Annotated in this window: 92 protein-coding genes (1 of these 92 only partly in view); 40 read left to right on the forward strand and 52 right to left on the reverse strand. The window is 71.1% G+C overall.

Translation table 11 applies throughout. The features are described 5' to 3' along the window. The 6 genes in view from ABZV77_RS10145 to ABZV77_RS10170 are tightly spaced (at most 44 nt apart) and all read left to right on the forward strand, a layout consistent with a single transcriptional unit that may run on beyond the window. Positions 1-661 carry the end of an ABC transporter substrate-binding protein gene (locus tag ABZV77_RS10145; protein WP_356253009.1) on the forward strand. The gene continues 992 nt to the left of window position 1, outside the view, so the window shows 661 of its 1,653 coding nt (coding positions 993-1,653); its start codon lies off the left edge, out of view; it ends in the stop codon at positions 659-661. After that, positions 658-1,617, forward strand: a complete 960-nt coding sequence (locus tag ABZV77_RS10150) for an ABC transporter permease (protein ID WP_356253012.1) — start codon at positions 658-660, stop codon at positions 1,615-1,617. The genes ABZV77_RS10145 and ABZV77_RS10150 overlap by 4 nt, the downstream gene beginning before the upstream one ends. Next, on the forward strand, positions 1,614-2,468 hold the full coding sequence (locus ABZV77_RS10155) for an ABC transporter permease (RefSeq protein WP_356253014.1): 855 nt from the start codon (positions 1,614-1,616) through the stop codon (positions 2,466-2,468). Before ABZV77_RS10150 ends, ABZV77_RS10155 begins: the two co-directional genes overlap by 4 nt. Next, a complete protein-coding gene (locus ABZV77_RS10160; protein WP_356253017.1) occupies positions 2,465-3,454 on the forward strand; it encodes an ABC transporter ATP-binding protein in 990 nt (329 codons plus the stop codon). The genes ABZV77_RS10155 and ABZV77_RS10160 overlap by 4 nt, the downstream gene beginning before the upstream one ends. After that, positions 3,447-4,262: an ABC transporter ATP-binding protein gene (locus tag ABZV77_RS10165; RefSeq protein ID WP_356253020.1), complete on the forward strand. Its 816-nt coding sequence runs from the start codon at positions 3,447-3,449 to the stop codon at positions 4,260-4,262. The genes ABZV77_RS10160 and ABZV77_RS10165 overlap by 8 nt, the downstream gene beginning before the upstream one ends. A 44-nt stretch (positions 4,263-4,306) precedes the next feature. After that, positions 4,307-5,470: an agmatine deiminase family protein gene (locus ABZV77_RS10170; protein ID WP_356253022.1), complete on the forward strand. Its 1,164-nt coding sequence runs from the start codon at positions 4,307-4,309 to the stop codon at positions 5,468-5,470. A 70-nt stretch (positions 5,471-5,540) separates the two neighbouring features. On the opposite strand, the gene ABZV77_RS10175 is transcribed toward ABZV77_RS10170, so the two are convergent. Continuing rightward, positions 5,541-7,817 carry a glycosyl hydrolase family 18 protein gene (locus ABZV77_RS10175; RefSeq protein ID WP_356254258.1) on the reverse strand — a complete coding sequence of 759 codons (2,277 nt, stop codon included), beginning with the start codon at positions 7,815-7,817 and terminating at the stop codon, positions 5,541-5,543. Positions 7,818-8,522: 705 nt separating this feature from the next. Between ABZV77_RS10175 and ABZV77_RS10180 the strand changes: the two genes are divergently transcribed. From ABZV77_RS10180 to ABZV77_RS10195, 4 genes are read left to right on the forward strand one after another with little or no spacing between them, the layout of a single operon-like run. Beyond that, a complete protein-coding gene (locus ABZV77_RS10180) occupies positions 8,523-9,491 on the forward strand; it encodes an ABC transporter permease (RefSeq protein WP_356254261.1) in 969 nt (322 codons plus the stop codon). A gap of 1 nt (position 9,492) precedes the next feature. Further along, positions 9,493-10,392, forward strand: a complete 900-nt coding sequence (locus ABZV77_RS10185; protein WP_356253025.1) for an ABC transporter permease — start codon at positions 9,493-9,495, stop codon at positions 10,390-10,392. After that, a complete protein-coding gene (locus ABZV77_RS10190; RefSeq protein WP_356253028.1) occupies positions 10,389-12,515 on the forward strand; it encodes an ABC transporter ATP-binding protein in 2,127 nt (708 codons plus the stop codon). Before ABZV77_RS10185 ends, ABZV77_RS10190 begins: the two co-directional genes overlap by 4 nt. A 52-nt stretch (positions 12,516-12,567) precedes the next feature. Beyond that, the gene (locus ABZV77_RS10195) at positions 12,568-14,247 is read left to right on the forward strand and encodes an ABC transporter family substrate-binding protein (RefSeq protein ID WP_356253031.1); all 1,680 of its coding nucleotides are present in this window, start codon (positions 12,568-12,570) and stop codon (positions 14,245-14,247) included. Positions 14,248-14,250: 3 nt separating this feature from the next. On the opposite strand, the gene ABZV77_RS10200 is transcribed toward ABZV77_RS10195, so the two are convergent. From ABZV77_RS10200 to ABZV77_RS10225, 6 genes are all read right to left on the reverse strand, one after another. Further along, the gene (locus tag ABZV77_RS10200) at positions 14,251-15,375 is read right to left on the reverse strand and encodes an aminotransferase class V-fold PLP-dependent enzyme (RefSeq protein WP_356253034.1); all 1,125 of its coding nucleotides are present in this window, start codon (positions 15,373-15,375) and stop codon (positions 14,251-14,253) included. Between the two features lie 17 nt (positions 15,376-15,392). After that, on the reverse strand, positions 15,393-16,613 hold the full coding sequence (locus tag ABZV77_RS10205) for an MFS transporter (RefSeq protein ID WP_356253036.1): 1,221 nt from the start codon (positions 16,611-16,613) through the stop codon (positions 15,393-15,395). Beyond that, a complete protein-coding gene (locus ABZV77_RS10210) occupies positions 16,613-17,860 on the reverse strand; it encodes an ATP-grasp domain-containing protein (RefSeq protein ID WP_356253039.1) in 1,248 nt (415 codons plus the stop codon). The genes ABZV77_RS10205 and ABZV77_RS10210 overlap by 1 nt, the downstream gene beginning before the upstream one ends. Before the next feature lie 19 nt (positions 17,861-17,879). Next, positions 17,880-18,881 (reverse strand): proline dehydrogenase family protein, encoded by a 1,002-nt coding sequence (locus tag ABZV77_RS10215; protein ID WP_356253042.1) that lies wholly within the window; start codon positions 18,879-18,881, stop codon positions 17,880-17,882. After that, complete coding sequence (locus ABZV77_RS10220) at positions 18,878-19,975, reverse strand: fatty acid desaturase family protein (protein ID WP_356253045.1); 1,098 nt, start codon at positions 19,973-19,975, stop codon at positions 18,878-18,880. The genes ABZV77_RS10215 and ABZV77_RS10220 overlap by 4 nt, the downstream gene beginning before the upstream one ends. A 120-nt stretch (positions 19,976-20,095) precedes the next feature. Next, on the reverse strand, positions 20,096-21,046 hold the full coding sequence (locus ABZV77_RS10225; protein ID WP_356253048.1) for a LysR family transcriptional regulator: 951 nt from the start codon (positions 21,044-21,046) through the stop codon (positions 20,096-20,098). Positions 21,047-21,204: 158 nt separating this feature from the next. On the opposite strand from ABZV77_RS10225, the gene ABZV77_RS10230 reads away from it, so the two are divergent. Further along, positions 21,205-21,753 (forward strand): sugar O-acetyltransferase, encoded by a 549-nt coding sequence (locus ABZV77_RS10230; RefSeq protein ID WP_356253051.1) that lies wholly within the window; start codon positions 21,205-21,207, stop codon positions 21,751-21,753. Between the two features lie 32 nt (positions 21,754-21,785). Here the strand turns inward: ABZV77_RS10230 and ABZV77_RS10235 are convergent, their stop codons facing one another. Further along, positions 21,786-22,670, reverse strand: a complete 885-nt coding sequence (locus ABZV77_RS10235) for a sigma-70 family RNA polymerase sigma factor (protein WP_356253054.1) — start codon at positions 22,668-22,670, stop codon at positions 21,786-21,788. A gap of 82 nt (positions 22,671-22,752) precedes the next feature. Here ABZV77_RS10235 and ABZV77_RS10240 point away from each other — a divergent pair, with 82 nt between their 5' ends. Then, on the forward strand, positions 22,753-23,202 hold the full coding sequence (locus ABZV77_RS10240) for a carboxymuconolactone decarboxylase family protein (RefSeq protein WP_356253056.1): 450 nt from the start codon (positions 22,753-22,755) through the stop codon (positions 23,200-23,202). A gap of 102 nt (positions 23,203-23,304) precedes the next feature. Here the strand turns inward: ABZV77_RS10240 and ABZV77_RS10245 are convergent, their stop codons facing one another. Then, positions 23,305-23,961, reverse strand: a complete 657-nt coding sequence (locus tag ABZV77_RS10245; RefSeq protein WP_356253059.1) for a TetR/AcrR family transcriptional regulator — start codon at positions 23,959-23,961, stop codon at positions 23,305-23,307. A gap of 97 nt (positions 23,962-24,058) precedes the next feature. Between ABZV77_RS10245 and ABZV77_RS10250 the strand changes: the two genes are divergently transcribed. Beyond that, the gene (locus ABZV77_RS10250; RefSeq protein ID WP_356253062.1) at positions 24,059-25,459 is read left to right on the forward strand and encodes an MFS transporter; all 1,401 of its coding nucleotides are present in this window, start codon (positions 24,059-24,061) and stop codon (positions 25,457-25,459) included. Continuing rightward, positions 25,456-26,700 carry an FAD-dependent monooxygenase gene (locus ABZV77_RS10255; RefSeq protein WP_356253065.1) on the forward strand — a complete coding sequence of 415 codons (1,245 nt, stop codon included), beginning with the start codon at positions 25,456-25,458 and terminating at the stop codon, positions 26,698-26,700. The genes ABZV77_RS10250 and ABZV77_RS10255 overlap by 4 nt, the downstream gene beginning before the upstream one ends. Here the strand turns inward: ABZV77_RS10255 and ABZV77_RS10260 are convergent. After that, positions 26,672-27,667 carry a fatty acid desaturase gene (locus ABZV77_RS10260; protein ID WP_356253067.1) on the reverse strand — a complete coding sequence of 332 codons (996 nt, stop codon included), beginning with the start codon at positions 27,665-27,667 and terminating at the stop codon, positions 26,672-26,674. The genes ABZV77_RS10255 and ABZV77_RS10260 overlap by 29 nt on opposite strands. A 259-nt stretch (positions 27,668-27,926) precedes the next feature. On the opposite strand from ABZV77_RS10260, the gene ABZV77_RS10265 reads away from it, so the two are divergent. Next, positions 27,927-28,304, forward strand: a complete 378-nt coding sequence (locus ABZV77_RS10265; protein ID WP_356253070.1) for an ectoine synthase — start codon at positions 27,927-27,929, stop codon at positions 28,302-28,304. 153 nt (positions 28,305-28,457) lie between these two features. After that, a complete protein-coding gene (locus tag ABZV77_RS10270; protein WP_356253073.1) occupies positions 28,458-29,765 on the forward strand; it encodes a hypothetical protein in 1,308 nt (435 codons plus the stop codon). Positions 29,766-29,827: 62 nt separating this feature from the next. On the opposite strand, the gene ABZV77_RS10275 is transcribed toward ABZV77_RS10270, so the two are convergent. From ABZV77_RS10275 to ABZV77_RS10355, 17 genes are all read right to left on the reverse strand, one after another. Continuing rightward, positions 29,828-30,169, reverse strand: coding sequence for an acyl carrier protein (locus ABZV77_RS10275; RefSeq protein WP_356253076.1), 342 nt, complete (start codon positions 30,167-30,169; stop codon positions 29,828-29,830). Between the two features lie 95 nt (positions 30,170-30,264). Further along, positions 30,265-31,311, reverse strand: a complete 1,047-nt coding sequence (locus tag ABZV77_RS10280; protein ID WP_356253078.1) for an alcohol dehydrogenase family protein — start codon at positions 31,309-31,311, stop codon at positions 30,265-30,267. Then, entirely contained in the window at positions 31,308-32,636 is a 1,329-nt protein-coding gene (locus tag ABZV77_RS10285; protein WP_356253081.1) for a condensation domain-containing protein, read from the reverse strand. Before ABZV77_RS10285 ends, ABZV77_RS10280 begins: the two co-directional genes overlap by 4 nt. Beyond that, complete coding sequence (locus ABZV77_RS10290) at positions 32,633-33,439, reverse strand: class I SAM-dependent methyltransferase (protein ID WP_356253084.1); 807 nt, start codon at positions 33,437-33,439, stop codon at positions 32,633-32,635. Before ABZV77_RS10290 ends, ABZV77_RS10285 begins: the two co-directional genes overlap by 4 nt. 14 nt (positions 33,440-33,453) lie before the next feature. Further along, a complete protein-coding gene (locus ABZV77_RS10295) occupies positions 33,454-34,353 on the reverse strand; it encodes an amidohydrolase family protein (protein ID WP_356253087.1) in 900 nt (299 codons plus the stop codon). Continuing rightward, positions 34,350-36,239: a beta-galactosidase trimerization domain-containing protein gene (locus tag ABZV77_RS10300; protein ID WP_356253089.1), complete on the reverse strand. Its 1,890-nt coding sequence runs from the start codon at positions 36,237-36,239 to the stop codon at positions 34,350-34,352. The genes ABZV77_RS10295 and ABZV77_RS10300 overlap by 4 nt, the downstream gene beginning before the upstream one ends. Then, positions 36,221-37,372: a DegT/DnrJ/EryC1/StrS aminotransferase family protein gene (locus tag ABZV77_RS10305; protein WP_356253092.1), complete on the reverse strand. Its 1,152-nt coding sequence runs from the start codon at positions 37,370-37,372 to the stop codon at positions 36,221-36,223. The genes ABZV77_RS10300 and ABZV77_RS10305 overlap by 19 nt, the downstream gene beginning before the upstream one ends. Next, positions 37,369-38,133, reverse strand: a complete 765-nt coding sequence (locus tag ABZV77_RS10310) for a sugar phosphate nucleotidyltransferase (protein ID WP_356253094.1) — start codon at positions 38,131-38,133, stop codon at positions 37,369-37,371. The genes ABZV77_RS10305 and ABZV77_RS10310 overlap by 4 nt, the downstream gene beginning before the upstream one ends. Beyond that, a complete protein-coding gene (locus ABZV77_RS10315) occupies positions 38,130-39,203 on the reverse strand; it encodes a glycosyltransferase family 4 protein (protein WP_356253097.1) in 1,074 nt (357 codons plus the stop codon). Before ABZV77_RS10315 ends, ABZV77_RS10310 begins: the two co-directional genes overlap by 4 nt. Before the next feature lie 5 nt (positions 39,204-39,208). Beyond that, positions 39,209-40,201 carry an NAD-dependent epimerase/dehydratase family protein gene (locus ABZV77_RS10320; protein ID WP_356253100.1) on the reverse strand — a complete coding sequence of 331 codons (993 nt, stop codon included), beginning with the start codon at positions 40,199-40,201 and terminating at the stop codon, positions 39,209-39,211. Further along, positions 40,194-41,498: a nucleotide sugar dehydrogenase gene (locus tag ABZV77_RS10325; RefSeq protein ID WP_356253103.1), complete on the reverse strand. Its 1,305-nt coding sequence runs from the start codon at positions 41,496-41,498 to the stop codon at positions 40,194-40,196. Before ABZV77_RS10325 ends, ABZV77_RS10320 begins: the two co-directional genes overlap by 8 nt. Before the next feature lie 38 nt (positions 41,499-41,536). Continuing rightward, positions 41,537-42,328: a creatininase family protein gene (locus ABZV77_RS10330; protein ID WP_356253106.1), complete on the reverse strand. Its 792-nt coding sequence runs from the start codon at positions 42,326-42,328 to the stop codon at positions 41,537-41,539. A gap of 1 nt (position 42,329) precedes the next feature. Next, positions 42,330-43,265: a dihydroorotate dehydrogenase gene (locus tag ABZV77_RS10335; protein ID WP_356253109.1), complete on the reverse strand. Its 936-nt coding sequence runs from the start codon at positions 43,263-43,265 to the stop codon at positions 42,330-42,332. Then, positions 43,262-43,807 (reverse strand): nucleoside 2-deoxyribosyltransferase, encoded by a 546-nt coding sequence (locus ABZV77_RS10340; RefSeq protein ID WP_356253112.1) that lies wholly within the window; start codon positions 43,805-43,807, stop codon positions 43,262-43,264. Before ABZV77_RS10340 ends, ABZV77_RS10335 begins: the two co-directional genes overlap by 4 nt. Continuing rightward, positions 43,804-45,228, reverse strand: a complete 1,425-nt coding sequence (locus ABZV77_RS10345) for an aldehyde dehydrogenase family protein (protein ID WP_356253114.1) — start codon at positions 45,226-45,228, stop codon at positions 43,804-43,806. The genes ABZV77_RS10340 and ABZV77_RS10345 overlap by 4 nt, the downstream gene beginning before the upstream one ends. Positions 45,229-45,772: 544 nt before the next feature. Further along, positions 45,773-47,296 carry a condensation domain-containing protein gene (locus ABZV77_RS10350; RefSeq protein ID WP_356253117.1) on the reverse strand — a complete coding sequence of 508 codons (1,524 nt, stop codon included), beginning with the start codon at positions 47,294-47,296 and terminating at the stop codon, positions 45,773-45,775. Between the two features lie 405 nt (positions 47,297-47,701). Then, positions 47,702-48,373: a response regulator transcription factor gene (locus ABZV77_RS10355; RefSeq protein WP_356253120.1), complete on the reverse strand. Its 672-nt coding sequence runs from the start codon at positions 48,371-48,373 to the stop codon at positions 47,702-47,704. A 695-nt stretch (positions 48,374-49,068) separates the two neighbouring features. Between ABZV77_RS10355 and ABZV77_RS10360 the strand changes: the two genes are divergently transcribed. From ABZV77_RS10360 to ABZV77_RS10370, 3 genes are read left to right on the forward strand one after another with little or no spacing between them, the layout of a single operon-like run. Next, positions 49,069-50,934 (forward strand): ABC transporter ATP-binding protein, encoded by a 1,866-nt coding sequence (locus ABZV77_RS10360; protein WP_356253123.1) that lies wholly within the window; start codon positions 49,069-49,071, stop codon positions 50,932-50,934. Continuing rightward, positions 50,934-52,871 (forward strand): ABC transporter ATP-binding protein, encoded by a 1,938-nt coding sequence (locus ABZV77_RS10365; protein ID WP_356253126.1) that lies wholly within the window; start codon positions 50,934-50,936, stop codon positions 52,869-52,871. The genes ABZV77_RS10360 and ABZV77_RS10365 overlap by 1 nt, the downstream gene beginning before the upstream one ends. Then, positions 52,855-54,429 carry a class I adenylate-forming enzyme family protein gene (locus tag ABZV77_RS10370; protein ID WP_356253129.1) on the forward strand — a complete coding sequence of 525 codons (1,575 nt, stop codon included), beginning with the start codon at positions 52,855-52,857 and terminating at the stop codon, positions 54,427-54,429. Before ABZV77_RS10365 ends, ABZV77_RS10370 begins: the two co-directional genes overlap by 17 nt. Before the next feature lie 18 nt (positions 54,430-54,447). Here ABZV77_RS10370 and ABZV77_RS10375 read toward each other — a convergent pair whose 3' ends face one another. After that, complete coding sequence (locus tag ABZV77_RS10375; RefSeq protein WP_356253132.1) at positions 54,448-54,813, reverse strand: STAS domain-containing protein; 366 nt, start codon at positions 54,811-54,813, stop codon at positions 54,448-54,450. Positions 54,814-55,037: 224 nt separating this feature from the next. On the opposite strand from ABZV77_RS10375, the gene ABZV77_RS10380 reads away from it, so the two are divergent. The 4 genes from ABZV77_RS10380 (at position 55,038) to ABZV77_RS10395 (ending at position 57,980) form a co-directional block, all read left to right on the forward strand. Beyond that, entirely contained in the window at positions 55,038-55,982 is a 945-nt protein-coding gene (locus ABZV77_RS10380; RefSeq protein ID WP_356253135.1) for an aldo/keto reductase, read from the forward strand. A 73-nt stretch (positions 55,983-56,055) separates the two neighbouring features. Beyond that, entirely contained in the window at positions 56,056-56,529 is a 474-nt protein-coding gene (locus tag ABZV77_RS10385) for an MSMEG_6728 family protein (RefSeq protein WP_356253138.1), read from the forward strand. A gap of 71 nt (positions 56,530-56,600) precedes the next feature. Further along, a complete protein-coding gene (locus ABZV77_RS10390; protein ID WP_356253141.1) occupies positions 56,601-57,236 on the forward strand; it encodes a hypothetical protein in 636 nt (211 codons plus the stop codon). A gap of 135 nt (positions 57,237-57,371) precedes the next feature. Next, positions 57,372-57,980, forward strand: a complete 609-nt coding sequence (locus ABZV77_RS10395) for a class I SAM-dependent methyltransferase (protein ID WP_356253144.1) — start codon at positions 57,372-57,374, stop codon at positions 57,978-57,980. A gap of 10 nt (positions 57,981-57,990) precedes the next feature. On the opposite strand, the gene ABZV77_RS10400 is transcribed toward ABZV77_RS10395, so the two are convergent. From ABZV77_RS10400 to ABZV77_RS10435, 8 genes are all read right to left on the reverse strand, one after another. Further along, positions 57,991-58,194 carry a hypothetical protein gene (locus ABZV77_RS10400; protein WP_356253147.1) on the reverse strand — a complete coding sequence of 68 codons (204 nt, stop codon included), beginning with the start codon at positions 58,192-58,194 and terminating at the stop codon, positions 57,991-57,993. Between the two features lie 97 nt (positions 58,195-58,291). Beyond that, a complete protein-coding gene (locus tag ABZV77_RS10405; protein ID WP_356253149.1) occupies positions 58,292-59,191 on the reverse strand; it encodes a Sir2 family NAD-dependent protein deacetylase in 900 nt (299 codons plus the stop codon). A 70-nt stretch (positions 59,192-59,261) separates the two neighbouring features. After that, a complete protein-coding gene (locus ABZV77_RS10410; RefSeq protein ID WP_356253152.1) occupies positions 59,262-59,891 on the reverse strand; it encodes a hypothetical protein in 630 nt (209 codons plus the stop codon). Between the two features lie 26 nt (positions 59,892-59,917). Further along, positions 59,918-61,156 carry a helix-turn-helix transcriptional regulator gene (locus ABZV77_RS10415; RefSeq protein WP_356253155.1) on the reverse strand — a complete coding sequence of 413 codons (1,239 nt, stop codon included), beginning with the start codon at positions 61,154-61,156 and terminating at the stop codon, positions 59,918-59,920. A 167-nt stretch (positions 61,157-61,323) separates the two neighbouring features. Beyond that, complete coding sequence (locus ABZV77_RS10420) at positions 61,324-61,596, reverse strand: hypothetical protein (protein ID WP_356253158.1); 273 nt, start codon at positions 61,594-61,596, stop codon at positions 61,324-61,326. Between the two features lie 297 nt (positions 61,597-61,893). After that, the gene (locus ABZV77_RS10425) at positions 61,894-62,595 is read right to left on the reverse strand and encodes a hypothetical protein (protein ID WP_356253161.1); all 702 of its coding nucleotides are present in this window, start codon (positions 62,593-62,595) and stop codon (positions 61,894-61,896) included. Beyond that, positions 62,595-63,164 carry a sigma-70 family RNA polymerase sigma factor gene (locus ABZV77_RS10430; protein ID WP_356253163.1) on the reverse strand — a complete coding sequence of 190 codons (570 nt, stop codon included), beginning with the start codon at positions 63,162-63,164 and terminating at the stop codon, positions 62,595-62,597. The genes ABZV77_RS10425 and ABZV77_RS10430 overlap by 1 nt, the downstream gene beginning before the upstream one ends. A 357-nt stretch (positions 63,165-63,521) precedes the next feature. Then, complete coding sequence (locus ABZV77_RS10435; RefSeq protein ID WP_356253166.1) at positions 63,522-65,756, reverse strand: MMPL family transporter; 2,235 nt, start codon at positions 65,754-65,756, stop codon at positions 63,522-63,524. Positions 65,757-65,918: 162 nt separating this feature from the next. On the opposite strand from ABZV77_RS10435, the gene ABZV77_RS10440 reads away from it, so the two are divergent. Next, positions 65,919-66,674, forward strand: a complete 756-nt coding sequence (locus ABZV77_RS10440; protein ID WP_356253169.1) for a TetR/AcrR family transcriptional regulator — start codon at positions 65,919-65,921, stop codon at positions 66,672-66,674. Between the two features lie 3 nt (positions 66,675-66,677). Here the strand turns inward: ABZV77_RS10440 and ABZV77_RS10445 are convergent, their stop codons facing one another. Continuing rightward, a complete protein-coding gene (locus ABZV77_RS10445) occupies positions 66,678-67,868 on the reverse strand; it encodes a serine hydrolase domain-containing protein (protein WP_356253172.1) in 1,191 nt (396 codons plus the stop codon). 178 nt (positions 67,869-68,046) lie between these two features. Between ABZV77_RS10445 and ABZV77_RS10450 the strand changes: the two genes are divergently transcribed. After that, a complete protein-coding gene (locus ABZV77_RS10450; RefSeq protein ID WP_356253175.1) occupies positions 68,047-69,186 on the forward strand; it encodes a PQQ-dependent sugar dehydrogenase in 1,140 nt (379 codons plus the stop codon). A gap of 85 nt (positions 69,187-69,271) precedes the next feature. Here the strand turns inward: ABZV77_RS10450 and ABZV77_RS10455 are convergent, their stop codons facing one another. Then, positions 69,272-69,943 (reverse strand): M15 family metallopeptidase, encoded by a 672-nt coding sequence (locus ABZV77_RS10455; RefSeq protein ID WP_356253178.1) that lies wholly within the window; start codon positions 69,941-69,943, stop codon positions 69,272-69,274. 248 nt (positions 69,944-70,191) lie between these two features. On the opposite strand from ABZV77_RS10455, the gene ABZV77_RS10460 reads away from it, so the two are divergent. Next, on the forward strand, positions 70,192-73,209 hold the full coding sequence (locus tag ABZV77_RS10460; protein ID WP_356254264.1) for a family 16 glycoside hydrolase: 3,018 nt from the start codon (positions 70,192-70,194) through the stop codon (positions 73,207-73,209). Positions 73,210-73,257: 48 nt separating this feature from the next. On the opposite strand, the gene ABZV77_RS10465 is transcribed toward ABZV77_RS10460, so the two are convergent. Together ABZV77_RS10465 and ABZV77_RS10470 are read right to left on the reverse strand one after the other, a co-directional pair. Further along, on the reverse strand, positions 73,258-73,698 hold the full coding sequence (locus ABZV77_RS10465) for an OsmC family protein (RefSeq protein ID WP_356253181.1): 441 nt from the start codon (positions 73,696-73,698) through the stop codon (positions 73,258-73,260). Positions 73,699-73,753: 55 nt separating this feature from the next. Next, positions 73,754-74,605: a GntR family transcriptional regulator gene (locus ABZV77_RS10470; RefSeq protein WP_356253184.1), complete on the reverse strand. Its 852-nt coding sequence runs from the start codon at positions 74,603-74,605 to the stop codon at positions 73,754-73,756. Between the two features lie 187 nt (positions 74,606-74,792). Between ABZV77_RS10470 and ABZV77_RS10475 the strand changes: the two genes are divergently transcribed. From ABZV77_RS10475 to ABZV77_RS10495, 5 genes are read left to right on the forward strand one after another with little or no spacing between them, the layout of a single operon-like run. Continuing rightward, positions 74,793-76,055 carry an extracellular solute-binding protein gene (locus tag ABZV77_RS10475; protein ID WP_356253187.1) on the forward strand — a complete coding sequence of 421 codons (1,263 nt, stop codon included), beginning with the start codon at positions 74,793-74,795 and terminating at the stop codon, positions 76,053-76,055. Positions 76,056-76,067: 12 nt separating this feature from the next. After that, entirely contained in the window at positions 76,068-77,036 is a 969-nt protein-coding gene (locus ABZV77_RS10480; RefSeq protein ID WP_356253190.1) for a sugar ABC transporter permease, read from the forward strand. Further along, positions 77,033-77,869: a carbohydrate ABC transporter permease gene (locus tag ABZV77_RS10485; RefSeq protein WP_356253192.1), complete on the forward strand. Its 837-nt coding sequence runs from the start codon at positions 77,033-77,035 to the stop codon at positions 77,867-77,869. The genes ABZV77_RS10480 and ABZV77_RS10485 overlap by 4 nt, the downstream gene beginning before the upstream one ends. 46 nt (positions 77,870-77,915) lie before the next feature. After that, entirely contained in the window at positions 77,916-79,481 is a 1,566-nt protein-coding gene (locus ABZV77_RS10490) for a beta-N-acetylhexosaminidase (protein WP_356253194.1), read from the forward strand. 13 nt (positions 79,482-79,494) lie between these two features. Beyond that, positions 79,495-80,928 (forward strand): cellulose binding domain-containing protein, encoded by a 1,434-nt coding sequence (locus tag ABZV77_RS10495; RefSeq protein WP_356253196.1) that lies wholly within the window; start codon positions 79,495-79,497, stop codon positions 80,926-80,928. A gap of 13 nt (positions 80,929-80,941) precedes the next feature. On the opposite strand, the gene ABZV77_RS10500 is transcribed toward ABZV77_RS10495, so the two are convergent. Then, positions 80,942-82,987 (reverse strand): SpoIIE family protein phosphatase, encoded by a 2,046-nt coding sequence (locus ABZV77_RS10500; protein WP_356253199.1) that lies wholly within the window; start codon positions 82,985-82,987, stop codon positions 80,942-80,944. A 188-nt stretch (positions 82,988-83,175) separates the two neighbouring features. Between ABZV77_RS10500 and ABZV77_RS10505 the strand changes: the two genes are divergently transcribed. From ABZV77_RS10505 to ABZV77_RS10520, 4 genes are all read left to right on the forward strand, one after another. After that, positions 83,176-83,436 (forward strand): GlsB/YeaQ/YmgE family stress response membrane protein, encoded by a 261-nt coding sequence (locus tag ABZV77_RS10505; protein ID WP_306336824.1) that lies wholly within the window; start codon positions 83,176-83,178, stop codon positions 83,434-83,436. Positions 83,437-83,677: 241 nt separating this feature from the next. Beyond that, entirely contained in the window at positions 83,678-84,454 is a 777-nt protein-coding gene (locus tag ABZV77_RS10510) for a class I SAM-dependent methyltransferase (protein ID WP_356253202.1), read from the forward strand. 61 nt (positions 84,455-84,515) lie between these two features. Beyond that, positions 84,516-85,157 (forward strand): TetR/AcrR family transcriptional regulator, encoded by a 642-nt coding sequence (locus ABZV77_RS10515; protein WP_356253205.1) that lies wholly within the window; start codon positions 84,516-84,518, stop codon positions 85,155-85,157. A 4-nt stretch (positions 85,158-85,161) separates the two neighbouring features. Further along, positions 85,162-85,791, forward strand: a complete 630-nt coding sequence (locus ABZV77_RS10520) for an alpha-ketoglutarate-dependent dioxygenase AlkB (protein ID WP_356253208.1) — start codon at positions 85,162-85,164, stop codon at positions 85,789-85,791. A 25-nt stretch (positions 85,792-85,816) separates the two neighbouring features. On the opposite strand, the gene ABZV77_RS10525 is transcribed toward ABZV77_RS10520, so the two are convergent. Then, on the reverse strand, positions 85,817-87,166 hold the full coding sequence (locus tag ABZV77_RS10525) for a helix-turn-helix domain-containing protein (RefSeq protein WP_356253210.1): 1,350 nt from the start codon (positions 87,164-87,166) through the stop codon (positions 85,817-85,819). Between the two features lie 298 nt (positions 87,167-87,464). Here ABZV77_RS10525 and ABZV77_RS10530 point away from each other — a divergent pair, with 298 nt between their 5' ends. From ABZV77_RS10530 to ABZV77_RS10540, 3 genes are all read left to right on the forward strand, one after another. Then, positions 87,465-88,115, forward strand: coding sequence for a hypothetical protein (locus tag ABZV77_RS10530; protein ID WP_356253213.1), 651 nt, complete (start codon positions 87,465-87,467; stop codon positions 88,113-88,115). Then, on the forward strand, positions 88,112-88,714 hold the full coding sequence (locus ABZV77_RS10535; RefSeq protein WP_356253216.1) for a hypothetical protein: 603 nt from the start codon (positions 88,112-88,114) through the stop codon (positions 88,712-88,714). The genes ABZV77_RS10530 and ABZV77_RS10535 overlap by 4 nt, the downstream gene beginning before the upstream one ends. Before the next feature lie 151 nt (positions 88,715-88,865). Beyond that, positions 88,866-89,921 (forward strand): type II toxin-antitoxin system prevent-host-death family antitoxin, encoded by a 1,056-nt coding sequence (locus ABZV77_RS10540; protein WP_356253219.1) that lies wholly within the window; start codon positions 88,866-88,868, stop codon positions 89,919-89,921. A gap of 33 nt (positions 89,922-89,954) precedes the next feature. Here ABZV77_RS10540 and ABZV77_RS10545 read toward each other — a convergent pair whose 3' ends face one another. Together ABZV77_RS10545 and ABZV77_RS10550 are read right to left on the reverse strand one after the other, a co-directional pair. Continuing rightward, positions 89,955-93,719, reverse strand: coding sequence for an ABC transporter ATP-binding protein (locus ABZV77_RS10545; RefSeq protein WP_356253221.1), 3,765 nt, complete (start codon positions 93,717-93,719; stop codon positions 89,955-89,957). A 115-nt stretch (positions 93,720-93,834) separates the two neighbouring features. Next, a complete protein-coding gene (locus tag ABZV77_RS10550) occupies positions 93,835-95,238 on the reverse strand; it encodes an FAD-dependent monooxygenase (RefSeq protein WP_356253224.1) in 1,404 nt (467 codons plus the stop codon). Between the two features lie 269 nt (positions 95,239-95,507). Here ABZV77_RS10550 and ABZV77_RS10555 point away from each other — a divergent pair, with 269 nt between their 5' ends. After that, positions 95,508-97,091 (forward strand): FMN-binding glutamate synthase family protein, encoded by a 1,584-nt coding sequence (locus tag ABZV77_RS10555; protein WP_356253227.1) that lies wholly within the window; start codon positions 95,508-95,510, stop codon positions 97,089-97,091. Positions 97,092-97,269: 178 nt separating this feature from the next. Then, positions 97,270-98,793 carry a catalase gene (locus ABZV77_RS10560; RefSeq protein WP_356253229.1) on the forward strand — a complete coding sequence of 508 codons (1,524 nt, stop codon included), beginning with the start codon at positions 97,270-97,272 and terminating at the stop codon, positions 98,791-98,793. A 13-nt stretch (positions 98,794-98,806) separates the two neighbouring features. Here the strand turns inward: ABZV77_RS10560 and ABZV77_RS10565 are convergent, their stop codons facing one another. The 8 genes from ABZV77_RS10565 to ABZV77_RS10600 form a co-directional block, all read right to left on the reverse strand. Further along, on the reverse strand, positions 98,807-100,228 hold the full coding sequence (locus tag ABZV77_RS10565) for an MDR family MFS transporter (protein ID WP_356253232.1): 1,422 nt from the start codon (positions 100,226-100,228) through the stop codon (positions 98,807-98,809). Beyond that, a complete protein-coding gene (locus tag ABZV77_RS10570) occupies positions 100,225-110,223 on the reverse strand; it encodes an amino acid adenylation domain-containing protein (RefSeq protein WP_356253235.1) in 9,999 nt (3,332 codons plus the stop codon). Before ABZV77_RS10570 ends, ABZV77_RS10565 begins: the two co-directional genes overlap by 4 nt. A gap of 1 nt (position 110,224) precedes the next feature. Next, complete coding sequence (locus ABZV77_RS10575) at positions 110,225-111,010, reverse strand: ABC transporter ATP-binding protein (protein ID WP_356253238.1); 786 nt, start codon at positions 111,008-111,010, stop codon at positions 110,225-110,227. Next, a complete protein-coding gene (locus ABZV77_RS10580) occupies positions 111,007-111,948 on the reverse strand; it encodes an iron chelate uptake ABC transporter family permease subunit (protein WP_356254266.1) in 942 nt (313 codons plus the stop codon). Before ABZV77_RS10580 ends, ABZV77_RS10575 begins: the two co-directional genes overlap by 4 nt. 65 nt (positions 111,949-112,013) lie before the next feature. Next, positions 112,014-113,039 (reverse strand): iron chelate uptake ABC transporter family permease subunit, encoded by a 1,026-nt coding sequence (locus ABZV77_RS10585; RefSeq protein ID WP_356253241.1) that lies wholly within the window; start codon positions 113,037-113,039, stop codon positions 112,014-112,016. After that, positions 113,036-114,031, reverse strand: a complete 996-nt coding sequence (locus tag ABZV77_RS10590; RefSeq protein ID WP_356253244.1) for an ABC transporter substrate-binding protein — start codon at positions 114,029-114,031, stop codon at positions 113,036-113,038. The genes ABZV77_RS10585 and ABZV77_RS10590 overlap by 4 nt, the downstream gene beginning before the upstream one ends. A 102-nt stretch (positions 114,032-114,133) precedes the next feature. Next, complete coding sequence (locus ABZV77_RS10595; protein WP_356253247.1) at positions 114,134-114,985, reverse strand: siderophore-interacting protein; 852 nt, start codon at positions 114,983-114,985, stop codon at positions 114,134-114,136. Further along, positions 114,982-115,221, reverse strand: coding sequence for a phosphopantetheine-binding protein (locus tag ABZV77_RS10600; RefSeq protein ID WP_356253250.1), 240 nt, complete (start codon positions 115,219-115,221; stop codon positions 114,982-114,984). Before ABZV77_RS10600 ends, ABZV77_RS10595 begins: the two co-directional genes overlap by 4 nt. Positions 115,222-115,343: the final 122 nt, after the last annotated feature.

Below are 115,343 nucleotides of genomic sequence, written 5' to 3' on the forward strand. Positions count from 1 at the left end.
CCAGGTCGGCCTCGGCGGCGCGGGCGCCCCCACCGGAGCGCTCACCACGCGCGCCGCCTGGGCCGGTGCGTCCGACGGGGTCAGGAAGCGGGCCTTCGCGGGCGCCCGCGCGGGTGACCCGGACATCGCACGCGCCAAGGCGCTGATCAAGAAGGCGGGCGCCACCGGCAAGTCCCTGACCGTCGCGACCAGTTCGGTGGGGCAGGACGTCTCGCTCCTCGCCACGGCCGTGCAGGACGCGGGCACCCGCATCGGCCTGGACATCCGGCTCAAGTCCATCGCGCCCAACGCGTTCACCTCGCTGTTCACCGATCCCGGCGCGCGCAAGGGCATCGACATGTTCCCGCTCACGTACTACGACTCGATCACCGATCCGCTCGACTTCCTGACGAACTTCAAGACCAAGGCCTATCTGAACTTCGCGGGCCACAGTGACAAGGCATACGACGAACTGGTCGAGCGCGCCACCGCCGTCGACGACCCGAGGCGGCGTCTCGCGATCGAGGCGGACCTCCACCGGCGCGCCAACCGGCAGCTGCCGTGGATCCCCGTCGCGGAGTGGCCCACCGCCGTCTTCCTCAACAAGAGGATCACGGGCGCGCCGACCAGCATCGCGTACATGTACTACCCGTGGGCCGCCGATGTGGGGGCCGCGCGATGACCTTCCTCAGATTCGCGGCCAGACGTGTCGCCGAGATGGCCGCCACGCTGCTCGCCGCGTCGTTCGTGGTCTTCGGCGCGCTGTATCTGGCGCCGGGCAGTCCGGCGAGCTTCCTGCTCTCGGGCCGGTCGGCGTCGCCGGAGGCCGTGGCGGCGATCAACTCCCAGTACCACCTGGACGATCCGTTCGCCGTACGGTACTTCGACTGGCTCGGTGGCGTCCTGCACGGCGACTTCGGGCGGTCCATCACCTACCGCACCGACGTCTCCCGCCTCCTTGCCGACCGTCTGCCCACCACCCTGCTGCTGATCGTCATGGCGCTCGCCGTGGTCGTGGCCGGTGGTCTGCTCCTCGGCCGGATCGCCGCCGTGCGCGGCGGACGCATCGACTCCGCGATCCTGGTCGTCACGACGTTCGCCGTCGGCACGCCGTCCTTCGTGGCGGCCGTGCTGCTCCAGGGCCTGTTCGCCGTACGTCTCGGCTGGTTTCCCAGCGGCGGCGCGGGCGACGGCCTCGGCGACATGATCTGGCACCTGACGCTGCCCTCGATCGCGCTCGCCCTCTATCTCATCGGCATGCTCGCCCGCGTCACCCGCTCGGCGATGGCCGAGGCACTGGAAAGTGAGCACGTCACCGTGGCCCGCAGCAGGGGCGTGCCCGAACGCCTGGTCATCCGCCGCCATGTGTTCCGCAACGCGCTCGGCACCGTCCTGACCACCGGAGGACTCGTCGTCTCCACGCTCCTGGTCTGCACGATCCTCGTCGAGACCGCCTTCAGCGTCGGCGGCATCGGGCAGCTCCTCGAACTGTCCACCACCACCAAGGACTTCCCGACCGTCCAGGCCATCGCACTGATCGTCGTCGCCCTGTTCATGGCGGTGAACCTCGTCGTCGACCTGCTGCTTCCGCTGGTCGACCCGCGGATCACGCTCGGCACGAGGGGGTCCGCCGCATGACCGCCGTCCTCACCCGCCGCCCCGGCCTGGCCCGGATCCGCGCCGGGGGCTCACCCCTCCACCTGGTCTGCCTCGCGCTCGTCGCCCTCGTCGTCCTCGCCGCGCTGCTCGCCCCCTGGGTGGTGCCGCACGACCCCAACGCCGTCGACCTGGGCGGCGCCCTCGCCGGGCCCTCCGCCGAGCATCCGCTCGGCGTGGACGCCGCGGGCCGCGACACCCTCTCGCGGCTGCTCCTCGGCGCCCGCACCTCGCTGCTCGGCCCCCTCGGAGTGGTGGTCTTCTCCACCCTCACCGGGGTCGCCGTCGGCACGGTGGCTGCCTGGCGGGGCGGCTGGCTCGACTCCGTGCTGTCCCGCAGCACCGAGCTGGTCTTCGCCTTCCCCGGGCTGCTCCTCGCGATCCTCATCATCTCCGTCTACGGCGAGGGCCTGCTCGCCCCGGTGATCGCCCTCGCCGTCGCCTACCTCCCCTACGTCAGCCGTCTCACCCGCTCCCTGGTCCTCGCCGAGCGGGCCCGCCCCTACGTCAGCGCCCACCAGGTGCAGGGCCACTCGGCGCTCCAGATCTGTCTGCGCCACGTCCTGCCCAACATCGCGCCCGTCGTCCTCGCCCAGGCCACCATCAACTTCGGCTACGCCCTCATGGACCTCGCGGGCCTGTCCTTCCTAGGACTCGGCGTGCCCCCGCTCACCCCCGACTGGGGCCGCATGGTCTTCGACGGCCAGACCGCGATCCAGCACGGCTACCCGCTCTCCGCGGTGCTGCCCTGCGTCTTCATCGTGCTGACCGTCGTCGCGTTCAACGTCGTCGGCGAACGCTGGGCCGACCGGGTCGCCAGGAGGGACCGATGAGCACAGCCTCCATACCGAGCCACGTCCTGGCCATCCAAGGGCTCCGCATCACCCTGCCCGGCACCGCCCGCCCCGTCCTGGACGGCGTCGACCTCACCGTCGCCGCCGGGGAGACCGTCGCCCTCGTCGGCGAGTCGGGGTCGGGCAAGACCCTCACCTCGCGCAGCGCGCTGCGGCTCCTGCCGCCCGGCGCCGTCACCGAGGGCGCCGTCCGGGTCCACGGCGACGACGTCCTCACCATGGACGCGGCCCGGCTGCGGGCCCTGCGCACCGGCACCGCCGCCATGGTCTTCCAGGACCCGCGCGCCGCCCTCAACCCGCTGCGCCGCATCGGTGACTTCCTCACCGAAGGCGTCCGTACAACGCACCGCGCGGACGCGACCGCCCGTGCCACCGAGCTCCTCGACGCGGTCGGCCTGGACGCCGCCGTCCTGCGCAAGTACCCCGGCCAGGTGTCCGGCGGCATGCTGCAGCGCGTCATGATCGCCGCCGCCCTCATGGGCGACCCGGCCCTGCTGCTCGCCGACGAACCGACCACGGCCCTGGACGTCACCACTCAGGCGGAGGTCGTCGCCCTCCTCGTCCGGCTGCGGGAACGCTTCGGCACCGGACTGCTCTTCGTCACCCATGACCTCGACCTGGCCGCGGCCATCAGCGACCGCGTCTACGTCATGTACGCGGGCCGCATCGCCGAACACGGTCCTGCCGAAGCGCTCTTCGCCCGGCCGCGGCATCCCTACACGGCCGCCCTGCTTGCCTCCACGCCACGCCTGGAGACGGCGGGCGGACGACTCCAGGCCATCGACGGCCAGCCGCCCGATCTCCGTACGGCTCTCAACGGCTGTGCTTTCGCGGCCCGTTGTCCGCTCGCCACCGAGGCGTGCGACCGGGAGGAGCCCGCACCGCGGCCCGCGCCGGGCGCGCCGGACCATCTGGCCGCCTGCCACCACAGCGACCTCCTCGAAGGGAGCACCGCCGATGTCTGAGCCCACGGCCGCGAACGTGCTGGAAGTCGGCGGACTGCGGCGGGACTTCGGTGCCGTGCGGGCCGTGGACGACGTCTCCTTCACCGTGCCGGAGGGCGGCTCCCTCGGCATCGTGGGGGAATCGGGGTCCGGCAAGACGACGACGGCCCGGATCCTGGTGGGCCTGGAGCGGGCCGACGCGGGCGACATCCACGTGCGCGGCAGACCCCGCGCCGTCCGCGTACGCGGCCGTGCCCAGCGCCTGGCCAGGGCCCGCGAGATCCAGATGGTCTTCCAGGATCCCTATCTCTCCCTCGATCCGCGCACCAGCGTCGAGGCGGCGCTCGGCGAGACCCTGCGGCTGCACTTCCCACGGGCCGACCACGCCCGGCGGGTGCGCGAGCTCCTCGACCAGGTGGGACTCGGCACCCGCGCCGCCGAGGCGCTCCCCCGGCAGCTCTCCGGCGGACAGCGCCAGCGCGTCGCCATCGCGCGGGCCCTGGCCGTCGAGCCCGCGGTGCTCGTCCTGGACGAGGCGGTCGCGGCCCTCGATGTGTCGGTGCAGGCGCAGATCCTCAACCTGCTCGCCGACATCCGCGAACGGACGTCGATCGGCTACCTCTTCATCACCCACGACCTCGGCGTGGTCCGCCACGTCACGGACGACGTGATCGTGATGCGCCACGGCTGCGTCGTCGAGTCGGGTGCCACCGCCGAGGTCCTGTCCGCGCCCCGGCATCCGTACACCCGGCTGCTCCTCGAATCCGTGCCGCGTCCGGGCTGGGACCCGGAACGGATCGCGGCGGCCCGCCGGGCCCTGACCGCATGACCCGCACACCCCACGTGTTTCACCCATCGTTCGAGGAGGCACCAGTGAACGACCGCCCCACTGCACGCAGCCACAAGAGGCCCTCACCGAGCAGGCGTACGTTCCTCACGGCTGCCGCCGTCGCCACGGCGGGCGCGGCCTTCGCGGGCGCCGAGGCGTGGGCCGGAGGACCGTCCGCGCCGCGCAGGGCGGCCCGCGCCGGTTCGTTCGCCGTCCCCGCCGAGGACGTCCGGCACACCAGGACCTGGATGGCGTGGCCGGACAGCAGTGCCATCTGGGGCCGTCAACTCGGCGGCGTCCAGGCCGACATCGCCCTCATCGCGAAGACCGTCGCCCAGCACGAGCCCGTCACCGTGTGCGCCAACCCGACGAGCGCCGCCAAGGCCCGCTCGATGTGCGGGAGTTCGGTCGAGGTCAGCACGTCCGTCCCCGTCGACGACTGCTGGATGCGGGACTCAGGACCGGTGTTCCGCACCGACGGCGCGGGTGGCCTCGACGCGGTCGGCCTGCACTTCAACGGCTGGGGCGGCAAGCAGCAGCACGCCAAGGACGCGCGCGTCGCCGAGCGGATCGCCGCCCTGGCCGGTGTGCGGTTCACCGGCGCCGACCTGGTCGGCGAGGGCGGCGCCGTCGAGCAGGACGGCGCGGGCACCCTGATGGCCACCCGCAGCAGCCTCCTCAACGGCAACCGCAACCCCGGGATGTCCGAGACGGCGCTGACGGACGCGCTGTGCGAGGCGTACGGCGCCGACAAGGTCATCTGGTTCGACGGCGTGTACGGCCAGGACATCACCGACGACCACGTCGACGCCACGTCCCGCTTCCTCGCCCCCGGCCGGGCGCTCGTGCAGTGGCCCCTGGACTCGGACGACGACGCGTACGCCAAGGACGCCCGCGCGCAGTACCAGGTCCTGTCCGCCGCCACGAACGCCGACGGAAAGCCGATCGATGCGACCAAGCTGCAGGGCCCCGACTACAACAGGATCCGCTCGCGGAACCCGGACTTCCTCGCTTCCTACGCCAACTACTACGTCTGCAACGGCGCAGTGATCAGCGCGCACTTCGGCGACGCCACGGCCGACGCGGCCGCCAAGGCGGAGCTCGCCAGGCTGCATCCGGACCGGACGGTCGTGCAGATCGACATCGACCGGCTCGGCGCGGGCGGCGGCGGCATCCACTGCGTCACGCAGCAGCAGCCCGCTCCCTGACCAAGGGGGTGAGCGGGCCGCTTCGGAGGGGGCTCCGAAGCGGCCCGGCCCCGGCCGATGTGCGCGGTGGTTACTTCAGGCCGCGGTCCAGGGCGTTGAACAGGACGTTGTTCGAGGTGTCTCCGGACATCTCCCAGATCATCCCGCCGAGCAGACCCTTGGACTTGATGTACTGGGTCTTCTTCTCGATGGACCAGGCGTCGTCGAACGACCACCACTGGCCGTTGGCCCCGGTGTAGCCGTACGTGGAGATGGACTGCTCGTCGTGGTAGACGGTCAGGTTCGGGAAGGCGGCGACGAGGTTGTCGTAGCCGCGGGTGCCCGCCTCCTCCTGGAACTGGCCCGGCGCGGCGCCGTTGGCGCTCTGCCACTCGCCGTGCGCGCCGCCTTCGGCGACCTGCTGCCAGCCGCGCCCGTAGAACGGGAAGCCGATGGTCAGCTTGCGCGGCTTGATGCCCTGATCGGTGTACACCTTCACCGCGTCGTCGATGCTGAAGTCGGTGGGGTACGGGCTCTGTGCGTCCTTGTACAGGTTGGCCTGGTGGCCGGTGCGGTTGGGTTCCCAGGAGTTGTCGCTGCCCGCGCCGTGGAAGTCGTAGCCCTGGACGTTGCCGAAGTCCAGGTGCTTGAAGACCTCCTTGAGGTCCCAGCCGTCGTTGATCTTCTTGGCGTCGGCCGGGGTGAAGGCGGTGAGCAGCCGGTGGCTGCCGCCGAGCGCGTCGAGCTGCTTGCGGAACTCGGCGATCAGCGCGGTGTTGTTGGCCTTGTCGTCCGTGCTCCAGTGGTTGCCGGGGTGGCCGTCGGGCGATCCCGGCCACTCCCAGTCCAGGTCGAAGCCGTCGAAGATGCCCGCGGCGACGCCGTCACCGCCCGCGCCGTTGTACGCGGGCAGGTTGCCCTTGATGTACATGTCGATGCAGGACTTGACGAACTTCTTCCGCGAGTCGTCCGTCTTGGCGACGTCGGAGAAGTACTTGGAGTAGGTCCAGCCACCGAGCGAGACGACCACCTTGAGGTTGGGGTGCTTGGCCTTGAGCTTCTTCAGCTGGTTGAAGTTGCCGCGCAGCTTGCCCCAGCCGTCGTCGGCGACGCCGTCCACGGACTGTCCTGCGGGGAAGGCCCTGCCGTAGTCGGCCTCGGCGTCTCCGGCCCCGTCGCCCTGGTTGGGGTCCTGGGGGTTCTGCGTGGTGCCCTTGGTGACGCCATTGAGGCAGGTGAGGCTCTTGGGGTCGATGTTGGCGAAGGCGTAGTTGATGACGTCGAGCTTGCCCGCGGCGCCGGACGTCTCCAGGTCGCGCACGAAGTACTGGCGGCCGTAGATGCCCCACTGCACGAAGTAGCCGACCTTGGCGTAGCCGCCCTGGCCGACGGGCTCCTTGGTGGTGACGGAGAGAGTGTTGCTCGCGGGCGACGCGTTGTCGGCGGGGTCCCGTGCCTTGACGGTGAAGGTGTACTCCGTGTCGGGCTGGAGTCCGGTGACCGTGCTGGTGAGGGTGTCGGCGGGCAGGCTCTCCACGAGGGTCGTGCCGCGGTAGACGTCGTACGCGGCGACGCGCTGGTTGTCGGTGGCCGCGTCCCAGGCGAGCTTCACGGTGCTCGACGTGACGTCGGTGGAGCGGAGGTTGCGGGGCGCGGTGGGCGGGACGGTGTCGGTCGCCGGATCCACGGTGGTGGCGGTGACGGGGGCGCTGGCCTCGCCGGTGTTGCCGCGCGAGTCCTTGGCCCGGACGCTGAACTGGTAGGCGGTCGCCGGTTCCAGGCCGCGCACCGTGGCCTGGGTGGTGGCGCTGGCCGCCACGACGGTGGTGCCGCGCAGCACCTCGTAAGAGGCGACGGGGAAGTCGCCCTGTGCGGCCGCCGTCCACTTCAGGCTGACCGTGCGGGCGGTGGCGTCGGCGACGCCCACCCCGGTGGGGGCCTTCGGGGGCACGGCCGCGGTGCCGTCGCACTTGTCGCCGTTGATGAGGCAGCCGGTGGGGGGCTTGAGCTGGCCGCTGCCGCGGAAGGTGTAGCTGTACGGCTCGGTGTCACGGCCCGCGGGGACGCGGGCGTTGTAGTACGCGGGCGTCACGGTGACGTGCTTGCCCTTGATCTCGGCGGTGCCGTGCGTGTGGTCGCTGATGGTGACGCCGTCGGGCAGGTCGAACTCCAGGGACCAGGTGTCCACGGCGGTGTCGCCGCTGTTCTTCACGACGAACTTGCCGGTCCAGGACGATCCGCTGCCCTCGCTGACGAAGGTGGCGGTGAGCTTGGCGGCCGCGACGGCGGGGGCCGCGAGTGCGGTGAGTCCGGCCAGCGCCAGTGCGAGCACGGCGAGGACGGCGATGAGGCGTCGGGGGTGGGCCAGGACCTCGTGGGGTCTGGCTGGGGGTCTGAGTGGGGACACGGCTCTCCTTGGGGGAGGTGGCGTCCGTCCGTGCCGGGCCTGCCGAGGCCGGGGTGCAGGGGCTTGTCGGGAGGCTCTCCTTCGGTTCGCGTCCGTGTGTCCGCCGCTGCCGGGGCGTACGAGGGCAGCGGCGGATGCGGGAACGGTCCGATGGGACAGGGGTCGGACGCGCTTCCTGCGGTACAGACCTCTCAGGGAACCACCCCTCGTGAGCATGTCAACGCGGGTGGGAGGGCTCCCGGGCGTACCAATTCACGGCGCCGAGCCCCTCTGCCTCGCTCCCGAGTCCCACAAAGGACTGGACCAACTCGGAGAGATTTTGCCTCGCCTTGACGCGGTCGGCCGCTGGTCGGCGGATCGCGCGACCCCGCCGACGATGGACCGGTTTGCGCCACACCGGAGATCGTTTTGCTACGGCAGCATTGCGGTCTTTACGGCAACGTTGCGACCCCTGCGGCAACATTGCGACCTCGTGGCCAGACCAGCCAAAACCTGGCGCGACCGCCTAGTACGGACCAAGCTGACATTCGCCCCTCCGCGGCACCGTTCCGTACTCGTACGCCCTCAGAAAGCTCCACCACACATGTACTCGACCTGTCTGTCCGGCGCCCTTCCGGCGCATTCCACCTGTGTGGTGAGGGGGCGGTCCGCACCGTGCGCTATGTGATGCGCAAGGCGGGCGGCTGGCTCCTGATGATCGTGGTCGCGACCAACGCGACCTATTTCCTGGCCAGTTACTTCCTCGACCCGCGATCGAACTTCAAGGAGCTGCGGCCCGTCCGCACCGAGGCGCAGATCTCCCGCGCCCTCGCCCCGTACAACCTCGACCCCGGCATGCCACTGGTGCAACGGTGGTGGCACTGGCTCACCTCGGTGACCCTCGACTTCGACTGGGGCAAGTCGCCGACCGGCGTCTCCGTCAACGGCGAGGTGGGTTACCGCGCGCTGGTCAGCGCCGAGTTGGTCGTCACCGCGACCGTCCTGTCCGTCGTGATCGGTGTCGCCCTCGCCGTCTACACCGCCGCACGCCAGTACGGCGCTGCCGACCGTGTCTCGCAGGCGATATCCATCGCGATGTTCAACGTCCCGACGCCCGTAGCGGCACTCGCCGTGGTCTTCGTCGCCATCTGGCTCAATCAGCACGCCGGGTTCGACTTCCTCTACGTCGCCGGGGAGAACTCCCCCAACGTCGAGGGACTGCTCCCGACGATCGGTGACCGCCTCCTCCATCTGATCCTGCCGACCCTCACCCTGACGCTGATGGGTTACGTGGGCTACCACCTGACACAGCGTTCGCTGCTGCTCGACACGATCAACGCGGACTTCGTGCGCACGGCCCAGGCCACCGGCCTCACCCGCAGCCAGGCCGTCCGCAGGCACGCCCTGCGCGCCGCGCTGATCCCGACGGCGGCCTCGGTGGCGTTCAGCGTGCCCGCCGTCTTCACCGGAGCCGTGATCACCGAGACGATCTTCGGCTGGAACGGCATGGGCCGCTACTTCATCCAGACCATCAGCAAGAACGACGTGCACGGCACGGTCGCGACGGCCGCGTTCGCCGCGGTGCTCACCGCGATCGGCGCGATCCTCGCGGACATCGCCACGGTCTTCCTCGACCCGAGAGTGCGGGTGAACTGACATGGCGACAGCAACCGCTACCGCCCCGCCGCGCAGGGAACTCGGCCGCGGCCGGCTCTACCTGCGTCGCTTCCTGCGCAACCGCTTCGCCGTCGCCGGTGTCGTGATCTTCGCGCTGCTCGTGCTGTTCAGCGCCTTCGGCGGCCTGTTCACGTCCTACACCCACACCGACGCCGACTTCACGGCCCTCACCCAGCCGCCGAGCGCCACGCACTGGTTCGGCACCAACCAGGGCGGCAACGACATCTACGCCAGTGCGGTGCACGGGCTGCAGCGTTCGCTGGTGATCGCCGTGAGCGTGTCCGTCCTGACGATCGTCGTCGCGGCGGTCATCGGTTCGAGCGCCGCGTACTTCGGCGGGCGGGTGGAGAGGCTGACGCTCGCCGTCATCCACTTCCTGCTGATCGTCCCCTCGTTCCTCATCCTCGCCCTGGTCTCCAACCGGCTGGCAGGCGACTGGCGCGCCCTCATCCTCGTGCTGACCCTGTTCGGCTGGATGTCCACCGCCCGGGTCATCTGGTCCGTCTCCACCTCGCTGCGCGAACGGGACTACGTGACGGCGGCGGAGTTCATGGGCGTCCGGCCGCTGCGCATCATCCTGCGCCACATCATTCCCAACCTCGGCTCCCTGCTCATCGTCAACCTGACGCTCGGCGTCGTCGCGACCGTGCTCAGCGAGACCGCGCTGTCGTTCCTCGGGTTCGGCGTCCAGACCCCGGACGTCTCCCTCGGCACCATGCTCGCCGACGGAACGGCCACCGTGACCAGCGCACCCTGGCTCTTCGCCTTTCCCGCGGGCCTCGTCGTCCTGCTCACCGTGTCGATGACCTTCATCGGCGACGGGCTGCGCGACGCCCTCGACCCCACCTCTGTGACCGGCGCGGCGGGAGGCCGACGATGACACTCACCACCCCCCTGCGCGACGACCCGGTCTCCCCCACCGGCGCCGCCCCCGTGCTCTCCGTACGGGACCTGCGGATCTCCTTCCCCTCCGAGGCCGGACCCGTCGAAGCGGTGCGCGGCGTCAGTTTCGATCTCCTGCCTGGCCGGACCCTCGGCATCGTCGGCGAGTCCGGCTCGGGCAAGTCGGCCACCGCGATGGGCGTCATGGGACTGCTGCCGCCCACCGCAGAGCTGAGCGGCCAGGTCCTGCTCGGCGGTCAGGATCTGATCGGCCTCGACGACCGTGCCCTTTCGCGGGTACGGGGCAAGTCCATCGGCATGGTCTTCCAGGACCCGTTGTCCGCGCTCACCCCCATCTTCTCCGTCGGCAGGCTGCTCTCCGGTGCGCTGCGGGTCCACCAGGACCTGTCCAAGAAGGCGGCCTGGGAGCAGGCCGTCGAACTGCTCGACCTCGTCGGCATCCCCGACCCCCGCAACCGGGCCTCGTCCTTCCCCCACGAGTTCTCGGGCGGCATGCGCCAGCGCGTGGTCATCGCCATGGCGATCGCCAACCGGCCGAAAGTGCTGGTGGCCGACGAACCCACCACCGCGCTCGACGTCACCGTGCAGGCACAGATCCTCGACGTACTGCGCCTCGCCCAGCGGGAGACCGGCGCGGGACTCGTCCTGATCACCCACGACCTCGGCGTCGTGGCAGGCCACGCGGACGACGTCGCCGTCATGTACGCGGGCCGCTTCGTGGAGAAGACGGACGTGCACGCGCTGTTCCGGCGGCCGACGATGCCGTACACCGCGCGGCTCCTGGCCGCGGTGCCGACCGTGGACGGCGGGGTCCGCCGCCCCCTCGTCCCGATCGGCGGCGAGCCGCCCGCCCTGTCGGGCCTGCCCGACGGCTGCCCCTTCGCCAACCGGTGCGCCGTCGCACTCAACGCGTGCGGCTCCGAAGAACCGGAGCTGCGCGAGGTCATGGGGCACGGGGACGTGGCCTGCCTGCGCGCGGCCGAGATCGCCGACGGCACGCTGGACCCCACCGGGGGTGTCACGTCCGTCGAACGGGAGGCGGAGGCGGGCCCGGATCGCGCCGCGGGCGGCGACGTGGTGCTGCGCGTCGAGGACCTCGTCAAGACCTTCCCCGTCACCAAGGGCGCGTTCATCAAGCGCAGGGTCGGCACGCTGCACGCGGTCAACGGGGTCGGTTTCGAGCTGCGGGCCGGAGAGACGCTGGGCCTGGTGGGCGAGTCGGGCAGCGGCAAGACGACGACGCTGATGGAGATCCTGCGGCTCCGGGCACCTGAGGGCGGGCGGATCGAGATCGCGGGCAGGGAGGTCGGTGCCGCGGCAGACACCGGCGCCGCCCAGGGCACTTCAGCCGGTTCCGGCGGGCGCGGGCGCACCGTGCGGCACGACGTCCAGATCGTCATGCAGGACCCGCTGGGCGCCCTCGACCCGCGTCTCACCGTCCACCACCTGCTCGCCGAACCGCTGCGGGCCGTCGGCCGTGACCGCGAGGCGATCCGCGCCCGCGTCCACGAACTGCTGACGCTCGTCGGCCTCGACCCCTCGGTGAGCGACCGCTTCCCGGCCGCGCTCTCGGGAGGCCAGCGCCAGCGCATCGGCATCGCCCGCGCCCTGGCCACGGACCCGAAACTGCTCGCCCTCGACGAGCCGCTCTCCGCCCTCGACGTATCGGTGCAGGCCGGGGTGATCAATCTGCTCGGCCGGCTCAAGCGCGAGCTGGGGCTCGCCTATCTCATGGTCGCCCACGATCTCGCCGTGGTCCGCTACATCTGCGACCGCATCGCGGTGATGTACCTGGGGCACATCGTGGAGACCGGTGACACGGAGACGCTGTTCTCCCACCCGAAGCACCCCTACACCCAGGCACTCCTTTCGGCGATCCCCATCCCCGACCCGGAGCGCGAACGCACCCGCGAACGGATCGTCCTCAAGGGCGAGCAGCCGGGCGCCACAAACCTGCCGAGCGGCTGTGTGTTCATCGACCGCTGCCCCCTGTACCGCCTCGCCGACCCCGACGTCCGGGAGCGCTGCCGCACCGAGCGCCCCGCGCCCAGGCCGGTGCCGGGCCAGTCGGGCCACGAGTACGCCTGCCACGCCGCGTAACCCCTACTGCCACCCCTTCTCCCACCCCACTACAACGCAAGGACGCTCTCCCATGCGCGCAAGACTGGCCCTGCCCGTCGCCCTCATAGCAGCCATCTCCGTCACCGCCACCGCGTGCCAGTCCTCGTCCGGTGACTCCTCGGGCTCGGCCGGAAAGAACACCCCGTCCTCCGCTTCGGGCGCCGCCGACTACAACCCGACGGCGTACGACAAGCTCAAGGACGGCGGGACCTACACGTCGGTGGGGACGTTCGACGAGCAGGGCAATCCGTTCAACGTCAACGGCACGCTCACGGCGACCCGGGTGTGGGCCTGGTACAACGCGAACGCAATCACCTTCTCGCCGACCGGTGAAGTGCAGTACAACCCCGACTACTTCAGCGATGTGAAGGTGTCCGTCAAGGGCGGCAACCAGAAGGTCGTCCTGTCGATCAACAAGAAGGCCGCCTTCAACGACGGAACGCCGATCGACTGGACCGCGATCAAGGCGACCTGGAAGGCCAACAACGGTTCCGACAAGGAGTACGCGGCCTCGACCACGGACGGCTACGAGCAGATCACCGACGTCGCGCGGGGCAAGGACGACAAGCAGGCCGTCATCACCTTCAAGGGCGTCTACCCCGCCTGGCCGAGTCTCTTCTTCACGTTCCTGCACCCGAAGGCAGCCAAGGTCGACAACTTCAACAAGGCGTACGTGAAGAAGGCGCACCCCGAGTGGGGCGCGGGCCCGTACACGGTCGGCAAGTGGGACTCCCACTCGGGCAACATCACCTTCGTCCGCAACTCGAAGTGGTGGGGCAAGAAGGGCAAGCTCGACAAGCGCGTCTACGTGAACCTGGAGTCGACCGCGGGGATCAACGCCTTCAAGAACGGTCAGCTCGACTACGTCTCCGCGGTCGACGCCGAGAGCCTGAAGCAGGTGAAGGGGCTCAAGGGCACCGAGATCCGCAGCGGCGGCAGCCCCTTCGTGTACTCGCTCTACTTCAACACGAAGTCGTCGGTCCTCGGGGACAAGGCGGTGCGCAAGGCCATCCAGGAGAGCATCGACCGCAGCCAGATCGCGAAGATCCAGTTCCAGGGCCTGGACTACCAGGAGCCGCTGCCCGGCTCGGGCCTGTTCTACAGCTTCCAGAAGGAGTACGAGGACAACGTCTCGTCCGTCCTCAAGTACGGGCCCGACCAGGCGAAGAAGGAACTCGACGCGGCGGGCTGGAAGGCCGGGAGCGACGGGATCCGGGAGAAGGGCGGCAAGAAGCTCGAGATCGGCTACACGCTGATGGGCGACGACCCGCTGGGCAAGGCCACCGCGGGCGCCCTAGCCGCGATGCTGAAGCCGGTCGGCATCCGCCTCACGGTCAAGAAGGCCGACGACGCGGACTTCTCCACCATCCTCAGCGAGCGGAAGTTCGACCTGTTCCTCTCGGGCAACCGCTCAGGGGATCCCTTCGGGGCCCGCTACCTGTGCGAGATGTACTGCTCGGACCGGGACTCCAACCTGACGGGAGCCGGATCCCCGGAGCTGGACAAGGAGATCCGCGCCACGTCGGACATCGCCGACCAGGACAAGCAGGCAGCGGCGGCGAACAAGATCGAGCAGAAGGCCCTCCAGAACTACGCCCGGCTTCCGATGTTCAGCGGCCCGTCGACGTACAGCGTCAAGAAGGGCCTGGCCAACGTGGGCGCGACCATCTTCTACAGCCCGTTGCCGGAGACAGTGGGCTGGGCGAAGTAGCGATCAGCGCAGCACGTCGCACAGCGCCCCGGCGAACGTCTCCACGTCCGCCGGGGAGTTGTAGTAGTGCGGCGATACGCGCACGGCCTGCTCGACGCCGACGGTGCGCATGTACAGGGGCGTGTGACTGCCCTGTGCGATCCATACGTTGACTCCTCGCCCGTGCAGTCCGGCCCGGATGTCCTGGGACGGAACGCGGTCGTGGGTGAACGTGACGAGGGCGGCGTGCCGGGAGCCGGGGTCGATCAGCCGCGTCCCCGGCAGCCCCTCGACGACCTCGCGCACGGCGTCGCGCAGCGGCCCGGGGCCGCTGTCGGTGCGGGCGAGGTGGTGCCGGGCCGCCGCGTCGAGGCCCATCACTCCCGGGTTGCCGCGCTCGGCGTACTCGAACCGGCGGGCGCTTTCGGTGCGCACCTCGTAGGCGTCGTCCGCGACCATGTCGGCGGTGTGCAGGTCGTGGAAGGGCAGAGAGACCCGGGCGCGCAGCCGGGAGCCGATCGCGGCGAATCCGGTGCCGCGCGGCCCGCGCAGGTACTTGCGGCCCGCGGCGGTGAGCAGATCACAGCCGATGACGGCCAGGGAGACCGGCAGCTGCCCCACCGACTGGCAGGCGTCGACTCCGTAGAAGCACCGCCGGGGCGCGAGGATCCTGCCGATCTCCTCGACCGGCAGGACGATGCCGCATCCGGACGGCACATGGGGCACGGAAACGAAGGCGACGTCGTCGTCGATGTTCGCTTCCATCCAGTCCAGGTCCAGGTCTCCGTCGGGCAGCACCGGCACGACCTCGACGCGCAGGTCCAGACGGCGGCGCAGCTCCGTCCAGAGGATGAGGTTGCCCGCGTACTCGTAGGGCGTGATCCAGATCCGGTCCCCCGCTGCGAACGGGAGGTGGGACACCACCGAGGTCCACGCGCGCGTGGCGCTGTCGAAGAGGGCGATGTCGTCCACGGGGGCGTCGAGAACGCGCGCGAGCCGGTCGTAGATGCCTCGTTCGAGCGTGGCCGCGTGGCGCTGCTCGGTCTCGTAGGCGCCACCCTTTGCTTCTTCGGTGAGGTAGCCGGTCATGGCCTGCGTCACGGCCGTGGGCATGAGGCCCGCGCCCGCGTTGTTGAAGTGGACGGTCATGCGTCGATCCCTTCGGGTCAAGTGGCGGGGGCGGGTTCCGTCCCGGGCTCGGTCAGCCAGAGCCAGGTGCTGCGGCGGACGGCGACGATCAGGGCGAGCGCGATGCCGACGGCGGCACCCGCCAGGTACCACGGAGTCGATGCGTGGCCGCCTGCCGTGAGCGGCAGGCTGAGCTGGGGCGCCACGATCAGGCCCACGTTGACGCCCGCCGAGTAGAGCCCCATGTTGCGGCCCGTGACGGACGGGTCGGAGACCTCGCTGACGTAGTGGAGGAGCGCCGGGAAGACGATCATCTCCGCCGCGGTCCACAGCAGCGTCGCGCCCACGAGCGCGGGCCCCGTACCGGCGAGCCCCATCAGCGCGAAGCCCGATCCGGCCAGGAGATAGCCGGTGAGCAGCGCGGCGAAGTGGCCCACGTTCCGCATCGCCGTGTTCAGCGGTACCTCGAACAGCACGATGGCCGCGGCGTTGACGAGGAAGACGGCACCGGCCCAGAGGCTGTCGAGGCCTCGTTCGTGGATCACATAGGCGCTGAGGAAGGTCGGTGGGAGCGCGTAGGCCAGATGGATCGGGAGGGCCAGGACGAAGATCGACCAGAACCGGGTCTCGCCCTTGGGCGTCGGCGCCACGAGTCGGCCTCTGACCGCTTTCTCTTCCGCCGCGGCTCCCCCGGAGGTCCTGCGGGCGAGGAAGACCGCGGTCGCGAGGACGACACAGGCATTGATCAGGAAGAGACCGACCGGGCGCCAGGCGAACACGAGCCCTCCGAGCGCGGGGCCGATGCCCATGCCGACGTTGATGGCGAGCCGGTTGCAGGAGAAGGCGATCTTGCGGTCGCTCTCCTGGGAGTACCGCACGGTCTCCGCGTACGAGGCGGGCGTGAACGCCTCGTAGAAGAAGCCCCATACGAAGGTGCCCGCGATGAGCAGCGTGGCGCTTGCCGCGAGCGGAAGGACCGCCATCAGTGCCGCGTTGCCCACCAGACCGCTGATCAGCACGGTGCGCGCGGACACGTACCGCAGGAGCGCCCCGGCGGCGACGTCGGCGGCGAGCGCGCCGACGCCGTAGGCACCGACGATGGCGCCCACCTGTGCCGCCGAATAGTGGTTCTCGGCCGTCAAGTAGGCGGACAGGAAGGGGAACGCCATGGTTCCGGAGCGGAAGAGCAGGGTGGTGACGAACAGGGTGCGCAGTTCGGGCGCGAGGCCTCGGACCGCCTGCAGAGTGCTGCGCAGCATCAGAGGAGGTACACCTTGTCCTTCAGTTCCTGGATGCGCCGGTAGTCGTCGAGGATCGCCTCCTGGGTGACGCCCGTCATGAAGATCCGCAGTGGGCTGGTGAGGAGGTCGACGGTGGGGCGGATCCGGCCGCCCGGCTTCAGCTTCACACTGGGCAGGAACACGGTGGGCAGGGCGGCGATCTCCCCGACGACGTGCGCGTCGATCGCCCGCACCACGCCTTCCTGACGGCTGGGGGCGTTGTGGACCACGGCCGGCTGGCGGCGGGTGTAGACGCGGTCTCCGTAGCGCTCCAGGAATGCGTCGGGCCGCAGGTAGGCAAGGGCGATCAGGTCGGTCTGGTTGTGGCCGAGGCAGATCTGGTGGAAGTCCGGGTGCATGTTGCCGTTGAGGCGGGCGCCGATCTCCACGAGCGCCGGGCCCTTGGAGGTCATCTTCACCTCGGTGTGGGTGGGCCCGAAGCGGATGTTCATGGCCTTCAGGACTTCGTCCACGTACGCGACGAGTTCGGGCACCGGCGGCTCGTCGGCGGGCAGTAGCACGTCCTTGTCGTAGATGTTCTTGCCGTCGACCAGCGTCTTCTCGTACTTCCAGACACCGCAGACGAAGCGGTGGCCGTCGTGAGCGACCGTGTCCACGATGTACTCCTCGCCGTCCAGGTAGGACTGGACGAGCGCCTCGCGGTTGGGCAGGTCGAAGATGTCCCGTGCGGAGAGGACGTGCTCGGCGGCCTTGCGCACCGCCTCCGCGTCGTCGCAGATGAAGACGCCGTCGGTGGAGGCGGAGCTGAGCGGCTTGACGACCACGGGGTAGTCGTCGTGCGACGCGGCCCAGTCGACGAGGGACTGCGGGTCGTCGCTCTTGAACTGGTCGGCGCAGTGCAGCCCCGCGGCCCGCACGACCTCGATCATCTCGAACTTGTCCCGGCGGGCGGTCGACAGGCGCGAGCCGTTGCCCGCGGTGCCCATGAGCTCGCTGAGCCGGTCGGCGAGCGGCACGCCGGGCTCCTGCCCGGCGAACACGGCGCCGACGTGGTGCGAGCGGAGCTCCTCGACGATCTGCACCTCGTCGTGGAAGACGAGGTCGGCGACGTAGTCGTCCATGGTGGGCAGCAGCATCGACGTCATCCACTCCGGGGTGCTGCGGACATGGACGACCTGGGCGCCCAGGCGGGCGCAGGCCGCGGGAAGGAAGTTTCCTGTCGAATAGCCGTCGACGATGGCGGCGACAACGGGAGTGGGTGGCAACGGACTGCCTTCTTTCGCGTCAGTATGCGGCGCCGAAGCGGACCCGCTCCGGCTCGTACAGATCGGCCAGGGCGGTCAGGGCCGTCGGCGGGTACTCGGCGAGGCGGTGCAGGAGGTGCAGCCACCAGTTCTGCCCGTACACGGTCGCGATCCGGCACGGTATGCCGCGGTCCTTGTACGACTTGAGCAGCGGCGGACGGCATCCGTGCAGCATCTCGATCTCCTCGACGCGCTCCAACAGGCCGCGGCCGTCGAGCAGTTCGAGGAGCGAGGCGTCGTGTGAGGCGACGGCGACGGGGTTGCCGTGCTCCAGGATCCGTTCGAGGAACCTTGCGTAGCGGTCGTCGAGCTCGGAGCCGCGGGGCAGCGCGACGTCCGCGGCTTCGTTGTAGACGCCCTTCACCAGCCGGATCTTGCGTCCCCAGGGCAGGACGGTGGCGAGGTCCTGCTCGGTCCTGTGCAGCTGCGCCTGGAGGGTCAGGGCGACGTTCTCGTGCTCCTCGGCGAGGCCCTTGAAGACGGTGAGGATGTCGTCCACGAGCGACGAGCGCTCCATGCTGATGAGGATGCCCGCACCCTGGGGGGCGGCGGCTTCGAGGAGGGCGGCCGTGTTGTCCGCGGCGGTCCGGGCCGAGAGGAGCGATCCGACGTTCGACAGGTCGAAGCCGAGCTGCACGGGGGCGGCCAGTCCGGCGCTCCCGTGGCGCTCGATCAACTCGGCGTACTCGTCGGTCACGGCCCGGACCTCGTCGGCGTCCCGGGCCTCCTCCCCCACGAACTCGACGCCCGTGCGGTACCCCTTGGCCTCGAGCACCGGTAACCGCTCGAAGAGTCCCTCCTGATCGGCCGCGACGACGTAGCGGTCGGCGGCCGGGGCGAGCAGTGCGGCCATCAGTGGGTGGTCGACGAAGGCGGACCGGCAGCGCGGCTCGGCGGCCAGCTTCTTCAGGCCGTTGGTGGCCAGGCGCAGCAGATCGGGGTCCAGGGCGGCCGCCGCCTGGGCGTCCACGACGTGGCTCATGCGGTGTGTCCTTTCATGTGGAGCGTCCGGGCGAGGGCGGCCGCCTCCGCGAAGGTGCCGCCGTCGCCGAGCTGGGCCGGGTCGCCTCCGCCGCGCCGCCAGTCGCGGTACTTCGCGGCATAGCTGAGCAGGGTCTCCTGGTTCTCCCGGCCGCGTGACCGGGTCAGGATTCCGGCCCACAGCCCGTCCCAGCGGGCGTAGGCGGGGTCTTCCATGAGGACTTGGTGGGCTCGCTTCATGTTCCAGAAGGGGACGCCGGTGTTGAGGTGGTGCACCAGGTGGTAGTTGTCGTGGTGGCGGCCGAGGAGGAAGCGTTCGACGGCCCAGCCGTGGCGGTTGCGGGTCATGAGGATCTGCTTGTTCTCGCTCTCCGGCAGCGGGTAGTGCTCGGCCAGTTCGGAGAGCCAGCCGATCGCGATGGCAGTGGTGAAGAGCGGGACGAACCAGAAGAGCACCAGCTCGACCAGTCGGCCGTGCCAGGCGCACAGGGCGACGATGCCGCCCCACTGCGCCGCCAGGATGATGCGCTCCGTGGCGAGGCGGATGGGCATCGAGACCGCGACGTCCTTGGGGTTGAAGAGGATGCGGTCCCGGACGACGTAGTTGACGTACTCGAAGGTCCGCATGCCGAAGACAGCGAGTGCGATGTTCTTGAAGAAGAACTTCTTGTCGGAGATCCGGTGGTCGTAGATTCCGACACCGACGTGGAAGGTGTAGTCGGGGTCCTTCTCGGGGTCGCCCAGATATCGGTGATGGAAACCTATGTGGGAATTCCGGTACGGGCTGTAGAGGTGCAGCACCAGATAGCCGGAGAAGATCGTTCCCAGCGTGACGTTGAGGCGCTGGTTCTTGGCGAGCACCTTGTGCGAGGACTCGTGCAGGAGATTGACGAAGGCCCGCTGAGTCGAGCCGATGAGGACGAGCGCCACCGGATAGAACCAGTACGACGCCCAGATGCACAGTGCTGTCGCGGCGCCCAGCACGACGTAGTCGAGCAGGAGTGCCAGTGGCGCGTGGTAATTGTCCAGCCCGCAGAGCTGTCGCAGGCGTTTCCTCACTCCTCGGTCGAGCCTGCTGAAATCGAGGTCATCCATAGCGCGTTTCACGAGAACAGAAGATGCCTCGCAGGCACGCGCCACGGCCTGCGAAATCGGACGTCGTCGCCTGTCGGCCGGACGCCGCCGGACGTCACCGGAGCATCCGGGTCGGAGCCTTTACGCGCTTTCGGACTGCGCGGGCCGGGTCCAGGACGGTGTCCAGATGCCGTTGCGGGGACGGCCCGGATAGGCGGCCATGAGGTGGGCGCGCAGGGCCGCCAGGGCGGGGTGGGGGTTGGCGGTCTGCCGGATCAAGGAGTGGGGGTAGACCGGGGTCGGGTCCTTGAGGGGGATGCGGCGCAGGTCGTGGCCGGTGGGCCAGACCAGGGGGGTCTGTTCGCTGACGAAGGTGCCCAGCGTCGTGGAGTTGGCGATGGTGTCGAGCAGGGGCTCGATGCCGAAGTCGGGGCCGACCGGGTCGATGGTGAAGCCGAAGGTGGCGGCCAACTCGTCGTAGTAGGCGGCCCACTCGGTCCCCGGCATGTTGCCGGGCATCCAGATCCGGTGGCCCGCGAGCTGGCCGGGACGGATCGCGGGGGCGTCGGCGAACTCGTGGTCCGGGCCGGTGAACAGGTGCAGCGGTTCGTCGAAGACAGGGGTGGCGTCGAGGCCGCGCGGGAGCTGTCGGCCCGGCATCGTCACGGCGCGGAAGGTCGCGTCGATGATTCCGTCCCGTACGGCGGCTAGGGCCGTGTCGGAGTCGAACAGCGTCACGACGTCGAGTTCGGTCTCGGGGTGTGCGCGGTGGAAGCCGCGCAGCAGACCGGCCAGGGAGAGCTGGCGGCCGATGACGTCGACGCGCAGCGCCCGGTGTCCGGGCTGCACGGAGGCGACGGCCCGTTCGGCGGCGCGGAGGAAGGCGCGGGCGTGGGGAAGGAACGCCTGCCCGTCGATGGTCGGCCTCGCTCCGCGCGCGTCACGGGTGAAGAGCTGGACGCCGAGTTCCTTTTCCAGTGCGGCGACGCGCTTGGACACCGCCTGCGGAGTGACCGAAAGGTCGGCGGCGGCGTCCTGGAACTGCTCCGCTTCCACGACGGCGACGAAGGTGCGTACGGCGGTGACGTCCATGCCGCCCATCCTAGACAGACAACCAAACGTTGTTCTTTCGCGCACTGATCGTTGTTTGATCCCTGTGCAGGCCGGTCGGTTTGATGACGCAGGCCAACTCCTGGTTGGTCGACCGTCGTATCCGAAGGGCCTCAGTGCCCCTGTCGTGAGGAACAGCCATGCCTGAACAGAACCGTCTCTATATCGACACTCCCGAGTGGGCGCGCACGGCCGAGCGGATCGAGCACGTCACCGCCCTCACCGCACGGCTCAATGTCCTGCCGTTCGACGACAAGGCGGCGCGTGCGGCCCTGTTGGCCGAGATTTTCGGCAAGCCCGTTCCCGACTCCGTGACCCTGTATCCGCCCTTCTATACGGACCACGGATTCGGCATCGAATTCGGTGAGCGCGTCTTCGTCAATCACAGCTGCACCTTCTACGACCAGGGCGGCATTCGACTGGGCGACGGCGTGCTCATCGGTCCGAGGGTCAACCTCATCTCCTCCGACCATCCGGTCCGGGCGTCGGAGCGGAGCGCGTTCATCACGCGGGCGCCCATCACCGTCGAGGCGCATGCATGGCTCGGTGCGGGGGTGACGGTGCTGCCCGGTGTCACCATCGGCCGGGGTGCCGTCGTCGGCTCCGGCGCCGTGGTCACCAGGGACGTTCCCCCGGACACCCTGGTGACCGGGCCCGCGGCCTTCGAGCGCAAGAGCTGGGAGGACTGAGATGGGCTGAGGCGGACTGATCCGGGAGAGGCTCACGCCGGCTCGGGCAGGTCCATCCGCCCGAGTGCGGCGGGGTCGGTCACGATCCTGATGTCGGTGATCCGGCCGTCGACGACGGTGAACGCCAGGAGCGACAGCGGGGTGCCGTCCTCGCTCCACGCGACGAACCCCGGAAGGCCGTTGACGCGTACGGCCCGCCCCTGCGCGGCCGCGGAGGCGGAGGCGGAGAGTCGCGCACCGGCCGCGACCCTGGTGGCGCCGAGGGCGACGACCGTGCCGGTCGGAGTGTCGGCGGTCAGCTTCACCTCGGGGTCGAGCACCCGCAGCAGCTCCTCGAAGTCGCCGTGCCGAGCCGCCGCGAGGAACGCCCGCACCACTTCCCGCTGTTCCCGTCCGACGCCGGTCGGCCGTTCGATCTGCTGCACCTTCCTGCGGGCGCGGCTGGCCAGCATCTTGGCGGCGGCGGTGGACTTGCCGAGGATCCGGCCGATCTCGCCGAACGGCACCGCGAACAGGTCGTGCAGCACGAACGCCAGCCGCTCGCTCGGCCCCAGCGAATCCAGGACGACGAGCAGCGCGACCCCGACCGAGTCGGCGAGCACCGCGTCCTCCTCGGGCACCGGACCGTCGTCGAGCGTCACGACGAACTCGGGCAGACCGTCGCCGTAGGACGCCTCCGGGCGGGCCTGGCGTGAGCGCAGGACGTCGAGGCTGATCCGTCCGACCACCGTGGTCAGCCAGCCGGAGAGGTTGTGGATGCTCGTAGCGTCCTGGCGGGAGAGCCGCAACCAGGCCTCCTGCACCACGTCTTCGGCGTCGGCGTGCGATCCGAGCATGCGGTGGGCGACCGCGCGCAGCCGGTCCCGCTGGGCCTCGAACGCCTCGGTGACCTGGTCTGCCGGGCGGGTGTCGGACATCTGGTTACCTTCCTCGGGACTGCTCCGTCATGGGGATGACGGGCCCGGAGGGGCACAGGTAACCGATGAAGGAGCACCACCGATGGAAGCACGCTTGAACGGCGCGCCGAACCCCGATGTGACCGCGGCGATCCAGCACCTCTACAAGGCGATTCACGCCGGGGGCGTCGACCCGCGCCTGCTGTCGCTCGTCCATCTGCGCATCAGCCAGATCAACGGGTGCAGCCCGTGCGTCCACGCCTCGGTCGAGGGGGCGCGGAAGGCCGGTGAGAGCGACGAGCGGCTGCACAACGTGGTCGCGTGGCGCGAGACGCCGTTCTACACCGAAGCGGAGCGGGCGGGCCTCGCCCTGGCCGAGGCCTCCACCCGGGTCCAGGACGGCGCGCCGGGCGTGACCGACGAGATCTGGGAGGCCGCCGCCGAGCACTTCAACGAGGCGCAGTTGGGCGCGATCGTCCTGGAGGGCGCGCTGACCAACTTCTTCAACCGGATCAACCGCGCGGTGCGGGAGCAGGCCGGGAAGACCTGGTGAGTCGCGTGTGAGGCGAGGTGGATCCGGCTGACGGCGCGGAGAACACCGGCGGCGGTGAGGGGACCTCCTCACCGCCGCCGGTGTTTTCCGTGTGCGTGTGCGTCATGCGGTTCGGTACGCCCGGAGGAAGGTCCGCACGCCCTCGACGACGAGCGGCCTGACCCGGGTGTCCTCCACCGCGTTCGCGGAACCGAGCCTGTCCAGCGCGACGCCGAAGGTCAGCGCGATGAACTGGTCGGCCGCGAGCCGGGAGTCGGGGACGTGCAGCAGACCGGCATCGCCGAGGGCGGCGAACCGCTCGGCAAGTGCCTCGTCGGGGGTGTCGGCCATGGTGTTGTAACCCCGGTGCGGCAAGTTGCCGGATTCCGCGCGGACCAGGCGCTGCAGCGTCGCGTACTCCGCCGAGCCGAGCATGTCGGTCGAGATGCGCATCGAGAACGTGACCAGGGCGTCCTCGAGGTCGGCGGCCTCGGTGTGGCCGCCGAGGTCGGTGAGGGTGTCGTCCAGGGTGCGCCGGATCGTCGTGAGCATCGACTGGCCGATGTCGTCGACGACGGCCTGCAGCAGCGTCTGCTTGTCGCCGAAGTAGTCGTAGACCGTCCGCTTGGAGACCTGCGCCCGGGCGGCGACCGCGTCGACGCTGGATCGGTCGAAGCCGTCGGCGAGGAACAGTTCCCGGGCCGCCGAGAGGATCGCGGTCCGCTTCTGCGTGGACCCCTCGCGGAGTGTCTTAGTGGTCGGCGTCTTCGTGGTCGGCATGGCCACATCCTAGCCGCCTCTTCTCCTACACTGCACGGTGTAGTGTAATACTGGCGCAGTGATGGAACGGACCCGGCAAAGAACGGAAAGGACATCCATGACCGCAACGACCCTGGCTCCCCCGGTCCGCATCGGGAAGGCCGCTGTCGGAGCCCTCGGCCTGCTGGCCGTCGCCACCGGCGCCCTGGAATCGGTGGTGACACCGACGCTCCCGCTGCTCCAGCGCGAACTGGACATGAGCCCGGCCGAAGGGGCGTTACTCAGCATCGTGCTCCTGATCACCGGCGCGCTCATCACGCCGGTGGCAGGCAAGTTCGGCGACCGCTACGGCGGAAAACAGGTGCTGATCCGGCTGATGGCGGTGGTCTGCGTCGGCGGCCTGGTGTCCTCGCTGGCGCCGAACCTGCCGGTGCTGCTGCTCGGCCAGTTGCTGCAGGGAGCGATGGTGGGCGCGCTGCCGCTGTCGTTCATCCTGGTCCGCGAACACCTCCCCGCCGGAGAGTCGAAGGTGGCCATCGGGTGGGTCAGCGGCTTGTTCGTGGCGGGCGGGATGACGGGCACGCTGTCGGCCGGACCCGTGGCCGAAGGGCTCTCCCGGCACTGGATGTTCGCGCTGCCGACCATCGCGGTCATCTGCGCCACCGTGCTGGTGAGCAGGCTGCTGCCGCAGGATCCGCCGCGCAGGTCGGACGACGTGGGGGTCGACTGGCCCGGCCTGCTCCTCCTGAGCGGAACGCTCGTCACCCTCATGCTCGTCCTTGCGCTGGCGCCCGACATCGCCTCGCAGCCCTTCGTGCTCGGCGCCCTCATCGTGGTGCTTGCCGCCTTCGCGACGGGCTGGACGGCCGTGGAGCGCCGTGCGGCATCGCCGATGGTCGATCTGCGCATGCTGGCACGGCCAGCGGTGTGGAAGTCGTGCGTGCTGACGTTCGTGATCTGCGCCGGGACCTCGGTGCCGGTCTATCTCCTGCCGCAGTTGTTCGCGGTCCCCGCCGACGAGTACGGCTTCGGGGCGAGCGCCACCGAGATCGGCTTCTTCCTGCTGCCGGGCACCCTGGCCGCGTCGCTGGCCGGGCCGCTCAGCGGGATCGGGGCGCGGCGTTACGGCTCGCGTGCCGTCGCGACCGCCGGGATCCTCATCATGGTCGCCGCCCTGGTCGCCCTCGCCGCCGCGCACAGCGAGATCTGGCACCTCGTCGTCGGCAAGGTGATGGTCGCGCTGGCCAACGGCCTCTGCGTCACGGCGATGGTGACCAGCACCGCCACATCCGTCGACCAGGGCGACACCGGCATCGCCACGAGCCTGGTCCTGGTGACCCGCGTGCTCGGCTTCGCCGTGGGTGCGCAGGTCAGCGGCGCGATCCTCACCGCGGGCACCCCTTCGGGTTCGGACGTCCCCGCCGAATCGTCCTTCGTCATCGGCTTCGCCATAGCGGGCGCCGTCACGGCGCTCGCCCTGCTGGTCACCCGCACCATGAACAAGGGAGTCAAGGAATGAGCCTCGCCCGCACCGAACCGCTGAGCGCCGCCCGCACCTCGCCGAGGCGCACGGCCCTGATATCCGGGGCCAGCATCGCGGGACCCGCCCTCGCGTTCTGGCTGAACCGCCACGGATACGCGGTCACGGTGGTCGAGAAGGCCGGCGCGCTCCGTGGCGGCGGCTACCCCATCGACGTACGCGGCACCGCACTTGAGGTCGTCCGCAGGATGGGGATCCTGCCGCGGCTGCGGGAGGCGCACATCGAGCTGCGCCGCCTGACCTTCCTCGACGCGGACGGCGGCGAAGTGGCCTCGGTCGCCCCGCACAGCCTCACCGGCGGCGCCGCGGGACGGGACCTGGAGGTGCGGCGCGGGGACCTGACCGATGCCCTGTACACGGCGGTCCGCGACGACGTCGAGTTCCTGTTCGGCGACTCCATCGACACTTTCGAGCAGTCAGGTCACGGGGTCGACGTCACCTTCCGCGGGGGCAGCAGACGTACGTTCGACGTGGTGTTCGGCGCGGACGGTGTGCACTCGCGCACCCGCGAGTTCCTGTTCGGCCCCGAAGAACAGTTCCACCGCTACCTCGGCTACTGCTTCGCCGGATTCACCATGCGCAACACGTTCGGCCTCTCCCATGAGGTCAAGATGTGGAACACCCCGGGCAGGGCCGCGGCTCTCTACGCCACCGGGGACCACGACGAAGTGCACGCCTTCCTGAACTTCGCCCACCCGGAACCGCCGTTCGACGCGTTCCGGAATCCGCAGGCCCAACGCGACCTGGTCGCCGCGGTCTTCGCCGACGCGGGATGGGAGGTGCCCGGCATGCTCGCCGCCCTGCGCGACGCGGACGACCTGTTCTTCGACGCGGTCAGCCAGATCCGCATGCCCCGCTGGTCCAGCGGCCGGGTCGCGCTGGTGGGCGACGCCGCGTACGCACCCTCGTTCCTGACCGGACAGGGCTCGAGCCTCGCGCTCGTCGGCGCGTACATGCTCGCCGGTTCCCTGGCCGACCGGGACCACGCCACGGGCTTCGCCGCCTATGAGCACGACACCCGTGGGTTCGTGACCGTCAACCAGGACCAGGTCGGCAAGGGCGATGCCCCGCTCTTCCCGACGACCGCCCGCGCCCTGGAGCAGCGCAACGCCGTGCTGCGCAGACTCAGCGTCCTGCCCGCCACGGCGGAGCGACCGGCCCATTCAGCGCTGACCCTGCCCGAATTCACCGTCACTCGGCCTTCCGCAGCGGGTAGATGAAGCTCGTCGCCCGGCCTTCCTGCAGTACGAAGGCCTCGTCCTGCTCCTTGGCGCGGCCGCTGACGATGTCGGACAGCATCCGGATGTGGAAGCGGATGTACGAGGTCTCGGTGCAGGCGAGGTGTTGACGGACCTGCGTCGACACCTCGTGCAGGTTCCAGGCCGGGACCCCGGGGTAGAGGTGGTGCTCGGCGTGGTAGTTCGTGTTCCAGTTGAGGAAGCTGAACCACCTGCTCTTGGTGTAGACCGAATTCGTGTTACGCCAAGGGTTGTCGCTCCGCTCCGCATAGTAGTGCTCGGGCATGATGGAGAAGTTGTTCAGCACCCAGGCGATGCAGGCAGGCATGATGTATACGGTGAGCATCACCATGGGCCAGAGAACGGTCAGGGCGATTACGGCGGCGATCCAGCCGAACAGGATCCAGGTGTCGCGGCGGATCGCGGAGCGGGCCCGGTCGGTCTTGACGAAGTAGGGGTAGCGATTTCCCAGCGAGGCGACCGACATTCGCAGGAACCCGATGAAATAGTCCCAGTTGATCATCGCCGTCGCGTATTCACGTAAATTGGTGATGATGCCGTCGGGTTCCGGGTCCTCCGCGGTATGGGTGTTGCGGTGATGGTGCATGTGGAACACCCGGTATAAGGCGCTGTTGACGAGAATGAGCGTACCGGCGACTTGTCCGGCGACCCGGTTCCCGCGGTAGGTGTTCATAAAGGTGCCGTGCGACGCGCAGTGCAGCAGGTTGTGCAGTGAGGCGATCACGACGGCGGCCAGCACCCAGCCGATGCCGATGGCCCACCAGGTGTCGACGACCAATGCCCCGGCCACCGGGATTGCGTAGAGCAGGGCGTGCGTCGCGGCACGGCGCAGGGCCTGCCCGCTGGAACGGCGGGTCAGCTTGCGCAGTTCGGCCGAGGAGAAGAGGTCGTTGCGGTCGAGGTGGACGTTCTCCTGTGACTGTGTCATTCCTGAACTCCAAGAGCGTCGAAACAGCGCAAAGGGAGCCGGCGCGGCCCCACTCGCAAGCTACAGATTTCGATGCTGAAACAACACCCCTCTCCGGGACTCCGACCAAGGGTGCACTTACCGGGGCGGCGCTCACCGGACCGACCTGCCGGGCATAGCCAGTTGGGCATACCCGTACTTCCCGTGGAATACCGATCCACCCTTCCATAGACTCGATACCCGACCCTGATGGAAATACTGACTCCTGGGCAGGTGTACCTTGCTGGTTCGCGCGGTTGAAGAGGTCGTGGGAAGCGAATGCGACGTGGACTGGGGTAACGGGACGAGCCGAAGGCTGCTCGTTCAGGCCGACGAATTAGGTTTCAGCCTGACCGAGACGTATGTGCAGCCCGGCAGCGAGTCGTACCTGCGGTACGACAACCACCAAGAGGTCTGCTACTGCGTGTCCGGTTCCGGTTCGGTGGAGACGGCGGACGGCTTGTTCGACATCAAACCGGGGATGCTGTACGCCCCGGGCATGGGCGAACCGCACGTGCTCCGCTCCACCCACGGCATGACGCTGATGTGCGTCTTCACACCGGCATTGAACGGTCCGGAAAAGCATCTGCTCACACCTGGTGTGCATTCGAGTTACTAGGAGCGACAGCGGGCGGTGACGCGTCGGGCGTCGACGAGGAACTGCACTTCGACTCGGTGAGTACCTCGCGGCGCCCCTCTCCGCCGTCCGTCGGCACCATCCCGAACTCCGGTTGGTCGAGCCTCTGTTTGCGAACAGGGAAGGCAGGAGAGCATGCCCGACACCATTGACCTGGTGATCCCGAACATCGTCGAGTTCAACCTGAAACGCGAACTGCTGGACTTCGACCCGGGCGTGGAGCACGACCTGGTCGAACACGGCACGGGGTTCACCGATCAGTGTGTCTTCTGGAGCGCCGCCCCTCGCGTGCTCGTGCTCCCGGCCGGTTACTCCCAGGAGTGGCTGGCCCACGTCCACGAGGGCCTCGGCGGCCCCGTCCCGCCCGTCGTGTCGCCGGTCCCGCGCACCGGACGCCTGGTCCACGACCTGCTCAACGACGACCGGGCGCTCGCCGCGCTGCTCGCCGCGACCGGCGGGGCGCGGGAGGTGCGGTTCCTGTCCTTCGGGGCCTCGCCCGACCTGTACTCCTTGGCCGCGGTGCTCCGCAGTCAGGGACGGGACGTGCGGTTGGACGTCGCCGACCCGGAGCACTACTGGTCGTGCGAGTACCTCGAATCGAAGCTGAGCTGTGTCGACCTCGCCTCGCACATCCCCGGGTTCCGCGTGCCGCGGGGCATCTCGGTCACCAGCTGGGAGCAGCTGAAGGGCGCGGTCACGGCGATCGTGGACGGCGGCGGCCGGGCCGTGGTCAAGAGCATGTACGGGGTCGGCGGGTACGGCTCCGCCGTCGCGCAGAGCGAGGCCGACGGCACCGTCCGGCGCTTCTGGCAGACCCTGCGGCGTGAGCCCTTCTTCGGTACGTTCCCGCTCACCGTGCAGGACTACATCGAGCACGGGACCGACTGTCCGGCCGTGGACGTCCTCGTGGACGACGGCGCGGAGCCGCGGATGGAATACAGCATGCTCGGCGTCGACGGGCTGCGGTACCGCAGCCTCGCCCTCGGCCCCGGGGTCCTCGAACCCGGCCTGGAGGAACAGCTCTCCGCACTGGGCAGGGCCGTCCACGCGTTCGCCCAGTCCCTCGGCTACCGGGGCTGGATGACGATCGACTGCCTCCGTGCCCTCGACGGGGAGCTCTACGTCACCGAGATCAACGCCCGGCGCTCCGGCGCCATGCACGCGGTCGCGCTCGCGGAGCGGTGGGCCGACGAACTCCCGATCGCCTACACCCATGACGCGCTGCCGATGCGGCTCACGGGCACGGTGTCGTACACGGCGCACATCCGCCCCGTCTTCGACGAGCTGTGGGCCCGCGGCATCCGCGCCTACCCGTCGACCGTCCGTGCGCTGACGGGGCACCGGCCCTCGCTCGGCATCGTCGTGTGCGCCAAGAGCGCGGAGGACGGCGAGCGCATCGCCGAGGAGGCCCACCGAGCGGTCAACGCTGCCGTGGCAGGGTGAACTGACAGGCGGAAAAGGGCGCCTGGCCGGGATGTCCACCCCGGCCAGGCGCCCTTTTCCGCTTACGCGTGAGCGGAGTCGGCCGTGTTCGGGGTGCCGCACCCCTTCTCCGCGAGGAACTCCGCCTGGGTCATGGGCGTGGCGTTCTCAAAGAGGCGGTTGAGGAGCTCTCCCTCCCACTCCACCGCTTCGACCTCGTCGACGCCGTACTCGGTCAGGATCCGGCCGATGGCCTGGAGGGCGAGCAGCGAGTAGCCGCCCATCTCGAAGAAGTCGCTGCGGTGGACGTCGACGGAGTCGGGGCTCACCTCGAGTACTTGCGCCCAGACCCTGCGCACGACTTCCGCCGCCGCTGCCGCGTCGCCCGGCTGGTCCGGAAGTTGGGCGGCCAGGTTGTCCGTCACGGTTCCTCCATGTGTATCGATGTGCGGCTGATCGCCGGGGACAGGAATGTGCAGCTCTGGTGCGGTCCGGAGTGGCGGTGTAGTCGGTGGCGGTGTCAAGGAATCAGCACCACCTTGCTGGCCTCGCCGGAGTCGAAGAGGCGGAACCCTTCCGCGGCCTCGGACAGGGGCATCCGGTGCGAGATGAGGAAGGTGGGGTCCACGCGACCGCCTCGTATCAGGTTCATCAGCGGCTCGAAGTCGCTGATGGGGTCGCCGACCGCGAAGCGCAGCGTGACCTCCTTGGCGAAGGCGAGCCGGGTCGGCATGGGCATGGTCTCGGAGGCATGGGCGCCCACCGCGCACACGACCCCGCGGGGCCGGACGACGTTCAGCGCGGTCAGGAGCGAGGCGTCGGTGCCCACCGCCTCCAGGACGGCGTCCACGCCGCGCCCCTCGGTCAGGTCGGCGACCTGCTGTTCGACGTCGAGTGCGGCGGGCACCGGGCATGCGCCGCGTTCGGCGGCCAGTTTCCTTCGGCTCTCCAGCGGGTCGATGGCGAGCACCCGGGCCGCGCCGAGCAGCCAGGCGGCCTCCAGGGCCAGCAGGCCCACGGGCCCGCACCCCACCACCGCCACCGTGTCCCCGGGACGCACCTGGGCGCCCACGGCGCAGGCGTACCCCGTGGCGAGGACGTCGCCGACGAACAGGGCGCGCTCGTCGCCGACGTCGTCGGGGATCGGGAACAGCACCGTGTCGGCGAACGGCACGCGCACGAACTCGGCGTGTCCCCCGGCGTAGGCCTGCGTGCCCACGACGGTGGCGTAGCCGAACAGGCCCACCCGGTCGCACTGGTAGTGCCAGCCCCTGCGACAGGACCTGCAGTGCCCGCACGCGATGATGTCCGAGGCGACGACCCGGTCCCCGGGGCGCAGACCGCGCACCTCGGAACCGACCTCCTCGATCACACCGGTGAACTCGTGGCCGGTGACCGTCCCCGCCCCGAACCCGTCGATCTCACCGCGGTACGGGTGGAGGTCGGTGCCGCAGATCGCGCTGCGGACGACCCGGACGACGGCGTCCCGCGGTTCCTCGACGCGGGGCATGGCGATGTCGTCCGCGACCGCCGCCCGGCGTGCGCCGTGCCATTGCAGCGCTCTCATGTGTCCTCCAGTGCACGGCAGCCCGCCTCGAGCTCCTGGTGCAGGTCGTCGAGGAGGCGTGCGGCGGCCGTGTCGTCGTACTGGCCGGGGTCGTGGACCAGCAGGACGCGCAGCGCGCCCGCGTCCTCGTAGAAACCGAGGTCCAAGGGGTACTGCGAGAAGGGATCGTGGTTGATCAGGGTCGTGTCGAGGCCTTCGAGGGCGGGCGGCACCTCCGGCGTGGTCTGGAAGGAGACGCATACGCCGATCGCCGGACGGAACCCGCGCCCCCACAGCCCGAGGTCGTGGGCGAGGCGCTCGAACGGCAGGTTCCGGTGGGTGTAGACGTCGATCAGGTTCCGGCGGACCAGGCGCAGCAGGTCGCGGAAGTCCGCGTCCACGGGCACCCGGGTCCGCACGGGCAGCAGGTTCACGAAGAGCCCGACGGCCTGCTCGAAGTCGGCCCGGGTGCGGAATCCGCCGCGTGTGCCGACGAGGATGTCGTCGGTGTCGACGTAGCGGCGCAGCAGGCGCTTGGCGGCGGCGAGCAGCACCATGAAGAGGGAGGCGTGCTCGTTGCGCGCGGCCGCGCGCAACCGGTCGCTCAGGGGTTGGGGCAAGGTCATCCACCGTGTCCGCGGGGGCTGTCCGGGCGGAGCCGGTGCGGAGGAGGCCAGGGTGAGCGGCGGCAGCACGGTCGCGTTCGCCAGGGTCTCCTTCCAGTGGGTGAGCTGTTTCGCGTAGACGGGGCCGCTGAGCCAGTCGCGCTGTCGGCGCACGAAGTCCCGGTACTGGGCGGGCGGGGGCGGCAGGGGTGAGGGCCGACCGTGCAGGTGTGCGGTGTAGAGCTGCTCCAGTTCCCGAAGGATCACCGACCACCACGACCAGGCGTCGGAGACCAGGTGGTGCAGGGTGATGCGCACGATGTGCTCGCGCGGCCCGAGCCTGATCAGTGCCGCGCGCACCACGGGCCCGTGGACCAGGTCGAACGGGCGCTGCAGGTCCTCGGCGAGGAGCCGGTCGGCTGCCTCGTCGCGTTCCGCCGCGGGGAGCGCCGTGAGGTCGGTCAGGGGCAGGGGCACCTCGGCCCGCGGGGAGACGCGCTGGACGGGCAGCCCCGCCACGACGGGGAAGCAGGTGCGCAGCGCCTCGTGGCGGCCGACGATCTCCTCGACGGCCGCCCGCAGGGCCGCCGCGTCCAGGTCGCCGACGAGGCGGAACGTCACGGGGTCGGCGTGCCGTGGGTGACCGGAGCGCCGTTCCAGGAACCACAGGCCCTGCTGGGCGTACGACAGGGGGAAGTCGTCACCGGGACCGGCTGGGAACGCCCCTCCGTCACCCGTCACTTGATGCCCCAGGTGAAGAGCCACCGCCGCGGCACCCCGCTCAGCTCCAGTCGCTCGAAGGTGGTCCGCAGGCCCCGGATCAGCGCGTCGGAGCCCAGGGCGAGGTCGTCGATCCCGGTGGCGCCCTCCACGAACACCGAGTACGTGCACAGGGCCTCCCAGTCCTGGAGGGTCCACGTGTACACGGCCTCCTCGGACTTGGTCTGGGAGAACCCCGCCTCGGCGAACAGCTCTTCGTGCTGGAGCGGTGTGAGCGTCTGGTGGGCGACCGGCTTCTCGCGTACGAGAACGAGGTCCGTGCCCTGTTCCCGCAGGAGGTCGCGGGTGGCGCGCAGCCAGTGGGTGTAGAAGGGCCGGGTCTCGGGGAGGATGGCTCCCTCGTAGAACAGGGTGTTCAGCGCGCAGCGCCCGCCCGGTGCGAGCAGCCGGTGGCAGCCCGCGATCACGGAACCGCGCTCGGCGGCCGGAATCTGGTGCATCACGTTGCTCAGGACGGCGACGTCCACCGGACCGGTCAGGGACTCGACGTCCTGGGCGCGGCCCTGCACGAAGCGCACCTTGGGGTCGGTCAGCCTGCGGCGTGCGATGGCCAGTTCGTGCTCCGAGGGGTCGATGCCGATGATGGCACCCACGTGTGCGGAGCGCTCCAGGAGCAGTTGGGTGGCGAGGCCCGAGCCGCAGCCGACGTCGGCGACGACGCCGTCGTCGGGCGCGTCGCAGATGTCGACCAGGCGCTGGGTCACGTCGCCGTACAGCGGGCGCCGCGACATGGCGTCGAACTCGTATCCGTGGACGAAGGTCATGACACCTCAAGTCATCAGTTCGGGCGGGGAGCCGGCGCGGCGTGGGGTCCGGCGGAGGCGAGCAGCCGCGCCGCTGTGCCTCCCATGAGGGCCTCGTACTCGGGCGGCGACAGCGGGGCGCTGCCGTCCGGCCACGGCCCGGGGTCCCGGGCAAGCTCGGCCATGCGGGTCACGGACCCGGTCATGGAGGCGAAGGGGAAGTCGGTGCCCCACAGGATCCGGTCGAGAACGCCGCTGCGGCGGGCGTGGGCCAGGGCCTTGGCCACGGTCGGGGGCGGCTGGTAGGAGCCGAAGATGGACAGGTCCGCGTACAGGTTGGCGTGCCGGGCGAGCAGTTCGACGCACGGCCCGGTCCAGGGGGTGCCGAGGTGGGCGAGGATCACCCTCAGGTCGGGGAAGTCCTTGGCCACCTGCTCCACGAGAAGCGGGGAGAAGAAGCGGGGATCCGCCTGGCGCGAGGGCGTGTACCCGGTGTGGATGAGTACGGGGATGCCCAGGTCCGACGCGGTCTCGTACACGTCGTACCACCGGCGGTCGGCGGGTGACATGCGCAGATAGCAGGGGGCCGTCTTCAGTCCGCGCAGGCCGAGGTCGGTCACGGCCTCGCGCAGGCGTTCGGCGGCGCCGGGGGTGCCCGCGTCCACGGAGGCGAAGCCGGTCAGGCGGTCGGGGTGGCGGGCGCAGAGGTCGGCGACGAACTCGTTCGGCACCGAGAATCCCTCGACGCGGCGCACGTCGAAGGCGAGCAGGAAGACGCGGTCGACCCCGGCGGCGTCCATCTCGGCGAGCAGTTTCGCCTCGGGCGCGGACAGGTCCTCGGGCGCCAGGTCGGTGGTGGCCGTCATCTGCTGGGCGAAGCGGGCCGAGTAGTGGCGGTAGTACTCCCCCGCGTGCACATGCGTATCGATGATCATGGCCGCCACCCCGCACCACCGGCGTCCCAGAACAGCAGGCGCACTCCCTTGGGCTCAAGGCGCAGCAGCTTCTCGGCCTCCGGGGCACCGTCCCCCGTCGGGCGCCGCAGCACCGTGTCCACCGGTTCGGGAGCGTGGTTGATCACCACACCGCAGCGCTCGTCGCCGCGCCCGATGACCGTGGTCTCCACCGACGGGTCGTCCGCGGTCAGCGGCACGCGTACGCCCGCCTCCGCGGCGACCGCCTCGTACAGCCGGTGCCAGTCGGCCTCCTGCAGGCGGTAGGGGGCGTTGAGCTGAGCCTCCAGGGGCGCGTTGAGGTAGTAGACGCTCCCCTCGCCGAGGCGGTGGCGGGTCAGGGCGGGCGAGCCGTCGGCGAACGCGGCCAGCGTCTCGGCGCCCGCCGTGTCGATCACCGGGATCGGGCCGGACTCCCAGCGCAGCGGGAACCGTACGCCCGCCCAGTTGAACCCGGCGTGCGTGTCGTCGGCCCGGGTGAAGTCCCGCACGCGGATGCCGAACAGCTCCTCGTCCCCGGCGGCGTCCAGCAGGCTGCCGGTGGAGTACAGCAGCACTCCCCCGGACCTGACGTACCGCGCCAGGCGGTGGCGGTCGGGCAGCGACAACTGCCGCGCCGAGGGACAGATCACCAGTGCGTGACGTGCCAGCTCTGCGTCGCCGCCCGTGAACTCGTAGGGCAGGTGCGCCTGTTGCAGCAGCAGATGGGCGTAGAAGGCGGCGGGCGCGTCGCTGCCCGAGGGTGCCAGGTATCCCGCATCGTCCTGCGGCCCGGTCTCGGGGACGAAGACGCCCACCGGGGCGGGCAGCGGCCTGAACCCGGCAAGATCGCCGGTCACGAGCCGGGTGAACGCCCGGTACTCGGTCAGCGCGGCCTTCTCCCTGCCGTCCTCGGCCAACAGGCCGACCCGCCGTTCGTTGGGCCGCAGCGCGTACGGCTTGCGCTCGGTGGTGAAGTCCTGCCAGCACCAGACGGCGGTGCCGACCGCACCGGCCGCGAAGGCGGAGTGGGCGGCGGCCCGCAGATACTGCGCGGCGGTGGCCTCGTCGCAGCCGTAGCTGCCCAACTCGTCGACGAACACGGGACGGTGGACGCTGCCGCGCCGCACGAGGTAGGGCAGGAAGGCGGTGGCCTTGCGGGCCGCGACGGATTCGATGTGGAACGGCGTCCACACCGGGAATCCGTGCAGCCCCACCATGTCGAGGCGTGCGGCGTTCTCCGGCCGGAAGGCATGGCCGCCGAGCACCGCGGAGGGCTCGTTGGCCTGGAGGACCAGCGTGTCCGGGTCGGCGTCGCGCACGGCTGCCGCGAGCATCCCCCACCACGCGCGCACCTCGTCGGCGCCGAGGGACGCGGACGACCTGGAGTCGACGTGGATCACCTCGTCACCCAGGTCGTAGGCGAGGATGTTCGGCTCGTTCCGCAACTCGGCGGCGATGTGGTGGACAAAGGCCCGCTGCCGTTCGCGCAGGTCCGCGTCGCGCCACAGGTCCCTGCCGTCGCGCCACGGCAGGTCGAACCGCTGGCCGTTCATCCAGATCGTCAGCAGCGAGGGGAGGCACAGCAGTCCGTGCCGGTCGGCGGTCCTTGCCAGCTCCCGCAGCCGGTCGGTCATCGCGGGGTCGTAGACGCCTTCCTTGGGCTCGAAGTCGGCCCAGAAGACGAAGAACCGCACGGTGTTCAGGCCCGCCTCGGCCATCCGGCGGAAGTCGTCGTCGATGCGGGCGCCGTCCCACTCCCGCCAGTAGTCGCACCCCGTCGGCGAGGGGTGGTAGTTGACGCCCGCGCTGACGAAGGGGTGCCCGTCGCGGTGCAGGGCGCCGTCGGCGAACGCGACGCGTCCGCGGCTCACGGTGTCGTCGGCCATGCGGCGCTCACCGCCTCCGCGACCTGCTGGACCTCGTCCTTGCCGATGCCCGGGTGCAGCGGCAGGGAGAGCTGACGCGCCATGACGTCCTCGGTGACCGGCAGTCGGCACGGCCCTCCCCTGGCGCGCTCCTGGTAGGCGGTGAACAGGTGGGTGGGCGGGTAGTGCACGCCGCTCTGGATCCGGGCCGCGCGCAGCCGGTCCTGCAGCGCCTCGCGGTCGGTGCCCTCGGGCAGCACCACCGCGAACAGGTGGTGGGCGCTCTCCTCCACCGGCCGGTCGGCGTACGGCACGGTGATCCCGGGCAGCGGCGCCAACTGCTCGCGGTACATCCGGACCGCGTCCTGCCGGCGCAGCTGCCCGGCGGGCAGGGCGTCGAGCTGGACGCGCCCGAGGGCGCAGCCGATCTCGGTGGGCCGGTAGTTGAGGCCCAGCGTGTCGACGTCGTAAAGGGAGGGCCCGCCGCGGTGCCGCTGCTGGGCGTTGACGGTCAGGGCGTGGGAGCGCAGCCGCCGGATGCGGTCGGCCACGGCGGGGTCGCGGGCGACGACCATGCCGCCCTCGCCCATCGCCAGGTTCTTCGTGGCGAAGAAGCTGAAGCAGCCGATGTCGCCGACCGTGCCGAGCATCCCGTGGACCGAGTCGGTGACGGGGGTGTGGGCGCAGTCCTCGATGAGGGCGAGACCGTGTTCGCGGGCCAGCCGGGCGAGGGCGGTGAGGTCGGCCGGGTAGCCGCCGTAGTGCATGGCGACGATCGCCCGGGTGCGCGGGGTGATTCGGCGGGCGGCGTCCTCGGGGTCGATGCACAGGTCGTGCGGGCCCTTGACGTCGGCGAACACCGGGGTGGCGCCGGACAGGGCGACGGTCGCGGCGGCCGAGACGAAGTTCAGCGAGGGCAGCACGACCTCGTCGCCGGGGCCGAGGCCCAGGCTCAGGACGGCCAGGTGCAGGGCCGCGGTGCCGCTGCTGACGGCGACCGCGGAGCCGACGCCGAGCGCGGCCGCGAACTTGCCCTCGAAGTCCTCGGTGACGGGCCCGGACGACAGCCATCCGGAGCGCAGGACGTGGGTGACCGCATCGATCTCCTCCTGCCCGATCTGCGGGCGGTACAGCGCGATGTCGAAGGCCGTCATCCGGAGCCCACCTCCTGGAACGCGCCGGTGCCCGCGCTCAGTTCGGCCGCGGCGAGACTGCCCAGGTAGCGGGCGCGGTCGGCGCGGAAGGCCGTGGTGGCCCTGGTCAGTTGCTCGGGCGTGCCGATGTCGTGCCAGTCGCCCTCGATGACATGGCCCTCGATGCGCTCGCCCTCGTCCCTCGCGCGGTCGAGCAGGGCGGGCATGTCGTCCCGGCCGCGGGGCGGCAGCAGCCGCCGCAGGGAGGGTTCGAGCACATAGATGCCGCCGCTGACGAGGAAGCTGAGCCGGGGCTTCTCGCGGAAGTCGGTCACCTGCTGGTCCTCGTCGAGTTCCACCACTCCGTGCGCGATGTCGATGTGCTGGCGGCTGAGCGCGACCGTGGCGGCGGCCTGTGACTTCTTGTGACGCGTGATCAGGTCGGCGAAGTCGATGTCGGTGAGCAGGTCCGCGTTCATCACGAGGGTGGAGTCCTCGAAGGGCGGCAGCAGCGCGAGCGGCCCCGCCGTGCCCAGCGGCTCCTCCTCCAGGAAGAAGTCGAGTTCCAGGTCGGCCCAGCGGTTGCCGCCGAAGCTCGCCTCGATCATGTGGGCCTGGTGGCCGAGCGAGAGCGACACATGGGTGAAGCCCGCACTCTGCAGCTGCGCCAGGATGATGTGCAGGATCGGTATGCCGTCGATGGGTACGAGGGGTTTGGGGATGGTCAGGGTGTGGGGCCGCAACCGACGGCCCACACCTCCGGCCAGTACCACTGCTCTCATCGGGCCTTCTCCGTTTGCTTCCGGGCGGCGATCAGCGTGCGGTAGACGGTGTGGACCCGGTCGGCGACCGCGTCCCAGCCGAGTTCACTGCGCACCTTGTCGAGGCCGCGCTCTCCCATGGCGCGGCGTTCGGACGGATCGGCGAGGAGCCGGTTGACCGCCTCGGCGACGGTCGGGGCGGTGGGGCGGACGAGCAGGCCGTCACGTCCGTGGGCGACGATCTCCCCGCTGCCGAGGAAGGTGGACGCGACGACGGGTCTGGCACAGGCCCACGCCTCCACGTACACGAGGGGGAAGAGGTCGACGGTGGAGGGCACGCACAGCAGCTCGCAGGCGGCGAGCGCACTGTGCTTGACGTCCTCGTCGACCATGCCGAGCTCGATGACGCGCGGGTCGGCGTGCCGGGCGAACTGTTCCGCGCAGTCGTCGTCCCAGCGCGGTCCCAGGAACACGAAGGACGTGTCCGGGTGCTCCGCCCAGATCTGCTCGGTCGCCTCCAGGAGCGTGACGTAGCCCTTGGACCGCATCTTGCGGCCCAGGAAGAGCACCACCGGCCCTTCGATGCCGTTCTCCCGGCGGAACCGGTCCGGGTCGGGGGTGCCGGGCAGGTGCGGTCCCTGGCCGATGATGTGCAGTCGGCGTCCGTCGACACCGGCGTCGCGCAGCATGTCGCGCTCCGCCGCGGACAGGGCGAAGACGGCGTCCGCGTGCAGGCATCCCTCGAGTACGGTCTCGCGGTCCGGCCAGAGGTCGGGGGCGGAGGCGGGGGTGACCGCGAACGGCACGCCCCAGGCGCGGGCGAAGTCCAGTCCGGCCGCAATGTCCTGCGGGTGGAACGCGTCGATGGCGTGGACCAGGTCCGCCCGGTCGGTGTCGTCGGGCGTGGCGGGCAGCGGCTGGATGCTCACGCCCGCGCTCCGCATGAACGCCGCGGTGTCCTCGTCGACCGGGTTCGAGTACACCCCGGCCTCCCAGCCGAGCTTGCTCATCGACGCGGCGAGGTACTGCGTCATCAGTTCGGCCCCGGCACGTGCCGGGAAGTAGCCGCGGTGGACGTACCGTACGCGCACGCCGCTCACGCTCCGCTTCCGCGTGCCGCCGTCTCCCGGGGGTGCCGGGCGTACCACTCGCAGGTGCGGCGCAGCCCCTCGCTCAGCGGTACGGCGGGGCGGTAGTCGGTCAGTTCGCGCAGCAGGGAGATGTCCGGGAGGCGCCGGGCCGGGGACAGCGGGGGCGCGGGGTGGACGTCGACGGCGGGGTGCCGGTCCAAGGCGTCGAAGACCTTCCCGGCCAGGTCCTCGATGAGGGTCTCCTCCTGGTCGTTGCCGACGTTGACCAGCAGGGGTTCCTTGGTGGGCAGGGCGGTCAGCGCGGTGATGGCGTCGACGGCGTCGTCGACGTAGCAGAACGCGCGCGTCTGGTCGGCGCCGTGGATCTCGAAGGGGTCCGCGCCGCTGAGGAGCCGCTCGACGAACTGCGGGATCACGTGGTCGTAACCCATCCGGGGCCCGTAGACGTTGTGGAAGCGCACCATGCGCAGGGCGAAGCCGTGGGTGCGCGCGTAGGTGCGGCACAGCAGCTCGCCGGTGATCTTGCTGAAGCCGTACGAGGAGCGGGGCACCGTGAGGTCGGGGACCATCAGCGGCACGTCCTCCCCCGTGGGGACGGCCGCGACACCGGCCTCGACGCTGCCCGCGTAGGCCTCGCTGGACGAGGCGAAGCAGAGGGTGGCCCCGGTCAGCCCGGAGAACCAGTCGAGGAGGTGGACGGTGGTGAGCAGGTTGGTGCGCAGCACCCGCCGGGGGTTGTCGTTGGACTCCGCGACACCGACGACGGCCGCCAGGTGGTAGACCTCGGCGAAGTCGTCCCCCAGCAGCCCGTCGGGCACGGGGGTGGTCAGGTCGTGCTCGACGAGCTCGACGGAACCGAGCAGTTCGGACAGCTCCCCGTCGGACCGGCCCCTGCTGAAGTCGTCGAGCAGCGTGACGTCGCAGGTGGCGGCCAGGCGGCGGGCCAGGTGCAGGCCGATGAAGCCCGCTCCTCCGGTGATCAGGATCTTCTTACGCACGGCCGAGCCTCATCGCCTTCGTCGAGGACGGGAGGACCCGCCAGGTGTCGTAGACCAGGGCCGGGTCCGCCATGCGCGACACCAGGTCGGCGGCGTCCACGTCGCCGTAGCCCGCATGGTCGTTCAGGAGGATGGCCGCGTGCGCGCCGGTGAAGCCCTCGGTCAGGCGGACCGGCCGGACGCCCAGCGACTCGATGCGGGCCGGGGGCACCACGAAGTCGTGGCCGACGATCTCCTTGACCCGGCCCTTGAGGAACGGCAGCAGCCTTTCGTAAGGTGCTCCGCGCAGGTCGTCGGTCTCGGGGCGGCCCTTGTAGGCGAAGCCGGAGATCAGGACCGTGGCGTCGGCCGGGTCCTTGCCCTGCTCCCACAGCGCGGCCAGGACGCGTTCGCCGACCCGGCGCGGCATCGACTCGTTGAGCGTGCGCGCCGCGGTGATCACCTGGGGGGTGTGGTCGTACGCGGCGACCGAGTAGGCCAGCAGGTACGGGTCCTTGGTGAGGCAACTGCCGCCGACGAAGCCGGGCTTGTGCAGGGTGGGCCTGGGGTAGTCGAGGTTGGCGGAGTCGATGACCTCCCGCGCGTCCAGGCCGAGCTTCTCGGTGATGAGGGCGACCTCGTTGCCGAAGCCGTAGATCAGGTCGGTGTGGCAGTTGCACACCAGCTTGACCAGTTCGGCGCACTCCAGCGAGGAGACGGGCACCACCTGGTCGGAGAGGGTGCCGAAGACCTCCGCCGCCCGCTTGCCCGCGTCGTCGCTCAGGCCGCCGACGATCTGCGGCAGGGACAGCAGCTCCGCCAGCGCCTGGCCCTGGATGGTGCGCTCCGGGGCGTACGCGAGCAGCGGTTCGGGGATCCGGTCGCTCAGGATGGGCAGCACCAGGCTCCGCGAGGTCCCCACCGGCACCGTGCTGCGCACGATGACCAGGGTGTTCTCGTCGACGCCCGGCGCGATCGCCTCGGTGGCGGCCCGCAGATGGCTCAGATCGGGTGTGGTGCCGCCCGCCTCGATCGGCGTGCCGACGCAGATGATCACGACGGGGGGCAGCTTCTGCCCGCCGACGTCGGTGGTGACACCGAAGGCACCGCTCGCGGCCGCGCCCCTGATCTCCTCCTCGACGCCCGGCTCGGCCAGTTCGAGTACGCCCCGGGCGAGTTCGTCCGCCACCTTGGGGTTGGTCTCGTAGCCGAGCACGCTTCTGCCCGTGGTCAGCAGGGCGGCGGTGAGTGTGACGCCGACGTAGCCCTGCCCGACGACACACACGTCGTATTCCTCGTACGGCCTGGTCGATGGCATTGACATAGCTCCCTGGAGGTGGCGGGGGAAGGTGGTGCTCATGGAGAGGCGTCCCGTGGCGGCTTGCCGAGGAGTTCCACGACGCCGTCGACCAGGTGCCAGAACAGGCGCTCCCCCAGCTCCGCGGAGGCTCCGACGGCGGAGGACAGCACCCCCTGGTTCGAGATCTCGTCGACGTCGACGGGGTGCCGGTACACCCCGGCGGCCGGCGGCGATGCGTGGCTGGGGCGGTCCGCTCCTACGACGTCCGGGCGGAGGTACATCATCAGACTGGTCTCGGTCAGGCCCGCGTGCTCCGCGTGCCAGCCCGGGAAGTGCGGGATGTGCTCGCCGAGCCAGTCGTCGGCGACCAGGCTCCACCAGCTGAACGCGAGCACCTCGGTGTCGGGGAACAGGGCGTCCTGGGCGCAGCCGTCGATCGCCTCGAAGAGCAGGCCCTCGTTCTCGTAGTGCCCGTTGATGACGACGAGCCGGGCGGGGCCGAGGCGGGCGAGGGAGGTCAGACACTCCGTGAGGTAGTCGATGAAGGGGGCGCCGCCGATGTGCACGGTGCCCGGGAAGTGCAGTCCGCCGCCGCTCTGCGGCAGCGATCTGGCAGAGAAGGGCTGGCCCGGCAGCAGCAGACCGCCGAGCTCCGCGGTCACCTGCCGGGCCAGGGCGTCCGGGATGTCCATGTCCACGGAGAGCGGGAGATGGGGGCCGTGTTGCTCAAGCCCTCCCACCGGCCACACCAGGGTGGCTCCGGCGTCGTGCACGGCCCGCCGCACCTGCGCGCTGGTCAGGTCGCCGTAGCGGGGTACGTTCGTGGTGCGTTGCCGCGTCGCGTTCACCTCATGCCCCCTTGATGCTGCGTCCCACCAGGTCGGCCACCGTGCCGCCGCGCGAGGCCAGCCAGTCGTCGAAGCCCTGGCGGATGTCGCGGAGCGTGGCGTGCATGTTGCGGTGCAGCACCGTGTAGACCTGGACTGCCTCGGCTCCCACGCTCAGGTACTCCGCCACGTCCGTGGCGTCCTTCACTCCGCCGCTCGCCATGACGGGCACGGTCACCCCGTCGCGGCGCAGGCCGAAGATCTCGGCGAGCACGAGGGGTTTGATGCCGGGCCCCGAGTAGCCGAAGGCTCCGCCGAGCCGCACCTCACCGGTGTCCGCGTCGACGGCCAGCCCGGAGATGGTGTCGCTCAGGGTGAGCGCGTCCGCGCCGGAGGCCGTGGCGGCGTCGATGCGCTCCCGCACCCGCTCCCCGATCGCCAGCTTGACGCTGAACGGCACCGGGGTGCGGCGCCGCACCGCCTCGGTGTACGCGGCGACGCGCTCGGGAGTGTCCGTCAGACCGCCCTCGTCCTCGTTCAGGCACGAGATGCCGAGCTCCAGGGCGCTGCTGCCCGCTTCGGTCACGCGCTCGGCCAGATCGGCGAGTTCGGCCGGGGAGTCCGCGTGCACGGAGGTGATCACCGGCAGGTCGTCGTCGGCGAACCGGCGCAGCATCGTGCACCAGTCGTCCACGGAACGACGTGAGTACGTGGTGCTGTTGAGCATGCCGGTGGGCAGGCGGAGCAGGCGTTCGTTGCCCGGGGGGCCGGGGGTGGGGTGGATGGTCTTGGTGACCACGGCCCCCGCCCCGCCCTCGAGGAGTCGGCGGATGTTGCGTTCCTGGTCGGTGAGCAGACCGGAGCCCACGACGACGGGGGATTTCAGGCGCAGCCCGAGGACCTCCACCGGTGCGGGCGCGGAGGTGCTGCCGCCGCTCCCGCCCTTGGCAGCCGTCACTGCGCCATCACGGCTTCCTGGCCCAGCTTCTCGAGCAGCCGGAGCAGTTCGACGGGGTGGGCCTGCGCCTCCGCCAGGTCGAAGACGGTGACGTCGGCGACGGAGGGCAGGCCGCGCAGCAGGTGGCTCGCGTTGACCGCCATCGGCAGCGGGGTGACGACGACGATGGGCTTGCCCAGCGCGGAGGCCCAGCCGAGCTCGACGTGGGTGCCGTCGGTGCGCATCAGTTCACCGGCCCCGTCGACGGGGAGCACCGGTACGAACACGTCGCAGCGGCGCATCCAGCCGATGTCGCGCACACTGACCTGGTCCGGCGAGAAGTTGGGTGTGTCCACGCCGAACTTCTCGGCGACGTGGGCGGAGAAGACCGTGCCGTGCGCGGCCGATACGGCATCGATGATGTCGCCGATCGCATGCTGCAACGGCTGGTGGAATCCGTCTTCACGGATCGCGTGCTGGATGGGACCGCCGACGAACACCTTGACTCCGGTCAGGTCTATGCCGTCCGTGCCGTCGACGCGGACCACCGTGCTGTCACTCATGACATCTCCCGATCTGCTTGGCGAAGCGCGATGTGATGCACCTTGAGCTGCGTGTACTCGTTCAGACCCCATGCGCCGTACTCGACGCCGATCCCGGAGTGCCGGTGACCGCCGAACGGCACGTCGTGCCGCAGGTCGCCGTGGGTGTTGATCCACACGGTTCCGCACTCCGGCCGCCCGGCCAGGTCCCGTGCCCGGTCCTCGTCGCCCCAGAAGGAGCAGCCGAGGCCGTAGGGCGAGGCGTTGACCCGGGCGATCACCTGCTCCAGGTCGTCGTACGGGATGACGGGGACCACCGGGCCGAACTGCTCTTCCTCTTCGAGGCGGCTGCCGGGCGGCAGTTCGGTGACGACGGTGGGGGGATAGAAGTGTCCGGCCCTGTCGAGGGCCCGGCCCCCGGCCAGGACTTCGGCCCCCGTCCCCACGGCTTCGTCGACGATGCCCGCGACCCGTGCCAGCTGGGCCCGGCTGACGAGCGGGCCGTACTCGGTGGCCGGATCGAGGCCGTCCCCCACGACGGCCGCGTTCGCCGCCTCTGCCATGGCTTCGGCGAGCCTGCGGTACTGGGCGCGGGGCGCGTAGACGCGCTTGACCGCGGCACAGAACTGCCCGCTGTTGGTCATGGACCTGGTGAACAGATCGTGTGCGACGGACCGGACGTCCGTGCCGGGCAGTACGACGGCCGGGTCGTTGCCGCCGAGCTCCAGGACGACCCGTTTGAGGTCGGCCGCGGCCTGGCGGGCGATGGCCCGGCCTGCGCCGACCGAGCCGGTGAAGGAGACCATCCGGACCGCCGGGTGGACGGTCAGCCGCGCACCGAGCTCGACGTCGCCGTCCACGACCGCGAACGTGCCGGTGGGCAGGACCTTGCCCAGGATGCGGCCCATCATCAGGCTGGACATCGGCGTGTCCGGCGACGGCTTCAGGACCACGGTGTTTCCGGCGAGGAGCGCGGGGGCGATCTTGCAGACGGCCAGCAGGATGGGGTAGTTGGACGGCGCGATCGCGGCGACCACGCCGTGCGGCACGCGTTCCAGACCGACGCGGGCGGTGGGCTCGTCGACCAGCCGCTCCGGCGTGAGCTCCAGCCGCGCGGTGCTGGCGAACCAGTCGGCCGCCAGGCGGACTTCGGCCCGGGCGTGCTGCAGGGGCTTGCCCTGCTCCCTGGTGAGCAGTTCGGCCATCGGGCCCACCGCGGCCAGCAGGGCGCGGTGACACGACTGGAGCCGTTCGCGGCGTTCCGCCAAGGGGGTCGCCGCCCAGCCGGGGAAGGCGCGGGCCGCGTCGTCCAGCACGGTGTCGAGCTGTTCGGGTGTGCACCCCGGGGCCTCGGCGAAGATCTCGCCGAGCGCCGGGTTCTCGACCGGCGTCGGTCCGTACCGCACGGTTCCGGGGGCGCGTTGATCAACAGATGAGGACATGTGTTCCCGTCACGAGGGGGTCGCGTAGGGGCGGTTGTCGACTGCTGAAGAGAGAGCGGAGCTGAGGAAGAGGGGGGGAGCTGAAGAGGGGGGTGGGGCTGATGGGGCAGCAGCGTCAAAAGGGGAGCGGCTGAAGGGAGGAGGGCGCTGAGGAGGGGAGGGTGCTGAAGGGAGAGCGGTGCAACAGCCGCGGACGGGCCGTCCCCGGAAGGCGGACCTCGTGGGTCACTGTCCGGCATCCCGCTGCCGGAACCGTGATCGATCCGGGCGGCCCTGAGAACAGTCTTGCCGGGACCCAAGTGATCGAACACCCCCACTTTGGGCTATGGTCATCCGGCTACTCCGAAAGCCCGGTCCGATGCGCATGGCGGGCACGGTGAGGTCCGGGAATCATCGTGCGCACGGGAGTGGCACCCCACTCTGCACGCCTGTATCACCTGCACCTGCTCCCATGCCTGTGCCCGAACGGCACGGCATGCCGCGGCGCCGACCGACGGGCAGAACCCGGACGGTCGGCGCACTTCGATACGGCTGCCTGTGCCCCCTACGCGCTGGCGACCCGCCCGGTCGTCCCGCCCGCCGAAACCCGCGGCTCCGTTTCCCCGGTGGACTCGGTGGACTCGGCGCCCTCTGCGTACTCGACGAGCAACCGCTCGATGTCGTTGAGGAATCCGTGGACTTCTGACGGCGTGAGCGCCCGGTGGTCGGCGTTGAGCACCAGCCGGATCAGGCCCGGCGTCTCGTCGTCGATCACGATGAAGAAGGTCTCGCCCTCCTCGAACTCATCGGGACCGACGACGGTTTCGGCCATCGCGGCCCGCAGGTCGGCGCCGGACACCGTGGCACGGCCCTCGGCCGTGTCGGGCAGGGACTGCTCCTCACGGACGTCGTTGAAGCAGTACGAGAGGTCGACCGGCGTCCCGTTCCGCCGGGCGGAGGCGATCAGACCCTCCGCGTCGTCGGGGTCGTAGAGTCCGTTCGCGTACGCGGCGGTGCAGGCGGCGAGGGCGCGGCGTGCGACGTTCTCGACCCGGTCGCCCTGCAGGTCGATCGTCACCGGCACCTCCGCGTGCAGGTTCGCGATGGTGGCCCGCAGTTCCGGGGCCGAGCGGTTGGCGGTGAGCAGGCGCAGGGTGCACGACGGCTGTCCGGCGCGGCGGCCGAGGAGTTGCGCGACGACGGTCAGGAGTACGACGGAGGTGCTCACCCGCCAGCGCCTGGCCACCATCGGGACCGCGAGCGCCACCGCGCGGGACTCCATGCCCGCGCTGTAACGGACCGGGGCCACCAGGCCGCCCGCGCCGCCGACGGATCCGTTCCGCGGCGGGAACAGGGTCGCGGGCGCGCTCTCCAGCTGACGGCACCAGTAGGCATGCGCCCGTGCCTGCAGAGCCCGGCCGCGCGGGGAGTTCTCCCACTGCGCCTGCTCGACGGGCTGCCGTGAGGGCACGGCGGGCGGCAGGGGGCGGCCCGCCGCACGCGCGTCGAGCAGCCGCGTCATCTCATCGGCCAGCAGCCGCACCGACGTCAGGTCCACGGCGAGGTGGGACACGCAGAACGCGGCGAGCACCGGAGCGCCGTCGACGACGGTGACCATGAACCGGATCAGTGGGGCCTGCCCGGGGTCGAAGGCGGTGTGCCGCATCCTGCGCTCCCAGGCCTGCAGCACGCTGTCCGGGTCCCCGTCAGGGGGCAGGGTCCACACCTCGGCCTCGAACTCCGCCGCGTCCACGACCTGTTGGACCAGAGCGCCGTCCACGTCCCGGTGGAACCCGGTGCGCAGCGACTCGTGGCGTCCGAGCAGCTCGGCGAAGACGTCGAGCAGGTCCTCGGTGGTGCCGTGGCCGCGCAGGGGCACCGGGAAACACACGTCGTAGAAGGCTGCGTCGGGTAATTGACGCTGCATCAAATTCCATATGTGCCGCTGGGCACAGGTGGCGGGCGCGGTGACGGCCCGTCGTCCAGCGAAGGGGATGCGGTGCCGGACGAATTCGGCCACGGCGCGGTCCTTTCCAGCACGTCGAGGCGTGCTGCGGGAGGGGGTGGATGCGGGGGTCCGGCGCGGCATGACGCCCCGCGGAGAACCGGCTCGGGATTCGCGCCCGAACGTTCGGTGAGTCGAGTACCCGCGGGCTGCCCGCCCGGATTCACCGTAGCGCCGGCTCCGCACGAACGGCACCCGCGCTTTCGGGGCTGACCGTTCGGGCACAATTCACCGCGTGGGGCTGCCCGATCTGGCGCACCGAACGGGCGCCCACTGGGGGCTTGCCACATCATTCGGGCACCACGAGTATCGGATGCATGCGGGAAATCCGCATGCCCCGCGCCAGGCGGCATCCGGATTTCCCGATATTTGAAAAGGCAGTAACGCACGACCTACGGACTTCCGGACTACCGGCCGGACTTCCGGAAAAGGAGCGGGTCCTGCCCGCCCGGCGACACGCGCTCCACGGCCGCCGAGCAGGCAGGACCGTCAGGCGATGAGACCGTTCTGTATGGCGGTGACCACCGCGGCCGTCCGGTTGGGTGCTCCCAGCTTGAGCAGGAGGCTGGCGACGATGCGTTTGACGCCATGGCTCGAGATGCCGAGGCGCCGGGCTATCTGTTTGTTGCTCAGCCCTTCGGCGAGCAGCGGCAGCACTTCGTTCTCCCGGCCGGTCAGATTGCCGACGCGGCGCCAACGCTGCTGTTCCGGCTCCCGGACTCGGTTCAGCAGCGCCCGGGTGACGGAGGTGGGCATGGGTACCTCGCCCGCCACTATTCCTTGCAGCGCATCCTCGACCGCGGTGGCGGTCAACTCATTCTCGACCAGGAATCCATCGGGAACCGAGGGAGCCGCGAGTATTTCTTCAGGCACGTCCGTACTCGTGAGGAGAAGCAGCACCTTCGGTCGCCGACGCCTGGCATCCATGAGTACGTCTCGACCGGGGCTGTAGTCCTTCTCGTGCAGGAACAGCACATCGACCTGGCTCTTGCCTAAAGTCTCCTCCACCTCGCCCCAGTCGCCGCAGTGTCTGACGTCCCTGACCAAGGGGGTCGTCGACAGCGCGGCGCGCAGCCCGAGCTGCAGGAATCCGTTGCGCACGAGAGTGGTCACCACGAGCTGCTCTCCTGGATACGGGGGGTGGCACAGCGTCTGGCTCACTCGCATTCCTCCTCACTGTCGCCACTCGCCCGGCCGTATCCGACGTGGGGAGTTGACTCCGCCCCGCGCCGTCCACTGGCAGGCCGTGGCAGGCCTACTACCGCGCACACCTGCAATAGATGCGCAGTAGCAAGCGCTTTTCAGCACTGGACACTCATCACAGTACCCAGACGATTCAAGCGACTTCAACCATTCGACTTGACGCGCCACGATCAGGCCGGGCGGCCCGAAAAGGGCGGCCGAACACCTCCTCACCTGGTGATTTAATTTTCAACTCGTGGCTATTCGCACAGACTCGGAGCGGACTTTCTTTTTCGGGTGAAAACAAGTAGCTTCCATGCCACGGCACGACCCGGCCAGGACCGTTTGCATGCCAGGGCAATCCACGCCGCCGCAGATCCGACCCTCAACCCCAGCAAGACGCCCCTGAGCAGGGACGGCCCTCGACTTCCCCTGATCGCAGACGGCTTCGATCACGCCACCTCGCTGCGCGTGAAGGCGACCGCGGGCGACGACCAACTCCACAGGCACTCCACTTCCGGCCAAATCGAATTCACATTGGCGGCCGGAAAGCCCTGTGCGCCACACACCCAGCTATTCGCTAAATGATGGCCGAAACCCATGCGTCGATTGCCTTTTCCGGACCTCTCCGGGCCCGGGGACGCTACGGCCCCCGACACGGAGAAGGAGCGCCGATGACCGCCGAGACCAAACCGGGCGGGGAGGCAGACACGGACACGCGCACCGACACAGGGGCCGCCGCAGACGCGGTCCCCGACGTGCAGAGCAGCGTCCCCCGCTGGCTGCTGGCGCAGATGCGGCCCTTCAGGCCGTACATCGCCCTGTTCCTGCTGGGCAGTCTGGCCTGGCAGGCCCTGACCGCGGCGATCCCCCTCGTCACCGGCCTCGCCTTCGACGCCATCCTCGACCAGGACGACGGGTCGCCCGACTTCGGCACCTTCCACGCCATCGCCATAGGGCTGCTCGCGCTCGTGGTCGTCCGGGCGCTGGGCGGCATCATGTCCACGTACTGTCTGGAATCCTTCGCCAGCGGGCTCGAACGCAACGCGCGCGCCCAGGTCTTCGCCAGCCTGCTGCGCAAGAGCCAGGGCTACTTCAACCGGCGCCGCGTCGGCGACCTGTCCGCCCGCGCCACCGGCGACGCGGAATCACTGAACCTGATGGTGTCGCCCGGCTTCGACCTGGCCGTCGACCTCGCGCTGAACATCGTGATGCCGATCGTCTTCATCGCCCTGGTGGACCCGAGGCTGCTGCTCTCCCCCGTCGTCTTCGTCGTACTGTTCGCGCTGGCCCTCGCCGAGCACGGGCGGCGTCTTGAGCCCGTGTCCGACGTCGCGCGGGAGCGCTTCGGCGACATGACGGCCCAGGCCTCGGAGAGCATCGCGGGCATCGAGGTCGTGGGGTCGACCGGCGGAGCCGACGAGGAACGCTCCCGGTTCTCCGAGCTGGCGCGGGCCTACCGGGACGCCTCCGTGCACCAGATCCGCACCCAGGCGCTCGCCCTGTCCCCGCTGCTGCTGACCCTCGCCACCGTCGGCGCCCTGGTGCACTCCGTCATCCTGCTGCGCGACGGTTCACTGAGCATCGGCGAACTCGTCGCCGTACTGGGCCTGATGGGCACCCTGCGCGCCCCCACCCAGCTGGCGTCGTTCAGCCTCGGGCTCATCTATCTGGGCATGGCGGGAGCGCAGCGCATCAAGGAGGTCGTCGACGACCCCGAGGGCGAGGACGAGCGCAGCGGCCGCCATGTCGCGCCCATCACCGGCGAAGTCGCCATGGAAGGCGTCACCTTCGGCTACGAACCCGGCAAGCCGGTCCTGCGCGACGTCTCCTTCCGCGTGGCCCCCGGCACCACCGTGGCCGTCGTCGGCGCCACGGGCAGCGGCAAGTCCACCCTGCTGCACCTGCTGAACCGCACCTACTCACCGGACGAGGGACGCGTCCTGATCGACGACGTCCCCACCACCGACTGGGACATCGGGGCGCTGCGCTCGCGCACCTCGGTCATCGAGCAGGACGTGATGCTCTTCTCCCGCAGCATCGCGGAGAACCTCAGCCTCGGCTCGGACAACGGCACCGACCGGTCCCGCATCGAAGCCGCGGCCCGCATCGCGCAGGCACACGACTTCATCATGGCGACCGAGCACGGCTACGACACCGTCGTCGGCGAACGCGGCGCCACCCTCTCCGGCGGACAGCGCCAACGCGTCGCCATCGCGCGCGCGTTGATCGCCGACCCCCGCATCCTCGCCGTGGACGACGCGACCAGCGCCGTCGACAGCGCCACCGAGTACGAGGTGCAGCGCGCCATGCGGCAGGCCTCGGACGGGCGCACCACGTTCCTGGTCACGCCCAGGCTGTCCCGCATCCGGGCGGCCGACCACATCCTCGTCCTGGACGCCGGCCGGATCGTCGACCAGGGCAGCCACGAACAGCTCCTGCGGGACTGTTCTCTGTACCGCAGGATCTTCGCGCCCTACCTGAGCAAGCCGGCACCCGAGGGTCCGGACTCCGCGGGCGCCAAGGAGGAGAACCACTGATGGCGCATCTGCTGGAGGGCCTCGACCCGGAGGGCTACGACCGCCGTTACGGCGACCGCGAGCTGACCCGCCGTATCGCCCCCTACTTCCGCGGCAAGGGCCGGGCGCTGGCCTTCGTGACCATCGCCGTGATCGTCGCCGCCACGGCGGGCAGCGCCGTTCCCCTGCTGCTGGCCCGGACCGTGGACTCGGCCCTGGAGGAGGACGGCGACGGACGTCTGGTGCTGCTGATCGCGGCGATCCTCGTCGCGGGCATCGGCGCCTGGCTGCTGAACGTGCTCCAGGAGCGCGCGGCCGGAGCGATGGCCGGGGACGTGGTGCTCAAGCTGAGGGAGCATGCGTTCGCGGCGGCCATGCGCCAGGACATGGCGTTCCACGACGCCCACCCCACCGGTGTGGTGGTCAGCCGCGTCACGAACGACACACAGGCGTTCGCGACGCTGATCACCTTGATGCTCAGCCTCCTCGGCCAAGTGCTGATGATCGTGATCCTGCTGACCGCGCTCTTCGTGATCAATGTGCCGCTGGCCCTGGTGACGGCTCTCGTGGCCGCGGTCATCGTCGCCGTCAGCCTCGCCTTCCGGCGCGCGGCGCGCAGCGCATCGCTGCGGCAGCAGCAGGCGCTGGCCGAGGTCAACGGATATGTGCAGGAGACGCTGCGGGGCATCGCCGTGGCGCGCAACCACAGCCACCAGCAGTCCGCGCAGGACGGGCTGCACGAGGTCAACCGGCAGTGGTTCCGGGCCAGCGTGCGGCTGAACCGGCTGTTCAGCGGCATCTTCCCGCTGCTGATCTCCCTCACCGGACTGGGCACGGTCGCCGTGGTCCTGGTGGGCGGCCACGGCGTCGACTCGGGCTCCGTCACGGCGGGCGAGTGGGTGCTGTTCCTGGAGGCCCTGGCCCTGTTCTGGTCGCCGCTCACCAGCATCGCCTCCTTCTGGAGCCAGCTCCAGCAGGGCCTGGCCGCGGGAGAGCGGGTCTTCGCCCTGGTCGACCGCGAGTCGACGGTGGGACAGCGCGACCGGATCCCGGTGCCGCGCCTGCGCGGCGAGATCACCCTGCGCGACGTCCACTTCGGCTACGACGCCGAGCATCCCGTACTCGACAACGTGAGCCTCACCATCCCGGCGGGCCGCACCGTGGCCCTGGTCGGCCACACCGGGGCGGGCAAGTCCAGCGTGGTGCGGCTGATCATGCGCGCGTACGAGTTCCAGAAGGGCAGCATCGAGGTCGACGGTCTTGATGTGCGCACCCTGGACCTCGACCAGTACCGGCGCTGCCTCGGCGTGGTGACGCAGACGCCGTTCCTCTTCTCCGGGACGGTGGCGGACAACATCGCCCGTGGGCGACCGGGTGCCGGGCGGGACGAGATCGAGGCCGCCGCGCGTGCGGTGGCGGGCGGCGACTGGCTGGCACAGCTCCCGGACGGCCTGGACACCCCCACCGACGAGGGCGGGCGGAACCTCTCCACCGGCCAGCGGCAGATCGTCTCCCTGGCCCGGGTCTTCCTCCAGGACGCCCCCGTGCTGATTCTCGACGAAGCCACCGCCAGCATCGATCCGCTGACGGAGGCACAGATCCAGGAGGGTCTCGAGGCGCTCGCCGCGGACCGCACGACCATCGTCGTCGCGCACCGCCTGCCGACCGTCCGCAAGGCGGACACCATCGTCGTCGTCGACGACGGCCGGTTCATCGAAGAGGGCGACCACACGACGCTGCTGGCGCGCGGCGGGGCCTACAGCCGCCTCTACGACCGCTACTTCCGACACCAGCAGCCCGACGAGGACCCCGCAGACGCCCCGGGCGTCCGGCCGTCCGCAGCCGCGCCGTACGCGCGGGCGGCGGCGTCGGCGAACGGACACCCGGAGCGGGACGGGCAGGGTGCCCCGCCCGCCGCGAACGGAGAGGAGAGCGTGATCGATGGCCACCGCGTCTGACAGCGAAGCGAACCGGCTCACCCCGCTTGACCGGTCCACCCCGCAGCCCACCACCCTCGGAGACCTGCTCGACAGCGCCTTCCGGGCCCGCCCTGACGCTGTCGCCGTGCGCGGTGAGGACGCCGTCCTGACCTACGGTGAGCTGCACGAGAAGGTGCGGTCCACCGCCCGCCGTTTCCGTTCTCTCGGTGTCGCGGAGCACGGCACTGCGGGGCTGCTCGTCGAGAACACCCCGGAATCCGTCGTCGCGCTCCTCGCGGCCGCCCGTCTCGGGCTGCGCCTGGTCCCCCTCGAACCCGGCACGCCCCGGTCCCAGCTCATGTCCGTGCGGGACACGTTGGGCCCGCTGTCCGTCGTGGGGCACGCGGCGCGGCTCACCGCACTCGACGGTGCCAAGGATCCAGCCCCTCTCGACTGCGCGCTCATCCCCGTGGAGGACCCGGGCGACACCCCCTTGGGGGAGCCCGACGGCGAGGAGCCGCCGACAGCTGCCGCGCCCGACGCCCCCTTCCTCCACCAGTACACCTCCGGCTCGACCGGAGAGCCCAAGGCGGCCGTCCACACCCAGCGCAACCTCGTCAACGGCGGCGACAGCTACGCCCGTTCCTACGGGATCACCGAGGACGACCGGATCCTGGCCGCCGTCCCGCTGCTGCACTCCTTCGGCATGGTGGCCGGACTGGTCACCGCCCTGCGGGCCGGGGCAGAGCTCGTCCTCCTCGGCCGCTTCACCCCCGCACGCCTCCTGCGGGCCCTGGACGAGCACGCCTGCACGGTGCTTGTCGCCGCCCCCATGGTCTACGACCTGACCACCCGGGCGGCCGGTGCGGCATCGGCTGCGCCGCGGCCGCCCGACGCCCTCCGGCTGTGCCTCTCCTCGGGGGCCGCGCTGCCGCCCGCCGTGGCGCGGCGGGCCAGGGAGCGGCTCGGCCTGGACATCCAGCAGGTGTACGGCTGCACGGAGGCCGGGGTCATCGCCGCGCGGCGCCCCGAGGACGGCTCCGGAGCGGATCTCGGCGTGGGCCGTCCCATGCCCGGCGTGCGGCTTCGCATCGTCGACGAGCGGGGGGACGAGGTGCCCCGCGGCGAGGAAGGGGCGCTGCTGGTGAGGACCCCCGCGATGTTCCTGCAGTACCTCGGCCACCCCGACGCCACCCGGCGCGCCTTCCACGACGGCTGGTACCGGACCGGTGACGTGGCCCGCCTCGGCCCCGAGGGCCATCTGCACCTGGTCGGACGCAAGGACTCCTTCATCAACGTGGGCGGCAAGAAGGTGAACCCCGTCGAAGTGGAGCAGGTCCTGCTGGCCCATCCCTCGGTCGCCGAGGCGGTGGTCTGGGGCGAGACGATCGACGGCACCGGCGAGCGCGTACGAGCCACTGTCGTGGCCGGGGCGCCGCTGCGGGCGACGGAGCTGACGTCCCACTGCCGCACCCGGCTCCTGCCCCACCAGGTCCCCGCCGCGGTCGACTTCGTCGCCTCGCTGCCGAAGAGCTCCATGGGCAAGATCAGGCGCGCCGCGGTCGAAGGCGCCGGGGCGTCCCGCGAGGCTCCCTGAGTCACAAGTCCCCGGCCGTCAGGCGGTCCTGGCCTGTTCGAGGGTGGGGTGGCAGGGGATCACGGCGTCCAGGCCGATGAGCTGGATGACGCGCAGCACGGGCCCCTGGGCGGCGGCGATGCGCAGCCACCCCTGGGCGTCCGTGACGGCGTGCTGCGCGTCGATGAAGACGTTGATGCCGCTGGAGTCCATGAAGGTGACGTCGCTGAGATCGACCACGGTTGGCGGCGGCGTCGCGCCGTCCGTGGGGATCAGGGCCCGGCTGAGCTCGTCCTTGACGGCGTAGTCGATTTCGCCGTGCAGCGCGACGATGCGGACACCGTCGACCGCGGAGCGCAGGACGGAAAGCCTGCCGTGTCGGCCGGGTTCCGGAGTATCGGCCACGGTCTCCTCTACGGTGCCTGGGTCGTTCCTCGTGCCGGGGTGGGTCGTGCCCCACCGATTGTGCCCCAAGGCCGTCGGCCGAGGGACCGGTTCCGGGCCATGGGGCGGACAGCCACGCGTGACGGTGCGGTTCCCGGGCATGACGTGAGCGACAGAAGCGACGACGTGAGCGAAAGAGCCGCGGAGCCGTGCCCCGGGAAGGGCGACACGAGGGAAGGCGACGCATGACTGCACAGACCGACGTACCCGCCGGGCGACCGCTGTACGGGTGCATGGGACTCGGCGGCACCTGGGACGGCGACCCGTACACCGCCGCGGACATCGCCCACGCCGAGGCCGCCGTCGAGGCCGCGCTGGCCATCGGCATCACGGCGTTCGACCACGCCGACATCTACCGGCGCGGCAAGGCGGAGGCGGTCTTCGGTGAACTCCTCGCCCGGGCGCCCGACTTGCGGGAGCGGATCGTCCTGCAGACCAAGTGCGGCATCCGGCAGGCCGACGGGCAGCACCCCGGCATGTACGACCTGCGGGCGCCGCACATCGTCCGCAGCGTCGAGGAGAGCCTCACCCGGCTGCGTACCGATGTGATCGACGTACTGCTCCTGCACCGCCCCGATCCGCTGGCGGACCCGCAGGACATCGCGAAGGCCCTCACCTCGCTGCACGGCCAGGGGCTCGTGCGCCGATTCGGCGTGTCCAACATGAGCGCCGCGCAGATCCAGCACCTCCAGGCCCACCTCGATCTCCCGCTGGTGGCCAACCAGCTGGAGATGAGCCTGAGCAGCCGGGACTGGGTCGAGGCGGGCGTCCTCGTGAACACCCCGGCCGCCGCCGCGAACGGCTTCCCGCACGGAACCGTCGAGTACTGCACCGCCCGCGAGATCCAGGTCCAGGCCTGGGGCGCCCTCGCCCAGGGCCGCTACACGGGCGCGCTCGATTCACCGGCCGCGCAGCTCGTCGCCGACCTCGCCGAACGCAAACGGACGACACCGGAGACGATCCTGCTGTGGTGGCTCCAGCGCCACCCGGCCCGCATCGCCCCCGTCATCGGCACCAGCCGTCCCGAACGCATCCTCGCCTGCCACGACGCCGTGAGCCGCGAGCCCGAGCTCACCCACGAGGAGTGGTACGACCTGTGGGTCACCGCCCGCGGCGGCCCCCTGCCGTGACCGGCACCGCGAGCCGTACCCGATGGGGCGCGGGAAACGGGTGGGAACAGGTCTGCCGCGGTAGGGATGCTGCGTGCAGACCTTCCTCCCGTACTCCGACTTCACCCGATCCGCCACGGTCCTGGACCGGGCCCGCCTGGGCAAGCAGCGGGTCGAGGCCCTCCAGGTGCTGCGCGGCCTGACCGTGCCCGGCTACGGATGGCGCCACCACCCCGCGGTCCGCATGTGGACCGGCTACGAGGAGGCCCTGGTCCGCTACGGCCTGGACGTGTGCGCGGTGTGGGTGGCGGACGGGCACCCCGACACGTGCGCCGCCACGATGCTCACCGACTTCGCCCGGCACAGCCCCGGCGCCGACGTACGCGCCCAGGAGCGGCTCGCCGACGAGGACGAGCTGCCTCCCTGGCTCGGGGACCCGGCCTTCCACCGCAGCCACCAGTCGGCGCTGGCACGCAAAGCACCGGAGATCTACGTCCCGCTCTTCCCCGACGTCCCCGACGACCTGCCGTACCTCTGGCCGACGTCCGACCGCGACCCCGCCGTGTAACACCTCCTGCCGCGGCACCTTCCTGCCGCGCCCATTTGCCAGATAGGTGACCGGTTCACGACAATGATCGGATGGCAAACAGGGGGCGCATACTCAAGGTCACAGCCGCACTGACACTGTCGTCGCTCGCGCTGACCGGTTTCACGACGGGACGCGGGCACGGTGGCGGCAGTCGTCACGGCGGCGGGGGTGGCGGCGGAGGCGGCTGCAGCAACTCGAGCCAGGACCACGACAGTTCGTCGTCGTCGAGCAGCTCGGGCTCTTCCGGCTCGGGATCGTCCGGCTCGACGACATCCGGTTCGGGCTACGACGACGATGACGACATGTACGGCAGCAGCGGCGGGAGCACGGACGGGGGCAGCGGCGGCACCCGCAGGCGGCTGCCGAACGACCGTTCCACCGCCTCCAGTTCACCCGAGGGCGACGGACGCACGGAGGACGGGAAGGCCAAGCTGGTGCGCTGCGCGACCGAGGCGGCGCCGTACGCGACCGTGAAGGTCACGAACAACAACGCCAAGGCGGGCCGCTTCTGGGTCTCGGTCACTTTCGTGGACGCCAAGGGCCTCACCATCATCGAGCAGAGCGAGAAGGTCAAGGTCCCCGGGAAGGGCAAGGCGACCGCCCGGGTGGAGATCGGTGGCGGGGGTCTCGTCGACTCGCTGGACCACTGCGAGGTGGATCCGCAGGCCCTGCCCGTCTCCAGCTGAACCCGCCCCTTTGCGCTTTTCGCAAAGAACTTTGCCCCCCTGGCCTACAGGGGGGCATTTTGTCGTCGGAGGCGGTGCAGGCGACGGCGACATGGACCGCTCCCTCACCGAAGAACGACGAGAGGACCGGGTGGCATGGACGCCGAACGCTGGGACGAGATGTACCGCAGCCGCGACCAGATCTTCAGCGGCAACCCCAACGGCGTGCTCGTCGCCGAGGTCGGCGACCTGCCGCCCGGCCGGGCACTCGACGTCGGATGCGGCGAGGGCGCCGACGCGCTCTGGCTGGCCCGGCGCGGCTGGCAGGTCACCGCGGTCGACGTCTCCGAGGTCGCCCTGCAGCGCGCCGCCAAGACCGCCGCCGCCTTCGACGTCCAGGACCGTGTGGTGTGGACCCAGGGCGACCTCAGCACCACGCCACCTCCGGCGGGCCCCTTCGACCTGGTGTCCCTCCAGTACTTCCCGCTCCGCCGCCAGCAGGGCCACGCGGCGCTGCACGGCCTGCTGGACGCCGTCGCGCCCGGCGGCACGCTGCTCTTCGGCAGCCACGCCCTCGCGGACCTCGCCCACCACCGGTCGGCGGAGTTCGACCCCGCCGACTACTACCAGCCGGCCGACATCGTCCCGCTCCTCGGCCCCGCCTGGACCGTCCTGATCGACGAGACCCGCCCCCGCACGACCCCGGGCCCGGCCGACACGCACCACACCCAGGACACCGTCCTGCGAGCGGTACGCCTGCCGTGAAGGACAGGGGTCAGGCGTCCAGCACCCGCTGCACCGCCTGCTGCGCCGCATAGAAGTCGGCGTCGGAGACGCGTGGGTCGTCCTCGACGCCGTCGAGCCACTCCGCGATCTCCTCGGGTGTCCAGAGGTCGAAACCCTTTGGAATGTCGAGCGTCGTGGTGTCGGCACGCAGTTGCTCGGCGGCCACGGCTTCCTTGACGCTGCGCGTGCTCACTTCGATCATCGTGTCTCTCCCCTCGGGTCCGGGAACGGACGGGCGACGTTGCCAGAGGTGGGCCCGGGATGTCCAACCCGCCGCTCTCGGGGTCGTGTCACGCCGCCGGGATCGCCCGGGCCACCACGTCGGTCAGGGCTCGGCCCAGGGGGAGGTCGATGCGGGTGCCCCAGCGGTCGCCGCGGGTGGGGCCCTGGTTCACGATCAGGACCGGGGTCCCGGACTGTGCCGCCTGGCGCACGAAACGCAGGCCTGACATGACCGTGAGGGAGGAGCCAAGGACCAGCACGGTGGCCGCCCCGTCGACGAGGCTCCGGCAGGCCGCCACCCGCTCGGGCGGGACGTTCTCGCCGAAGAACACCACGTCCGGCTTGAGGATCCCGGTGCCGCAGACCGTGCACGCCACCGTCCGGAACCCGTCGACCGCCTCTTCGGGCAGGTCCACGTCACCGTCCGGGTTGACCTGCGCGGCGCGGTGCCGTTCGGCGACCGCCTCGAACCCGGGGTTGGCCTGCCGCAGCCGGGCGTCGAGCGTCGAGCGGTCACTGGCCGCGCCGCAGTCCAGGCAGATCACCCGGCTCAGGCTGCCGTGCAGCTCCACCACGTCTGGTGTTCCTGCGGCCTGCTGCAGCCCGTCGACGTTCTGCGTGATCACACCGGTGACGAGGCCTGCTCCTGCCAGCGCCGCGACGGCCCGGTGGCCGCTGTTCGGGCTGGCCCCCGCCATCGACCGCAGGCCGAGCTGGCTGCGGGCCCAGTACCGTCGGCGCGCGTGGTCGCTGCCGGTGAATTCCTGGAACGTCATGGGCACGTGGTTGCGGCGGAACGCGCCGTGCTCGCCGCGGTAGTCCGGGATGCCGGACTCCGTCGACAGGCCCGCTCCGCTCAGCACCACAACGCCTCCCGCCCGCACCGCGGCGACGACCGCCGACAGGTCGGTCGAGGCGGGCGGCAGGTCGCCCTGCGGCTCCCAGGTCAACGTGGGTCGCGTCCTCATACCGCCCAGCTTATGACCGAGTCCGGACGGTGATCCAGAACCGCGGCGGACGGCCGGGGTCGCGTGCCGCTCAGGCGTCCGCGGTGTCCTGGAGTACGTCGCAGGTGAGGGGACGGAGCGAGCGGACCACCGCCGTCCCTGCGACGGTCCGGTCCTCGTGCATGGTGATCACTTGGCCGGGTCGCAGATGCTGCCACTGCGACGGGGTGAGTGGGGCGAGGCGTACCGATGCTTGTCCGCCGGGGTCAACGAAGGGTACGAACTCCGCCCAGAGGGCGGCGACGCGGAGGTCGGGTTCGCCTGTTGCCGTGCGACACCCGATGTTCCACAGGGGGCGAAGGACGCCCGCCCCCGGGAACGGTGCCCTTCGGCGGCCCTCGTCGGCAGGGGTGAGGGTGAGGTCGGCCCGGATGATCATGCCCTGGCGTGCCTCGCGACAGCGCCAGCGGCACCAGGCCGCGCTCCGCTCCAGCCGCGCCTGCTCGGCGGCGGTGGCGAGGGACTCCCAGAAGCCGAGCGGAAGCGAATCGGTGTCGCCGCCGAGTTCCTCCAGCAGGGCGAGGGCCACTTCCCACTCGTCGTGGGCGAGGTACTCCCAGACGTCGTTGACCGTGATGTCGTCACCCGTGGCGGCGTCTTCCGGAACCACCAACGAAGCCGCTTCCAGCAGGGAGGCCGCGTCCAGCCGTCTGATCGTCATCTGCCCCAGCCTCCCCCGCCGCGCCCTCAGATCGCCGCGGCTCTCGCCCGCCGGGCAATGGTGCGGCGCACCTGCATCCGCATGTTCTCGGTGAGCAGCGGGTTGCTCTTGAGGACTCCGTTGAACTGGGTCAGCAGCCGGAAGACCGCGACCGGACCCGTCGTGCCGCGGCTCGGGTACGCGAGAGGCGGCAGCGGCAGGGCTCGGCCGGTCAGCGACAGGCCGTTCTGCACGGCGGTGTGCCAGAGCGGCTCGAAGTAGGCGGGTTCACCGTCCAGGGCGAAGACGAGCTCTTGGACGGTCTCCCACTCCAGCACCGCGGTGCTCTCCAGCATGGTGGTGATCTGCTGGGCCGTCAGATGGCTGTGCTCAGCTGCCAGTTGGGCCGGATCTGGGCGTCCGGCGCGGCGGTACAGATAGCGCAGCGCCGCATGCAGGGAGGGTGTCGCGTTCCGCTTCGCGCCGCGGCGGGTCAGGGCGCTCTCCCACAACGGCCGCAGCTGGCCCGGGGATGCGCCACAGGCACGCGCCAGGCGGCAGACGACGGACCAGGAGGGCAGGCGTTCACCGGCGATGATGCGCGAGACATAGCCCGGCGAGAGGCGGGCCTGCTCGGCGACCGAACGCAGCGTGCGGCCGCTGGCGCGATGCAGGGAGGCCAGGGCCGGGGCCAGCTCCTCGGCGCAGACGACGACATCTACGCCCTCCTCGTCGGCGTGCTGGCCGAAGGTTCCGGTGATCATGTAGCGGACGGGACCGGGGCCCGGTCCGTCGTCGGGCGCCGCCGGTCTGCGCGGTGTGGGCCCCGCCGGACGCTGCGAACGGGGTGCCCGCTTGCGCTGGTAACGCTCCATCGCGGTGGCGTATTTGTGGCGGACCGTGTCCGGGGTGAGGTTCATGGCCGCGCCGACATGGGTCCAACTGGCGTCGCGGGCCCGGGCGCGGCCGACCAGTCCGATGGTGACGGCGTCCAGTCGCTGCTGGATGCGCACCAGGATGCGCAGGGGGTCTTCGGGCGGCGCACCGGAGTAGTCGAGGGAGCCGAGCAGTTCCTCGACCTCGTCCTGGATGGCGTGGAAGTCCTGGAGGAGCTGCTCGTCGACGAGGCGGGTGTCGGGCGGCTCCGGGCGGCTCTTCCTGCTCTCGCGGTTGGCCGCCTGGCGGCACTTGGTACCGCAGTAGGTGCCGGGGCGTCCGGCTCCCTGCGAAATCCAGGTGTTGCCGCACTGCGGGCACACCCTCTCTCGCATATTCGGCTGATTCATGATGGGTCCCTTCCTGGCAAAAGTGGTGGCCAAAGGCTCGGACCACCGCACTGCTCCGGCCGTGCATTCCGTGACAGGAGCCGGTGATCCAATCCCCTTTTCGTCGGGAACTTGGGCACCGGCGTGACACCGGAGGCCGGCCGGGCAGGCCGACCTCCGGTGGCCCGTCAGTTCTGTCCGGTGCGGCCGAGCAGATACACCCCGCCCATCCACACAGCGGCAATGACGAGGGACGCTGCGGTTTCGGAGAGGCTCGGCCCGCCGTGGAACACGATCAGGGGCGGCGCCTGCAAGGCCGTGACCAGCGGGTTGCCAGTTTTGTTGCCTGCCGCGTGTTCAGTGTTGCCCGTCATATACGGGGCGACCGGTGCGCTGTTATGGTCGGGACCGGTTCGGCGCCGAGCGCGCTCGAACCGGAAGCGGACAGGGAAATGGGGCATGCGTAGCGTCCTCTTTCTTGGTTTGCATTCATCAAGAGCGCGAGCCCGGGACCCCGCTAAGAGAACGGGCTCGCGCTCGGTGAGCGTAGTGACACGGTATGCGCAAAGCTATTCGGACATTTGCCCCCAACTGCAGTGCATTTTCGGGCCGATCGGACACTTTCGTCGACCCCCTGCGGCCTCTTTGCATCCACTACGCCGAACAATCCCGCACCCGCGAATTGCTTCTGCTATAGGCGAGCGCGACGGCGTGTGCCGGACGGCCCGCTCGCGTACGCAGGCCGGTCCGGCGGTGGTTCATCGGCTCACCGCGAGCGCCACGTCGTCCGTCTTCATGAAGGCCCACAGGACCGTGTCGTTGCCTCCGAGCAACTCCCGCGCCCCGGAGTCGTCGTAGGGCACAGCACCCCGCCCCAGGCGGGGCAGGTGACGCTCGGCGAAGCCCAGCAGCCGCGAGAACGCCCGCCACACACGCGCCTCCGGGACCGTCCCCACGGCCGCGTGGTGCGCCGCCAGCAGATAGGCGGCCAGCGGATCGCCCGCACCGGCCGCGAACCGCCACCAGAAGAGCGCACCCTCGCGCCGGTCGAGCACGTACAGCAGACAGGCGAACGTCCGCGCCCCGGCCTCGTCGTAGTCGTCGGCGAAGTCGGCCAGGGAGTCGATGTGCGCGGAGCTCACCACTTGTCTGCACAGCCCCCGCACGTGCTCAAGGACCGCGTCCGGCGCGGCCGCGGGGTCGGGTGGGCAGAGCGGCGTGGGGCTGCGGCGCACACCGCGGCGCGAGCGGGGCCGCGAGGCACCCGTACGCCGTGCGGGCCCCGGGGCCTCCTTGGAGGCGGCGGTCTCCTTGGCCGCGGCGCCGCTCTGTACACGCGGCGCCACGGCGGCGTCCTGGGTGATCCGGACGGCGAGGCGACGCATGAAGGCGTCGCTGTCGTGGGCTTCGAGTTGTAGATCCAGTTCCTGCGCGCTGTTGCGCAGGATGTCTTCCAGCATCAGGAATCTCCTTTTCCCCGAGTGGGGAGATCCATGAGGGACTGAAGGTCTTTGAGGCCTCTGCACACGTGCACCTTCACGCAGTCCGGGCTGATCTCCAGCCGTTCCCCGACTTCGCGATTGGTCAGTCCGCACAGGAAACGCAGGCGTACGCAGGCGGCCCGCACGGGCGCACGTTCGTCCAGGCGCTCCAGGGCCTGGTCCAGTTCCTCGTAGTCCTTGAGGGCGAGCAGGTCGTCGGCGGCCGGGACATCGGCGAAGGGCAGTTCCCCGTAGGGCGTCTCCCTGCCGGATATTCGGGCCTGCTTCCGGAAGAAGGTGGCTATCTCCCAGTTGAGGATCTGCTGGGCATACGCAACCTGATTCTCATGAGCCTGAATCTGCTCCCACTTGAGGTAGATGCGCACGCCCGCACTGAGGACGATCTCCTCGGCATCGTGCACATTGCGCACCCGCGAACCGGCCGACTTCAGGAACTCCTTCTCGTGGTCCCGGAAGAACGTCTCGAAGTCGGCTGTCAGCTCGGCAGGATCGATCAGAGGGTGCTCCTGCCCAGACGGTTCAGTCACCCCCCGCACCCCCTTCGGCAGGATGCCCGGCCCATTGAGGCCTCACGGACTGCTCCTTTTCGGTTCACCTGGCCGGCCGGGGCGCCCCGTTGCGCGCCCGGGAGGACATCGTCCTCGCCCCTACATCGCGCCGTCGTGCGCGGGAGGTTAACCGTGCGGCCGAACTTCTTTGCGGAACAGGGGATTCCGAACGCCACGGACTGTGTCACCTGCGCATACTGAGAGCGTTGTGACGGAAGTCACGAGGGGGGTGTGAGGGGAAACTGCACACGCCGGGACGCGACACGGGCGGCCCTGCCCCGTGTCGCGTCCCGGCGTTCCGGCGCGTTCTGGTGTTCCGGCGTCCCGGCGTCCGAGTCAGACGCCCGCCGAGTCCTTCTCCTGCGGGTTCACCGCCACGGGCCGCCGCGGCGCGGGCGCGGGCCCGTCCTCGCTCAGGCCGAACCGGTCGTGGAACCTGCGCAGCGGCCCGGGTGCGTACCAGGCGGAGCGGCCGAGCAGGCGCATCGCAGCCGGGACGAGGATGCCGCGCACGGCGATGGCGTCGATGAGGATGGCCAACCCGCTGCCCAGTCCGAAGAGTTGCATGAAGCTGATCTCCGCCGTGCCGAACGCGAAGAAGCTCACCGCGATCAGTGCGGCCGCCGCGCTGACGATGCGTCCGGTGTGCCCGAGGCCGCCCACCACCGCGGACTCGTTGTCCTCGCCCAGCTCGTGCAGCTCCTTGATGCGGCTGGTGACGAACACTTCGTAGTCCATCGAGAGACCGAAGGCGACGCAGAACATCAGCACGGTCATCGACGTCTCCATCGGCTGCGCGGTGAAGCCGAGCACCCCGGAGAGATTGCCGTCCTGGAAGATCCAGGTCATCACGCCGACGGTCGCGCCCAGGCTGACCACGTTGAGGACCAGCGCCCGCAGCGGCTGCACGACGCTGCCGGTGAAGAGGAAGAGCAGCAGGAAGGTGGTGACGACGATGAGGCCCACGGCGAGCGGCAGCCGGTCGGCGATGGACGCGTTGGAGTCGACCAGTTCGGCGTCACCACCGCCCACCAGCGGGTGCGTCCCCGACGGCGGTGCGGCCGCCCGCACCTCGTCCACGAGATCCTTCGCCGCGTCGGACTTCGGCGTCAGGGTGCTCACCACGTTGAGCTGCTGCGCGGCGGGACGGCCGAGCGCCGGGTTGCCGGGGCCGGTCGACTTGGGCTGCCCGTCGGCGTAGGTGCCCGCGCTGGTCTCGACGCGGGCGACGCCATCGAGACCGGACAGCTTCGCCGCGTACGACGCCAACGGGGCCTTGTCCACGGCCTGGTCGATGACGACGTGCAGGGCCGCCGCGTCGTTGCCGTTGAAGTTCTCCCGCAGCGACACCGAGACCTCACGGCTCTTGGCGTCCTCGGGCAGTACGCGTTCGTCCGCCGTGCCGAAGGTGATGCCGAGGAGCGGGCTCGCCGCGAGGAGCAGCACCGCGAGCACGGGCAGCGCGGTGAGCGCCGGGCGCCGCATGGCGGTGCGGGCGAGACGTCCCCATCCCGACTCCCGGCCTCCGGAGCGCGCCCGCCTCGCCCACGGCATCCGCCCGCTGTTCACCCGGTGCCCCAGCACGTTGAGCAGCGCGGGCATCACGAACAGGGAGGCCAGGGCCGCGATGACGACGACACCGACACCGGAGTAGCCGAAGGAGCGGAGGAAGTACTGCGGGAACACCATGAGCGCCGCGAGCGCGGCCGCCACGGTCGCCGCGGAGAACGCGACCGTGCGGCCCGCCGTGCTCATCGTCTTGCGGACGGCGTCCTCCACGCTCGTCCCCGCCGCGAGCTGCTCACGGAACCGGCTGATCATCAACAGGGCGTAGTCGACGCCGAGTCCGAGACCGAGGGCCGTGGTCAGGTTGATGGCGAAGATGGAGACGTCGGTGACGCTGCCGACCACGTAGAGCTCCGCGAACACGCCCACGATGGCGATGAGCGCGATGGCGAGCGGCAGCAGCGCGGAGACCAGGGTGCCGAAGACGACCAAGAGCAGCAGGAGGATCAGCGGCACGGCGATGGTCTCGGCCAGGACGAGGTCCTCCTCGGTCTGCGGCCCCATCTCGTAGCTCACGCCCGCGCTGCCGCCGGCCTTGACCGTGAGCGTGTCCTCGTACGTTCCCGCGTAGTCGTCGATGACGCCCTTGGCGTTCTCCTGCTGCTCCGCGTCGTGGCCCTTCACCCGGGCGAGCACGATGGCCTCGCGGCCGTCCTTGGAGCGGAGATCGGGGCTGTTCGTGTCCCAGTACGAGACGACGTTCTGCAGGTCCGCCTCCTTCTTGAGGTCGGAGACCAGAGCCCGGCCGCTCCGCTCGGCGGCGGGGGCGTCGATGCGGCCGTCGGAGGCCCGGACGAGGAAGACCAGGTTCGTCTCTCCGCCGAGCTTCTCGTCGATGACGTCCCTGGCCCGGGAGGACTGGGAGGCCGGGTCGTCGAAGCCGCCCCCCAGCAACTTCCCGAACGCACCGGCTCCCAAGGCGCCCATGAGGGCCACGACCACTACGGCGACGATGAGTACCAGCCGGGACCGGCGGATCGCCAGCTCGGCTATGCGTTCGAACACGCGCTTTCTCCTTCGGGCTTGCGGTGCATGAGGCATGCGCGGCGCTCCTCGCCGCCGTTGTCGACGCTAGCGGGGCACAACAAAATTGAGCAGTGTTAGATTTTCTTCACGGGTTGCCGGATTCCGGTGCCGTGGCGAGGGCGATCGGCGTACGGTCGCCGTATGTCCACCCGTGAAGCCCCTGCAGCCAGGCCGTCGTTGCGCGAGCGGCGGCGGGCCGTGGCCGTCCACGAGATCGTGAGCGCCGCCGAGTCCCACATCGTCGAAGAAGGCCCGCACGCCCTGTCGTTGCGCGCGGTGGCCCGGAGCCTGGGCATGACCGTGCAGGCGCTGTACCACTACTTCCCGAGCCGGGACGACCTGGTCACGGCGCTCATCACCAAGGCGTACGACGACCTGGCCGACGCCGTGCAGGCCGCGACGGAGAGCACACCGGACGAGCCGGACCTGCCGGGCATGATCGTGGCGGCCGAGGGGTATCGCCGCTGGGCGATCGACAACCCCGAGCGGTTCCAACTCCTCTACGGAGCGCCGCTGCGGCACTATCACGCCCCCGTCGACGGCCCCACCACGGAGGCGAACCGAAGGATGAGCGCGGTCTTCGAGCGGGAGCTGTTCCGCGGGTTCACGCAGGACCAACTGGCCGCCACCGACGTCCGGTTGCTGTCCCCCGAGTTCCTGGGGCAGCTGGCGCGCCTGTCGCCCCTGGCGGGCGAGGCGTCATCGGACGGCGGGGCCCTGCCGCCTGCCGCGACCGCCCTGTTGCTGAGCGTGTGGGGCTACGTACACGGGATGGTCGTCCTGGAGGTGTTCGGGCACACCGGCTTCCTCGGCGTCCACCAGTCCGAGCTCTACCGCATGGCGATGCGGAACCTGTACGACGATGTGCGCCGGCGGATACCGACGCACATCGCTTGACCGTTATCCCTTGCCGCAGAACTCCGCTTCGAAGACGTTCTCGTAGGGTCGGCCGTCCTCCAGCCAGTCACCGTTGAGGTGGAACGTCAGCGTGTGCTTGCCGTCGGCCGTGGTCGCCGTGCTGGTCAGTGAGCCCCAGACGATGCCGTCATGGCCGTAGACCTTCACTCCGCACGACAGGGTGCGGACGATCAGACCGGCGCCGTATTCGAAGAAAGTGCCGGTCTCGACGGTGTTCAGCAGCTCCCGCTGCTGAGCGGGCGGCAGCAGGTCGCCCTTGATCAGGGCGCTGTAGTAGCGGTTGAGGTCGCCCGTGGTGCTGATGACCTCGCCGGTCGCGCCGGACCACGCCGGGTTGTACTCCGTGGCGTCGTGGATCTCGGGGCCGGGGTTCTCCGCGTACAGCTTGGAGTAACCCTTCGCGTAAGGGGCGGGCAGCTTCGGGTCGGTGCCGGGGAACGACGTCTCGCGCAGCTTCAGGCGTTTGATGATGCGCCGTTCGGCCTCTTGCGCGTACGTGTGGCCCGTGACCTTCTCGATGAGCATGCCCGCGAGCACGAAGTTGGTGTTGGAGTAGTTCCAGCTCGTGCCGGGCTCGAAGTCGGGCTTGTACTTGAGCGCCAGGCCGACGATCCGCTCGGGGCTCCACGTCTCGTAGCGGTGGAGCAGGAAGCCCGGGCCGTTGATGTACTCCCGCCACTCCGGCGTGGACACCATGTCGTGCACACCGCTGGTGTGGTTGAGGAGCTGTCGCACCGTGATCTTGGTGCCGTCGTAGCCGTTGCCCTTGAGGACGCCCGGCAGCCAGCGCTCCACGGAGTCGTCCAGGCTCAGCTTCCCCTCGGCCTCCAGCTGCAGCAGCACCACCGCGATGAGGGACTTGGTGTTGCTCCCGGCACGCAGATGATCGGCCGGGGTGCGTTCGCGCTGCGTCGCGGTGTCGGCGTAGCCCGCGGACCCGAACCACTTGCCCTGCGGGTCCTGCACCTCGGCGGCGACTCCCGGCATTCCGGCCTGCTCCAGCGCGTCGATGGCCCGCTGGGTGGCGGCGTGCTTGCCGGTGGAACCGGACGTGTCGGAGCCCTCGGCCGCCGCCCCGGTACCGGTGGCTCCCGCCAGGGCCACCGCGACGCCGAGCGCAACGGCGCCACTCCTGCGGAATATGCGCTTCCGTCGAGCGATACGAATGGACATGCGTTTCCCCTCCCCCACCTGGTGAAGCATGATCATTTGACGGATGCAGTGTACGAGGCGGAGAACAACGAGTTCATGGTCTATACCAAGAACTCCTGCCCCAGTATTCTCACCGTGGCCAGTTGCACACCGCACCATCCCCCCACCCAGGTTGCACACGGCCTCCAGGAGGATCACGGTGAAAGTTCGCACCAGAAGTACGGCGGTCATCGGCTCCATCTGCCTCATCGCATCCCTCGCCCTGACCGCGGCATCCGCCGACGAACGCGCCGCCCCGCGCGAGGCCGCGAAGGTCGCGCTCACCAAGGTGGCGACGGCGAAGAACCCGTCCGCCGGTACGGCCGGGCCCGGCGGCAAGGTCTGGATCGCCGAACGCGCGGGAACCGTAAGGACCCTGACCGGGCAGGGGCTCAGCAAGCCCGTCCTCGACATCTCCGCGGAGACCACCACCGACGGCGAGCGAGGCCTGCTCGGCATCGCGTTCGACAAGGACTTCAAGCACTTCTACATCTCGTTCACGAACCTCGAAGGCACCAGCACCATCGATGAGTTCGCCGTGCGGAAGGGCAAGCTCCAGCCGGACACCCGGCGCACCGTCCTCACCCAGACGCAGCCCTACGAGAACCACAACGGCGGCGACATCAAGTTCGGCCCCGACGGCTACCTCTACATCGCGTTCGGCGACGGCGGCTCGGGCGGCGACCCGCACGGCAACGGGCAGAACCTCGACACGCTCCTCGGCAAGCTGCTGCGGATCGACCCGCTCGGCGGCAAGCCGTACGCGATCCCGTCGGACAACCCGTTCGTCGGCGACCCGAAGGCGAAGGACGAGATCTGGTCGTACGGACTGCGCAATCCGTGGCGGTTCTCGTTCGACGCGGGCAGCGGCGACGTGTTCATCGGCGACGTCGGCCAGAGCGCCTGGGAGGAGATCGACCGGGCCCCGGCGGCCAGCAAGGGCGGCGAGAACTACGGCTGGTCGCAGATGGAGGGCACCCACCCCTTCCGCGAGGGCACCGAGCCCGCGAACCACGTGCCGCCGGTCCACGAGTACGACCGCAACGGCCTCGGCTGCTCGGTGACCGGTGGCTTCGTGTACCGGGGCAAGGCGATCCCCGCCCTCAAGGGCCAATACCTGTTCAGCGACTACTGCGACGGCACCGTCCGCGCCCTGCAGATGAAGGACGGCAAGGTGACCGGGGTGAGCGACCTGGGCGTCAACGGCGGCGAGGTCGTCTCGTTCGTGCAGGGCGGCAACCGCGAGCTCTACGTGCTCGACCTCGGCGGCCCCGTGTCCCGCATCGACCCGGCGGCGTAACACCGAAGGACACGCTGAACCCGGCCCGGACCCAGCCGGATCAGTCCCTTCGGGCCCCCCACGCCCCGGTGGCCCGAAGGGACTGTCAGCGTCCGTCGGCCGAGAAGTGCTGATAGTCCGGAGACCGCCAGCGCCCGCCCCACTGCCAGCCCACCCTGCGCATCGCCGTCGTGATGACGTCACCCGCCTTGATCATGCCCTTCGCGGTGCGGCGCCGGTCCAGGAAGGCGGCTCCCGCGGCGGGGTAGACGCGGCCGTTCCTGTCCACGTACGGGTTCTCCAGCGTGTTGATGTCCACGGCGTCTCCGTACGAATGCTGCGAGAGCCTGGACGCATCGCCGGTGACGGCACGGCAGTTGAACGCCGAGGTGTTGTCGGCCTTCATGGCCGCCGTGTCGCTGCCGCCGTACGCCGCCATCGGCCGCATCCGGCGGATGGGGAACCGGGCGTCGAAGGCCCGGCCGAAGACGTACAGGAGCGGCCGCACGGCCTGCTTGCGCACGACGAGTTCACCGGCGTGGACACGGCCGTCGAAGCCCCAGTGGTTCATCCGGATGAGCCGGAGGCCCGCGGGCGCGACCGGACACCCCGGATGCCAGCTGCGGCCCAGCTCGCGCGCGGAGACGGCGGTGACCCGCGCGTCCAGGGAGGCTGCCCGCTGCGCGCCCGCGGCGGGCGGCGCCGGGCCGAGGGCGGCGAGGAGGACGGCAGCCGGGGTGCTCAGTGCGAGGAACGCACGGGCTCGAAACGTGGTCACCCCACAGACATAACGCGGCCCCGCGGCCCCGCGGGCCCGCCCGGTCCGAACAGCCGACCATCGGCCGCCATTCGCCCGATTGGTCGGCCCCCACCCGTCACCTTTCCCCCTCCAGTTTTTCCTTTCTCTGGACAAAGTGTGGACGTCCATCGGCGCCATCCCTACGCTGAGCGTCGCTCTGCCACAGAGATCTGCGTAACCCATGCCGGAACCACGCAGGAGGAAGAGTGAAGCCACTCCCCAGGCCGATGACCGGCCGACCCCGCCACCCCCGCCGCAGGGCCCGAAGATCCACGGGTCTGCTGCTCGCCGCCCTGCTCGGTGGCGGTCTGCTCACGCCCGCCGCGGCCGCGGACGACGACCCGCGGCCGTTCGCGGACCTGCCGCCCCAGGAACCCGGCGTCACCCTCCGGGTGTTCGACGTGCAGACCCCGCTGGCCAAGCTGTGCGACCTCAAGCCCGCACAGACCCCCAACGTCGACAAGCTGATCCCGACGGCCGACTGGACCTCGACCGAAGGATTCGGCTTCAGCAACAACTTCGTGTCGCAGATCATCGGCAACCTCAACGTGCCGGAAGCGGGCGCGTACGACTTCCGGCTGATCAGCGACGACGGCTCACGGCTCTTCCTCGGCAACCAGCAGGTCATCGACCACGACGGGCTGCACGGCGCCGAGCCCAAGGACGGGAAGATCACGCTCAACGCGGGCTACCAGTCGCTGCGGATCGACCACTTCGACGCGGGCGGCGACCAGCAGGTCACCCTCCAGTGGAAGCCGCCGGGTGCGAGCGAGTTCAAGGTCGTGCCGAACTCCGTGCTCAGCACGGACGCAGGAGTCGTACGGGTCACCGCGCCCGGCCGCAAGGAGTGCGAGGGAACGTACGACACCCCTGGTGACGGCCTTCCGCTCACCGAGGTCAACCCCGGCTACAAGCTCACCGAGCTGCGGCCCAAGGGCTTCGAGCCGCAGGTGTCCGCGATGGACTGGCTGCCCGACGGCAGGCTCGCGATCTCCACCTGGGGCGGCAGCACCGAGACGAAGGGCGAGGTGTATCTACTCGACCACGTCACCGGTGACACCGGCCCGGAGAAGGTCACGTACAAGAAGATCGCCGACGGGCTCAGGGAGCCGATGGGCATCAAGTACGTGGACGGGAAGCTGTATGTGTCGGAGAAGCACCAGCTGACCGAGTTGAACGACACGAACGGCGACGACGTCACCGACGAGAAGCGGAAGATCGCCGAGTGGCCGTACGGCAAGAACTTCCACGAGTTCGCCTTCGGACTGCTCTACGAGAAGGGCGACTTCTATCTGAACCTCTCCGTCGCCATCAACTACGGCGGCGCGACCACCGACCCGCAGCCCGCCCCGAACCGCGGCACGACCATCAAGGTCAACAAGGCGACGGGCAAGGTGAGTTACCTCGCCGGAGGCCTGCGCACCCCGAACGGCATCGGGCGCGGCCCCGGCGGCGACCTGTTCGTCACGGACAACCAGGGCGGCTGGCTGCCCGCCTCCAAGCTGGTGCACATCAAGCAGGACCGGTTCTTCAACCACTACATGAACCCCGACGGGCCCTACGACGACAAGCCCGTCACCAAGCCGGTGCTCTGGCTCCCGCAGAACGAGATCGCCAACTCGCCCAGCACGCCGATGCAGTTGAAGAAGGGCCCGTTCGCCGGACAGATGGTCTTCGGTGACGTCACGTACGGCGGGCTGCAGCGCGCGGACCTGGAGAAGGTCGGCGGCGAGTACCAGGGTGCGGTGTTCCGGCACACGCAGGGGCTCGAAGCCGGTATCTCGCGGATCAGCGAGGGCCCCGACGGCGCCATCTACACCGGCGGCCTGGGCGCGGACGGCAACTGGGGCCAGGAGGGCAAGCTCCGCTTCGGTCTGCAGAAGCTGACGCCGAACGGCAAGACCGCCTTCGACATCAAGACGATGCGCGCCACGCGTGACGGCTTCGACCTCACCTACACCAAGCCCCTGTCCGAGGAGACCGCGGCCAAGCTGACCGAGGGCGCGTACGCGGTCGAGCAGTGGCGCTACGTGCCCACTCCGGACTACGGCGGCCCGAAGGTCGACGAGGAGTCGCTGCCGGTCGCGTCGGCGAAGCTCTCCGACGACCGCCGCACGGTGCGGCTCACCGTCCCCGGTCTGAAGTCGGACCGTGTGGTGCACGTGCGCTCGCCCCGCCCGTTCTCGTCCGCCGAGGGCGAGCAGCTGTGGTCCACCGAGGCCTGGTACACCCTGAACGCCAAGCCGGGGCCGCAGGAGCCGGTCACCACGTACGACGCCGAGTCCGCGAAGCTGTCCGGCAGCGCCGGCATCGACAACGAGCACGCGGGCTTCACCGGCGGCGGCTTCGTCGACGGCTTCGGCGACAAGGGGGCGAAGGCGAGCTTCGACGTCGTGGTCGACAAGGCGGGCGCGTACGACGTGGGCCTGCGTTACGCGAACGGCCCGCATCCGGCCCCCGGCACCAAGACGGTCGGGGTCGGCGTCAACGGCGGCGCGGCGAAACAGACGAGGCTGCCGTCCACGGGCGAGTGGAACCGCTGGTCCACGAAGACCGAACGGCTCACCCTGCGCAAGGGCCACAACACCGTCACGTACGCCGTCGGCGCCGAGGACAGCGGTCATGTGAACCTCGACGCGCTCGACGTACGCCGACCGGGCACCAGGATCGATCTGTTCTCCGGCGGCAGCGTCTCCACCGCCTGGCAGCACACCGACGGGCGCAGCGCCGCCTGGCCGCACAAGGCCGAGAAGTCTATGGAGGTCTGCTGCGGCGACCTGCGCACCAAGCAGGCCTTCGAGGACTTCAAGCTGCATGCCGAGTTCCGGGTGCCGAAGCTGCCGGACGACGTCACGGGGCAGGACCGCGGCAACAGCGGGGTCTACCTCCAGGAGCGGTACGAGGTGCAGATCCTGGACTCGTACGGCGTGGCGAAGCTCGCGGACAACGAGGCGGGGGCGATCTACCAGAAGAAGGCCGCCGACCGCAACGCGTCGAAGGCTCCGGAGACGTGGCAGACGTACGACATCACCTTCCGTGCCGCCCGCTTCGACGCGGACGGCAAGAAGACGTCGGACGCCCGGGTCACCGTGGTGTGGAACGGCGAGAAGGTCCACGACGACGTGGCCGTGGACGGTCCGACCGGTGCGGGTGACGCCGAGTCGGCGGCGGCCGGTGCCATCCGGCTGCAGGATCACGGAAACAAGGTGCGATTCCGCGATGTGTGGGTGGAGCCGCTGTCCTGACCGGTCCCCTGCCGACGGCTTCCGGGCCGTCGGCAGGGGCTCGTCCGGTCATCCCCCGGCGAAGAGGGTGCTCCCGTCGGGTCCTAGCGCCTCGACGCGCGCGCCGTGTTCGACGGTGCGGCTGACCGTGCAGTACTTCTCGTGGGTCAGCCGGATGGCCCGTTCCAGCGCCTCGGCGGTGCGGGTGTCGCCCTCGGGCAGGTCGAGTTCGTAGGAGACCCGGACGACGCCGACGCGGCCGTCGTCCTCGGTCCTGGACACCGAATCCACGACGACGCGCAGCCCGTCGTGGTCGACGGTGCGTGCCGTGCGGTCCACGACGAGCCCACCGCACCCGCCGAGGGCGGCGAGGAGGAGTTCCACGGGGGTGAAGGAGGGCTGGGCTTCGGGGTTGTCGGCGGCGGCGATGCGGACCTCGGCGCCTCGGTCGTTGCGGGCTGTCCAGTCGCGTTCGCCATTGCGTACGGTCTCGATGCGGTAGTCGGCCATGGCGGAACGGTAACCACGGTCGGGCCCGGCGCGGCGCAGGCCGGTCCGGTGCGTGTCAGGGGGCCTGCTGGACGTCGCCCCGGGTGGAGGAGGCGACGGTGTCGCGGTGTGCGAAGTCGCCGGGCGGGATGCCGGGGTGGTGGCCGGGCAGGGGTTCGGCGGCGGTCGCGGCGGGTCCGAGGGTGAGCCGGGAGACGATGCGGTAGCGGTCGCCGCGGTAGAGGGAGTGCACGTACTCGACGGGCTGCCCGGACGTGTCGGAGGTGAGGCGTTCGAAGAGCAGGGCGGGGGAAAGCTCCGGCACGTCGAGGAGCTCGGCCTCGGCGCGGGTGACCACCGTGGGCTCGATGGCCTGCACGGCTTCGCGGACGTGTACGTCGTGGTGTTCGCGCAGGTGCTCGTAGAGGTCGCCGCTCTCCAGTTCCCGGTCGCTCAGGCCGGGCACCAGGTCGGCGCGGATGTGCAGGTGCTCGATGGCCATCGGGGTGCCGTCGACGAGCCGGAGCCTGGCCACGTAGACGATCTCCGCGGCGGGTGAAAGGCGCAGCTTGCGGCCGACCCGGGCCCCGGCCTGGATGGTGGTGAACTCCAGGAGCCTGCTGGACCAGGCTCCGGCGGCCGGGGGCACCGCCAGTGCCTGCTCCCGGGAGACGAGTTCCTGAGTGATCTTCTCGGGGGCGACGAACATGCCCCGCCCGTGTTCGCGGACGAGAAGGCCCGCGGCGACGAGTTCGTCGACGGCGGCGCGCAGGGTGGGCCGGGACACCCCGAGGTCCGCGCAGAGGGCGCGCTCGGAGGGGATGGGGTCGCCGGGCCGCTGCGACTCGATGAGTTCGAGGATGTGGTCGCGCACCCGCTCGCGCTTGAGCACCGCTCCCGGTGCCTTCCTGTTCGCGTCGGTATTCACCGGACGACCCCCCTTGCGCCGTACGACCAGTTGCCTGACCAGTTGACCACAACGTCACGTAGATCGACAACTGACCAGCACTCACAGGGGGGTTGACGCTTCGATTGGTCCATGCCACCTTTCTCCATCACCAGAGGTCACCTGACCAGTTGCCCAACTGGTCAGGTCCGATCCCCAGAGGTGACCCGTGAAGCTCCGCTTGCTCGCCGGCCTGTCCGCGTTCGTCGCGGCCGCCGCGCTCAGTGCCTGCAGTTCGTCCGGATCCGGCGACGGAGTGTCCTCGGACGGCGGGCGCACGACCCTCGACGTGTGGCTGATGCGCGACAGCGTCTCGGCCGCTTTCCAGCAGGATTTCGAGAAGGGCTTCGAGGCCGCCCACCCGGAGATCGACGTACGGGTGCAGATCCAGGAGTGGGACGGCATCGGCGAGAAGGTGACCGCCGCCCTCGCCAGCAACGACGCGCCCGACGTCATCGAGACCGGCAACACGCAGGTCGCCCAGCTCGCGGAGAGCGGCGGCCTGCTGGACCTGAGCGACAAGGTGGCGGAACTCGGCGGCAAGCACTGGCTGAAGGGGCTCGCCGAGCCGGGTGCGTACGAGGGCAAGCAGTACGGCATCCCCTTCTACGCGGCGAACCGCGTCGTCGTCTACCGCACCGACCTGTTCAAGAAGGCGGGCATCGACGCCGACGCGATCAAGACGCGCGCCCAATGGATCGCGGCGACCGAGAAGCTCAACACCGGCGGTCGGCAGGGGATCTATCTCCCCGGCCAGAACTGGTACACCCTCTCCGGCTTCATCTGGGACGAGGGCGGCGATCTCGCCACCGAGTCCGACGGCGGCTGGCAGGGGTCCCTGGACACCCCCGAGGCGCTGCGCGCCATGGCCTTCTACAAGAAGCTGCAGGCGCTCGGCAAGGGGCCCAAGGACTCCGACGAGGCCAAGCCGCCCCAGGCCGAGGTGATGGCCAAGGGAGAGGTGGCGCAGATCGTCCACACGCCCGGCGGCGCCAACGTCGTCGCGCAGAACAACCCCGGGCTCAAGGGCAAGCTGGGGTTCTTCCCCGTTCCCGGGAAGACCGCCGACACCCCGGGCGCGGTCTTCACCGGCGGCTCCGACCTGGTGATCCCCGCCGTGGCTCAGCACCACGACGCCGCGTACACCTTCGTCAAGGAGCTCACGGGCGACGCCTGGCAGAAGAAGCTCGCCGTCGCGATGAGTTACGTGCCCAACAAGACGACCCTCGCCGACGCCGTCGCCGGGGACCCCGGCGCTTCGGCGATGGCGGTGGGCGCGGCGGTCGGGCACGCCACGCCGAACACGCCGGGCTGGGCCGCCGTCGAGGCGAAGAATCCCGTGAAGGACTACATGACGGCCGTCCTGACCGGCGGGCATCCCGCGCGGGAGGCCGAGAAGGCATCCGACGCGATCACTTCGGCGATGAAGTAGGGAGCGTGTGCTGTGTCGGTCGTCCGCGAGCGGACCGAGACCCGTCGTCCCACCCGGCCGCCCCGGCGCCCGCCGCGTCCCCCGCGCCGCGCGACCACGACCGGCCCCTGGCCGTACCTGCTGGTGGCGCCCGCCGTGCTCGGCATGCTGTATCTGCTCCTCTATCCGCTGGCGCGGGCCGTCCTGATCTCGTTCCAGGACTTCGGGCTGCGCCAACTGATCCTGGGCAACGCGCGGTTCACCGGCTTCGACAACTACACGACGCTACTGTCCGACCCCCGCTTCTGGACGGTGGTGCGCCGCACGTTCCTGTTCATGGCGGTCTGCGTCGCGTCGATCATGGTGCTTTCGACGCTGGTGGCGCTGATGGTGGAGCGGCTCGGCAGGTTCGGGCGGGCCGCGGTGCTCAGCGCGCTGGTCCTCGCCTGGGCCATGCCGGTGGTCGCGGCGACGACGGTGTTCCAGTGGCTCTTCCACTCGGAGTTCGGGATCGTCAACCATGCGCTGACCGGTCTTGGGTTCACCTCGTTCGACGGATATCCGTGGCTGGCGCACGGCACGGCCGCCTTCGCGATCCTGGTGGTCCTGGTGGTGTGGCAGTCGGTGCCGTTCGCCGCGATCACGCTGTACTCCGCGCTCACCACCGTGCCGGGTGAGCTGTACGAGGCCGCGCGCATCGACGGCGCGTCCTGGCCGCGGGTCTTCCGGTCGGTCACCCTGCCCATCGTCCGCCCGATCTTCATGCTGGTGCTGTCCCTCGAGGTGATCTGGACGTTCAAGGCGTTCGTGCAGATCTGGGTGATGACGCGCGGCGGGCCGGGGGACGCCACCACGATCCTGCCGGTGTACGCGGTGCAGACGGCCCTGTCCGGCCAGCACTACGACCTCGGTTCGGCGGCCTCGATGCTGACGGTGCTGCTGATGTCCGGCGTGCTGGTCCTCTACTTCCGCCAGATGTTCCGACAGGAGGCCGAGCTGTGACAACCCCGCGCGCACTGCGCCGCCTGCCCCTGCACATCGCCGCGACGCTCACGGTGGTCGTGTGCCTCTTTCCCGTGTACTGGATGGTCACCACGTCGTTCAAGCCGTCCCGTGACATCCAGTCGGACCATCCGCAACTGCTTCCGCAGAGCTGGACGCTCGACCACTTCCGGCGGGCGGTCGACGCGGACGGGTTCGGCCTGTTCTGGCGCAACAGCGTGCTCGTCACGCTCGGCGCGGTGCTGCTCGCGCTGCTCGTGGCGCTTGCCGCGTCGTTCGCGGTGGCCCGGATGCGGTGGCGGGGGCGGCGGCAGTTCATGCTGATGGTGTTCATCGCACAGATGGCGCCGTGGGAGTCGCTGATCATTCCCGTGTACATCATCGCGCGGGACACCGACATGCTGGACCGGCTGCCGACGCTGACCCTCGTGTACTTCATGATGACGCTGCCGTTCACGATCGTCGTGCTGCGCGGCTTCATCGCGACGATTCCGCCGGAGCTTGAGGAGTCGGCGCAGGTCGACGGCTGCACGCGGCTCGGCGCGTTCCGGCACGTGGCGTTCCCGCTGCTCGCGCCCGGCCTGATGGCGACCTCGCTGTTCGGCTACATCACGGCGTGGAACGAGTTCGCGTACGCCAACTTCCTGATCATCAAGCAGCAGGACCACCGGACGCTGCCGGTGTGGCTCTCCTCGTTCCAGAACACGTTCGGCACCGACTGGGGCGCCACGATGGCCGCCTCCACGCTGTTCGCGCTGCCCGCGCTCGTCGTCTTCCTGCTGTTGCAGCGGCAGGTGACGTCAGGGTTCGCGGCCGGTGCCGTGAAGGGCTGAACCAGCCACCGCCCAGGACCGACCCGTCCGCCTCTGGAGGCCCGCAGTGCCCGCACCCCGCCCCTCGCCGGTCCCCCTGCCCACCCAACTCTCCTGGCGCCCCGGCCACTTCACCCTGAGCCATGGCACCGCTGTGCGCGCCTGCCCGGGCGCGGAACCCGCCGCCGCGCTGCTGCGTACGCTGCTCGCCCCGGCCACCGGTCTTCCGCTGCCGTCCTCGCCCGACGGGCCGCTCGTCCTCACGCTCGATCCGCAGCTGCGCGGCCTGGGCGACGAGGGGTACGGCCTGACGGTCGGTCCCGACGCACTGCTCCTACGGGCCGCCCGGCCGACCGGCCTGCTCCGCGGGATCCAGACGCTCCGTCAGCTCCTGCCGCCCGAGGCCCTCTCCGGCCTGCCCCGGCGCGGCACACCGTGGCAGCTGCCCTGCGTGGAGATCACCGACGTCCCGCGGAACGCCTGGCGGGGGTTCATGCTCGACGTCGCCCGGCACTTCCAGCCGGTCTCCGTGCTGCGCAGGTACGTGGACCTGCTCGCCCTGCACAAGCTCAACGTGCTGCATCTGCACCTCACCGACGACCAGGGCTGGCGGATGCCCGTCGCCGCGTATCCCCGCCTCACCGAGGTGGGCGGACGGCGCGCGGAGTCCATGGTGGGGCCTGCGGGCAGCGCTGTTCACGACGGCATTCCTCATCAAGGTGCCTACACCCGCGCCGAGTTGACCGGCCTCGTCGCCCATGCCGCCGCGCGCGGTGTGACGGTCGTGCCGGAGCTGGAGATGCCGGGACACACCCGGGCCGCCCTCGCCGCCCATCCCGAGTTCGGCAACGTGCCGGAGCGCCGACTGGACGTGTGGACCGACTGGGGCGTCTGTGACACCGTCCTCGCGGTCGACGAACCGGTGCTCGCCTTCTGCCGCACTGTCCTCGACGAGGTCCTGGACGTCTTCCCGTCCCGCCACATCCACATCGGCGGCGACGAGTGCCCCACCACGGAGTGGGCGGTGAGCCCGGCGGCGCGTGCCCGGGCCGCCGCCGAGGGGCTGCCGGACACGGACGCGCTGCGCGGCTGGTTCCTCGGCCGGATCGGGGCGCATCTCGTCGAGCGGGGGCGCATCCCGACCGCGTGGGCGGAGAGCGGCGAGGGGATGCCGCCGGAGTTCACCGTCATGACGTGGCGCGACCCCGAGCACACCCGGCTCGCCCTGAAGCAGGGCCACTCGGTCATCAGCTGCCACCACCGAGCCGCCTATCTCGACTACGCCCAGTCGGCCGACCCGGACGAACCGCAGGCGCAGCCCGGGGCGGTGGTCGACCTGCGCGCGGTGCACGGTCACGAGCTCCCGGACGACACCGCGACGGCCGGTGAACTGCTCGGCATGCAGGCGCAGTTGTGGACCGAGTTCGCGCCGACCGCGGGCCATGTCGACCGGCTGGTCTTCCCCCGCCTGTGCGCACTCGCGGACCGCGCCTGGTACGGCCCCGCGCCCTGGCCCGACGTGCACGGCCGACTGCGCGCCCACGCCGACCGGCTCGCCGCGCTCGGAGTGCGGCACGGCCCACTCGATCCGTACGTCCCCCTCCCCCACCGTTCCGAAAAGGGACAGTCCTGAGAAAGGAACAGGCATGAGAAGGAAGACGCTCACCCGTTCGGCGAAGCGGTCCCTCACCTGTGCCGTCGCGGCCGCACTCGGCTGCGCGGGCCTGCTCGCGCTCCCGTCGAACGCGCCAGCGGCCGCGGCCGCGGCCGCTGGCGACCTGACCGTGCAGTACCACGCGGGCGCCACCGGCAGCGACCAGGCCGAGCCGTGGCTGAAGGTGAAGAACACCGGCGGCTCCTCCGTGGCACTCAGCGGCGTGAAGCTCCGCTACTACTTCAAGTCGGACGCGGGCAGCCCGAGTTACCGCTTCGCCTGCTCGTGGGCGGTGAAGGGATGCGGCAACGTCACCGGTACGTTCGGGACGCTCGCGCATCCGACCGCCACCGCCGACCGCTATCTGGAGATCGGCTTCACCTCGGGCGCCGGATCGCTCGCCGCGGGCGCGGACACGGGCGATCTGCAGCTGCGCTTCCACCGCGCCGACTGGCAGCCGCTGACCCAGTCCGACGACTACTCCTTCGGCGCCGACCGGTCCACGTACGCGAACTGGCCGAAGGTCACGGCACAGCTCGAAGGGTCGACGGTCTGGGGCACGGCGCCCGAGGGCAACGATCCGACCGACCCCACGGATCCGACCGACCCGCCCGGGGACGGGGCCACCCTGTTCGACGACTTCACCTACAGCGCGTACAACGACCCGAAGATCTCAGCGAACGGCTGGAACGTGCGCTCCAACTCCGGCGGTCCCGGCGTGCCCGGGGCCACCTGGGACCCGAGCAACGTGACATTCGCTTCGTCGGGCGGCAACACGGTGATGAACCTGGAGACGTCGACGGCGGGCACCGGTGCGAGCACCGAGCAGACCGAAGTCCTCACCAAGGCGATGAAGTTCAAGAACGGGACGTACGCGGCGCGCGTGAAGTTCAGCGACGCTCCCCGCAGCGGACCCGACGGCGACCACCTGGTGCAGACGTTCTTCACCATCAACGACCTCAAGGCGCCGATGGCCGACGACTACGCCGAGTACGACTTCGAGTACCTGCCCAACGGCGGCTGGGGCGAGGCATCGAACATCCTCTACACGACCTCCTGGGAGACCTACAACCCGGACCCGTGGCAGGCCGTCAACCAGCACACGGAGAGCCGCCAGAGCTACGCGGGCTGGCACGACCTGGTGCTCACCATCGACGGCAGCTCCATCCGCTACTACGTCGACGGGCAGCTGTTCGGCACGCACGACGCCGCGTATCTGCCGGAGCGTCCGATGTCGATCAACTTCAACCAGTGGCTGATCGACCTGGCGGGGCAGTCCAGCACCACCCCGCGCTCGTACGACCAGCAGGTGGACTACGTCCTGCACGTCAAGGACCAGGTGCTGACCCCGGCGCAGGTCTCGGCGAAGGTGACCGGGTACCGGGCCGCGGGCACGGCGTTCGAGGACACGGTGCCTTCCGCCTGAGGGCGGCGCGCGGTCAGTCGTCGGGCACGGCGAAGTCGCACCACACGGCCTTGCCCTCGCCCCGCGGCTCGACTCCCCAGTTGGCCGCGACCGCCTCCACCAGGAGCAGCCCGCGGCCGGAGGTGGCGGTCTCCGCGGGGGACCGCCTGCGGGGGCGGGCGCTGGAGCGGTCCTTCACCCACAGGCGGACGCGGCGCGGCGGTCCTGAGAGCACTTCGAGGGTGAGGATGGCTCCTCCGTCGGTGTGGACCAGGGCGTTGACGAGGAGTTCTCCGGCGGCCACCTCCACGTCGTCGACGACCGTGCCGAACCCCCACGACGCGAGGTGTTCGCGCAGTGCGGCCCGTGCGTCGGCGAGCCCTTCGGGGTCGGCCTGATGGACGTACCGGTGGATGCGCGGCTCCTGGAGCGTCCCCGGGTCGGGCAGCCTGCGCAGGACAAGGAGCGCCACGTCGTCGCTCGTGCCCCATCTCTCCCACAGTGCGCGGGAGAGATGGTCCGCGAGGTCCTCGGCCGACTCGGGGCCCTGGCTCATCACCTGGGCGAGGTTGCGCATGCCGGTGTCGAGGTCGAGGGCGGCGTCCTCCACGAGTCCGTCGGTGCAGAGCACCATGGTCTCGCCGGGCACCAGGTCGAGGCGCACCTCGGGGTAGTCCTCCATGCCGAATTCGGTGGCCAGGCCCAGCGGCAGCCCGCCGGGGACCCGTGGCACGCCCACCCGGCCGTCCACATGGCGCACCAGGGGCGGCAGATGTCCGGCGCGGACGGCGCGCACGATGCCGGTGGCGGGGTCGAACTGGGCGTAGGTGCAGGTGGCGAACCGTTCGGTGTCGAGCTCGGCCAGGAAGCGCGAGGCGCGGGAGAGGACCGTCCCCGGCGGGTGGCCCTCACCGGCGAAGGCCCGCAGGGCGATGCGCAGCTGGCCCATGATGGCCGCGGCGTGGGTGTCGTGTCCCTGTACGTCGCCGACGACCAGGCCGATGCGGCCGCGGGGCAGCGAGATGACGTCGTAGAAGTCCCCGCCGACGTCACGGCCGCCCCAGGCCGCGTGGTAGCGCACGGCGACCTCGGAGTCCGCGACGTCGGGCACTCCGCGCGGCAACATCGTGGCCTGCAGGCTCTTGGCGAGGTCCCGCTCCTCGTCGAAGAGCATGGCGCGCTGCAGCGACTGGGCGACGATGCCGGAGAGCCCGACGCAGAGGTTGCGGTCGGCGTCGGTGAAGTCCTTCCGGCCGCGGAAGAAGAGCGCGAGTCCGCCGATGGCACGGTCCTGGGCGACGAGCGGCAGGAACGCCGCCGAGTCCAGTCGCATCTGCTGGATGTAGGGGCCCAGGCGGGTGAAACGGCTGGCGAGATCGGGCAGCGAGCCGACGAAGCGGGGCTGCCGGGTCATGACGGCCTCGGCCAGCGGCAGCGACTGGTCGACCTTGTGCAGCTTGAGTTCGTCGAGGGCCTGCATCGTCTGGCCCACCAGGGCGATCAGCTTCAGGTTCTCCCCCTCGACGAGCCCCAGGACGAGGCCGTCGGCGGCGAACCGGTCGAGGCCGCTTGCGCCGGACAGGACGGCGACCACGTCGTCGACCGTGACGGCCCGCGAGAGGGCCTGGGTGGTGCCCTGCACCATCAGGGCGATGCCCTGGCGGCGCTCCTCCCTGGGATCGATGGCGGCGAGGCCCGCCGCGTCGTCCGCGGCCGTCCGCAGGACCCCGAGCACGCGCACGGCCCGGCCTTCGTCGTCGCGCACGATGTGTCCGCGCGCGTGGCCGAGGTGGATCGAGCCGTCCCGGTGCCTGGCCCGGAAGTAGACGCCGTACATGTCGTCGCCGGAGGCGACGGCCTCGGTCACGGCGTAGTTGATGCGTACGGCCTCCTCAGGGGGGATGCGCCCCTGCAGTGAGGTCACCAGGCCGTTGAATTCGTCGGGGCGCAGGTCGAGGACCGCGAGGGATCCTGCGTCGAGCCCGAGCTCGCCGGTCTTCAGGTCCCAGTCGAAGCCGCCCACGCCGGTCCGGAGCAGGCACTGTTCCACATCGACGGGTCTCTTCTTCGCTGACGTCATGGCTGTCTCCGGTATGCCGCTCGGCCACCATAAGCGCCCCGCGCATCACCCGCCCGCCGGAGTCCGGCGTGCCATTGGTCCCGGCAAACGTGACCTTGGTCCTGTGTGAGTCGTCACCGAGGGGACATTCGCTCTGTGTCGGCCTGGAGATCCAGCGCCGACCCGAGCACAAAGAGAGGAACGTTCTCGTGGGCATCATCGCCTGGATCCTGATCGGTCTCATCGCGGGGGCCATCGCCAAGGCCCTCACCCCCGGCAAGGACCCGGGAGGCTGCCTGGTGACCATGGTGATCGGCATCGTGGGCGGGCTGCTCGGCGGCTGGCTGGGCAAGGTGGTCTTCGGTGTGCACTCGATCAACGGGTTTTTCCACCTCTCGACCTGGATCGCCGCCATCGTGGGCTCCGTGATCGTGCTGTTCGCGTACCGGCTGTTCACGGGGAAGCGGTAGGCCCCACCCGCAGGTCCCCACGGGGCGCGCATCCGGCCGGGTGCGCGCCCCCGCTTGTGTCTGCCGCCCCGAGCCCCACCCCAGAAGCCACAAACGCATCTACGGACTTGATTGGCTGATCAGTCCAACATCTGCCAGGTCACTATGAGCGACGCCATTGCAGATGCAGTATGGGAGGCGTTATCCGGGAGGCGGAGTCCACCGCCCCCAGCCCAGGTCCAGGCCCACAAGGCGAGGTCCCATGAGCACGCGCACCTACGGCAGCAGCGCCGACGGCATCGGCTACGACACCAGCAGCTCACGGCCCGTGGCACGCCGCCGCCCCGACCCGCGGATCGCCGGTCACATCGCACACGCTCTCGGCGACGCGCGCTCGGTCCTCAACGTCGGAGCGGGCACGGGGTCCTACGAGATCGCGGCCTGCACCATCACCGCGGTCGAGCCGTCCCTGGCCATGCGCGCGCAGCGACCGGCCGCGCTCGCCACCGCCATCGACGCCGTCGCCGAGGACCTGCCCTTCGCCGACGGCCGGTTCGACGCGTCGATGACCCTCTTCAGCGTCCACCAGTGGTCCGACGCCGAAGCGGGGCTGCGCGAGATGCGGCGCGTCACCCGCGGGCCCGTCGTCGTCCTGGCCCACGACCCCGCGCGCGTACGCGACTTCTGGCTCTACGAGTACGCCCCCGATGTCCTGGACGCCGAGGTCCGCCGCCATCCGCCGCTGCGCACCCTGACCGCCGCGCTCGGCGGCACCACCACCGTCCAGCCCGTTCCCATCCCGCTGGACTGCACCGACGGCTTCAACGAGGCCTACTACGGCCGCCCCGAACTCCTCCTCGACCCGGCCGCACGCCAGGCCTGCTCCGCGTGGAGCTTCATCGACGACCGCGCCCGCCAGGACTTCGACACCTCGCTCCGCCACGCCCTGGGCTCCGGCGCGTGGGACGCGGCCTTCGGCCACCTCCGCAACCGGCCCGCCTACGACGGATCCCTCGTCCTGCTCCGCTCCACCCCCTGACCCCACCGACAGCATCTGACAGAGGCGTACTCCCCGGAGAAGGGAAAAGAGGGCCGACCCCGTGTCCGACTCCTGTCCCGGCAGCGGCCGGACGGCACCACCCCGAGCGCGCCCGAGGCGCTCGGACGCCGAGTCCAATCGCGCCCGCATCATCGAGATCGCCCGGACGTCCTTCACCAGCGCCCCCGACACGCCCCTGCATGCGATCGCGAAGGCAGCCGGTGTGGGACAGGGGACGCTGTACCGGCACTTCCCCAGCCGCGAGGCGCTGCTCCTCGCCGTCTACCGGACGGACCTCGAAGCGCTCGCCGCCGCCGTGCCCGGCCTGCTCGACGCACACGAGCCCATGGACGCACTACGCCTCTGGTTCGCCCGGCTCGCCGCCCACAGCCGCAGCAGGTGCGGGGCGTCCCAAGCCGTGGAAGCGGCAACCTGCCCCACGCCGGGGAGCCCCGTCCACCCGCCGGTCGCCGCGGCCCTGGAACAGCTCCTCACCGCCTGCAAAGAGGCCCGGCAGCTGAGGCCCGGAGCCGACGCCGGTGAAGTCCTGCTGCTCGTGTCGTTCTTGTGGAAGACCACCAGCGGCCCCGAGTGGCCGAAGCGCACCGAACGCCTCCTCGGCATCGTCATCGACGGGCTGCGCACTCCCGCGGACGAGGACACACGCGCATTAGCTCACTTGTTCGATTCGCGGCTAGGCTGACCTCATGGCAACGCACCAGCTCCAGGGATCACTCTTCGACCAGAGCGACGACGTGCGTCTGGGCGCTCTGGACGGAATCCGCAGGACGGTCCTCGGCGACGGCGCGTGGATCGACCTGCTGCCGGGCTGGCTCGGCGGCGCCGACGCCCTGTTCGAACGGCTGGCCACGGACGTCCCGTGGCAGGCCGAACGCCGCCAGATGTACGAACGGGTCGTGGACGTGCCACGCCTGCTCGCCTTCTACGGCGCCGGTGAACCGCTCCCCCACGCCGTCCTCGACGACGCCCGGCAGACCCTCTCCGAGCACTACGCCGCCGAGCTCGGCGAGGCGTTCACGACGGCGGGCCTGTGCCATTACCGCGACGGGCGCGACAGCGTGGCCTGGCACGGCGACCGGATCGGCCGGGGCGCCCGCGAGAACACGATGGTCGCCATCCTCTCCGTGGGCACCCCCCGCGACCTGCTGCTCCGCCCGCTCCGTGGCGGCGCGACCGTCCGGCAGCGGCTCGGACACGGCGACCTGATCGTGATGGGCGGCACCTGCCAGCGCACCTGGGAGCACGCGATCCCCAAGTCCGCCCGGGCCACCGGGGGACGCATCAGCATCCAGTTCCGGCCGCACGGCGTGCGGTGAGCAGTGACCGGCGAACGGTGAGCGGTCACCGCACCGGGCCCCGCAGCGCGAACAGCCGGGTGAGCGGGTGGAAGCGGTAGCGCCCCGGGGCCCGGGACTCCAGGAGCTGCACGTCGACCAGCTGCTCCAGGATCACCTCCGTCGCCGACAGCGCCCCACCGGTCGTCACCGCCGCCTCCGCCACCGTCAGCTCGCCCTGCTCCGCCGCCAGCAGGGGCAGCGCGAGGGCCGCCGCCCGGCCGGTGGGGCCGCGGGCCTGCAGCTCCCGGTGACCGGCCGCAAGGGCCGCGTGCATGTCCAGATCCGCGAAGGACAGTTCGGCGAGACGGCGTGCGGGGTCCGCGAGCCGGTCGGCGAGTTCCCGTACCGGCCAGCGGGGCCGTGCCGCGAGGCGGGCGCCCGCGATGCGCAGGGCCAGCGGGAGGTGACCGCAGTGCCGCGCGATGACCTCGGCGGCACCGTGTTCGGCGGTCAGCCGCCCCGGCCCCGCCCAGAGCCCGAGGACCGCGATGGACGCGGGAGGCGGCAGGGGCGTCAGGTGGAGGTGCGCGGCGCCGTTCAGGGTGGCGAGGACACCGAGGCTGGTGACGAGGACCGCGCAGCCGTGCGCCGCGGGCAGCAGGGGGCGCACCTGGGCCGCGTCCAGGGCGTTGTCGAGGACGATCAGCACCCGGCGCCCGGTGAGCAGCGTGCGGTAGGCGGCGGCCGCGTCCTCCGTGCTGCCCGCGTACGGCCTCGGCGCACCCAGCGCGCCGAGGAAGCGCCTGAGGACGACGGCGGGCGGGACGGGACGATCGTCGCGATGTGAGCCCCGCAGGTCGGCGTAGAGCTGACCGTCGGGAAACCTCTCCGCCAGCCGGTGGGCGGCGTGCACGGCGAGCGCCGACTTGCCGACACCGCCGGGGCCGTCGAGCGCGACCACGACGGGACCACCGCCCCGCGCCCCGGGCCGCAGCACATCGAGTGCCTCCAACTCCCCTTCCCGCCCCGGGAGTTCATGAATTCCAGGAGGAAGTTGCCGGGGCACGGCAGGCAGCGGCCCGGAGTCGTCGGTGCCGGGCGGTCCCGTGCGGCCGCCGCCCGGCGCCGTACGCGAACGACGCGCCTCCTCCACCCGGTCGCGGGCCGTCGCGAGCATCCGCAGCTCGCGGCCGGTGGCGCCGAGGAGTTGGACGAGCGTGTCGAAGCGGTCCGTCGGCGGCAGCGTCTTGCCCGCGAAGTAGTCGCCGATCACCCCGTGCGCCCAGCCCGTGCGCGCCGAGAGCTGACGGTAGGTGAGCTGTGCGCCCCCGTCCCTGCGCGCGGCGCGTCTGCGCAACTGCCGCAGCAGCGCGGCCAGCGCGTCGGCCGTGTCCACGCATTCGATCGGGCCCACGCCCGCAGGCGCCTCCCGTGGTTCCCCGTCCGGCGCGTGTCCCGCCGCCCCCGTCGCCCCCATTGCCCCTGCCGCCCCCGACACTTCGCGCATCCGGATCTGTCCGGTGGTGCCCGATATCCGGGCCGCCCCCAGGGACGCGTTGCGAGCATCCCTCTACCGCTCGGCTCCCGCTTTCCGGCGAGCGGGCACCACACCGGCTGTCACTACGGCATTCGTGGAATGCCGTCGGCCGGTTTGGTGCGGCACGACCGACATCGGAAAACCGACATCGGACAACCAAGGAGACATGACCTCTATGAGCAGGGTCTGTAACAAAGCTCCCAACCTGCCTGACGGCAGCATCGCCGACCAGTCTCTCTACGAGAGTGTCGACGGCCCCATCGCCACCGGCTCGGCCCACTTCATGCGGGCCGGCAGTGAGCTGCACCTGATGCACTCCGACCTGGAGCTCAACGACCAGCGCCAGGCAGCTCTTCGGGTGCGCTGCGCCGCCGCTGCCGTCCAGGCCGCGCTGGTGGAGTACCGCACCTCGCACCGCGTCGCCCAGGAGCTGGGCTTCTACCCGGTCCACGACGAGCGGCTGCGGGTCGCGGGCGGCGGGACCGCCCCGGTGCGCGAGACGCTCGACGCCGCCCGGGAGGCGGACATGGTCCAGCTGGACGACGTCGCCGTCGAGACCATCGCGCTGCGCTACGAGGCGGGCGGGGACGAGGCGGCCTTCGGCCACTTCGTCACGGAACTGACCGGCTTCTCGGCGGAGCTCGACGGCTTCGCGGCAAGCGCCGAGGACGCGCGTCCCGCCGACTGGCAGCGCCTGGCCTGGCAGTTCCTGACGGCGTTCGACCGGATCCGGATCTACGGTCAGGCGCTGGCTGTCATCAACATCCTCGGAATGACCCCCAGTGCCGTCGCCGGCGCCGGAAACGGAAGGAGCAACCGGATATGAGCGCCGTCTGCAACAAGATTCTCGCCCTCAGCGAGGAGGGCCTGCGCGACAAGAAGCGCCTCGCGCAGACCGCGGGCACCGAACTGACCGCGGCCGCAAGCGAGTTGTGCCGGGCACTCGAGCTCGCCGAGCACGGCGACGGCCTGGGCGGTGCCGCGGTGTACGCCGCGGCGGCGCAGGACCGGCTGGGCAACGCCGCCCGGCTCCTCGCCCAGGTGGGCGACATCCTCGCGACGGGCACCCTCACCGAGGAGTCCGCCACCTGGTACCGCAGGCTCGACTACGACCGGCTCTACCGCTCGGGCCTCGGCCTCGGCCAGGTGCCGCACTCGGTCGAGCTGTGGCAGGCGTTCGCCCGCCAGGCCGCCAAGGGCGGCCCGGTCGGCATCTGCCGCGACATGCGTGGCCGTACCGTCGCCGTGGCCGCTCTCATCGGCAACTGGCTGGAGCGGACCGACGGTCATGAGTCGGACGGCACGCTGCTCCGCATCCAGTCCGCGATGGCCGACCTGGCCGCGTACGCCCAGTTCGTGGCCTTCGCCAACAAGGTGGAGCCGCGTGACCCGGCGTGGCTGACGCCGCTGGGCTCGGTCGCGTAGGCGTCCGTACGCAGCAGCACAACCAACAACGAAGGAGCGCCGACCCGGGTCGGCGCTCCTTCCGTGTTGCCGTCGTTGTTGCCGTCGTTCCCGTGAGCTCGTCCTGCCCACCGGCCCGGCCGCCGCATCGCCGCCGGTAATGTCCCCTCGTATGGACAACGTTGAACTGAGCGCCGCCATAGCGGACTTCGCGGGTTTCGTCGGTCGCGTCGAGGAGACCGGCGAGCGGGTGTGTGTCGTCGACGGCGGCGAGCCGACGAGTGTGCTCCTCCCGGCGGCGGAACTCGCCGAGCTGGAACACTTCGCCCAACGGGACCACAGCGGCGCGCGGCACCGGCCCAGATCCGGATCGGGGCAGGGGCTCCCGTTCGGCCCGGACCCGCAGGGCCCGTACATCCGGTACGTGCACGCCGACGGGGGGCGGATGACCTTCGTGCGGGACCGGGTGGTCGTGGCCGAACTGAGGTCCGTGGCGGAGCTCGACTGGCTGGAGGACAGGGCGCGCACGGCCCGCCAGGGATACATGCCTCCGCACCAGGCGGCCGCGTTCGAGGAGTTCCTCGCCCGCCAGCGCCCGGTGGGCGACGGCGTGGCGTGGGTCGCCGACAGCTGGCAGAACCAAGAGCCCTTCACGGAACTCGTGTTCGTCAAGGGACCGAGCGCCGAGGACGTCGCACTCGCCTACGGGGCCGACGCGCAGGACATCGCCGACGGGCTGCTGCTCCACCAGGTCGAGGAGCGGGACGCGCGGGAGGGCACCGACGACCTCACCCGCGTGCTGGCCTTCGGGGAGGAGAACGGCTGGACGTGGCTGGGCTACCACGACTTCGACCATGCCTTCTCGCGCTCCCTCGACCCGCCTCCCGAGCAGCAGATCACGCTCACCGCGACCATGGCCAAGGCCATCTACGACTTCAGCTACTTCGAGGACGGGGTCTACCAGAACCCCTTCCCGATCGAGGACGGCGCCGAAGACCAGCGGGACATGTACGAGCTCATCTGGTACACCCCGGGGGAGGCGCCGTTCGCCCCGGAAGCTCCGCTGGCCTTCCTCAACCTGCACCTCCGCATCGCGGAGAAGGCAGGCGTCTGGACGGACAACATCGCGCTGTTCTTCGAAGGCCTGGAGCGGGCCTTCGGCCTCTCCTTGCCCCGGGACGCGATCACCTCGGGGAACGTGCGCTGCGCCCGTCCGGCCCGCCGCTGAAGATCCGGCGCATGTCGTCCGGGCAGGACGAGCTCACCGGTAGGCGCGTGCCTGGAGCGCGTACATCTGCGCGTAGAGGCCGCGCCGTGCCAGCAGTTCTTCGTGGCTGCCCGTCTCCGCGACCCGTCCGTGGTCCAGGACGACGATCAGGTCGGCGCCCCGCACGGTGGAGAAGCGGTGCGAGACCAGGAGCGTGATGGTGCCGGGGCGGTCACCGTTCAGCTGCTTCGCTGCCGACGACGAGTGGCGCGCGGCCTCGATGTGCCGCTCGAAGACGAGGTGTTCGGTCTCCGCGTCCAGTGACGCGGTCGGCTCGTCCAGGATGCGCAGCAGAGGTGCCGGGCGCATCAGGGCCCGTGCGATCGCCAGCTTCTGCCACTGGCCCGTCGACAGGTCGACCCCGCCCTCCCAGCGGCTGCCCAGCTGGGTTTCGAGGCCGTCCGACAGCGTGCCCGGCAGGGCGACGGCACCGGCCCGGCTCAGCGCGCCGACGGCTGCCTGCCGGTCGGCGATCCGTGGCAGGTCCCCCACGCCGACCGTCTCGTGGACCGTGAACTCGAAGCGTACGAAGTCCTCGAACGCGGCGCCGAGCCGCTCGCGCCACACGTCCGGCGCGAGGGAGTCCAGTCGGACCCCGTCGACCGTGATCCGGCCGAGCGTCGGCTCGTACATCCGGCACAACAGCTTGACCAGTGTGGACTTGCCCGAGCCGTTCTCGCCGACCAGGGCGACCACTCCCCCGGGCGGCAGCCGCAGGTCGACGTCGTGCAGCGCGGTCCGCTCGGTGCCCGGATAGCGGAAGGACAGCCCCTCCACGGCGATGCCCTGCCGCAGCCTCGACGGCACGCCCGCCGTGGAGGTGAGGCTCGCCCGCTCCGCGTACGCCTGCAGCCAGCGCAGCCGTTCGGCGTTCTGCAGGAGTTCGACGACGGCACCCGTGGTCTGGACCAGTCCGACGACGTGGCCCGTGAACCGTCCGGCCAGGACGACGGCGAGCAGGACGGCGCCGAGTCCAGCGCGGCCCGTCACCGCGAGGTGCGCGACGAAGGCGACCGCGCCGACCAGGCCCAGCGAGTTGAGCAGTCCGGCCACGCCGCCGAGCGCGGTGACCCGCCACTGCGCCCGGGCCTTGACGCGGTCCGCGTGCCGACGCAACGCGCCGACCCTGGAGCGCAGTTCCGGCCCCGCGTCGTAGATCCGCAGCTCCTTGCCCGCCGTCGGTGAGGTGGCGAGGCCCGCCAGGCGGGTGGCGAGCCGGTAGTCGGCCGCCGTGGCTTCCTGGGCCCGGGCGGTGATGCCGCGCGCGGATATCTGCAGGCGCATGGCGAGGGCCCCAATGAGCGGCAGCACCAGCAGGGCGGGGTGGACGGCGGCGAGGAGCACGGCGGTCACCAGGAAGCCGCCGAACTGTTCGAGCAGGTTGAGCACCCAGTTGAGCAGGGCGCCCATGGCGAGGGTGCGGTCGCGCAGCAGGTGGAGCCGGTCCTGGAACGCGGGCGACTCCTGGTGGCGCAGTCCGGGGATGCCCGCGGCGAGCCGGGCCAGCAGCCGGTCGAAGGCGAAGCCCACCCGTTCGCTGAGCCCGATCCTGGCCCCGAGGGCCGCCAGCTCGACGGCCTCCCACGCACCGAGGCTCACCACGAGAAGCAGCGCCGCGGGCAGTGTCATGCCGAGGGACTCCTGCTGTGCGCCCTCCGCCATGGACCGCAGCCACAGGGCCTGCAGGGCCGCGAGTCCGGCCGCGGCGGGCACGAGCAGCATGCCGAGCACGGCAAGCTTCCACGACTCCCGGAAGGAGCCGACGACCAGGGTGCGCAGGGCGCCGAGCACCGCACGTGCACCGCGTTCGGGCTCGGGAACCTCGGCCTCGGCGGGGCGGTCCGGCGCCTCGTGCCGCACCGGCTGTGCGCCCTCGGCACCAGTGGCCTTCAGGAGTTCCGGAACGTCCGGGTCGCTCTCGGCGCCTTCCCCGGCCCCGTCCACGAATCGATCGGCCTGCAACCGGTACATCCGGGCGTACCTGCCGCCCAGCGCCATCAGCGCGTCGTGCGTGCCGCTCTCCACGATGCGGCCGCCGTCCATGACATGGATGAGCCCGGCTTTGCGCACGCCGGAGAAGCGGTGCGAGACCAGGAGCGTGGTGGCACCCCCGCTCACCGTCAGGAACCGGTCGAAGAAGGCAGCCTCCGCCCGCGCGTCGAGGTGCGCGGTGGGCTCGTCGAGGACGAGCACGGCCCCCGACCGCGCGGCGAGGAGTGCCCGGGCCAGGGCGACCCGCTGCCACTGACCGGCGGACAGGTCGGCGCCGCCCGCGAACTGCCGGGAGAGCACGGTGTCCCAGCCCGCGCCGAGCGTCCCGAGGAGCCCGGCGCCGTCGGCGAGTTCCAGGGCGCGCTCCAGTTCGTACCGGTCGTCCGCGAGGTCCGGGGCGCCGATCCCCACGTTGTCGCGCAGCGTCAGCGGATACTTCACGAAGTCCTGGAAGACGACGGAGATGCCCCGGCGCCACCGCCGCACCTCGTGCTCCCGCACGTCCGCGCCGTCCACGGTGACGCACCCGGCGTCCGGTTCGTAGAGCCGGGTGAGGAGTTTGATCAGTGTCGTCTTGCCGGATCCGTTCGCCCCGACGAGCGCCACGGACGTGCCCGCCGGGATCTCCAGGTCGAGTCCGCGCAGCACGGGCTTGTCCGTGCCGGGATAGGTGAAGTCCACGGACTCGAAGGCGATGCCCCGGCGGACCTGCGGAGCGCCGCCGCCCCCGGCTCCGCTCCCGTTCCCGTTCTTCCGGGCCGCCCCCTCCTCGTCACCGGCGGTCCCCCGCGCCTCCAGCGCCGCGAGCGACCGCAGACCCAGCAGCGCGTCCCGGACCACGTTGTCGGCGTCGCCGACCCAGCCGAGTGCGGGTACGGCGAGCGCCGCCTGGGCGCTGATCACGAGCTGGGTGAGTGCCAGGTCGCCGCGCGCGGCGGCGAAGGCCGCGTGCCCGAGGACCGCCGCCTCCGCAAGCACGACGAACCCCACCGCGCCGCAGGCGCGCCGCGCGGCCGTCCCGCGGGTGGCCCAGACCTTGGTCATGCCCGACTGCCAGACGGCCGTCATCCGCTCGGCGAGCCAGTCGCCGAGCCCGAAGAGCCTTGCCTCCTTGGCGGGTTCGGGGTCCACGGCCAGGGAGCGGAGGTATCCCGCCCGCCGGATGACCGCGCTCGCGGCCTGCATGCTGCCGTGCACGTGCCGCGCCAGGCGCTGATAGGAGCGGTACGTCAGCACCGCGGCGAGGGCGAGCAGCACCGGAGCCCACCACCCGAGCGGCACCAACAGGACGAGCAGTCCGATGCCTTCGAGCCGGGGACGCACGATCTCGGGCAGCAGGACGGCGAGTTGGTCGGGCCGGGTGCTCGGCTCGGTGACCAGCCGCAGCGTATCGGCGTAGCCCGGTTCTTCGAGGTGTCCGATGCCGTCCGGACCGGTCCCCGCCGCGATGGCCCGGTCCTCCACCACGCTGGCCGCACGCAGGCGCAGCACCTCCGCGAGCCCGCCCTCCAGGGCGCGCAGCCCCGTGCGGACGAGGACCAGCGCGCCGAACGCGGTGAGTGCGGCCAGGACGCGGCGGGCCTCCGCCGAACCGGGGCCCGCCTCGACGGCTCCGGGCAGGTCGCCCACGAGCCACCCGGTGGCGATCACGACGAACGGGCCGGTGAGCGCCCCGCAGACCACGGTCACGGTGAGTGCGACCGTGTGCCGCGGTCCGGCCCGCCACAACAGCCGCACCGCTGCCGCCCACTCCTGCCACGTACGCATACCGGCCTCCTCGAGCGTGCCCCCTCGTTGGGGGCCGATGCTCACAGAGGAGGCAGGTGGCCGGGTGACGGTCCCGGGCGCGGCCGGACACTGCCGGTCGCGGTCCTGAGCGGTGTCAGCTCCTGCGGCGCGTGAGCGCGTGGCGTACCACCTTGGCGAGCACGGCCGGGCGGAAGAGCAGCGCGGGCGGGGCCGTCATGTTCAGCACGCGCACGAACCGCGCCCAGACGCTCGGGTCGCGCACGGCGAGCGCGAAGACCTGCTGGTTGTACCAGTGGGCGAAGCGCGCGGGCAGCGGGTGCTTGGTCGGTGCCCACATGAGGTCCGAGCTGGTGGCCATGGTCCACGGGACCTGGATGACCCGGGCGGCGGCGCGCTGGTAGGCGCGGCTCAGCCCGTCAAGACCGGCGCGGTCGTCGAGTCCGCTCAACAGGCGGCCGAGCAGGTCCGCTTCGAGCGCGGCGACCGTGAGTCCCTGCCCGTAGACCGGGTTGAAGACGCAGAGCGCGTCGCCGACCGCGACCAGGCGCTCGGGCCAGCGGGCGTTCTTGTGGTGCAGGCGCCATTCGTTGCCGTTGTTGGTGTAGCGGCGGATCTCGCCTTCGCGGGTGCCGCGTTTGATCTGTTCGGCGAGGCGGGGGTTGCCGAGGCTCTGGGCGAAGTCGAGGTAGCCCTCGTCGTCGGTGGGCGGCACGTGCTCGTCGATGCCGAACAGCGAGCACATCCAGCGGTCGCGCTCCACGGCGAGGACCACTCCGCCGCGCGGCACGTCGGGGGCGAAGGCCATCTGGTAGGCGACGTCGAAGTCCTGCCGGTCCTGCGGCGGGCGTACGTAGCACGCGGAGGTGTAGGTGATCTTCGCCTTGATGACGGTCTTGGCGGAGGCGGGCAGGTGCGCCTCGGTGAGCCAGCGGTCGACGGAGGTGGAGCGGCCCGAGGCGTCGACGACCAGGTCGGCAGTGACCTCGGTGGTTCCGTCGTCCCCGGTGGTGCCGTCGCCTTCGATGGTTCCGTCGTCCTCGGTGCGGTACCTGACCCGGTCCAGGCGGCCGGGTGCGCTCGCGGTCACCGTCTCGCACCGGGCCGCGGGAAGCAGTCGCACCGCGGGGATCGCCGACACCCGCTGCCGAAGGCGCCGTTCGAGCTCGTCACGCGTGAAGGTCTGGATGCGGACACCCACCGGGTCGGTCGGCGCGTATCCGGTCGGCAGCAGGAAGCTGATCCGCTCGCCGTAGTCGAAGACGGGCGCGCCCTGGTCCGCGAGCTCCGTCCGCAGCCCGGGGAAGAGGTCTTCGAGCACCTCGCCGCCCCGGGCGAGCAGCGCGTGCGCGTGGTAGCCCTGCGGGACGTGGGGGTGCACGCCGGTGTCCGGCAGCACCGGGTCGCGCTCGATGACCAGGACCTCGGCGAAGTGATCCGCCAGGACCCGCGCGGTCACGAGTCCGGCGTATCCCCCTCCGACGACGACGGCCCGCTCCCAGCGGGCGGCGTGCGACGGGCTGTGCTGATTCTCCGGCATGGCCGGGCCCCTCCCTCTCAGCTCAACGTCCCACCACTCCACCGTGGGGCGCCGGGGTTCTCAAGACCGCCTCGGGAGCGCACTGGAGCACTTTCCCTTCCGTCCCTCGCGTCTCACGCCGGGGATCTTGGGTATGCGGGTCCGGCGGTCACGCCGTCGCCGCCCGTGTGGCGGACCGGCGGACGGTGTGGGCACCGTGGGAGGGGCCCACACCGTCCGGCCGCGGGCCGGTCGAGGGCGCGCACCATGATCGGAGGAGCGAATCGCCGATGACGCGTTACGCGACGGTGGGCGCGCTGCTGGCCTGTGCGGCAGGCGGTGCGGTGCTCGCCCTGTTGGTTTCGCCCTGGTGGTGGTCGGCCGCGGCGCCTCTCGCGGCCGTGGCGCTGACCGGGGTGTACGACCTCGTCCAGCGACGGCACTCCGTCCTGCGGAACTATCCCGTCCTGGGCCATCTGCGCTTCCTCATGGAGGCGCTGCGCCCTGAGCTCCAGCAGTACTTCGTGGAGCGCAACTACGACGGCAGGCCCTTCGACCGCGACACCCGCAGCATCGTCTACGAACGGGCGAAGGGGGTCGCCGCCGAGGAGCCGTTCGGCAGCGAGCTCGACATGGACCAGCGCGGCTACGAGTTCCTGGTGCCGTCCATGGCCCCGGCGCCGGTGCCGCAGGAGCCGCCCCGCGTCCGCATCGGCGGCCCCGACTGCACACAGCCGTACGACATGGCCCTGCTCAACGTCTCGGCGATGAGTTTCGGCTCCCTCTCCGCCAACGCCGTCCTGGCGCTGAACACCGGGGCGGCGCGGGGCGGGTTCGCGCACGACACCGGGGAGGGCGGCCTGTCCGACTACCATCTGCGGCCCGGCGGCGACCTCGTCTGGGAGATCGGGACGGGCTACTTCGGCTGCCGCACCCGGGACGGCGACTTCGACCCCCGGCAGTTCGCCGAGCGGGCGGCCCACCCGGCCGTGCGCTGTGTGTCGCTCAAGCTGTCGCAGGGCGCGAAGCCGGGGATGGGCGGCGTCCTGCCCGGCAGCAAGGTCGACGCGGAGATCGCCTCGGTACGCGGCGTACCGCAGGGTGAGACCGTCGTCTCACCGCCGTACCACCGTGTCTTCTCCACGCCCCGCGAGCTCGTCGGGTTCCTCGCCCGGCTGCGGGAGCTGACGCACGGCAAGCCGGTCGGCTTCAAGCTGTGTCCCGGGTCCCGGGTCCAGTTCCTCGCCGTGTGCAAGGCCATGGCGGCGGAGGGGGTCACCCCGGACTTCATCGTCGTCGACGGCGCGGAGGGCGGCACGGGCGCGGCGCCGCTGGAATTCGCCGACCACCTCGGCATGCCGCTCACCGACGGCCTCATCACCGTGCACAGCGCTCTGACGGGCACGGGGCTGCGGGACCGCATCCGCATCGGTGCCAGCGGCAAGGTGGCGACGGGCTCCGACATCGTCAAGCGCCTCGCCATGGGCGCCGACTACACCAACGCGGCCCGCGCGATGATGTTCGCCGTCGGCTGCATCCAGGCCCAGCGCTGCCACACCAACCGCTGCCCGACCGGCGTCACCACCCAGGACCCGCACCGGGCCCGCGCCCTCGACGTCGTGGACAAGGCCGCACGCGTCACGCGGTACCAGAAGGCCACGGTCGGGAGCGCGCTGCAGATCATGGCCGCGATGGGTGTGCGCGACGCCGCGGACCTGGGCCCGCAGCTCCTGCGGCGCCGCGAGGACCGCGGCAGGTTCCGTTCCTATGCCGAGCTGTACGAGTGGCTCTCCCCCGGCGAACTGCTCGCCGCGCCGCCCGAGGGCTGGGCCGCCGACTGGCGGGCGGCGGATCCGGACAGTTTCGCCCCCTGACGGCCGGATCCGGATCACGTGCGCCCGGAAACAGGAGGGTCGGCACGTATCGCCCGCGCCAAGTCGGGCACCCGGACCGTGCACGGCGACGAACAAATAGCCGCATTCCGCAAAAAGCCTCAAGATGGCCTTAATGCCTCAAACCGGAACGCCACCTACTGAAGGGCACACGCAGCTCATGAACGACGTCACAGGCAAGGCGACCACCACCGACGCCGGCGTTCCGGTCGAGAGCGACGAACACTCGCTCACCGTTGGCGCCGGTGGCCCGATCCTCCTCCAGGACTCCTATCTGATCGAACAGATGGCGCAGTTCAACCGGGAGCGGATTCCCGAGCGGCAGCCGCACGCCAAGGGCAGCGGCGCCTTCGGCCACTTCGAGGTCACCGGGGACGTCAGCGCCTACACGAAGGCGGCCCTCTTCCAGCCCGGCACCCGGACCGATCTGGTCACCCGGTTCTCGACCGTGGCCGGTGAGCGCGGGAGCCCGGACACCTGGCGCGACCCGCGCGGCTTCGCGGTGAAGTTCTACACCAGCGAGGGCAACTACGACATGGTCGGGAACAACACCCCGGTCTTCTTCGTGAAGGACCCGATGAAGTTCCAGCACTTCATCCGGTCGCAGAAGCGCCGCGCGGACAACAACCTGCGCGACCACGACATGCAGTGGGACTTCTGGACCCTCTCGCCCGAGTCCGCCCACCAGGTCACGTGGCTGATGGGCGACCGCGGCATCCCGCGCAGCTGGCGCCACATGAACGGCTACACCTCGCACACCTACATGTGGATCAACGCACAGGGTGAGCGGTTCTGGGTGAAGTACCACTTCAAGACCGACCAGGGCGTCGAGTGCTTCACCCAGGACGAGGGCGACCAGATGGCCGCCGCCGACACGGATTACCACACCCGGGACCTCTTCGAGCACATCCGGGACGGCGAGTACCCCAGCTGGACCCTGCACGTGCAGGTCATGCCGTACGACGACGCGGCGACCTACCGCTTCAACCCCTTCGACCTGACCAAGGTGTGGCCGCACGGCGACTACCCGCTGATCGAGGTCGGCAGGATGACCCTGGACCGCAACCCCACGGACAACCACGCCGAGATCGAGCAGGCCGCGTTCCAGCCCAACAACCTGGTCCCTGGCATCGGCCCGAGCCCCGACCGGATGCTGCTGGGCAGGCTGTTCTCCTACGCCGACGCGCACCGCCACCGGATCGGCGGCAACTACCAGCAGCTGCCGGTCAACGCCCCCGTCGCGCCCCTGCGGACGTACTCCAAGGACGGGGCCATGGCCTTCCGCAAGACGGAGGACCCGGTCTACGCACCGAACTCCAAGGGCGGCCCGGCCGCCGACACGGACCGCTACGGCTCCCCGCCCAGCTGGTACGCCGACGGCGACATCACCCGCACCGCCTATGTCGACCACGCGGAGGACGACGACTGGGGCCAGGCGGGCACCATGGTGCGCGAGGTGCTGAACGACGCCCAGCGTGACCGCCTCGTGGACAACGTCGTCGGGCACCTGCTCAACGGCGTGACGGAACCCGTGCTCGTCCGGGCCTTCGCATACTGGTCGAACGTCGACAAGTCGATCGGCGAGCGCATCGAGCAGGGCGTGCGCGCCAAGGCGGGCGAGAAGGACCCGAAGGCCGCCGAGCAGGCCAACCCGGCGCGCAGCAGCATGCAGGACAAGGCCTGACCGCTGCCCCTGTTCACCGCCTGACCTGGGTCCTCGGCAGCCTCGTCGCCCCCGCGGCCGCGAGCAGACAGAAGCCGAGGACCCACCAGAAGGTGTCGGCGAACGCCGAGGAGATGTCCGCCCCCCGGGCCGAGAGCCGGTTCTCCAGGACGACCGCGAGGGCGGCCGTGCCGACCGAACCGCCCACGGTGTTGAGCAGGTTGAGCGCCCCCGACGCGCGCGGGAGGTGTTCGGGCTCGATGCGGCTGTAGACGATGTTCATCACGGGCGCGCCGATCATCGCCATCCCGATGCCGCGGACCGCGAGCGCCGCGATGATCACCGCGTCCGGGGGTTCGTGGCCCAGCTGGGTGAACGGGACCGTGCCCGCGAGGATCAGCACGATGCCCGCGACCACCAGCGTCCGTGGCGCGACCTTGTCGATGGTCCGGTTGACCAGCACCGACCCGGCCGCCGCGCCGAGGCCCTGGGGAGCGAGCAGCAGCCCGGCTTCCCAGGCCGAGAGGCCGCGGCCGGTCTGGAAGTACAGCGGCAGCAGGAACGTCGTGCCGAAGACCGACGCGCCGAGGACGAGCAGCGCGAGGGCCGCGGCCCCGAAGGGCGGCCGGGTGAACAGCCTCGGGTCGACCAGTGGCGTGCCGCGGGTGCGCAGCCCGTGCACGGTGAAGCCCACGAGCATCGCGAGGCCCGCCGTCACGCCGAGCGCCGCGGGGAGCGTGCGGCCGTGGGCGACCTCGGTCAGCCCGTACACCAGCACGGCGAGTCCTGGCGAGAGCAGCACGGCTCCCCGCAGGTCGAATGCCGTGCGCCGGGCCGCGGGCGGCACCGTGGGCACATAGCGGCGGGCGAGCAGGGCGGCGACCGCGCCGATCGGCAGGTTGACCAGGAACAGCCACGGCCAGGACGCCACGCTGAGGATGGTGCCGCCGAGCAGCGGGCCGAACACCGGCGACAGCAGCGGGACGACGGCGACGACGCTGATCACCCGGCCGGTGCGGTGGCGTCCCGCGATGCGGGCGAGCAGCGCCTGCCCGGTCGCGGGCAGCAGCCCGCCGCCGAGCCCCTGGACCACCCGGAACACGATCAGGCTGGTCGCCGACCAGGCAAGCGCGCACAGGATCGAGCCGAGCAGGAACACGCCGACGGCGGCGAGCCAGGTGCGCCTCCCGCCGAAGCGGTCGGCCAGCCAGCCGGACGCGGGCACGGCCGCGACGACGGCCAGCAGGTAGGCGGTGCTGACCCACTGGATGTCGGCGACGGACGCGTCGAACTCACCGGCGAGGCGGTCGATGCCGACGCTGACGATCGTGGCGTCCAGCGTGGCCATGAAGGTGCCGAGGACCAGGATGAACGCGATGCGCAGCAGGTTTCCGTCCACCCGGTCCGTGGGTGGCGCGGCGGCCTCTGCCGTGGGTCCTTCGGGAGCGCGTGTCATCGGCCCTCCAGGAGGTCGCGGACGTCGTGGTCGAGGTGCTCGTCCAGGGTGCGGAGCAGGTCGAGGAGTTCCTCGGCGAGCCCGTCGGCGCGCACTCCGGCGCGGTGCGCGAGCACGCCGGTCCAGCCGTCGCCGTCCGGCATGACCGTCAGGGTGACCGGGTGGTGCGTGGACTCGCGGAAGCGGGTGCCGACGACCGTGAGCCCGGGGGCCGGTTCGCGCAGGCGGTCCGGGTCGACCGGGTAGTTCTCGAAGACCACCAGGCTGTCGAAGAGCCTGCGCCGCCCGGTCGCCCTTTCCAGGTCGGAGAGGGCGACGTGGTGGTGCTCGACCAGGGCCCGCTGCCCGGCCTGCAGACCGGCGAGCGTGTCGGCGAGCGTGCCCGCGAGCCGTGCGCGTACCGGAACCGTGTTGGCGAGGAGGCCGACGATCTCCTCCACGCCCTCCAACTCCGGTGGACGGCAGGCGACCATGGCGCCGAAACAGACGTCCGCGCGGCCGGAGCGCCGTGCGAGCAGCACCGACCATGCGCCCTGCACCAGCGTGTTGCGGGTCAGGCCGCGGCGCGCGGCGACGCGGGTGAGTCCGGCCACCAACTCGGCGTCGAACGTGATGAGGGTGGGTTCCTGCCAGGCAGGGCCGGGTTCGCCGCCGCTCAGGTAGTCGCCCTCGGGGAGGCCGTCCAGTTCGGTGGCCCAGAGGCCGAGGTCCGGTTCGTGGTCGGCGCGCCAGCGCAGGTAGTCGCCGAACGGGACGGGGGCGGGCAGGTCGGGGGCGGCACCGCGGGTGCGGGCCGTGTAGAGGTCGAACAGTTCGGTGAGGATGCGCGGGGCCGACCAGCCGTCGGAGAGCACGTGGTGGCTGGTCATGACCAGGTGGCACCGCTCGGCGCCGTCGCGGATCACGGTCAGGCGCAGGAGCGGTCCCTCCGCCAGGTCGAACGGCTCGGCCAGGTCGGCCGCGAGGGCCTCGTCGGCCGGTCCTTCGACCACCCGGAACTCCGGCCGGGGCGACTTGGGGAGCACCGCCAGGTCGGCGGGGAACACGGCGCCGAGGTTGGGGTGCCGGGCCATCAGGTCGGCGCCCGCGGCACGCAGGGCGTCGGTGTCGAGCGGTCCTTCGAGGGTGAACGTCGACTGCACCGTGTACGGGTCGGGGCGCTCGGTGCGCGAGTGCCGCAGCATCACTTCCTGCAGCGGGGTCAGCGGCTGGATCTCGGCGATCGGCCTGCCGCTGTCGAGTGCGCTGATCTCCGGTGCGGCGGCGAGCTGCAGCAGTGCGGTGCGCAGGCACTCGGCCAGCTCCGTCGCCTCTGCCGCGGTGAACAGGGCGGCGGGCCAGGTGATCCGGACGCCGAGCGCGTCGTCGCGTACCAGGGCGTTGACCATCAGGCTGTGCGGCAGGGGCAGGGTGTCGGTGCCGCCCGAGCCGAGCGGGTCGGCGTCCGGGGACGGCTGCCACGGCGTCTCGTCGGTGGGGGTGCCGGGGAACTGGCCGAGGTAGTTCCAGGCGATCTCCGGTGTCACGGGGTCGAGGAGACCCGCCGAGGTGAGGATGCCGTGTCCGAGACCGTCGCCCTGGGCGCGCAGCCGCTCCCTGACCGCCCGCACATCGTCGCCCGCGTCGAGTCGCACGGGGTGGACGGCGGTGCACCAGCCGACGGTCTGGGAGAGGTCGACGTGCTGCGGTCGGCCGTGGCTCTCCAGCGCGACCAGCACCTCCTGGGCGCCGCGCCAGGCCTGTACGGCCCGGGCGAGCGCCGTGAGCAGCACGGCGTCCGGGGTGCTGCGGTAGGCGGCGGGCAGGGTGGTGATGAGGGCGCGGGTCGGGTCGGGGTCGAGGTGGATCTCGTGGTGCCGCGCGGTGGCCACGGTGTCCCGGGCCGGGTCGAGCGGTGCGGTGAGTGCCGGGGTGGGGGTGGCCGTCCGCTGCCAGTGCGGGAGTTCGGCCCGCCGGTCGGCCTCGCGCAGCGACTGCGCCCAGCCGAGGAAGGACTGGCCGTGGCGGGCGAGTTCGCCACCGGAGTGGGCGTGTTCCACGTCGTCCAGGAGGACGCGCCAGGAGACGCCGTCGACGACCAGGTGGTGGGCGATCAGGACGAGCCTGCCCGGCCGTTCGGGACCGGCGTCCACCCACACGGCGCGCAGCAGCGGGCCGGTGCGCGGGTCCATGGCGTCGCGGATCCCGGCGACGAGGGAGTCGATCAGGGTCCGCAGGTCGTCGTCCGTCGCACGGACGACGGTCAGGACCTCGGCGCCGGTGACCGCGCCGACCTGCGGGATGCGCAGCACGTCGTCGCCGTCGCTCAGGCGGGCCCGCAGCACGTCGTGCCGGGCCAGGAGCGCGTCGAGCACGGTCTGCCAGGCTGACGCGTCACCGCCCGGCGGGACGCAGATCTCCACCCACTGGCAGAAGCCGTCGGCGGCGGTGCCCGCACGGCGCAGCAGGTCGCGCATGATCGGGGTGAGCGGCGCGTCGCCGGTCGCGGGTGCCTCGTCGCCGCCGAGGGCGCGGGCGCGTGCCGCGATGCCCGCGACCGTCGCTCCCTCGAAGACGTCCCGTGCGGTCAGACCGAGCCCTTGGCGCCGGGCCCGTGAGACGACCTGCAGCGACACGATGCTGTCGCCGCCGATGGCGAAGAAGTCGTCGTCGGGGCCGATGGCGTCGGTGCCGAGGACGTCACGGAAGACGCCGAGGAGCACCGCTTCGGCCTCGGTGGCGGGTTCGCGCCGTGCGGCGGCCACGGTCTCGGGGGCGGGCAGCGCGGTGGGGTCGAGCTTGCCGCTGGGGCTCAGCGGCAGCCGGTCGATGGGGACGAGCGCGGTCGGCACCATGTGGTCGGGCAGCTCCCGGGCCAGGAACTCCCGTACGCGCGCGGTGTCCAGGTCGGCGTCGTCGGTCGGGATGACATAGCCGACGAGCCGTCCTTCGCGCACGATCACGGCGCAGGCGCGGACGTCGGGGTGGCCGGTCAGGGTGGACTCGATCTCGCCGAGCTCGACCCGGAAGCCGCGGACCTTGACCTGGTGGTCGACGCGGCCCAGGAACACCAACTGGCCGTCGGGCCGCCACCGCACCAGGTCACCGGTGCGGTACATGCGCTCGCCCGGCGGGCCGAACGGGTCGGCGACGAACCGCTCGGAGGTGAGGCCGGGGCGGCCCAGGTAGCCGCGGGCCAGGCTCGGTCCGCCGAGGTACAGCTCGCCGGTCACGCCGACGCCCGCGGGCTGGAGTCCGCCGTCGAGGACGTAGGCCCGGACGTTGGGGTCGGGCAGGCCGATCGGCAGGGGCCCTTCGTCATCCGGGTCGTAGTGCCAGGTCACGGAGTTGATGGTGACCTCGGTCGGACCGTAGGCGTTGAAGAGCGCCCGGCGGCCCCGGCCCCAGCGCCGCGCCAGTTCGGGGTCGAGGCGCTCGGCGCCGACGACGAAGAACACGTCGGAGTGGACGGTGCGGTCGTCGGGCATCGCGGCGAGGAACGACGGCAGCAGGTTCACGCCCGTCACCCGGTGTTCGACGATGTAGTCGAGCAGTTCGTCGCCGGGGACGCGCACCTCCTCGGGCGCGATCACGGAGGTGCCGCCGGACAGCAGCGGCACCATGGTCTGCCAGAACGCGACGTCGAAGCCGGTCGACGCGAAGTGCAGGTACCGGTCGTGCTCGGTGACGCCGACGACCTCCTCCTGCAGCGCGATCAGGTCGGGCACGCCGCGGTGGGTCACGCCGACTCCCTTGGGGCGGCCGGTGGTTCCCGAGGTGTAGATGACGTACGCGAGGGCGTCCTCGGTGAGCCGGGCGCGGGCCCCGGCCGGGTCGGTGTCCGGTGCGGCGGCGAGCGTGGCCGGGTCGTCGAGGCGCAGGACGGGGATGTCGCGGTCGACGGGCAGGTCGGCGCCGGTCGACACGACGGCGGCCGGAGCGATGTCGTCGAACATGAACGCGAGCCGCTCGCGCGGGTAGCTCGCGTCCATCGGCACGTACACCGCACCCGCCTTGGCCACGCCGAAGAGCGCCACGGACATCTCGATGTCACGGCCGAGCAGCACCGCGACCGGGTCCTGCGGCCGGACCCCGCGCGCGATCAGCGCGTGGGCGAGGCGGTTGGCCTCGCGGTCAAGCTCGGCATAGGAGAGGCTGCGGTCGCGGCAGACCAGGGCCTCGGCGTCGGGCTTGCGGTCCACCCAGGCGGCGAACTCGCCGAGCCAGTGGCCGCGGGCCTTGGCGGGCACGATCTCGGTGCCGGTGCGCAGGATCCGCTCGCGCTCGTCGGGGTCGAGCGCGGGCAGCCCAAGCGCGGGACGTGCCGGGTCGGCGACGATCTCCCGCAGGAGGTTGTGCAGCCAACGGCCGTAGTCGCGCACGGTGTTCTCGTCGAAGGCGCGCGGCTGGTAGCCGAGGCCGATGGTGATCTCTTCGTCGGGGATGACGATGACGGTCAGCGCGTAGTGCGTGGCGTCGGTGATGTCCACGCCGGTCAGGTCGAGGCCGGGGGCGAGCGGGGTGCGCTTCCTGCTGGACAGCGGGAAGTTCTCCATCACGAGCATGGTGTCGAAGAGTTCGCCGACGCCGACCGCCCGCTGGATCCCGGGCAGGCCGACGTGGTGGTGCTCGGCGAGCGCGACGCTCTCGGCGTGCACGTGGGCCATGAGGTCGCGTGCGGTCTGGTCCTGGGTGTGCCGCACGCGCACCGGGATGGTGGTGCCGAGCTGGCCGATCATCGACTCCACGCCGTCGACCTCGGCGGGCCGCCCGGACACGGGGCAGCCGAACACGACGTCGCGGCGCCCGGTGAGCTTGCCGAGGAGCAGGCCCCACGCGGTCTGGAGGACCGTGGTCAGGGTGACGCCCTGTTCGCGGGCGAATCCGCGGAGCCGGTCGCTGAACTCGCGGCCCAGCGTGACGGTTTCGCGTCCCGGCCGCTCGACGCCGGTCCCGGTGCTCGCGGGAGCGAGGCGCGTGGCGTCGTCGACTCCGGCGAGCGCGTCCCGCCATGCGCCGACCGACACCTCGTGGTCGCGGTCCGCGAGCCACCGGAAGTACTCCGGGAGCGGCGGGGCGACGGGCGCGGCGGGGCCGCCGCCCAGCTCGGCGTAGAGGGCGAGGAGGGTGCGGCCGACGAGCGGCATCGACCAGCCGTCGAGCAGCGCGTGGTGGTTCGTGATCACCAGCTTGTGCTCGTCGGGCCCGACGCGGGACAGCAGGAAGCGGATCAGCGGCGGCCGGGCCGGGTCGAAGGGGCGCTCCAGATCGGCGCGGGCGGCCTCGGGGAACCGGTCGTCCTCCCGCCAGTCCAGGGCCACGTCGGCGGGGATCACCTGCACCACGTCGTCGCCCGCCGTGCCGAGGTACACGCGCAGCGCGGGGTGGCGGCGCAGCAGTTCGCGGGCGGCCTCGGCCATCCGCTCCGGACGCACCTCGCCGACCAGCGTCGTCACGGCCTGCACGACGTAGACGTCGGCGTCCTGATCGTCGCGTACCAGCGTGTGGAAGGAGAGGCCGACCTGCAGCGGCGTGGCGGGCAGCACGTCGGCGATGCGGCCGGTGCGTTCGAGTACGTCGATGGCGCTCTGGTCCAGGTCGACGAGCGGCAGGTCCGAAGGGGTGAGCCCGCCCGGGGTGTGGAGCGCATGCTCGGCCAGGGCGTCGAGCGCCGCCGCCCAGGCCTGCTGCAGCCCCGCGACCGCATCGGCGCCGAGCACCTCGGACGCGGCCGTCCACTCGACGGCGAGCCGGGGCGCGCCCTCCTCGTGGACGAAGCAGTTGAGGGCGAGGACCTGTTCGAGCGCCTTGGCGCCGGGCTCGATCACCGAGAAGGCGTCGCGCTCCGGCAGGCGCCAGCCGGTGCCGGGCAGCGCGGAGAAGCGGCCCAGGTAGTTCAGCAGGACGTCCGGGGGCGGGACGGCGCCGAACTCGGCGCCGGTTTCCGGGTCGAGGTGGCGCAGGACGCCGTATCCGACACCGCCGTCGGGGACACCTCGCCTGGCCTCCTTGGCCGCGCGCAGCACCGCTCCCACGCCGTCGGCCAGGGGGACGCGGACCGGGTACTCGCTGGTGAACCAGCCGACCGTACGGGACAGGTCGAGGTGTTCGCGGCCGTGGCCCTCCATCGTGACGGTCACCGCGTCGTCCACCGGACCCCAGGCGCGCAGGGTGAGCACCAGGGCGGCGAGCAGCACCTCGTCGACGCCCGCGCGGTAGGCCGCGGGCAGCGTGGTCAGCAGCGCCTCGGTGACCTCGGGCGAGGCCACGGTGACGGTCCTGCGGGCGGTGGAGACCGTGTCCCGCTGCTGGTCCAAGGGGCGGGTGCCGAGCCGGGACGCGGGGCCGAGCGCGGTGCGCCAGTGGTCGAGTTCGCCGCGGCGGGCGCCCGATGCGCCCTGTTCGGCGAGGAGCGTCGCGTGGCGGCGCCAGGACGTCCCGGCCGGTTCGAGAGCGGCGCCCGTACAGGCGGCGTGCAGGTCGGGCAGGAGGATGCGCCAGGACACGCCGTCCATGGCGAGGTGGTGTACGACGACGACCAGCCGGTCCGGGGTGTCGTCGCCGGTACGGAGCAGGGCGGCGCGCATCAAGTCGCCCGAGCTCGGGTCGAGTTGTCCGGCGAGGCGCTCGGCGAGTGCGGTCACGTCCTCGCCGTGGGCCTCGTCGACCACGGCCCGTACCGCGCCGCGGGGCAGCACCTCCAGGCCGTCGTCCACGCGCAGCCGCAGCGCGTCGTGGTGGTCGAGCACCGCCTGGACGCCCGCGACCAGGTCGCCGTGGGCGAGCTCGTCGACGTACAGCGCGGTCCACTGGGCGTACCCGGCGACGACGTCCACGTCCGGGTGCGGGTCGAGGAGGCCACGCACGATCGGCGGGGCGGGCACGGGCCCGGTCGGCTCGTCCGCCGGACCTGCGACGTCCGCCACGAGGGTGGCGGAGGCGGCGAGCGCGGCGAAGCTGCGGCGGGCCAGGAGGTCCCGCGGCCGCAGTTCGAGGCCCTTCGCCCGCAGACGGCTGCTGATGGTGATCGCGGTGATGCTGTCGCCGCCGAGGGAGAAGAAGTCGTCGTCGACACCGACCCGTTCGACCTCGAACACGTCGGCGAGGACCGCGCACAGCAGCCGCTCGTGCTCCGTGCGCGGCTCGCGGCCGCCGCCGGAGGAGGCGGGCGCGGGCAGGGCGGCGCGGTCGAGCTTGCCGTTGGTCGTGACGGGCAGCTCGTCGAGGACGACGACGGCCGCGGGCACCATGTGCTCGGGCAGCCGCGCGGCGAGCTGGGCACGCACCTCGTCGCCGGTGACGGAGGTGGTCACGACGTAGCCGATGAGCCGGTTCGAGCGCACGGTGGCGGCGGCCGCGGTGACGCCGGGCACCGCGCCGAGCGCGGCCTCGACCTCGCCCGTCTCCACGCGGTGGCCACGGATCTTGACCTGTCCGTCGCCGCGGCCCAGGTACTCCAGGCCGCGGCCCGGCACCCAGCGGGCCAGGTCGCCGGTGCGGTACATGCGCGCGCCCGCCGGGCCGAAGGGGTCGGCGACGAACCGGTCCGCGGTCGCGCCCGGCCTGCCGAGGTAGCCGCGGGCCAGGTGCGGCCCCGCCAGGTACAGCTCGCCCGTCCTGCCGTGCGACACGGGCTGCAGCGCGCTGTCCAGGACGTAGGTGCGGGTGCCCGCGAGCGGGTGGCCGATCGTCGGATCGCCGCCGTCGATCCGGGCGGTGGTGGCGTCCACGGTGGCCTCGGTCGGGCCGTACATGTTGCGTGCGGTGATGCCGGATGCGGCGACCCGCCGCCACAGCGCGGGCGGGGTGGCTTCGCCGCCGAGGACCAGGAGCGTCGGCCTGCGGTCCAGGAGGCCGCCGTCGACGAGCGGCGCCGCCATCGACGGCGTGGTGTCGACGATGTCGATGGCGTCACGGGCGTACGCGTCGAGCAGGGCGTCGGCGTCGCGGGCCGTCTCACTGTCGTAGACGTGCAGTTGGTGCCCGCAGAGCAGCCAGATCAAGTGGTCGAACGCGGAGTCGAAGGCGAACGAGTAGGTGTGGGAGACGTGCAGCTGCCGTCCCGCGGCGCCCTCGGCCTCGGCGACGACCGTCGAGCGCTGGTGGTGCAGGAGCGCGGCCAGGCCGCCGGTCCTGCCGAGCACGCCCTTGGGGCGGCCGGTCGATCCGGAGGTGTGGATCACGTAGGCGAGGTGCTCGGGGTGGCGGGGCGCGGCCAGTTCACCGGCGGTCAGGGGGGCGCCGGACAGCGCGGCGGCCTCGTCGAGCAGCGTGCTCCACGGCACTCCGTCGACCTCGTCGGCGGCGGTGAGCACCAGCGCGGGGCGGGTGTCGTCGATCAGGCCGCGCAGCCGCTCGGGCGGGTAGGCGGTGTCCAGAGGCAGGAAGGCGGCGCCCGCGTCGAGCACGGCGAGGAGGGCGGCCACCGAGTCGGCGGAGCGGGGCAGCGCCAGCGCCACGACGTCGTCGGTGCCGATGCCGCGGGCCCGCAGGGCGCGGGCGATGCGGTGCACCCGGTCGGCCAGGTCCCCCGCGGACAGCCGGTCGTCGCCGCACACCAGGGCCGTGTGCCCGGGGTCGGCTGCGACCATCGCGTCGAACGCGGTCGGTACGTCGACCGGCGCGCCGGGCAGGGCGGGCGGGCACCAGGACGCGAGGAGGCGCTCCGTGTACTCGGTGCTCCCGGCGAGCGGGATCCGTCCGACGGGCACTCCCCCGATCAGCCCGGCGAGCAGGGCGCGCAGGCCGGACAGCAGACCGTCCACGGACGCCTGGTCGTTGGACCTGGCGTCGACCTCGAAGCCGAACAGCAGCCCTCCGTCGCGGGCGGGCAGGACGCTCAGGCCCATGTCCTCCGGCGGGCCGCCCGCGACGTTCCGCATCACGCCGCTGGCGCCCGCGAAGTCGATCGCGAGGTCGAAGGCCTTGAGGTTGATGCCGCGGCCGTGCAGCAGCGCGCCCGCGCCGGGCACGCCGAGGTCGCGCGGCAGGTCCTCGCCGCGGTAGCGCTGGTGGTCGCGCATCTCCTTCATGGCGGTGGCGACCCGGCGGCTCAACTCGCCGAGCCCGTCGCCCGGTTGCACGGTGACCCGCAGCGGCAGCACGTTGACGGCCATGGCGGGGGTGCGCAGCGCGACCGAGCCCGCCCGGCACATGAGCGGCAGCGCGAAGACGACGTCGGTGCGGCCCAGCATGCGGTGCAGGAAGGCGGCGTAGCAGGCGATCAGCGCCTCGCCCCAGGTGACGCCCTCGGCGTCGGCGAACGCGCGGAGTGCGGCCGTCTCCTCGGGGGTGAGGGCGGCGCGGGCGGTCAGCGTGCCGTCGGGTGTGCCTGCGGCGTCCGCCGCGTCGGGGAGCTGGCCGAGTTCGGGGAGCGGGGTGAACCGCTCGACCCAGTACGCCCGGTCGTCGGTGAAGCGGTCGCTCTCCCGGTAGGCCCGGTCGGCCGCGACGAGGGCGGCGAACCCGCCGAACGTCGACTTGCGCGGCTCGGTGCCGTTCACCAGGGCGGTGTAGCGGGCGGCGGTGCGGCGGGCGAGCATCGCCGCGGTGTAGCCGTCGAAGACCAGGTGGTGGCCGAGCTGGGTGTACCAGACCTCGCGGTCGGAGAGCCGGATGACGGTCCGTGCGTACAGCGGCCGGTCCACCATCCCCCGGCAGGCCGCGCCCGTCCGCGCCCGTTCGGCGTCGACGAGCGCGTGGGCCGCGGCCACGGGGTCGGGGTCACCGCTGACGTCGATCACCTCGGGTGCGGGGACCGGCTCCTGACCGACCCTCTGACGCGGTCCTTCCGGGGTGTCGTACACCCGCAGCCGCAGCGTCTCGGCTTCCTCGGTGGTCGCCCGGACGGCCTCGACGAGCGCGTCGACGTCGACCGGTTCGCTGCCGGATATCTCCACCACGTCGCCGACCACGTAGTACGGCGAGTCCGGTTCGAGGCGCTGCGCGTTCCAGATGCCCAACTGGGCGCTGGTCAGGTGGAGCAGGCCGTCCGAGGAGACGCTTGCGGTGCTCAACTTACTCTCCTTGCAGGGTGGGGACGACCATCGGCGTATCGGTGACCGGGTCGGGGACGATGACGCTCGGCAGGTCGAAGACGTCCTTGATCAGCGCGGCGTCGACGATGTCCCCGGGGTCGCCCTCGGCGACGACCCTGCCGTCCTTCATGGCGACGAGGTGGTCGGCGAAGCGGCAGGCCTGGTTGATGTCGTGCAGGACGGCGATGACCGTGCGGCCCTCGTTGCGCAACCTGGCGAGCAGGCCGAGCAGTTGGTACTGGTGGGTGATGTCCAGGAAGGACGTCGGCTCGTCGAGCAGGAGGTAGGGCGTCTCCTGGGCGAGCACCATGGCCATCCACACCCGCTGCCGCTGCCCGCCGGACAGCTCCTGCGCCGGGCGGTCGCCGAGGTCCTCGACACCGGCGGCCACCATCGCCTCCGTGATGGCCGCCTCGTCGTCCGGGGAGCGCAGGGCCAGCAGCGACTGGTGCGGGAAGCGGCCCCTGGCCACGAGGTGGCGGACCTTGATGTCCTCGGGGGCCAGGGGGTCCTGCGGCAGGAAGCCGAGCTGCTTGGCCAGCGCCTTCGCCGGGTATCCCGTGACCTCACGGCCGTCGAACTCCACGTGTCCTTCGTGGGGGCGAAGGAGCCGGACGAGCGCGCGCAACAGGGTGGATTTTCCACAGGCGTTGGGGCCCACGATGGCGGTGAACGCGCCGTCGGGGACGTCCAGGCTCAGCCGTGTGGAGACCACCCGGTCTCCGTAGCGCAGGGTGATGTCCCGCGCGGTCAGGCGTGCGGTCACGCGCGCCCCACCTCCTTGGTAAGCAGCCAGATCAAGTAGCAACCGCCGATCGCGGTGCTCACCACGCCGACCGGCAGGGCGACGGGTGCGAGGAGCATCTGGGCGATCAGGTCGGCGCCCTGGAGCAGCACCGCTCCGGTCAGTGCGGCAGGGAGCAGCGGTACACCGGCCGCGCCCGCGAGCCTGCGGCCGATCTGCGGGGCGGCGAGTGCGATGAACGCGATCGGTCCTGCCACGGCGGTGACCGTGGCGGTGCAGCCGACGCCGACGAGCACCATGAGCAGCCGCAGTCGGCCGAGACCGACGCCGGTGGTCACCGCGATCGCGTCGCCGAGTGACGCCTGGTGCATGGCGTGCGCCCGCGACGCCATCAGGGCGAGGAGCACGGCGATCACCGCGAACGGGATCCCCAGGTCCTCCCAGCCGACACCGGCGAGCGAACCGGCGCTCCAGCCGACCGCGGCGATCGCCACCTCCAGGTCGGCGCGGAGCACGATCCACGAGTTGAACGCGGTGACCATCGCGTTGACGGCGATGCCGATCACCACGAGCCGCAGCCCGGAGAAGCCCCGGTCGAACGAGAGCAGGTAGATCACACCGGCGACGATCAGTCCGCCGAGCACCGATCCTGTGGCCAGTTGGGCGGACGTGCCCGACAGGACGGTGAGGGCGAAGAGGGCGCCGGTGTAGGCGCCCGCGTCGAGGCCGATCACGTCCGGGCTGCCCAGCGGGTTGCGCGTGAGGTTCTGGAAGATCGCCCCGGCCACGCCGAGGGCGGCGCCGAAGACGAGTCCGGCCAGGACGCGCGGCAGCCGCCAGTCGGAGATGACCACGGAGCGGTCGGTGCCGGTCAGCGAGGCGAACACCTCGCCGGGAGTGGACCAGGACGCGCCGTAGCAGAGCCCGAGCAGGCCGAGGGCCAGCATCAGGGAGACCATCACGACGACGAGGAGCACCGTGCGGCGTTCGGTTTTCGGTACGAGCGTTTTCAGTACGAGTGTGTTCACAGCGACCCCGCCCCGTAGCGGCGCACGGCCCAGATCAGCATGGGGCCGCCGAGGAACGCGGTCACGATGGCCACCGGCACCTCGCCGGTGGGCAGCAGCACGCGCGATCCGATGTCGGCGACGAGGAGCAGGATCGGGCCGAGCACCATCGTGTAGAGGACCAGCCAGGGCACCGAGCCGCCGGCGGGCCTGCGGACCAGGTGCGGCACGATCAGACCGACGAACAGGATCGGTCCCGCCACCGCGGTCGCCGCGCCGCTGAGCACGGTGATCAGCGCGAGTGCGGCGAGCCGCACCCGTCCGACGTTCGCGCCCAGTGTGTGCGCCACGGTCTCGCCGAGCGACAGAGCATTGAGCGCCCGGCTCAGCAGCAGCGCGCCGACGAGGGCCACCGCGATCACCGTCAACGGCAGGGCCATCGGCGCCTGTTCGCGGGCCGCGAGGGAGCCGACCGACCAGAACCGGTACGCGTCGAAGGTGTCGGGGAGCATCAGCCGAAGCCCCAGTGCGACGCCGCTCAGCACGGCGGTCAGGGCGACGCCCGCGAGCACCAGGCGCAGCGGCGAGTGCCGTCCGACCGCGACGACGAGGAGCGCGGCGGCGACGGAGCCGATGACCGCGAAGCCCAGTTCACCGGCCTGATTGGCGGTCAGTCCGAGCGCCGAGCCGATGGTGATGGAGAACCCGGCGCCCGCGGTGACCCCGAGGATGCCGGGTTCCGCGAGGGGGTTGCGGGCCAGCGTCTGGATGAGGGCGCCCGCCACCGCGAGGGCGGCGCCCACCGCGACGGCGAGCAGCGCACGCGGTGCGCGGACGTCCCGCACGATCACGTGGTCGTCGTTGGTGCCCTGATAGTCGAACAGGGCCCGCACGACCTCGCCGGGCGCGACCGAGCGGGCGCCGATGCCGATGCTGAGCACGGCGACGACGGCAAGCAGCACGAGGCCGCCGACGAGCAGGCCGATCTGCGGGACGGCCTTTCTGGTTCCGGCCGCCTCGGAGGCACGGCCCGCGACGGTCACCGCTTCAGCAGGGGCGCGAACGACGTGTCGATCGCGTCGAGGGTCTGCATGGCCTGCCCGTAGGTCGCGGCCTCGGTGTAGCGCAGCGGGAAGGTCTTGCCTGCCTTGACGGCGGGCAGGTTCTTCCACAGCTTCGAGTCCATGACGTACTTGACCGGCTTGGGAATGCTGCCGTCGGGGTTGACCGAGTAGGTGATGGCGTCGGCCTTGCCGAGCGCGTCCGGGAGCTCCTCGATGGAGGGGTACTCACTGACGGACTTCGAGCCGGGGCCGGGCTTCTTGACCTTGCCGTAGTACTTGGCGCCGACGTCCTGGGCGATGTTGGTGCCCCACGAATCGCCGAACTCGCGCTGGAAGGTGCCCTTCGCGGTCTCGCCGTACGCGCCGACGTGGCCGAGCTTGAGCTTCGGCAGCACGTCCTCGTACTTCTTGGCCAGCTTGGCGGCCTGGGCCTCGTACTTGTCCTTCGCGACGTCGTACTTCTTCAGCGCGCCTGCCGCGTCGGACTGCTTGTGGGTCAGCTTGCGCCAGGCGGCCGGCACGGTGGGGCCGAGGGCGACGACCGGGGCGATGCCTTCGAGCCGCTTGACGTCGATGTCGCCGAGCACCGGCGCGGGGACGCCGATGACGATCAGGTCGGGCTCGGCCTCGGCGATGGCCTCGTAGTTGGTCTCGGTCGCCAGCTCGCCCGCCACCTTGGGCGTCTTCTTGTACGTGGCGAGGTCCTGCTTGCTCATCATCGGCTCGCCCCGCTTCCACGAGGAGATTCCGACGAGGGGCGCGCCGCCCTCGATCATGGCCGGGACGGCGTAGCCGGTGGCGACCACACGCTTCGGGTCAGCCGGGATCTTGATCTTGCCGTTGTCCGCGGCGAACGTCCGGGTCTTGCCCTTGCCCGAGTCGTCCGACCCGCCGTCCGACGATCCGCACCCGGTCACCAACAGCGCCAGCGCCACGGCACCGACCAGGCCCGACGATCTGCGTATGGACATGTTTCGCTCCTTGTTACTTAGGTAAGGCTCACCTTAGTAGATGACCTTGTCGGCAGGACAATCGGGCGCGCAAAGATTTCGCGCGCCCTTCCGGCCGGTTGCTCAGTGGTCGTCCTCGTCGAAGTCGGCGACGCCGCGCTTCCAGTACCCGGTGATGTCGTGGTCGGCCTTGCCGAGCCCCAACTCGTCACGGACCCAGCGGCGCAGGGGCTTGATCTGCCCGGCCTCACCTGCGACCCAGACGTAGACGCGCTCCCCCTCGGGCACGGTCACCGCGGTCACGGCCCGCTCCAGCGCGCCGCCCGTCCCCGCGGGCAGACCGCCCCGGTGCAGCCAGTGCACCTCCACGCCTTCGGGCGCGGACAGCTCGATCTCCTCGTCCGCGTCGGCCACTTCGACGAAGGCCCAGCCCTTCGCGGTCCGGGGCAGCTCCTCCAGCCAGCGCGCGACGGCGGGCAGCGCCGTGATGTCGCCCGCGAGGAGATAGCGGTCGTAGGTGTGCGGGACGATCAGCCCGCCGGGCGGCCCCGCGAGGTGCACGACGGCACCCGGCTCGACCTCATGGGCCCAGTCCGACGCCAGGCCGCCGTCGTGCGGGACGATGTCGATGTCGATCTCGCCCGTGAAGGGGTCGTAGCGGCGCACGGTGTACTCGCGCGAGGTGGGGGCGGGCCGCGGCCAGCGCAGCATCGCCCCGTTCCGCTCGGGCAGCCGCAGCGAGCCGTCCGGTTCCGGGAAGATGAGCTTCACGTGCTCGTCCGGCGCGTGCGCCTCGAACCCCTCGGTGCCGGGCCCGCCCAGGGTCAGCCGCAGCAGTCCGGCGCCGACCTCGACCGTGCGCACCACCTCGACTTCCCTGATGCCGATCGGGTAGCCCACCTTCTCGGCGTGCAGACCCTGCCGGACCTCGGTGATCCGGTCCAGGTGGCGGTGCCGGTGGTCGACCCGGGTCATGCGGCACGCTCCGTCAGGAGGGCCGTCCAGTGCCCCAGTTCGGGCTGCTCGGCCAGGTCGGGGAACTCCAGCGTGGTCGCCCCCGCGGCGCGCCAGCGCTGGACCAGGGTCATGATCCGCACCGAGTCGAGGCCGAGGTCGAACAGGTCCTCGTCGGGAGCGATCTCACTGGGGTCGCAGTCGAGCAGCTCCGCGATGTCGGCGCGGACGCGCTCGGGCGACAAGGTCTGGTCCATCGGATGGCTCCTTCTGAGATGAGCGCCGACCGCGTGGGTCGACGCGGGGCGGTGGTGGCGACGGGGGCCGTGGCGCCGGTCGGCATGGCTGCGCGCGCCGTCGGGGCGTTCGCCGGAAGCGG

This window comes from Streptomyces sp. NPDC004732 (assembly GCF_040609235.1).
GTDB lineage: Bacteria > Actinomycetota > Actinomycetes > Streptomycetales > Streptomycetaceae > Streptomyces.

Bases quoted from the DNA above. Each gene is read 5' to 3' on its own strand.
- ABZV77_RS10150 (WP_356253012.1), top strand. From the start codon at position 658: ATGACCTTCCTCAGATTCGCGGCCAGACGTGTCGCCGAGATGGCCGCC.
- ABZV77_RS10155 (WP_356253014.1), top strand. From the start codon at position 1,614: ATGACCGCCGTCCTCACCCGCCGCCCCGGCCTGGCCCGGATCCGCGCC.
- ABZV77_RS10160 (WP_356253017.1), top strand. From the start codon at position 2,465: ATGAGCACAGCCTCCATACCGAGCCACGTCCTGGCCATCCAAGGGCTC.
- ABZV77_RS10165 (WP_356253020.1), top strand. From the start codon at position 3,447: ATGTCTGAGCCCACGGCCGCGAACGTGCTGGAAGTCGGCGGACTGCGG.
- ABZV77_RS10180 (WP_356254261.1), top strand. From the start codon at position 8,523: ATGCGCAAGGCGGGCGGCTGGCTCCTGATGATCGTGGTCGCGACCAAC.
- ABZV77_RS10185 (WP_356253025.1), top strand. From the start codon at position 9,493: ATGGCGACAGCAACCGCTACCGCCCCGCCGCGCAGGGAACTCGGCCGC.
- ABZV77_RS10190 (WP_356253028.1), top strand. From the start codon at position 10,389: ATGACACTCACCACCCCCCTGCGCGACGACCCGGTCTCCCCCACCGGC.
- ABZV77_RS10195 (WP_356253031.1), top strand. From the start codon at position 12,568: ATGCGCGCAAGACTGGCCCTGCCCGTCGCCCTCATAGCAGCCATCTCC.
- ABZV77_RS10200 (WP_356253034.1), bottom strand. From the start codon at position 15,375: ATGACCGTCCACTTCAACAACGCGGGCGCGGGCCTCATGCCCACGGCC.
- ABZV77_RS10205 (WP_356253036.1), bottom strand. From the start codon at position 16,613: ATGCTGCGCAGCACTCTGCAGGCGGTCCGAGGCCTCGCGCCCGAACTG.
- ABZV77_RS10215 (WP_356253042.1), bottom strand. From the start codon at position 18,881: ATGAGCCACGTCGTGGACGCCCAGGCGGCGGCCGCCCTGGACCCCGAT.
- ABZV77_RS10220 (WP_356253045.1), bottom strand. From the start codon at position 19,975: ATGGATGACCTCGATTTCAGCAGGCTCGACCGAGGAGTGAGGAAACGC.
- ABZV77_RS10225 (WP_356253048.1), bottom strand. From the start codon at position 21,046: ATGGACGTCACCGCCGTACGCACCTTCGTCGCCGTCGTGGAAGCGGAG.
- ABZV77_RS10230 (WP_356253051.1), top strand. From the start codon at position 21,205: ATGCCTGAACAGAACCGTCTCTATATCGACACTCCCGAGTGGGCGCGC.
- ABZV77_RS10235 (WP_356253054.1), bottom strand. From the start codon at position 22,670: ATGTCCGACACCCGCCCGGCAGACCAGGTCACCGAGGCGTTCGAGGCC.
- ABZV77_RS10240 (WP_356253056.1), top strand. From the start codon at position 22,753: ATGGAAGCACGCTTGAACGGCGCGCCGAACCCCGATGTGACCGCGGCG.
- ABZV77_RS10245 (WP_356253059.1), bottom strand. From the start codon at position 23,961: ATGCCGACCACGAAGACGCCGACCACTAAGACACTCCGCGAGGGGTCC.
- ABZV77_RS10250 (WP_356253062.1), top strand. From the start codon at position 24,059: ATGACCGCAACGACCCTGGCTCCCCCGGTCCGCATCGGGAAGGCCGCT.
- ABZV77_RS10255 (WP_356253065.1), top strand. From the start codon at position 25,456: ATGAGCCTCGCCCGCACCGAACCGCTGAGCGCCGCCCGCACCTCGCCG.
- ABZV77_RS10260 (WP_356253067.1), bottom strand. From the start codon at position 27,667: ATGACACAGTCACAGGAGAACGTCCACCTCGACCGCAACGACCTCTTC.
- ABZV77_RS10270 (WP_356253073.1), top strand. From the start codon at position 28,458: ATGCCCGACACCATTGACCTGGTGATCCCGAACATCGTCGAGTTCAAC.
- ABZV77_RS10280 (WP_356253078.1), bottom strand. From the start codon at position 31,311: ATGAGAGCGCTGCAATGGCACGGCGCACGCCGGGCGGCGGTCGCGGAC.
- ABZV77_RS10290 (WP_356253084.1), bottom strand. From the start codon at position 33,439: ATGACCTTCGTCCACGGATACGAGTTCGACGCCATGTCGCGGCGCCCG.
- ABZV77_RS10295 (WP_356253087.1), bottom strand. From the start codon at position 34,353: ATGATCATCGATACGCATGTGCACGCGGGGGAGTACTACCGCCACTAC.
- ABZV77_RS10300 (WP_356253089.1), bottom strand. From the start codon at position 36,239: ATGGCCGACGACACCGTGAGCCGCGGACGCGTCGCGTTCGCCGACGGC.
- ABZV77_RS10305 (WP_356253092.1), bottom strand. From the start codon at position 37,372: ATGACGGCCTTCGACATCGCGCTGTACCGCCCGCAGATCGGGCAGGAG.
- ABZV77_RS10310 (WP_356253094.1), bottom strand. From the start codon at position 38,133: ATGAGAGCAGTGGTACTGGCCGGAGGTGTGGGCCGTCGGTTGCGGCCC.
- ABZV77_RS10325 (WP_356253103.1), bottom strand. From the start codon at position 41,498: ATGCCATCGACCAGGCCGTACGAGGAATACGACGTGTGTGTCGTCGGG.
- ABZV77_RS10340 (WP_356253112.1), bottom strand. From the start codon at position 43,807: ATGAGTGACAGCACGGTGGTCCGCGTCGACGGCACGGACGGCATAGAC.
- ABZV77_RS10345 (WP_356253114.1), bottom strand. From the start codon at position 45,228: ATGTCCTCATCTGTTGATCAACGCGCCCCCGGAACCGTGCGGTACGGA.
- ABZV77_RS10350 (WP_356253117.1), bottom strand. From the start codon at position 47,296: ATGCCGCGCCGGACCCCCGCATCCACCCCCTCCCGCAGCACGCCTCGA.
- ABZV77_RS10360 (WP_356253123.1), top strand. From the start codon at position 49,069: ATGACCGCCGAGACCAAACCGGGCGGGGAGGCAGACACGGACACGCGC.
- ABZV77_RS10365 (WP_356253126.1), top strand. From the start codon at position 50,934: ATGGCGCATCTGCTGGAGGGCCTCGACCCGGAGGGCTACGACCGCCGT.
- ABZV77_RS10370 (WP_356253129.1), top strand. From the start codon at position 52,855: ATGGCCACCGCGTCTGACAGCGAAGCGAACCGGCTCACCCCGCTTGAC.
- ABZV77_RS10380 (WP_356253135.1), top strand. From the start codon at position 55,038: ATGACTGCACAGACCGACGTACCCGCCGGGCGACCGCTGTACGGGTGC.
- ABZV77_RS10390 (WP_356253141.1), top strand. From the start codon at position 56,601: ATGGCAAACAGGGGGCGCATACTCAAGGTCACAGCCGCACTGACACTG.
- ABZV77_RS10395 (WP_356253144.1), top strand. From the start codon at position 57,372: ATGGACGCCGAACGCTGGGACGAGATGTACCGCAGCCGCGACCAGATC.
- ABZV77_RS10405 (WP_356253149.1), bottom strand. From the start codon at position 59,191: ATGAGGACGCGACCCACGTTGACCTGGGAGCCGCAGGGCGACCTGCCG.
- ABZV77_RS10410 (WP_356253152.1), bottom strand. From the start codon at position 59,891: ATGACGATCAGACGGCTGGACGCGGCCTCCCTGCTGGAAGCGGCTTCG.
- ABZV77_RS10415 (WP_356253155.1), bottom strand. From the start codon at position 61,156: ATGAATCAGCCGAATATGCGAGAGAGGGTGTGCCCGCAGTGCGGCAAC.
- ABZV77_RS10420 (WP_356253158.1), bottom strand. From the start codon at position 61,596: ATGCCCCATTTCCCTGTCCGCTTCCGGTTCGAGCGCGCTCGGCGCCGA.
- ABZV77_RS10425 (WP_356253161.1), bottom strand. From the start codon at position 62,595: ATGCTGGAAGACATCCTGCGCAACAGCGCGCAGGAACTGGATCTACAA.
- ABZV77_RS10440 (WP_356253169.1), top strand. From the start codon at position 65,919: ATGTCCACCCGTGAAGCCCCTGCAGCCAGGCCGTCGTTGCGCGAGCGG.
- ABZV77_RS10445 (WP_356253172.1), bottom strand. From the start codon at position 67,868: ATGTCCATTCGTATCGCTCGACGGAAGCGCATATTCCGCAGGAGTGGC.
- ABZV77_RS10460 (WP_356254264.1), top strand. From the start codon at position 70,192: ATGACCGGCCGACCCCGCCACCCCCGCCGCAGGGCCCGAAGATCCACG.
- ABZV77_RS10465 (WP_356253181.1), bottom strand. From the start codon at position 73,698: ATGGCCGACTACCGCATCGAGACCGTACGCAATGGCGAACGCGACTGG.
- ABZV77_RS10495 (WP_356253196.1), top strand. From the start codon at position 79,495: ATGAGAAGGAAGACGCTCACCCGTTCGGCGAAGCGGTCCCTCACCTGT.
- ABZV77_RS10500 (WP_356253199.1), bottom strand. From the start codon at position 82,987: ATGACGTCAGCGAAGAAGAGACCCGTCGATGTGGAACAGTGCCTGCTC.
- ABZV77_RS10510 (WP_356253202.1), top strand. From the start codon at position 83,678: ATGAGCACGCGCACCTACGGCAGCAGCGCCGACGGCATCGGCTACGAC.
- ABZV77_RS10520 (WP_356253208.1), top strand. From the start codon at position 85,162: ATGGCAACGCACCAGCTCCAGGGATCACTCTTCGACCAGAGCGACGAC.
- ABZV77_RS10530 (WP_356253213.1), top strand. From the start codon at position 87,465: ATGAGCAGGGTCTGTAACAAAGCTCCCAACCTGCCTGACGGCAGCATC.
- ABZV77_RS10535 (WP_356253216.1), top strand. From the start codon at position 88,112: ATGAGCGCCGTCTGCAACAAGATTCTCGCCCTCAGCGAGGAGGGCCTG.
- ABZV77_RS10540 (WP_356253219.1), top strand. From the start codon at position 88,866: ATGGACAACGTTGAACTGAGCGCCGCCATAGCGGACTTCGCGGGTTTC.
- ABZV77_RS10545 (WP_356253221.1), bottom strand. From the start codon at position 93,719: ATGCGTACGTGGCAGGAGTGGGCGGCAGCGGTGCGGCTGTTGTGGCGG.
- ABZV77_RS10550 (WP_356253224.1), bottom strand. From the start codon at position 95,238: ATGCCGGAGAATCAGCACAGCCCGTCGCACGCCGCCCGCTGGGAGCGG.
- ABZV77_RS10555 (WP_356253227.1), top strand. From the start codon at position 95,508: ATGACGCGTTACGCGACGGTGGGCGCGCTGCTGGCCTGTGCGGCAGGC.
- ABZV77_RS10560 (WP_356253229.1), top strand. From the start codon at position 97,270: ATGAACGACGTCACAGGCAAGGCGACCACCACCGACGCCGGCGTTCCG.
- ABZV77_RS10565 (WP_356253232.1), bottom strand. From the start codon at position 100,228: ATGACACGCGCTCCCGAAGGACCCACGGCAGAGGCCGCCGCGCCACCC.
- ABZV77_RS10580 (WP_356254266.1), bottom strand. From the start codon at position 111,948: ATGGTCTCCCTGATGCTGGCCCTCGGCCTGCTCGGGCTCTGCTACGGC.
- ABZV77_RS10590 (WP_356253244.1), bottom strand. From the start codon at position 114,031: ATGTCCATACGCAGATCGTCGGGCCTGGTCGGTGCCGTGGCGCTGGCG.
- ABZV77_RS10595 (WP_356253247.1), bottom strand. From the start codon at position 114,985: ATGACCCGGGTCGACCACCGGCACCGCCACCTGGACCGGATCACCGAG.
- ABZV77_RS10600 (WP_356253250.1), bottom strand. From the start codon at position 115,221: ATGGACCAGACCTTGTCGCCCGAGCGCGTCCGCGCCGACATCGCGGAG.